A 115,343-nucleotide genomic window follows, 5' to 3' on the forward strand; every position below is an offset into this window, starting at 1 on the left:
TCTTCAGATGAGGGCCCGTAGGCTCGCGCCAAACGGCTGATATTCGTTTGACATCAGCCGGTTCGCGCCAGCGTCCGGGCCCCCTCATTCATGTTAACTTAGCGGTATTGGGCTTTAGCCGCCCACTGTCGCTGCGTCGCAGCGACAGAGAATCGCCTCAAGGCCAAATACCAACGATTGTTGAATCCCTTGTGACTAGAACCCGTCCCAGAAAAGGTCTCTCATGCGATCGCTTGTTGTTATTGTTTTCTGTTTCTGCCTCGCCACCCAGGTGCCGGCACAGAACGTCGTCGACCGTACCACGTTGACCGGCAAGGTGATGTGTGGCTATCAGGGCTGGTTCAACTGCGAGGGCGACGGTGCCAACCTCGGCTGGACGCACTGGGCGAAGCGACGCGACCAGCCATTCAAGCCGGGCAACGTGACGGTGGACCTGTGGCCGGACCTGACCGAGTACGCAGCCGAGGAGCGTTTCGCCACCGGTTTCAAACATGCCGACGGTCGCGTGGCGGAGGTCTTCAGCAGTGCCAACCGCGACACGGTGATGCGTCACTTTCAATGGATGCAAGAGTACGGTATCGATGGCGCGTTTGTGCAACGATTTGCCAACGGACTGTCCAACCCCACTTCACTGCGGCACAAAAACAGTGTGCTCTCGCACAGTCGAGAAGGGGCCAACCGCGCCGGCCGTGCCTTTGCGGTGATGTATGACTTGTCGGGTCTCCGCGCGGGCGAAGTCTCCCGCGTCCGCGCTGACTGGACGAGGTTGCGATCGGAAATGAAAATCGCCGACGACCCCGCCTACCTGCACCATGATCATCATCCGGTCGTCGCGGTTTGGGGAATCGGTTTCAGCGACGATCGCGACTATTCGTTGGCCGAATGCCTGGATCTGGTGAAATGGCTCAAGTCCGACGGTTGCACCGTCATGCTCGGGGTACCGTCGTTCTGGCGCGAAGGCAAACGGGATGCGGTCAGCGATGCCCTGTTGCACACGATTCTGGAATCGGCGGACATCGTCAGCCCCTGGAGCATCGGACGGTATCGAACGCCGTCGGAAGCGAGACGTCATGCCGCAACGGTTTGGAGCGGCGACCGCCAATGGTGCGATGCACGACAGATTGATTTCCTGCCGGTCGTGTTTCCGGGTTTCAGTTGGCACAACCTGACCGGTGAAAAACTCGATGCGATACCGCGATTGAAGGGGCAGTTTTTGTGGTCCCAACTGACCGCAGCCAAACGCGCCGGTTGCGAAATGATTTACGTTGCGATGTTCGACGAAGTCGATGAGGGCACTGCGATCTTCAAATGCACCAACGATCCGCCCGTGGGGAACGGTGCCCGGTTTCTGACCTATGAAGGACTGCCGAGCGACCATTATCTAAAATTGGTCGGCCGAGGCGGCAAGCTGCTGCGAGACGAAATACCGGTCACCGAAACGTTCGAAAGCTTGCCGAATCCATGAACCCTGATCCACTCGAACGACAAAGGAAAGCTCTGAGAGCTTGTCTGTTCGGCGCGGAGGTATGAAAGACCGATGCGAGTCAGCTTGATCAGCATCGGTGTGTTCACCGAAGCAAACTGACGTGTTTGCGAACTGAACTCGGTCGATGCAACCTGCGCGAGTTCAGAGAAGAGAGTCAATGACGACAAGGGCTCCTTGCAAACCCTTGTGATTCCAAAGCCCGCACCAACACCGGCGGTCGCGAACTGCAGCAAGACGCGTGTCGGTTCGCCGCATACCAAGTTGGCTGGTACGGAACGTGAGGTATTCACCGCGCGAGATAAAAAACTCGAGGCTGCACGCGAGAGGCGCCGATTGCGTCGCCAGAAACAAGCAGCTTGATTGCGATCGATTCAACGACTCGATACCATGAGATTGCTTGGTCGGAGGATAGAGCTCTGGTGAGGACCAACTCGAGCGCCGCGTCAAGTGAAACGTCGAAAAACGAAGGGGACACCGCCGTTGCTTATTCGCAAAGGAGATGAAGGTGATCGAAGTACAGGGCCTGCGGAAGCAGTACGGCGATTTCGTCGCAGTCGACGGCGTAAGCTTTTCGGCTCAACCGGGCCAGATCTTTGGGTTGCTCGGTCCCAATGGCGCGGGTAAGTCGACCGTCATTGGCTGCATATCAGGGTTGCTGTCTCCAACTGCAGGCAACGTGCGCCTCGTTGGGCGCGACTTGACGACCGATGGCCCCGAAGCGAAACGTCATCTCGGCATCGTCCCACAGGACTTGGCTATCTACGAAGAGTTGTCGGCGACTGAGAACTTGACTTATTGGGGTGGCGCCTACGGAATGCGAGGCAGTGAGCTAAGCGACCGAGTTGCCGAGGTTCTGGCCTACATTGGACTGCTTGATCGCGCGAAGGAGCCGACCAAGCGATACAGCGGTGGTATGAAACGCCGTCTAAATTTTGGTTGCGGAATTGTCCACCGGCCGAAGGTTCTGCTACTTGATGAACCAACCGTTGCAATCGACCCTCAATCCCGAGGGCGCTTATTGGATATGGTCCAAGAGCAAGCGGATGGTGGCGCAGCCGTCCTGTATACCAGCCACTACATGGAAGAGGCAGAACGACTCTGCAACCAACTCGTGATTATGGATCACGGCATCGTCATCGCAGAGGGAACGGTGGATGAACTTCGTGCCACACTTGGCGAACGGGATATTTTGCAGTTTTCAGGAACGTTTGCTCCCGAACGCGTTCGTCAGATTTTTGGAGAACGACTCACCGGAACCGAAATTCTCACGTTAGAAGAAGACATCTTGCAGGTCGCCATGGAGGGAGCCTCTCACAAACTTCCGGACGTGTTTCATGTTCTTAATGAAATCGATGCGGACGTGAGCGAGACCGTTCTACGACGGCCCAACCTAGAAAGCTTGTTCATCAAGTTGACTGGCAAAGACCTACGAAAGTAACCATGCATACGTTATGGAACGAGGTCGAGAAAGAGATTCGAAGGAGACTTGGGGATCGCTGGGTCTTCCTGTACTGGGTAGGGATCCCGTTGGTGATCGGAACAATTGTGACGGTGGGAACGGGAGGCTCAGCGGGGCCAAAACCAGTGGTTGAACTGGTAGTGGTGGATCGTGACGAATCCTTTGTCAGCTCGATGCTGCTGTCCTCCTTTGAGCAGGGGGAACTCAAGGAGAGAATTCGGGTCGATTCCGTTTCTGCAGACGTTGGCGAAGAGCTTATTAGTCGAGGCGAAGTTAGCGCGCTACTGATTATTCCCTCAGGATTTGGCGACGCAGTACTCCGCGATCAGCCAACAAGTCTCACGCTGAAAACGAATCCCGCACAAGCAATCCTACCGCGTATCGTGGAGGAGGTGCTGAACGTCGAGGTAGACGCAGTCTTTTATGCGCACCGCATTTTTGGCGAAGAGGTTCGTGGGGTCGTGGATTTGATTGACGCTTTTGAAAACGATGGTGCCCGTCCAGATGAAGAGGCGATCGCGGCCATCAGCGTTCAAATCAGCCGAGTCGTCGAGCAGGTCGTTCCCTTTCTTCTACCGCCCGCCATTGAGGTCGAGATGATCGAGGATCCAAGCCAGTCAGAGCAACATGCGAGCTTTGCGTTCCTGTTCTTTCCAGGCGTATTGATGATGTCGACTTTGTTGATCGCTCAGGGTCTGAGCGGTGACGTATGGAACGAACGAGAGTCGGGGACACTCAGCCGCATGGTCTCGATGCCTCAGGGGCTAACATGCTTTCTAACCGGCAAGCTCATCGTGGCAGCACTGATTTTTCTAGTGATCAGCAGTCTCTTGCTACCGGCTGGTTTTTACTATCACGCGGTGAGCTTCACGAAGCTGCCCCTGGCAAGCTTCTGGCTCACGCTGGCGGGATGTTCTCTCTACCTGCTGATGCTGGCCATCCAGTTGTCCTGCCCGACGCGCAAGTCTGCGGGACTATTTACCACGCTCGTTCTGTTTCCACTCATGATGATAGGCGGCAGCTTCTTTCCGTTCGAAACAATGCCTGACTGGATGGCGGCGATCGGTAAGTGGAGTCCCAATGGTGTGATGCTCGAACATCTCAAGCGCTATCTCCTCGATCAGCATTCACTGATTGAGATGCTCGGAGTCGCAGTCGCTGTCGTGACTGGTTCATGTGTGTTGCTCGTCGTGGCCACTGCTGTAATTCGGCACTCGTTTGCGAAAGGATAGTCAAGCAACCATGTGGCGTCACGTTTGGTTCATAGCGGCGAAAGACACTCGATTTCTATTCCGCGAGAAGTCGACGATCGTTTGGGTGTTCTTGATGCCACTACTGTTCTTCTACTTCATTGGAACGCTTACGTCCGGGTTCATAGGAGGCGCACCGACTGGGCAACAAACGCTGCACTATCAGCACGGGGCGGAGTCGGGGTTCCTCGCTGAGCATTTGGAACAGCGACTCGCCGAGAATGACTTTGCAGTCGTACGAACCGGCGATGCTAAGTCCGATTCGGCGAACGATATCGCGCGACTGACGCTCACAGACGATTTTGATGCGAAGCTGCGTGGTGGAGAAAGAGTTGTATTGAAATACGACGCCGCCGGAGAAGGTATGGCTCGAGACCTGGAGCTCTTGCGTGTGCAGCGCGCCGCCTACACCGTTCTTGCTGACATGCTCGCCGCGAAGCAGCAAAGCGGAGAAGCAAATCGCGAATCCGTGCAGGCGATCAAGACGATGACTCCATCGCTGACGCTGAATGTCGAGGCGGCCGGTCAGCGGCAGACGGTCCCCGGCGGATTCGAACATGCGATTCCAGGCGAGTTAGTAATGTTCACGATGTTAGTGATGGTGATCAGCGGATCCACGCTCGTGCTTACCGAACGCAAGCAGGGGTTGTTACGGCGTCTGGCTGCGACTCCCATCACCCGCGGGCAGATCGTCCTAGGCAAATGGCTAGGGAAGATGATCCTCGGCATGGTGCAAATCGGTGTTGGCATGGTGATCGCCACCGTCCTGTTTGGCATGAATTGGGGTCCTCAGTTTGTTGGTGTACTCCTTGTCTTGGCTACTTGGGCGGCATTTTGCGCATCGCTCGGTTTGCTGCTCGGCACCCTGGCTCAGACCGATGCCCAAGTCATGGGCCTGGGCATCCTCGTAAGCATGGTACTTGCGGCACTCGGCGGTTGCTGGTGGCCGATTGAGATAACACCGGAGTGGGCGCAAGACTTACAGAAGGCACTGCCTTCCGGCTGGACGATGGACGCCATGCACCGCTTGATCAGTTTTCGCCACAGTACTGTTACGGTCGTACCCCACATTCTTGCCTTGGCGATTGGTGCCGGACTCGTAGGCTGGATCGTTAAACTTCGATTTCGCTACGAGTGATCTTCGGAGGTGATGTTCCGGAGGCATAAAAGACGGTGTAACGCCTCGTAGTGAGTTCCACCGACATTTGCGTAGGGGCGAAGCAATCGCGATACGATCCCAAGAACCGTTCCGACGACAACGGTGGCGATTGGGATGAGCAGCACCTTTCGTGACAGGTAGCTTGGCTTCGCGAGAGTATCCGCCGCTTCGCTCGCGCCACCGCTGGCTGTCACGCGGGTTAGACGCAGTTTCGCCACGTTCTGGTCCGAGATTTCTAGATCTGTGCGTCGAACGAATTTCGCTACGACGCTGAGGGCGATGCATCCGTGTGCACGAAAGGCCGTCTAGCACGGGGGACTTCGAAGGCTGCTATCAAACCCATGTGGTCCCGCCAGTTAAGAGCGTCTGATCGCCGTGGCATCTATCTCTGCGTCCACCTCGTGCACCTCGTGCGGCAGCGAATTTTCCCCAACAGCCAAGATTCTCTTCCTCGGTTGGGTTTCGTGCGACCCGCTAGCGTAGTCCTTACGATTCTCGTGAGATCAGCGAAGCAACGAGCAAGTCTGCGACTTCGGACGCTCTCCAGTCGGTGTCGAATTCGGACTGCGCCGTATCAATCAGTTTGATCCGGGATTGCCGCTTGCCGAACTCTGCGTTGGAAGCACTGAAGCCTAGCTTCTTCGAGCTCTCAGGAATCTCAATAGTCGACAGCCCGTCCCGTACCGACACCCCGCACCGTATCTGACCCCACACCGGCGACAACCGGCAGATTACCGAGCATGCCATCCTGAGTCGCTTCGATGACGAAGAACCCAAGCGTTTCGCTTGCACGCGTCCCGTCTGAATCTTCGCCAACGTGCCGTCCGACATTCAATGCACCGGAATTGGCGGGGCTGGTGCGACTGCTGCCACTGGACCAGAACACGGACCAGTCCTCGTTGTAGCTGTAGTCGCGATAGTTGTTGTCGTCTTCACCGTTGCCGAAGGTTTTTAGCGTCGTCCAATTGGACCCATCGGACTGACACGCACGTACGCATTGTCGTTATTCTCGAAAGACCGCAGTTTGCTGGCAAATGAGAGGTTGAGATTGCTGACACCTGTCGTATCGAGTTGGCGAGTCAGCACACCGCGACGCTGGACGATTGCATGCAGGTTACCGTCATTGGGATTATTGGAACTGGTGAACGCACTGTTGCTGGTCAAGTTCCAGTCACTCGCCCAGGGCCCGGTTCCGCCATCGGGAACGCCACTGTCAAAGTCGTCCACGGCCGAGAAATCAACGTCGGCAATGTTGACCTTGACCCTTGACGAATAGAGACCCTCGCGGCGAAGCAAGGCTCCGATCTCACCAGGCTGAGTACAAGCCTCGGCCTCGATCGCGATTCGGCGTTTGTACTCCTCAGTAAAGCGGCGACGGGCCGCCTTCTCGACTACTTCAGGTTTTTTTGAAATCTTTTTGTCGGCATTCTCGGTCACGACTGTATTCGATGATTGACTGAACGAACTAAAAGCTCAATGGAAGGAGATGCCCGAAAACGGGCGTCAGAGCCAATTGCAGCATGCGCATTCCAAGCGGTTGCTCTTCCACGCCTGGGAGAGTCGGAAGGGTGTCGTCTAAGCCTTACTTGATCTCCACCTCACTACGTACAACTTCCGTCGGTTGGACCAACCGGCGCCTCTCAACGACTTCGGCGCGGCGGTGTTGGACACCGCCGCGCCGTGTGGATCTTTGCCGCCGAACGGGATTGCACCAGGAAATCACTTGCCCTTGTGCTCATTGAGCGTCTCGGCCAACTGCTCCGACACGTTTGGACGCTGCGATCGGATGTCGTGGTTTTCGCTGGGGTCGGTGGTGTGATCGTACAACATGCTGCCGACGAATTTATTCTTGTCGGTGTATTCACTGTAGCGCAGTTGATCCGTGCGAATCGTGTCTCCGGTCCCGAAGCGTCCGATGGCGAACGGTTTGCCGGATCGGCTGGGGTCTTTCATCAAGGGGGCAAAGCTGGTGCCTTGCACGTGATCGGGCGTGGGCAGACCGGTCAGATCGCAAAGCGACGGATAAATGTCGATGAATTCCGTCAGTGCGGCGGTCCGGGTGCCGGGCGGCACATCCGCATGCGATGGTGCCGCGACAATCAACGGCGCGTGCATCGAGGTTTCGAAACAGGAGTGTTTGTTCCACATGCCGTGTTCGCCCAGTTGCCAGCCGTGATCGCCCCAGAGCACGACGATGGTGTTGTCGGCCAGTTGAAGTCGATCGAGACTGCGGAGCAGTTTGCCGACATTGGCGTCGGCGAAACTGACGCAGGCATAATAGCCGTGGATCAGCTTTCGGGCCGTCTCGCGATCGACGGGTTTCGACGGATGGATTCCCGCGTAAGCGCGCAGCTCACCGGAGTTGTGGACCGCCCGGGGTGGCAAATCGGTCGGCAGCTCGTAGTTGTCGGGAACGTCGATGTTGTCGAAGTCGTACAGGTCGAAGTACTTCTGTGGTGCATTGAACGGTAGGTGTGGCTTGAGCAGTCCGACGGCCAGAAAGAACGGCTGGTCGGGCGACCGCGCGAATCCTTCCAGGTATTTGATGGCCTGATTGATACAGTCGCCATCGGGATGATCGGCATCGTTGGAATCGGACGCTTCGAATGCCGGGCCGCGATGTTTATTTTTGTTCGGCCAGCTGCGTTTGTTCTCCGCGATCGCTTCCCGCATCGCTTCCACGTTTTGGTAGCCTGATTGCTTCGATCGCCACGCGGGCTCGCTCCAGCCGTCGGCGTGATCGTTGATCTGGTGCAAGATCTTGCCCAGGCTGATCGTGGAGTAGCCGTTGTTCTTGAAATGGGTGTGCAGCGGCAGCGCGTCCGGTGCGTCTTTTTCGGCCCAAGCCAAGTGTGTCACGAATCGTTGCGGCGCCGGGCGAATACTGGTGAATAACGATGCGCGCGAAGCACCGCAGGTCGGCACCATGCAATACGCGCGCTCGAACAACACGCCCCGGCTCGCCAAGGCGTCGATGTGGGGCGTGTGCATGGACGTCTGACCGTAACAGGCCAGTTGCGGACGCAGGTCATCGATCGCGATGAACAACACATTGGGCCGTTCCGCTGCTGTGAGCGAAACGGCGGTGAACATCAAGGCGAAAACAATCCCGAAATGCTTGATCATCGAGGAGTTCCTGTTCGAACGAAATGCGTACAACGACGAATGGCACGGGCATACGTGTTGGTGTCTGGGCTTGAGCCGATCTCCCGGCATAACGGGTCGCCAAAGGGCGGCCTCCCGCGGCACGTCTACAGCTTGCACACCAACGATCTCGGCATCGTTTTCTGTTTGTGCCCGTGCCCTTCAATGCAGTGACGCCATCAATGTTTCGGTGGTGGTACGATGCGTAACACTTTACCATGAATCCGACGAGCAAATGATTCAGCGTGGGCAAGAGACAGAAAAGCTCATGTGGTCAAACCGACTAAAATGTAGCTTGTCGTGTCTCGCCGTGTCCTGATCAGGAGTGTTTTCGCAAACCATGTCTAAGCGTGGATTGGTCCAGCTTGAAGCCGAAGCCGAATCGTCGGACGTCCCATTGCCAACAGAAGTTGCCGAAGCCTACCGGTGTGGACAAGAAATCCAATTGCGGCAATTCGATGACGATCGATGCACAGGAGCTCGCGAAATTGATTAAAACTGGAGTCTGGGTGCTGCTGCCAAAACCCGACACGGGTTCCGAGACACGCCAATCGGAAACCAGTCGAAAAACACGTTGATCGGCCGTTGGTGTCTAGGTTTTGGGGCCGCCCAGCTTAAGGCAACCGCTTTTTCGGGTACGATGGACCTTCCGGGCCGTCGTTGGTAGGACTCTCCTCGACGACCTAAAACGGACGTCGTCCAACGATCCGAAGTAGATTTCCGCAAGATGCTCACTCGATTCATTCCCCTGACGGCGGCTGTCGGCATCTTGCTGGGCTTGGTGTTTTACAGCAAGTGGAATCCCGAGCCGCCGCGGGTGTCCGGCTTTATCGAGGCCGACGAGATTCGTCTCGGTTCACGCGTGGGCGGCCGCGTGTCCCTGGTGCATGTCCGAGAAGGTCAAAATGTCGCCGCCGGCGAGGTGTTGGTCGAGTTTGAACCCTACGATTTGTTGGAACGAGAGAAAGAACTTGAGCTGTCGCTCGCAGCCCGCGAGTCGCAGTACCAACAATACTTGTCGGGATTCCGCGAAGAAGAAATTGCCCAAGCCAAAGCCAAACTCGATCAGTTACAAGCCCAGCTCGATCGGCTGGTCGCTGGGCCGCGGAAGCAGGAGATCGAAGCCGCTCGGGGGCGACTTGCACTGGCCGAATCCGAAAAACGACTCGCGACTCAGGATTTCGAACGACTCTCAAAACTTGCCGGATCCAACGCGACCTCCCAGCAGGAGCTGGACGCCGCCCGCGAGGCGTTGGAAGCCGCGTCGGCAAACTCGCTCGTCCGCGAACAAGAACTCGAGCTGTTGCTGGCGGGAACGCGCGAGGAAGAATTGCGGGCGGCGGCGGCGAGTGTCGAGGAAGCGCGCCAAGCCTGGACACTCAAGCAGCGCGGGTACCGCAGTGAGGAAATCGAGCAGGCCAAGGCGTCACGCGATGCCGCCCAAGCCGCGTTGGCAGCCATCGGGCGGCAGAAAGAGGAGCTCCGCGTCAGAAGCCCGATCGACGGCACGATCGAGGCGCTCGATCTGCAGCCCGGCGACATGGTCGCTCCCGGTGCCCCGGTGCTTTCGATGCTGGACCATCACGAACTTTGGGTGCGAACCTATCTTCCGCAGAATCGCATCGCCGTGCAGGTCGGCCGCCGCCTGCGGTTGAGCGTTGACAGTTATCCCGACCAGACGTTTCAGGGCGTGGTCACGTTCATTGCTCGGCAAGCCGAATTCACGCCCAGTAATGTGCAAACCCCCGAAGAACGCTCGAAACAGGTCTTTCGCATGAAGGTGGGGATTGACGATCAGCGCGACTTGCTGCGGCCGGGAATGATCGTCGATGTCTGGTTGGACGAAATCGGTGCGAAACGATGACGGCACCGATCATTGATGTCCGAGCGTTGTCACGTTCGTTCGGGCCGCTGGTGGCGGTCCGCGATGTCAGTTTCCAGGTCCATCAAGGTTCGATCTTCGGATTGCTCGGTCCCAACGGCAGCGGCAAATCGACGATCATTCGGATGCTGTTGGGCATCTTGCCGCCGACCGCTGGCGAGGCGAGTGTGTTGGGGATGGATGTGCGAACCGACGCCGAACAGATCAAGCCGCGGGTCGGCTACATGTCGCAACAGTTCAGTCTGTACGGCGATTTGTCGGTGCAGGAGAACATCGACTTCTACGGTCGGATCTACGGACTCGATCGCCAGCGTTTGACCGAACGTCGCCAAGCCGTGCTCGGCCTGACGGGGTTGTCCGACCGATTACCGCAGTTGGCCGCGACGCTCTCGGGCGGCTGGAAACAGCGTTTGGCGCTGGCGTGCTCGCTGATCCACGAACCCGACGTGTTGTTCCTGGACGAACCGACCGCAGGCATCGATCCCGTCGCCAGGCGTCACCTATGGGACTTGCTATTCGAGCTGTCCGGCCGAGGCGTCACGCTGTTTGTCACGACGCACTACATGGATGAAGCCGAACGCTGCAGCGAAGTGGGTTACATCTATCAATCGGAGCTGTTGGTGCTCGGCAAACCCGAACAACTCAAACAGCTTCCGGAAGTGAATCCGGTTGATTCGCGTCGCTACGAGATTCGGGTGCCCGCTCCTGCCCAGCACCTCGCGGCGTTGCGTCAATTGCCGGAGGTCCGCGACGCGACCTTGTTCGGCGAAACGATCCACCTGCTGTTAGATCAATCACGCCTCCCCGAAGACGTCTTGCGGCAATTAGGCATGGACACATCGGCGGAGACTCGCGAGGTCCCGCCCAGTCTGGAAGACGTCTTTGTGACGCTGACCCGCAATGCGGAAAAGCTTGGCCGGATCGAGTCAGGCGGCGAACGTTCGGATCAAGACAATGCGGCACCCATCGAGTCGGCACCGCCCGTGGAAGCACATTCCGATCAAGCTCCTCGTCACCGACCCCGGTCGGCCCAGCGCGGGACGTTGGCCGGTTTGTGGGCGGTGTTGATCAAGGAGTTCGTCCACATTCGCCGGCAGCCGACCACACTTTTTTTCATGTTGGTTGTCCCGGTGATGCAGACCATCATCTTCGGATATGCGATCGACACGCAGATCGAAAACATTCCCACGGTGGTCTTCAACATGGACGGCCGTCAGCAGTCGCGCGAGTTGATCGATGCGTTGGTCAACACCCGTCGCTTTCGTTTGATCGGACACGTGCAGAACGAAGGTGCGTTCCAGCGGGCGATGTCGTCGGGGCGGGCGAAAGTGGGCGTCCGAATCCCGCCGGGCTATGTGGATCAGCTGCTGCGGGGCGAACAGGCGAGTCTACAAGTTCTGATCGACGGCAGTGATTCACAGGTCGCGACGACCGCCCAAAGTACGGCGCAGCTGTTGGGGTTGAATCTGTCGATTCAGATGGCCAAAGCCAAAGGCGACGCCTTGCAAATCGCTCCGGCTCGGGACGCATCGGGGCATGGAGTGCTGCCGATCGATGTGCGGACACGCATGTTGTACAACCCCGATCTGGACAGTTCGCACTTCTTCGTCCCCGGTTTGGTGGGCATCATCCTGCAGTTGGTGACGCTGTTTCTGACGTCGTTCGCCGTGGTACGCGAGCGGGAGCTGGGGACGTTGGAGCAGTTGTTTGTGACGCCGGTCGGTCGAACGGGGCTATTGCTGGGCAAGCTACTGCCCTACGCCCTGGTCGGTTTTGTGGCGCTGCTGACGGTGTTGGCCGTGATGATCTATGTCTTCGGTGTCGACATTCGCGGCAGTGTCTCCTTGCTGTTGGCGTTGTCGATGTTATTCATGGTCTGTTCGCTGGGGCTGGGCTTGCTGGTGTCCACGCTTGCCAAGACACAATTGGAAGCGGTCCAGTTTGCGTTTGTGATCATGCTGCCTTCGGTGTTGCTTTCGGGCTTCGTTTTTCCACGCAGCGAAATGCCGTTGCCGATCTACCTGATTACGTTTGGAATTCCGGCGACTTACTTTATCGAGATTCTTCGGGGCGTCGTGTTACGCGGTGCCGATCTCGTCGATCTGGTCCCCTGGGTCGTCGGATTGACGATTTGCGGCGCGGTCGTTCTGATCCTCAGCGTGTTGCGATTCCAAAAACGTCTGGGCGCCTGACACCATTGATTGCTGATTCCGACCATGGCGCACCGTCCCACCTCCGTTCCGAAGCGATCCAAAAGGCGGTTTCGACGTCAGACGCGACCCGGGACGCCGCCCGGGGCGGTGGTGTCGCATCCCGATGCACCCCCACCGATCATTCGGCTGGTTACCTATGAACCAACGGATGTGACAGATCATCAGATCGATGATCTGAAACGCATTCCCCGGCTGGTCAACGATTCCGTCGTGACTTGGGTTGACGTCGATGGTCTGGGAGACGCGGACGTGGTGATGCGCGTTGGTGACCTGTTCGGATTGCATCACCTTGCGCTGGAAGATGTGGTCAACGTTCACCAGCGGCCAAAGGTTGAACTGTACGGCGACCATCTGTTCATGATCGCCCGCGCGCTTCCGCATGACGATTCACGCGGGTCCGCGCAAATTGCGATGTTTCTCGGACCCCATTTTGTCGTTTCGTTTCGGGAACGCGAGGCCGTTTGTCTCGACGCGGTCCGTCAGCGGATCCTCTCGGACAAAGGAAGGATCCGAACACACGGTGCCGACTACCTGCTCTACGCGCTGCTCGATTCGGTGATCGACGACTATTTTCCCGCCCTGGAAAAGCACGGCGAAAACCTTGACGCGTTGGACAGTCAGATCTCGGCGGGCGCCGATCGAAACCTGATCAGCGAGGTACACCAATTGCGCAGCGAGTTGCTCTCACTGCGGCGAGCAATCTGGCCGCTGCGTGACGCGATCAACGCACTGATTCGTGATTCCGGGGATCTGATTACCGATGAAACCGACCTGTATTTGCGTGATTGCTACGACCACATCATCCAGATCATGGATGTGATCGAGACCGATCGCGAGCTCTGTTCCGATTTGCGGGATTTCTATTTGACGGTGGTCGGCAATCGGATGAATCAGGTGATGAAGTTTTTGACGATCATTGCCACGTTGTTCATGCCGCTGAGTTTCATCGCCGGCCTGTACGGGATGAACTTCAATCCGTCGGCATCGACTTGGAACATGCCCGAACTGAATTGGACGTTCGGTTATTTCTTTGCCCTGGCCTTGATGGCTGGGACCGCAACCACCTTGACCGCGGTCTTTTGGCGAAAGGGTTGGTTGAGGTGAGCGGTTTTGACCTTGCGCCGGACCGTCACCGGCACTCGCTGTTCGTGTCTAGTTTCGCTTTCGCCCAATGCCATCCACGTGTGCACGGAAAGAGTTACCGGAGCGGTCCGGTTTCAGCACGAAAACACGTCGAAATGAACTGAGCGGTGTCGGGCCAAAACTGCTCCCCGTTCCGCGATCGGAGGGACCTAGTCCCGGACGCGAAAACTGTTTTGTATGTCCGACCGATAATTGGCGGACTTGGTATGCCAGTTGCTGCTTGTGCCTTGTCCCGAACCTTCACATCGCTCCATAGGATTTCCGGTGGCATCCAAGACCGAAGCCAAGCAGGCGACACCGACCTGGAAGTCGCTGGAAACGCTGATCGCGGCGTTTGCGGTCGCGATGATCACGCTGCATTTGGTCCTGCGTTTTGGCACCGGCAGCTCACCAACCCTCGTCGCACTCCCGCTGTTGGGTGTGCTGGTGTTTGGCGGCATCCCGCTGGTTTGGGATTTGTTGTGGAAGATGTTTCGGCGGGAGTTCGGATCGGACCTGTTGGCGGGGATCTCGATCGTGACCTCGGTGCTGCTGGAAGAGTACCTGGCGGGATCGCTTGTCGTGTTGATGCTCTCCGGCGGAGAAGCGTTGGAAGCTTATGCGGTGCGGAGCGCCTCGTCGGTGTTGCGCGCCCTCAGTCAACGGATGCCTTCGGTGGCGCACCGAAAACGGGGCACGGTCGTCGAAGACATCGCGTTGGACGAGTTGGCGATCGATGACATCGTCGCCGTCTTTCCGCACGAAATCTGCCCGATCGATGGGACGGTGATCGAAGGGCACGGGGTGATGGACGAGTCGTACCTGACCGGCGAACCCTACATGATGTCCAAAACGCCGGGTTCGGCGGTGCTGTCTGGTGCGATCAACGGCGAATCGGCGCTGATCATCCGGGCCGAAAAGTTGGCGGTCGATTCGCGCTACGCCAAGATCATGGAAGTGATGGAGGCGTCCGAAACGCAAAAACCCAAAATGCGTCGATTGGCCGACAAGTTGGGGGCCTGGTACACCCCGTTGGCCGTTGCCATCGGATTGGCGGCCTGGATCGGAACCGGCAACCCGGTGCGGTTCTTGGCGGTGATGGTGGTCGCCACACCCTGCCCGCTGTTGATCGGAATTCCGGTCGCGATCATCGGCTCGATCTCGCTGGCCGCGCGGCGCGCGATCATCGTGCGCGACCCATCGTCACTGGAGATGGCCGACACCTGCCGGACGCTGATCTTTGACAAGACCGGGACGCTGACCTACGGCGAGCCGAAGTTGGTCCAGCGGATTTGCGCCGATGAAAGTCGCGATCAAGAAATCTTGAGCATCGTCGGCAGCTTGGAACGATTTTCAAAGCATCCCTTGGCCCGGGCCATTGTCGCCGCCGCCGGCGAGGCCAACCTCGCCCCGCAAAGCGTTTCGGAAATCAGCGAGCCGCCCGGCAAGGGGCTGCGCGGCATCGTGGCAGGGCGAACCATCGAAGTCACCAGCCGAAAGAAGTTACTGGCCCAGCAGCCCGAGTTGCGGACCCAGCTGCCACCGCAGGCGGGCGGACTGGAATGCGTGATTCTGGTCGATGATGAGTATGCCGCGACCTATCAATTTCGTGACACCCCGCGACGCGACGGCGCGTCCTTCATCCAACACCTGGGACCCCGGCATTCCATCCGGCGGACCATGATGGTGTCCGGGGACCGCGAATCGGAGGTCCGGTATTTGGCCGAGCAAGTCGGCATCGAAGACGTCTATTTCAGCCAAAGTCCCGAACAGAAACTGGAGATCGTCAATGCCGAGACGGCCAAGGCGAATTCCATTTTTGTCGGCGACGGGATCAACGATGCGCCCGCCTTGATGGCGGCAACGGTGGGCATCGCCTTCGGCCAAAACAGCGACGTCACGACCGAAGCGGCCGACGTCGTCGTCCTGGACAGCTCGCTGCAAAAGATCGACGAGTTTCTACACATCAGCCGGCGGATGCGGCGAATCGCACTGCAGAGCGCGATCGGGGGCATGGCGCTGAGCATCGTGGGGATGATGTTGGCCGCCGCCGGATACCTGTCACCGGTCGCCGGCGCGATTTGCCAGGAAGTCATCGATGTCGCCGCCGTGCTCAATGCGCTCCGCGTCGCGCTGCCGCCCAAATCGATGATCGATTTTGAACCATCCGAGGGCGAAGGCTGAGGCCCAATCCCGCCGGCTGGCGGGTGGACGGGAGCCCTGCGATTGGATGCCGCTGCGCAAATTGACAGGGGTTGTCAACCTCCATAAACTAAATCGTTTTTTCACCAATCAGCTCTGTTCCGAGGAGAGGCACTGCGATTCGTGTCGGCGATGTCGTGTTGGCGTCCGACCGATCGGAAATGCTATCAGCGAATCAATGCCCGTCGGTGAATCAATGCCCGTCGGTTTCGATTGCAATCCCGACGACCGGTCGCCACCTCAATCAAGCCTCCCGATGGATTCCAGCGAAGCGTCTCAAGATTTGGAACTCCAAAGCAATCTCACCCGATCCGCGGTCCCGATCGTCGGGCTGGGGGCATCGGCGGGAGGGTTGACGGCACTGGAAACCTTTTTCGAGCAATTGCCGGTCGACACCGGTGCCGCTTTCGTGGTCGTCCAGCATTTGTCGCCGGACTATCAGAGCCACATGAGCGAATTGTTGGGCCGCCGCACCAAGATGGCCACGGTGCAACTGTCCGATGCGGTCGAACCCGAACCGAACACCGTGTACCTGCTGCCCCCGGCCAAACACGTCGTCTTGCAAGACGGACAGCTTCAACTTCGCGACCGAGAAGGCGACGGCGAGTTGAATCTGCCGATCGACAAGTTCTTTCGCTCGTTGGCCGAACAGAACGACCGCCAAATTGCGGTGATGGTACTTTCGGGTACCGGCAGCGACGGCAGCGAGGGAATTGTGGGCGTCAATCGCGCCGGCGGGTTGGTGCTGTCACAAGACGAGGACAGCGCTCAATTCAACAGCATGCCGCTCAACGCGATCAAGACCGAAGCGGTGCACGTGGTCGCCCCGGTCGTGGAACTTGCCGAAGCCCTCGTGTCTTTCCTGGCCGGCGTTTCGATCGAAGATGTCATTTCGCACTGTTCGCCCTTGATCGAACGCAATGACCTGGAATCCGTCTACCAGCGGTTGGAACAAGCCTGCGGCGTCGATTTCGAACAATACAAGATCGGCACCTTCACACGGCGTCTGTCGCGGCGGATGCTGCTGTCCAAAATCGATCAACTGGACCGTTACATCCAGCGGCTCGACAGCGACCCGGCCGAGCTGTCGCGATTGGCCGATGACCTGATGATCGGGGTCACCCGGTTCTTTCGCGATCCCGACGGCTATCAGCGGTTGGCCCATCGCTGCATCCGACCGGCCGTCGCGGCGAAATCTAGCGGCGACGAATTCCGCGCCTGGGTCGCCGGCTGTGCGACCGGTCAGGAAGCCTATAGCGTCGCGATGTTGATTCATCACGAATGCGAAAAGTCAGGCATCTCGCTGGGGATCAAGATCTTTGCCACCGACCTGCACCCCGATGCGATCCGGTTCGCCCAGCGAGGCCATTTCCCCACCGAATCGTTGTCGGAGATCCCGCCGGAGTTCCGCGACAAGTACCTGGTGCGATCGGCCGATGGTTTTGAGATTTGCAAAAACGTACGCAACTCCATCGTGTTCGCCCGGCACGATGTGCTGCAAGATGCGCCCTTCACCGGCATGGATCTGGTCAGCTGTCGCAACCTGTTGATCTACCTGGTCGATGAGGCCCAGCGACGCGTGCTGAACATGTTCGCCCACGCGCTCAAGGCGCGCGGGGTGATGTGGCTGGGACCGAGCGAAACCCCCGGCGACCTGGTCGAAGACTTTTCGATCCTCGACAAACATTGGCGGATCTTTCAGAAGGACCGTGACTCGCGTTTGCCGCTCGACTTGAAATTGCGGAAACGACCGTTGCACGGCGCCAACCTGTTACGTCGTCCGCATTCGTCCCGCGCGCCCTCGTCCGCGTTAGTGGCGTCCTACGATCGCATTCTGGAACAATACGCACCGCCGGGTATCCTGGTCGACGACGATCTGCGACCGCTACAGATTTTCGGTGACTTGTCGCGCTGGACCACCCCGCGACCGGGACGCCTGACCGGCACCGTCGACGACATCCTGGTCGAACCGCTGCGTCTTCCCATCGCCCTGGCAATCGAACGCATGAAAGTCGATCAATTGTCAGTGATCTCCGAGCGAGCGGTGGTCGACAGCGATCCCATCGACATCCGGATCAGTGCGTTTCACCATCCCACCCAATCCGAAACCCACTATCTGATCAACTTCGGCAGCGTCGTCACACTCAGCGGACCGCCTTCCACCGGGCTTACCTCGACTGGCGAACCGACTCACCGACCGCTTGCCGCCCCCGTCCCCTCGCAACAAGCCACTTCATCGCCTCCGGCGGATTCAACGTCATCGGATGCAGCGGCCTTGGCGCTCAACGCCGAGCGGATTCGCATGCTGGAGATGGAACTGGAGTTTACCCGCGAGAACCTGCAAGCGACGATCGAAGAGGTCGAAACGACGAATGAGGAACTGCAGTCCAGCAATGAGGAGTTGACTAGCAGCAACGAGGAATTGCAGAGCACCAACGAGGAACTCCACAGCGTCAACGAAGAACTGCATACCACCAACGCCGAAAGCAGTCGACGCTTGCAACTGCTGACCGAAACCACGCGCGACCTGGAAACGGTCATGTTGGAAAGCGACGTGGGCATTGTTTTGGTCGACAATGACTTGAACATTCGCCGCGTCACACCGGCGGCCGCCGATATCTTGTTGATCCGCCGCAAGGATGCCGAGGGCGAGCGACTGGCCGATTACGCCCACGCCTTGGAGGATGTCGATCTGATTGAATTGGTTCAGCAGGTCAGTCGAGAACACAAAACAATCGAGCGCGAAACGATCGACCGACGCGACGATCCGATTCTCTTGCGGGTCTCACCCTACCGCGAACGCAGCGGCGTGGTGTTGACGATGACGAACCTGCGAACCGTCAAGGAAACCGCCGACAAGCTTCGCAAACTCACCTCGATCATCCAGGACAGCACCGATGCGATTATCGGTGTGGAACTCAATTCGCGGGTCACCAGCTGGAATCGCGGCGCGACACGGTTGTTCGGTTACGAATGGGATGATTCACGAAACGTCGAACTCTGCGACGCCTTGCCGACGGAGATCTGCGAGGTTTGCGAGACGCTGATCCGCGAGCTGGTCCGCCACGGCGATGTCGCCGCCAAAGAGATTTCGACCAAAATTTTGGACAAACAAGTTTTCCTGCAGATTCGCGTCACGCCCGTTCTGGATGAATATGAACGTGTCTCTTCGGCGGCGATCACGCTGTACGATGTGACGGCGATGCAAAAAGCCAAAGAACAGTTGCGTCTGCGGACGCGGGCCATCGATGCGGCCAGCAACGGCATTCTGATCGTTGACGCGCAGAAGGACGATATGCCGATCGCCTACGCCAATCAAGGGTTCGGGCAACTGACCGGATTTGACCCCCAGGAAGTCGTCGGTCGCAATTGCCGGTTCCTGCAAGGCCCCAAGACCGACCCGGCCGATATCCAAAAGATTCGCGATGCGATCGCAAATCAGGAAAGCTGCCGCGTCACGCTATTGAATTATCGTCGCGACAACACGCAGTTTTTTAACGAGTTGGTGATCACGCCGATCTTTGATGCCGACGGTCAATTGACACACTACGTCGGCGTGCAAAGTGATGTGACCGACATAGTCGAAGCGAGTCAGTCACTGAAACAGAGCGAGCTTGAGTATCGCAGCACCTTCGAAAACGCCGCGATCGGAATCGCCCACGTCGGAATGGAGGGGCAATGGCTGAGGGCCAACGAAAAACTTTCCCAGATTTTCGGTTACAGTCGGGATGAACTGAAAACAATGACGTTTCAGGACCTGACGCATCCCGAGGATTTGGACAAAGACCTGTTGCTGTTCATGCAAATGAAACGCGGTGAAATTCCCGGATACTCGATCGAGAAACGCTACGTTCACAAAGACGGTCACACGATCTGGGCACAACTGACCACTTCGATTCGTCGCGACGTCGACGACGCCGTCGAATGTTGTATCTCGCTGATCGAGGATATCACCGATCGAAAACTGACCGAACAAAAGTTGGCTGCGTCGCGGGCGATCATCACCGAAGTGATCGAGAAGAGCCAGGACCCGTTCATCAGTTTCGACGAAAATGGCGTGATCCAGGTCGCCAATCAGGCTGCACTGAACTTCGCCGGACAGCCATCGGGCTTGCACGATTGCAGTTTCACCACCCTGTTTGGCGACCAGGCCGATCCGCCGCTGTTGGCTGCCATCGAACGCGTCCGACAATCGCATCGCGCCGAAACGACCGAATATTATTCGCGGCGGTTGAATCGTTGGTATGACGCCCGCGTATTCCCGGTCGAAAGCGGCGCGGCGGTTTACATGACCGATGTGACCGGCCGAAAAGAAACCGAATCCTATCTCGAGGCCGCCCGCATCGCGGCCGAAGAAGCGAGCCAGGCCAAAAGCCAGTTCTTGACCAACATGAGTCACGAAATCCGCTCGCCCATGTCCGCGATCCTTGGCTTTGCCGATCTGACGCTGCGCGACATACGCGAGGGCAACGACGTCGATCCGGATAACCTGGAAACCGTGATCCGCAACGGCCGCTTCCTGCTGCGGATTATCAACGACATCCTGGATCTTTCCAAGGTCGAAGCCGGCAAGCTGGAAGTCCGCCGGTCGCGATTCAAATTGATCCCCATGCTGTCCGACATCAACGAATTGATGCGGCACCGCAGCGCGTCCTCGGGCGTTCCGCTGACGATCGAGTTTGACGGTGCCATTCCCAGTCGGCTGCGCAGTGATCGCTCACGCGTGGAACAGATCCTGGTCAATCTGATCGGCAACGCACTGAAATTCACGCCCGAAGGCAGCGTGCGGGTTGTCGTTTCCATGGACACTCAGGACTCGACCGTCATCGAATTCCGCGTGATCGACACCGGCATCGGTATTTCCGAAAGCAATCTCGAACGGTTGTTTCAAACCTTTAGCCAAGTCCATGATCGCAAGATTGTCGGCGTCGAAGGCACCGGGCTGGGATTGGTGATCAGCAAACGCCTGGCAAACTTGCTCGGTGGCGACATCACGGCCACCAGTGTCGAAGGCGAGGGCAGCGAGTTCGTGTTGCGGTTACCGGTCGAGGACTTGACCGAGATGGTCGAACCGACTGCGGAGGATTTGAAGCCCCGTCGGACCAACATCGACCACCTGCCGCGGATCAAGGCTCGGGTCCTGGTCGCCGATGATGCCCGCGACGTCCGACTGGTGACGACCCGTTTGCTGTCTCGCGCCGGTGCCGATGTCGTCGAAGTCGTCAACGGCGCCGAAGCTGTCAAGGCCGTCCGCCAAGCCGAAGCGGAAAATAAGCCGTTCGCCTGCGTGCTGATGGACATGCAAATGCCCGAACTCGATGGACGCGAAGCGACGCAACAGATTCGTGACCAAGGTTACACCGTGCCCGTGATCGCGCTGACCGCCGGAGCAACCAGCGATGAAATCAATGATGCCCTCGCGGCCGGATGCAGCGAATTCATGGCCAAACCCGTCGACGCCGCCGGCCTGATCAGCCGCGTCGCAGCCCTCACCAACGCAATGTCGTGAGGGGAAACCCGCCGCATTGATCCAGGCAACCGGTGCAATTCCTTCCTGCCTAAATTCGTCGTTGCCTGCCCGTTTCACGTTCTAGACTTTCCCGTCGCTGTGCCACCGATCCAGGTGCAAAGATTGTCGCGCAGCGGGAAATCATCTCACAACACCTGTCTCGGACTTGGCCACATGACCAACACAACACAACGCTACCGCCTGCTGACTCGAAGTGACTTTGACGGACTCGTCTGCGCGCTGCTGCTGAAAGAACTCGACATCCTCGGCGAAATCAAATTCGTGCATCCGAAGGACATGCAAGACGGCGAGGTCGAGGTGACCGAAAATGATATCCTGACCAACCTGCCTTACGTGCCGGGTTGTCACCTCTGTTTCGATCACCACAGCAGTGAAGAGATCCGTAACGAAGGCGAACAAGCCGACAACTACGTGCTGTCCACCAGCGCCGACTCCGCCGCGCGCGTCGTCTATGACTACTTCGGCGGCCGCGAGCGATTCCCGAAAATCAGCGAAGCGATGATGGAGGCGGTCGACAAAGCCGACGCGGCAAAGTTCTCGGCCGACGAAATTCTTGACCCTCAAGGCTGGGCATTGCTTTCGTTCCTGATGGATGCACGCACCGGTCTGGGACGATTCCGCAGCTTCCGCGTGTCCAACTACCAACTGATGATGGATCTGATCGACTGTTGCCGCGATCTGGATATCGAAGACATCCTGCTGTTGCCCGACGTCCGCGAGCGTGTCGAACTGTACCAGGAACATCGTGAGCTCGCCCAAGATCAACTCAAACGCTGCGCCACCGTTCATGACAATTTGGTCGTGTTGGATTTGCGCGACGAAGAAACGATCTATGCGACCAACCGATTCGTGATCTATTCGGTCTTTCCGAAGTGCAACATTTCGATCCACGTGCTGTGGGGCAAACAACAACAGAACACGGTGTTCACGATCGGCAAATCGATCCTGGACCGATCGTGCCGCACCGATGTCGGTGAACTCTGTTACCAATACGGCGGCGGCGGTCACGAAGCCGCGGGCACGTGCCAGGTCGAACACGAAGCGGCCGAGCGTGTGTTGCAAGAGTTGATCACCCGCATCAACGCCGATCAGCACGCCGCCGCACCGCTGGAAGTCTAACGACGTCCGGCGCAGTCCAGATAGGCGGCTCACGCCGGCGGCAGACACTGTGTCTGCCCTTCGGGCATCACCAAAGCCCCACGTTCGCTACGAGCGTCGCTCCGTTCTAACCGTCCGCTTCGGAAGTCTCCGGCAGGCAGTTATTGTTCTGCACCTTCTTCAGGTTGAGGTGTTCGAAGCCAGCGCTCCGTGTTGCCGCAGGACCCTTGTGACGGCATCGTTTTCGTTGTCGATCGCTTCATCCAGCGGGGTTCGGTGCCCATTGGTCCGTCGGTTGATGTCCGCACCATTGCGGATCAATATTTCAGCCGTTCTTTCATACGCGTCCGGATCACCTTTGCCTTGGGTTGACCCACCCATCGCGACCGCGTGAAGTGCTGTTGTTCCGACAATGGCATCTTGATTGACGTCTGCACCGTGTTTGAGCAGAAGTTCAACGGCTTCGGCACTCCCCGCGTCAGCGCCCCATGAGAGAGGAGTCAGCCACCAATCACTCGCCGAATCGTTCACCTTTGCACCTAGTTCGATGAGACGTTGGCAGACTTCGGTGGCATTCCGATGCGCGGCCCAATGAAGGGGTGAAGCGCCGTGAAGTTGCCCCGATCGACCAGAGTGTTCCGTGGCCAATCCCGGAGACGCATCGAGCATTTCCAACGCTTCCGTATTCCGGTGGGCGCGGATCAGTTCGATCAATGTGTCGACATCAGGCATGGTCATGTCGGATGCTTCCAAAGTGCGACGTTCATGTGGATGCAGTGTCGCTTGGTAGCCGGTCTTAGCCAATTCATCTCACAAGTAATCTGAACACGCCCTCCCCTCGCCCCGCTCGGCCCTCCCGCACAGTGGGAGCCTGCTTAATGTAGTGCGTCTGCCCCTCGCTTCGCTCGACCTCCCCTGCCAGGAGGGTGGCTTTTAGGCTGCATGACCTGCACATGGGAGGGTGACTGTTTATCTTGGTGTGTGGCCGAAATGTTTCCGAACTGGGGTAACCTGCCCCGTTCTGCTGCCATACACCCATGAAATGGCAATTGATCCCCCCTTCGACGATTTGCAGACCGAATCTGCGTTACGGCGTGTTTGTCGCGGTGAAACGGCAGCATTTGAGGCCGTGGTGCGCCGTTTCGAAAGGCCGCTACGGGCTTGGCTGGCCGCCCACGCACCGCCGGGTGTGGACGTCGACGAGCTGGCGCAACGCAGTTTTGTGGCGGCGTTCACGCGGTTGAAGGAGTATCAGCCGGGTACGGATTTTGCCGCCTGGTTGTTCACGATCGCGCGGTTCCAGCTCCGCACCGAGACGACTCGGCTGCGGCGGATCGCCGACTATCACGCCCGTTACGGTCCCGATCTGTTGCAACGCGAACTGGATCGGCGCTGTGACGAGACGCCGGAGATGTGGACGACGCGATTGGAGAGTTTGCAAATGTGTTTGGATTCGCTGGGTGAGTCGCTGCGCCAGTTTGTCTCGTGGCGCTATGACGAGGAGATTCCGTTGGAAGAAATGGCCGCCCGTTGTGATCGTTCGGTCCCCGCCGTCAAAAAACAACTTTGGAAAGTCCGGCAGAAGCTGCAGCAGTGCATTGAAAAACGAATGGCGACCGTGAACGGAGGTGCCACGCAATGACAGACGAACGATTCACCGAGCTGTGGACCGACTACCTGGAAGGTGAGTTGGACGAACACGGACTGGCCGAGCTTCGAGATCTGTTGGAAGCCGAGGAAAGCCGCGTGGCGGAGGCCGCTGATCTGTTTCAGACCCATCGGCTGTTGGGATTGATTGTGGAGGAAGAGCCGACCCAACAGGACGAATTCGTCCGTGAAACGATGGCCAAGTTGCCGAGGAGTCACGACGAGTTTGTCGGCCGTGTGATGTCCAATGTCACGCAGACGAAAACGGCTCGGCAGGAAACCGCTCAGCAGGAACGATCGCAACAGCAAACGGCACCGGACGGAGACACGTTTCGCGATCGGCGGCGGATGTCGGCCGGGATGTGGGGCGCCGCGGCGGTCTTGTTGCTTGCGGCGTTGTCGTGGGTGATGTTGCCGCAACGGCAGCGCGAAGGCGGCGAATCGGCGTCGACTCGGATCGACGTGCGGCTGGCCAGCAGCGCGCATGCGACGTTTTTCGGCGAGCTGTCGCCGCCCGTCGGGACGGTGCTCGCGCCGCAGCGAGAGTATGTGTTGATGAGTGGCATGGTGGAGGTCGCGTTTCCCGCCGGGGCGTCCGCGATTTTGGAAGGCCCCGCGGTGTTCCGCGTCACCAGCCACGAGAGCTTGGCCTTGGATGTCGGTCGTTGCAGCGTTCATGCCCCCGACGGCGCCGAAGGTTTTCGGATCGACACGCCGGCGACTCGGGTGGTGGATCGCGGGACACGATTCGCGGTCACGGTGTCGGAAACCAGCGAGACGGAAGTGCATGTCGCCGAAGGGGCAGCGGATGTGTATGAACGCTCCGGCCCGGTCGCGGCCGAACAAGCAACTGAACAAGTCGCCGAGCAACCCGTGCAAACGCGATTGGTTCGCGGGCAAGCGAAAGCCTTTGCAGCGGCGGGCCGTCTTGGAGCCCAGCCGGTGCCCTTCGATTCCAACGTCTATCGGCACGGTTTGCCCGACCGTGTGGTGTCTTACGAGGCGACGCAGGCGGTCGGCGGTGGTGCGGAAATGCTGACCAGCGTGACGGTGCAGCGTGGCGGGCGGGTGATGAAAATTGACGTGGGTGATTTGATCGCGACGCGTTTGACGTGGTTCAAATCCACCGAGCCACGGGCGTTCCTGTGCGGCGGTCAAACGCTGCCCGTTCCGGCGACGGATGTCGTCTTTGATCACAGTCTGGTCACCGGCGTGATCAATCCCGACGGCAGCGAGCAGCCGCTGACGAGCGACCCGATCCTGACGGGTGATGCCGGGACACCGGGTTTCGCCGTCCGTTTCGATTCACCGGTTTTCAACGGGCCGGGAGCCGACGTGGTATTCTTTGATTTGCAATCGTTCGGCAACCCGATCGACGGAGACGCGTTTCATGTCAGTCCGCTGGTGTTTCGCGACGGGCTGAAGTCCCACACGATCCGTCGATACGACTTGACGATGGAATCGCCCGAGGCCCAAGTGTTGGCTAACTTTTACGTCCACCTGTTCGCCCAACCGGCTGACTCGGTCGCGCAGTTGCAGACGCTTCAAGCGGTCCAGCAGCGGCAGGCGATGCGGTTTCGCGGCCTGGCCGTGGGAATCGATTTGTCCGATCTGGGATTCGCACCGAACGAACGCGTCGAGGGACTTTTTTTTCAAGATGCGCTTGATGACAAACACATGGTTGACCCGGTCTTCATCGCCGGCTTACCGGAGCTGAATTGAACATGGGAAATGACTCCAACTGGCGTAAGCTTCCAGCTTGCGATCCCCGCCGGCTTGCCCGGCGAACCTGTGCTTTCGCCGCGCTGTTGCCCTGGCTGCTGACCGCGTCACTTTCCGCGGCCGAAAGTACTCCACCGGGACGTGATCTGTTTGAGATTCATGTTCGACCGATGCTGGTGCAACACTGCATCAAGTGTCACGGCGAGACCAAACAGGAAGGCGGCTTGCGGCTCGATACCTTCGAAAGCCTGCTCGAGGGCGGCGATTCCGGCCCCGCGATCGTCGCGGGCAAGCCGGACGAGAGTTTGTTGATCGAAGCACTGCGTTATGAATCGTTTGAGATGCCGCCGAGTGGCCAGCTGGAAGCGTCCGTCACCGCCGGAATCGAGCAATGGGTCCGAGCCGATTCGCCTTGGCCGCAAGGCTTGGTGTTGAAGCCGACGCCGAAGATCACCGACCAGGATCGCGACTGGTGGTGCTATCAACCGATCGCCGATCCGGACGTGCCGGAAGTGGAGGACAACGGTTGGTGTCGCAATGAAATGGACCACTTTGTGTTCCAGCGACTCCGTCGCGAAGGCATCGAACCGGCGGCGGAATCCGAATCCGCACAACTCGCCCGACGGGTTCACTTTGCCGTGACGGGATTGCCGCCCAATGGTCAATCTGCCGGCACGCTCGCGACCGGCGAGGGCTGGTACGAAGCACTCGTCGATCAGTTGCTTGACGATCCGGCCTACGGCGAGAACCAGGCGCGGTATTGGTTGGACCTGGTTCGCTACGCCGACTCGGACGGTTACAACGCCGATCACGGGCGTCCCGAAGCGTACCACTATCGCGATTATGTGATTCGCTCGTTCAACGAAGACAAACCGTATGATCGCTTTGTGCTCGAACAACTCGCCGGCGATGAAGTCGATCCCGGCAACCGAGATGCGTTGATCGGCACGATGTATCTGCGTCATTGGATCTACGAATGGAATCAACGCGACGTGGAAGGCCAATGGCAGCAGATTCTCAGCGACGTCACCGAGACGACCGCCGATGTCTTCCTCGCCCAGGGATTGAAGTGTGCCCGTTGTCACGACCACAAGTTCGATCCGCTGCTGCAGAAAGATTACTACGCGATGAAGGCGTTCTTCGCGCCGCTGCAGCCGCGTGAAGATTTGCCGATCGCGGACGTGGAAACTCGCACCCGGCATTTGCAACAACAGCAGACTTGGGAAGCGGCGACGGAGGAGATCCGCAAGCGGTTGCACGAAATCGAAACGCCGGTGTTGCTGGCCCATGCCACGCGCGAAGGATTCAAAAAATTCACCGAAGAGATCCGGTCGATGATCTCCAGCCGTCGTTGTGACCGCAGTCCGTACGAGCATCAGATCGCGTCGCTGGCGTCGAATCAATTTGACCTGCATCCGGACAAGCTGGCGGAGTGGTTGGACGAAGAAACCGAAGCCGAACGCCAGCGGTTGCGAAAGGCTCTGGCCGAGTTCGATCACTTGAAACCGGAACCGTTGCCCACGCTGAAATTTGTCGCCAGCGATGTGGGGCCGGTTGCGCCGCCCACCACGATCCCCGACTCCACCGATTCATCGCCGATTCCTCCCGGCTATCCGCTGATTCTGGACGACAAGCCGGCCGAGATTCAGCCGCCGCCGCCGGCATTGCAGTCGACCGGGCGGCGGACGGCGCTGGCCCGCTGGATCACCGACCCCGACAATCCGTTGACCGCGCGGGTGATCGTCAACCGCGTTTGGCAACAACATTTCGGACGTGGCTTGGTGGAAACGACCAGCGACTTCGGGCGTCTGGGAATGCCGCCGTCGCACCCCGAGCTGCTCGACTGGTTGGCCCGCCGGTTCATGCAGGACGGCTGGAGCCTCAAAAAACTGCATCGTTTGATTTTGACGTCGGCCACCTATCGTCAATCGTCCGAGCGGCCGATGGACGAGCAACTGGCGAAGCTCGATCCGCAGAACGTCCTCCTGTGGCGGATGAATCCACGACGGCTATCCGGTGAAGAGATTCATGATGCCGTGCTGGTGGCCAGCGGGAAATTGGCGAAAGAAAAGCGTGCGATCTACAAAACGGTCAAACGCAACAAGCTGGATCCGCTGTTGGCGGTGTTCGATTTTCCCGATCGTGTGGAGAGTCAATGCAAACGGCATCGAACGACCACGTCGCCCCAAGCCTTGTTGATGATGAATGATCCGTGGCTGCACGACCGGGCGAAAGACATGGCCAGTGAGATGGCGTCGGCAAGTCTTGATTCGCTGGTCCATAGCGTCTACCAAAGGATTTATTTCCGCGAACCCGGCGAAGGCGAACTTCAACAAGCCGAGCGGTTCGTCGACTCCTACGAATCGATTTCGCCAGAATCCGCCGCGCCGAAGCAGCTGGCGACGTTCCCCGACGGGCGGTCGGCGATCGCATTGAAATCGGAGCCGCCGACGGAGATCCAAATCCCAGCGGTCGAGACGCTTCAGACCGCGTCCGACAACGCTGATTTTACGATCGAAGCGACGGTGATGTTGCATTCGCTGTACCCGGATGCGTCGGTTCGAACGATCGTCGCCAACTGGTCGGGAAATCAGTCACAGCAGGGCTGGTCGCTCGGTGTGACATCCACCAAGAGTGCATTCAAGCCCCGCAATCTGATCCTGCAACTGGTGGGTTCACGCGCCGATCCGCAAGGTAAACCGGAATACGAAGTCGTCGCTTCCGATCTGCGGCTGGAACTGAACCGTCCGTACTCCATCGCCGTGTCGATCGATCTGGACGACGCGTCGGAGAACGGCATCACGTTCTACTTGCAAGATTTGTCAATGCCTGATGCGAAGCCACAGGTTGCCAGCGTGGAACACCGTGCCCGCTGGAATGTGCAAGCCGATCGGCCGATCGAAATCGGCGGTCGCTCGAATCGCCATCGCTGGGATGGATTGATCCAGAATGTCCGTCTGCATCAAGCCGCACTCAGCGGTGACGACTTGGTGCGGCAGTTGACCCATGATCGTTCCAACGCCCATCTGGTGTTTGATGTTCAGTTCGCCAAAGCGGATCATGTGGGCCAGGATCTGTCCGGCAACGATCTGCATGCGGTGATCAAATCGGGTGAAGCCACGACGGCATCGCCCCGCCAGCACGCCCGCGTGGCGCTGCTCCACGCGCTCTTATGTTCCAATGAGATGATCTATGTCGATTGATAAAACGAATCACCAAAGCCTGTCGCGCCGACAGATGTTGCTGCGAAGCGGCAGTGGATTTGGGGCGATGGCATTGGCGGGGATGCTGAAGCAAGACGGCGTGATGGCCGCCACTTCGTCGGCTCCGTCGCCCTTGGCCGCGAAGATGACGCACCATCCGGCGAAAGCCAAGAGTGTGATCTTTCTGTTCATGGACGGCGGTCCGAGTCATCTGGACACGTTTGATCCCAAGCCGGCACTGGAAAAGCTGGCCGGCAAGCCGATCCCCGAAAGCTTTGGCCGGGTGATCACGGCGATGGGCGAATACGACTCGCCGATCCTGCCGTCGGCGCGGAAATGGAAACAGCATGGCGAAGGCGGATTGTGGATTTCCGACTGGCTGCCGCACACCGCTGAAATGGCCGACGAGTTGGCCGTGATCCGTTCCTGTTGGACCAACGGAATCAATCACTCCGGCGGCATTTGTCAAATGAACACGGGTAGCCAGTTCGCCGGCCGGCCGTCCTTGGGCAGCTGGGTGACGTACGGGCTGGGATCGGAAAACGAAAACCTTCCCGCTTTCGTCGTCATGCAGGAAGGCAAGGGCCGCGTGATCAACGGGGCGCGCAACTGGGGTGCGGGATTCATGCCGGCGGTCTATCAAGGCACGACGATGCAGAAGGAAGGGCCGCCGTTTGCAAACATCCATCCGCCCAAACATGTCGCGTCGGATCAGCAACGCCAGGAACTCGATTTTCTGTCGCAGCTGAACCAAAGCCACGCCGCCACGCGACAGGACAACACGGATTTGGAAGCTCGGATTCGCAGCTTCGAACTCGCATTCCAAATGCAATCGCACGCGCCCGAAGCCGTCGATCTGTCACAGGAATCCGCCGACACGCATCGCTTGTATGGACTCGACGACGAAGCGACCGCGCCATACGGTCGCAATCTGTTGATGGCCCGTCGGCTGGTCGAACGCGGCGTCCGATTCGTGCAGTGTTACCACGGGGCGGGCAGTAAGTGGGACGCACACGACAACATCGAAGCCAACCACAGCAAAATGTGTCGTGGCATGGACCTGCCGGTCGCCGGTTTGTTGAAGGATTTAAAACGACGAGGTTTGTTGGAGCAGACACTGGTGGTCTGGGGCGGCGAATTCGGCAGAACACCGATGAGTGAAAAAGGCGACGGTCGCGATCACAATCCGACCGGATTCACGATGTGGATGGCCGGTGGTGGTGTGCGTTCGGGACAGGCCTACGGAACGACCGACGAAGTCGGCTTGCACGCCGTCGAAGATCGATTGCACGTTCACGATGTGCATTCGACGATCCTGCACCTGATGGGCGTCGATCATCGCAAACTGGTTTACGTTCACAAGGGACGCCCCGAACGGATCGACCAGAACGAAGGGCGTGCGTATACGGAGATCGCGGCGTCATGAGATTCGGTCAACTTTGCTTCTTCTGTCTGTCGTTGTTCGTCGTCGGCGGTGCGTCGATTGCCCAGGACACCGCAACGTCCGGCGCGGCTGTCGCAGAGGATTCTGTGCGCTGGGACTTTGGCGACGACGATGCCATTCCGCCTGCGGTTCAAGGCAACGTTCAGCTCAATCTGCCCGGGCCACGTCCGCCGGAATTCCCCGACTTTGCCGGCAACAACACCGCCGTGCGATTCGGCGGCGGGCACTTGGCCATCGCCGACACCGGGCCGGACAGCCAATTCGATTTCACCAACGGCGATGCCGTCACGCTGGAGGGTTGGGTGAACCCGATCGGCATCCGTCCCGGAGACCTGTGGTATGTGATCGGCAAGGGGCGAACCGGTTCGGCGGGCTTTGCCCGTGACAACCAGAACTGGGCGCTGCGTGTGACCGGTGACAAGGGCGAGGCACGCGTCAATTTTTTGTTCGCGACCAAGCCGACCGGCGGGGACAAGCATTGGCATCGCTGGACATCGAAGCTGGGGTTCCCGCTGAACACCGGATGGCATCACATCGCAATCCGCTACCGTTTCGGTGACCCCACGTCGATTCGCGGGTTCATCAACGGCCAGCCGACCGACGGTGCGTGGGACATGGGCGGCGCGACGAGCGAGCCGCCGGTCGTCGATGACGACGAGGTACGCATCGGTAGCCGTTTCAAGGGCATGATCGACGCCGTGGCCATCCATCGTGAAGAGCTGGACGACCAAACGATCGCCGCAAACTTTCGCCGTGTCGGAGGACCACGCGTCGTCAAGTTGCAGCCCGAAGTCATGCCCGAATTGGAAGGAGTTCCCGACGGACGTGTGTTGATGCAGCTTTGCAGCGGCTACCCGACCCATGATCGCTGGCTGTATGACGGCGAAGCGGCACCGGCCGAATCGGCGCGTTGGGCGGGCGACGAATTTTTGCTTCCGCGAATCCCACTGCAGTTCGATGATTGGGGCATTCGCACGGGCTGGAACGCGCCGGTGTTGTTGCGGATGGCGGCCGATGTCGAGTTGCCGGTCGGTGCCCATCAGTTCCTGTTGCGCGGCCGCGGGCTGGGACGGTTGTGGGTCGACGGCCAGTTGGTGTCGCGAACCAAGGCCCACTCCAAGGCGCCGCCCAACGGCGAAGAACCGATGACGCCGCTTGCCGAGCCGCCGCTTCCCGGCGTGCGGGTGCATGGGTACCGGCAACAGGAAGTCATCGACGAAACGACGATCAAGCCCGAGGAGGGCCGCACGACGCGTCGTGTCCGTGTGGTGTTGGAATTGTTGGTCGGCGGCAGCAGTCGTCGTACCGAGACCGGCGAGGTTTGTGTGGCGGTGTTGACCGACGACGGCAAGTCCTACGACGTGTTGGGGGCGGGGACGCGACGTCTGCCGTTGACCGATACCGCTGTCGAGCCGGCACTCGTTCGCATTGAAGATTCCCTCGCACAACTGGACGACCAGCGGCGTCGTGCCGCAGCGGAGTCACAGGATTCGTTTTGGCACCGTCGTCATCAGCTGGCCCGGCAATGGGCGGCAGAACATCCGGTACCGTCGATTCCCGCGTCCGGCGGTCATCCGGTCGACGCGTTTGTCCAGCAGAAGATTGACGACGCACTCGGCCGGTCGGCCGACGACGACGATCGCCAAGCCGAACATTTCCACGGCGAGGTTCTGCCGTTGTTGCGCGAGCAATGTTTCCGCTGTCACGGTGAAAAGACGAAAGGCGGTTTGAAGCTGGACTCGCGCGCCGCGGCGCTTCAAGGCGGTGAATCAGAAACCCCCGCGGTGGTTCCCGGCGATTTGGAAGCCAGCGAGTTGATTGCGCAGATCCGCAGCGGGGCGATGCCGCCGACCGATGAAGGATTGTCGACGGATCAGATTGAATTGTTGGAGCAATGGGTCCGCGAGGGAGCGGTCTGGCCGGCGCCGCCACTGACAGCCGACCAGGTTGCCTTGGCTCCGGTTGTCGGCGACGAAGCGTTTTTGCGACGGATCTATCTGGACACGGTGGGCGTGCCGCCGAGTGCCGTCGAAGCCAGGGCGTTTCTTGACGATCAACGCGACGACAAACGGCAACGTCTGGTCGACGAACTGCTGGCGGACGATCGCTTCGCCGATCACTGGATGAGTTTCTGGCAGGACTTGTTGGCGGAGAATCCATCGCTGCTCAATGCGTCGCTCAACAGCACGGGGCCGTTTCGCTGGTACCTGTATGATTCCTTGCGGGACAACAAGCCGCTCGATCGGATGCTGACGGAATTGATGTTGTTGCGCGGTGGTGCATCCGAAGGCGGTAGCGCCGGGTTCGGCGTGGCGGCGGAGAACGATGCGCCGATGGCGGCCAAGGGGCACATCATCGCGTCGGCTTTCTTGGCCATCGAACTGCAGTGCGCCCGCTGTCACGATTCGCCCTATCACAGCACGACGCAGCACGACCTCTATTCGCTGGCCGCGATGATGGCTCGCAAGTCCGTCAAGGTTCCCGCAACCAGTCGTGTGCCATCCGGGTTCTTTGAAAACCAACAGAATCGCGAATCGCTGATTCAGGTGACACTTGCGGCGGACGAATCGGTCTCGCCGCGATGGCCGTTTGCCGAGCAAACCGGTGCGGTCGACGGCGCACAGATCGACGCGTTGATGATGAAGCCGACCGACACCCGCGAGCGGCTCGCCACGCTGGTCACTGCGCCCCAAAACACGCGTTTCTCCCGCGTCATCGTCAACCGAGTATGGAAGCAGTTGATCGGAGCCGGGATCGTGGAACCGGTTCACGATTGGGAAGGCCGCGGCGCCAGTCATCCGCAACTGCTCGACTGGCTTGCCCACGAATTGGTCGCCAACGATTATGACCTGCGTCACATCGTCGGCCAGATCGTGACGTCGAAACTGTATCAGCGTGCGGCGATCGGGACGAATCTTCAGGCGTCGTCGGAGTTGCGTTTTTTCAACGCACCGCAGCGGCGTCGGTTGACCGCCGAGCAAGTCGTCGATTCGCTGCACTCTGCCACGGGCAATGCGATCGATGTCGAAGAGCTGACGTTTGTGCATGACGGGCGGCGTCCGCTGAGTAATCGTCAAACGCTGGGACGCCCCAGCCGCGCGTGGATGTTTGGTGATATCAAGAACGAACGTGACCGGCCGAGTTTGTCGTTACCCAAGGCGAGGGCGGTCCTTGATGTGCTCGAAGCGTTCGGCTGGACGGGCGCGCGGCAGATGCCGATCGTCGAGCGGGAGACCGACCCGAACGTGTTGCAGCCCGGCATCCTGGCCAACGGCACGTTGTCCACGACGCTCACGCGGGCCTCGCAACGGAGCGAATTGGCAGAGCTTGCGATCGATGCCGCCAACGCCGAATCGCTGGTCGAAACGTTGTTCCTGCGTCTGCTGTGTCGTTTGCCGACTTCAGAGGAACGCGAAACGTTCACCGCTGCACTGGCCGACGGCTTCGACAAACGTCTGGTCCCCGACTCACAGATCACAGCGCCCGAATCGCCCGAGCCGTTGCCGCTGGTGACGTGGTTCAATCATTTGCGTCCGCGGGCGAACGAGATTCAAGTGGAGCTGGAACGCCGCGTCGCGGCCGGACCACCGCCGGACCCGAGGTTGGAAACGTCCTGGCGCGAAGTCTACGAGGACGTGGTTTGGAGTTTGGTCAACCATCGCGAATTTGTTTGGATACCGTAACCGAGACATGAACATGACACCTTTCACACGACGCGACGTTCTGGCCGCCGGTGCCGCAACGGCGAGCGGATTAGGCCTTTCGGCGCTGGGGTTCGCCAATCCATCCAGCCAGGAGTCGGCCGCGAAGCTGCTCCGCGGCAAGACCGAGCACGTGATTTCGATCTGGCTTGGTGGCGGTATGGGCCAGATCGATACGTTTGATCCCAAACGCAAGGGCGACGCGTCCAAGAAACAAGCCGGTTCGTATTACGAATCGATCGATACCGCCGTCGACGGTGTGCGCGTCTGCGAACACCTGTCGAAGCTGGCTCCGTTGATGGACCGTGTCACGGCCGTCCGCAGTGTGCATCATGAGATGATCGACGAGCACGCCGCGGCCACCAACCGAATGCACACCGGTCGGCCGATCAGCGGAACGGTGACCTATCCGTCGCTGGGATCGATCATCGCACACGAACGCGGGGCCGCCGGAGATGGTGCACCGCCGTACGTCTTGATCGGCTACCCGAACGTGACGCGTGGTCCGGGGTTTCTGGGGGCGCGTGACAGTTATCTGTATCTGACCGACACCAGCCGAGGTCCGGCCGGTTTGAGTCGTCCCGACGGGATCACGCCGCAGCGGCAATCGCGACGCGAACGGTTTCTGGCGACGCTGCAGCGAAATGGCGATCCGACTGCCGAGCAACGGCTGCTCGATTACGACGCGGCCATTCGCCAGAGTCTGGAATTGAGCGGTCCGAGTTTCAACCGCGTGTTCCAACTCGATCGCGAACCGGCCGATCTGCGGACACGCTACGGCGGCGAGTTTGGTCAGCGCTGTTTGCTCAGCCGTCGGCTGGTCGAGCGTGGGGTGCGTTTCATCGAAGTGTCACACAACTTGAACTTTCTCAACGGTGCGGGCTGGGATGTGCACAACGCAGGGATCTTGCAACAGCACAAGTTGATTCAGGAAATGGACACCGCGGTATCGACGTTGATCCTGGACCTGGAAGAAAAGAAGCTGCTGGATAAAACGCTGATCGTGATCACGAGCGAGTTTGGTCGTCCGCCGGAATTCGATAGCGGCGGTGGTCGCGGCCATCAAGGCACCGCATTCAGTTGTATCCTTGCCGGTGGTGGTCTGGCGCACCGCGGCGCCTGGGGCGAAACCGATGAGCTGTCAAAAAAGATCGTGTCGGATCCCGTCGGTGTGCCTGATTTCTTCGCCACAATCTGCGCCGCGGCCCAGGTCGACTATCGCAAGAACCTGTACGCCGGCGACCGCCCGGTCCCGATCACCGACCGCGGCGAACCGATCGCGGCGTTGCTACCGGCGTAGTGCTCGATGCAGTGGCGGCGAGACGCGGCAGGAAACGAATGGTGGAGGGCCGCAGCGTTTTTGAAGCAGTTTTTAGTAGATTGGCGGTCGAGCACCTGCCAGAATAGTCGGGTCATGATCACAGCATCGGTGCCAATCGGAGAAAAACAGTGAGCCTGCGGACGTTATCATTCCTCGCCAGTATTGCCTTTTGTCTTCAGCCGAATGTCGCATCACGCGCCGATGACAGCCTTCCGCAGGTTCAGTCCTCGGAGCATCTGATTGCCACCGAGCTTGACCAACACGCAACCGATATCCGAGCGGTTGATCGACGATTTCTAGACGCCCAGGATCGCTTGGAGAAATCGTACATTCAAGAACGGAAATCGCTCCGCGAAACGCTGATGCGACGTTTAAATAAGCGAAAGAAGGCCCATACGGAGGACGGGGACTTAGACATCGCCGTTGCCATCCGCGATCACATCGAACGAATTGAAGCAACCAAGATTGTTCCACCGAATCAGAAGTCGACGCACGCGATCGGCTCGCAACCGGCCGGAGCTCCTGCCATCTTGGGGACTTGGCGTTGGAACAACGGTGTGGATATCGAGAATCTGGTCAATGGACAAACCAATGGCGCCGGGACTTGGCGATTGATCGATCCAAAGAAACAGACCTACGAATTTCGTTGGAAACGGATTCCCCCGGATCGGGTCACGCTTTCGCCAAACGGTCGCGTTCTGGAAGGAACGAAGGCTCACGATCCAAGCTTTCGGGTGTGGGCGGTCCGCATCGATTGAGCGATTCGTTGAATCGTAACCCCTATCGATCACCGTCCACCGAATCGGTTGCCGAGCCGTCTGTTTCTCCGCCGCGTCATTCCGTGATTCGGTTCTGGTTGTACTTCCACGTTGCAGCGGTCGTCCTATCCGGCGTCTTCTCTCTCGTTGACACCCGCGTCCTTCTGGTTCCGCAGGCTGCAGGCGAGATACTTCAATGGTTTGTCTTTCCTCTCTTCGCCGCTTTCTTGATTTGCCCCGTCGCCATTGTGATTTGCACGCTTCGATCGTCCCTCAGCTCCGAAATACGTTTCGCAGTATTCGCCCTCGAAACCATCGTCTTTTTTGCCCACCTCTATTGCTTAGTTCCAGCGATCCAGTAACGCGACAATCTAGCCAGAAGGGATGTCAATATTATTACTGAAGGATATCTAAAAAATACACTGGCTCCTCTCTCCCCGAAAAACGTCGAATTCGCGAAGCGTCGTTCGTTTTTTGAAGGGAGGGGCTGGGGGTGGTCGGCAACACATATGGGCCGCAATGGTATCGAATGGAACTGCCCGCCCGTATGCTCAACGATGAGTGATTTGAGCTGCAAATTCGATCATCAGCCCCCTCATCCCCAGCCCTTCTCCCCCACAAATCGACAAGCAAGCTTGTTACGATTTGCGGGGGAGAAGGGTGCCATTATGTTGTAGGACGCTAAAGCCTGTTGCGTTGATCAGCGGTGGCTGACCGGCATGATGTTGCTGCCGACGCGCGTTCAATCTTCTTTGCCCTCCCGTTGCTTCCCACCATGAATCTCTATCCCATCCGCCTGGCGTCCGCGATTGCGTTTTGCTTCTTGCTCGGTTGGTCCGTTCGCGGTGAGTCCCGCGCAGCGAACGCCCTCGGCGAAACGATTTCTCAGTACTCCATCGCAGGCGTCGTACGGTCGTCGATCGGAGTCACCCGCACGGACACGCCCATCCCGTGTTTGCTTTCTCCCGAAAGCCTGGATGCCGACTCGAAGAAGTTTCACATCCTGCTGGTCGGTGGTCTCGACGGGGACCTCGCCTCGGTTCGACTGGCGCTCGAGTCGATGGTCGCGTTTCAAAAGGATGAAAAACTCTCGAAACGCTATACTGTTTCTTGTGTCCCTTGCGCGCGCCCCGACGCGTTGGATCACGAACCGATCCATGCGCAGTCGTTTCCACCGAGTGGGAATGCATACAACCAACCGGACAATGACGTCGCCCATTATCTTTGGCGGTGGATCGGCATGCACGCCCCGGATCTGGTGATCGATCTCCGCGGTGACGGCAGCGAAGCATGGGTTTATCCGAACCAGCCGGTGAAACTGTTGGAAGCGATCCGGTCGAATGGATTGGACATCAGCGACCGGCTGGCCAAACCGGACTCGTTGGTCGCCGCGCTCGCCCAGAGCAAGCCGTCGGGGACGGGATCGATTCCAGCATTGCAAACCGGCAGCCGCCAAGCGATTGCCTGGATCACCACCGCACTCGATCGCGTGTCGCTGCCGCCTTCGCAAGCCCGCAACGAGATCAAGCGTCGACTGGCGCGATCGCCGCTTGAAATTGCTCAGGAACTGTCGTTGGTCTATGGGCATCAACTCGATAGCGTCCAGTACATCCCCGCCCTGGCCGTGATCGGTCGCATGCGAGTGGGCGAATTGACGGACGACCCTCAACCGTTGCGCGACGCCATCAAGCTGGGTGCGCCGTATCTCCGCGGGGAAAAGGAATCCATGCCGCCCAAACTGAACGGCAGCACGTTGTCGGGACACCTCGTATTCTCAGAACTTGCCCGACGCACCGGTGACAACCGCTGGACGAGCCTGGCGAAGAAGGCGGCCGATGACGGGTTCGACGCCGACGGTCGGCCGAAGGAGTCGATGCCGTTTCACAATGAAATGAGCGATGCGGTTTTTATGGGCTGTGCGATTCTGGCCGAGGTCGGTGCGCTGACCGCGGACGCCAAGTATGTGGAGCAATGTGTGCGGCACTTGCAGTTCATGCAGACGCTCTGCCTCCGCGATGATGGCCTGTACCGTCACTCGCCGCTCGATGAAGCCGCCTGGGGACGCGGCAACGGTTTTCCGGCGCTCGGGATGGCGTTGTCATTGAGTGCCATTGCAGAAGACACGCAAGCCCATCGCGTGTTCTTGGATTCGTATCGAGACCATTTGCAGGCTTTGAAACAACACCAGGACCCGACGGGCGCTTGGCATCAGGTGATTGATCGCGAAGAGAGTTACCGAGAGTTCACCAGCACCTGTATGATCACGTTCGCAATCGTTCGCGGTCTGCGACGGGGATGGCTTGCCCCACAGGAATGGACGCCCGTGGTGGAAAAGTCTTGGTCCGCGATCAAGTCACGGATCGGATCGGGCGGACAACTTGTCGATGTTTGCACCGGAACCGGAAAACAGAAGACGGTTCGAGATTATTATGACCGCACGGCGATTCTCGGCCGCGATGACCGTGGCGGTGCCATGGCATTGCTCGTTGCAACCGAGATCGCGTATTGGGAGAAGGAATGATGCGTTTGATTTGTCGTGCCGTTTTGTTGTTGTTGATGGGGCCGCTCGCAGCGACCGTGATGGCTGACCAGACGGGCATCCACTTCTACGTTTCCCCCGACGGGCTGGATACGCAATCGGGTGCTTCGCAGCAGCCGTTTGCCTCGATCGCACGGGCGCAGCAAGCGGTGCGAGAGGTTCGTGCCGCCGGTGGTGATCAAGCCGTGACGGTTCACCTGCGCGGCGGTCACTATCGATTGAACCAGACGATCCAATTTACTGCAGCCGATTCGGGAGCTTCACCGCAGCGTCCGGTGCGTTATCGCGGCGAGCCCGGTGGCGAAGTGATCTTGTCCGGCGGACGTGCGATCGATGGATGGCAGTTGGATCCAGAGCACCCCGGGTTGTGGAAGACACGCGTCGCGGCGCCGCGATCCGGGGACGACGAAGATTGGCGATTTGAACAGTTGTGGATCAATGGACGTCGGGCGACGCGAGCGAGGACGCCGAACGATGGGGAGTTTTTCACATTGTTGGGCGTCGGTGAAATGCCCCTGCAAGCGTCGCCTCCGAGGCTGAAGCATACCTTCGCCACCCGCGCAAGCGACTTGGATTCGCTGCAAGACACGGATTCGGATGCGCTCCACGATGTCCAAGTCGTCGTCTATCACAAATGGGACACGACGCGTGAATGGTTGCAATCGTGCTCGCCCGGCGACGGCTCGTTCACGACGCACGGCTCACCGATGAAGTCTCACAATCCGATGAACCGCGATTGTTTGTACTTCCTCGAAAACTATATCGGTGCACTCGATACCGCCGGCGAATGGTTTTTGGATCGGCAGGGATGGTTGTTTTACCGTCCGCGCGAAGGCGAGACGATCGAGACGGTCAACGCGGTGGCCGCCGAACTGCCGCGTTTGTTCGAATTCCAAGGTGACGTCGACGATCCCGAACGGCACGTCAAACACATCCATTTCGAAGGACTGACACTGCGGCACGCCGAGTATCGCATTCCCGGTGAAGGCATTCGTCCGAATCAAGCGGCGATGAACGTCGATGCCACCGCGATCCAGCTCGATGGTGCCCGCCAGATTCACTTCACCGATTGCGCGATCGAACACATCGGCGGCAGCGGATTTTGGTTTCGCCAGGCGTGTCGCGATTGTCGCGTCGAACGAACGCGAGTCTTTGACGTCGGTGTGAGTGCGGTGCGGATCGGCGAGACAGAGTTGGTCCCCGAGCCGGTGCGGACGTCGGGAATCACGGTCGACAACTGCATCCTCCACCGCGGCGGGCGAATCTTGCCGTGTGCCGTGGGGGTCTGGATCGGGCACAGCAGCGACAACGCGATCACGCACTGTGACATCGCCGATTTTTACTACACCGCGGTGTCGGTCGGTTGGCGTTGGGGTTATGCCGACAGCGGTGCGAAACGCAACCGCATCGAGTTCAACCATCTGCATCACATCGGTTACCGCATTCTCAGCGACATGGGAGGCGTTTACACGTTGGGGCCGTCGGAGGGGACCCGTGTCAGCGGCAACGTGATCCACGACGTCTATGCGACCCGCTACGGCGGTTGGGGGCTGTATCCCGACGAGGGCAGTTCGCACATCGTGTTCGAGAACAACTTGGTGTACGACGTCCGCGACGGCGGGTTTCATCAGCACTATGGTCGCGAAAACATCGTCCGCAACAACATCCTGGCGTTCAGTGAAGAAGGCCAAGTCGCGGTGACGCGGGCCGAGCCGCATCTCTCGTTCACGTTCGAGCGGAATTTGGTTTACTTTGACGAAGGTCGGTTGCTCGGTTATTCCGGCTGGAACAACGGTTCCAAAGTCGCGATGGATCACAATCTTTATTGGCGTGCCGGCGGCCAGCCCTTCGACTTCGCCGGCAAGACGTGGCGGCAATGGCGTGACGCGGGCCACGATCAAGAGTCGATCATCGCCGATCCGATGTTTGTCGACGCCGGTCAACGAGATTTCCGACTGCGGCCTGGATCGCCAGCGTCCAAGATCGGTTTCGTCCCGTTCGACATCACGTTGGCTGGGGTTCAAGGCGATCGGGCTTGGAAAGATCTCGCCGCGGCGACAACTTTCCCCGAGCCCTATCAGGTTCCGCCGCCGCAACCGATCGACGTTCGCGATCATTTTGAAACCGATCACCCACTGTCACTGATGAGTCTGGCGACATTGTCAGACGAAGGCCGTAAGTCACTGTTTTCCGTCGTACCGACACCTGGTGGCAAAGGCCGCAGCTTGAAGGTGCAAGATGCGGTGGACATGCGGGCTGCGTTCAATCCCCATTTTTATTGGGATCCCCATTACACGCAGGGGAAATCGAGATTGAGTTTCCGCATCCGTCTGGAACCGAGCGTCACGGTGTCGTGTGAATGGCGCAGCAGCACCAGTCCGTATCAAACCGGTCCAAGTCTGCAGTTGAGCGAAACCGCGGTGTACAGCCGTGGCCAAAAACTAATCGACATCGAAGCGGGGACTTGGTTGCAGGTCACGATGGAATCGATGCAAGGCATTCGCAATGCTCGTTGGCAGGCGACGTTTGTGTTGCCCGACGGCCGGCGGCAGCAGGTGACGGATCTGACATGTGATCCCGACTGGACCGAGACCCGTTGGGTCGGTTTCATCGCGTCGGCGCGCAGCAATGGTGCGTTCTATCTGGACGACGTCGAGATGCAGAACGAGTGAGTTTGTGCGTGTCAGATCTGTTCTGAGTGGATGGTTTCGGCCAACGGCCGTTTACATCCATAGCCTTGGGCATCGCCCTGCGGATTACCCAATTTCTGCATCAAGTCGTAGGTGATGCCCGGAGGGCAGGCACAGTGTTTGCCGGCGGTGTGAACCGCCGGTTGAATGTCGCCTCCACCACTCCAGCCCTGGAAGGGCGACACAGTCCAGGCGGCGGTCTCGACCGCGTGCTTACTGTGTCGGCCTTCCAGGCCTGCGGCGAAATTGCATTGGAATCCGGGCCCTGACGGGCCCGGCAAACACTCTATCAGCCCGCTGGGCTTTGCATACTGAAGGGGTTGGTCACCTTGCTGACTTTTGCGATCGGCCGCGTTTAATTGACCCACCATGCGATTGACAAAGAATGTTGTGCATGGCCGTTGGCCAAATCAAACCTCATTGCGATGAGGTTCCTGGGGCGGCACAACCCTCGCAAATGCTCGGTTTGCTTGCCCCAGGCTATGGATATGCATGCCCTTTGGGCAAAAGGCGACTTGTGTAGATACCAATGCCTGGCAGGAGGGTCGAGCGAAGCGAGGGGAGGTCGATTGTACAAGTGACCGATTTGATCGTAGCGGAAGGCGCCAAGACTTTTGCAGCGTGAGCCCTCTCTGGCGTTTGCTTGCTGCGCAAACGCCGTCTCTCCCAAAGGGAGAGAATCAAAATGGGTGGCCAAAAGCTGCCGCTATACAATCGATGTCCCCTGCGGTGTGGCTTCTTCACGATTGTCTTACTTCGTCGATTCTTTTCTCAGAAAGTCATATTCCGGCGAAACACATCTGCCTTTGGACGACTGATACACCAACCGCAGCGACGCTCGGCTTTCTGGATAACGTCCCTTGTCGTCGGTCGCCTGTTCCCACTGCCGCAGTTTGCGGCGATGTTCGTTCAGCACGGAATCGTAGTCGGGGTTTTCCGCCAGATTGACGGTCTGGTGGGGATCCGTTGTCAGCTCGTAGAGCTCTTCTTCGGGGCGATGTTCCGCATCGTAGTACGACGCCTGCAACGGGCTGAGTTTTCCGGCGGCGAGCAGCTCGCGCAGTGTGACGAATGTCGGATAGTTTTCGCGGTACTGCGGCTGGTAAAGGGCGCGATCGGTTTTGTAGTTTCGGATGTATCGGAACTTGTCCGAACGCACGGTGCGAATGCGGTCGATCGCATTGCCCATCCGGTCGCGGGCTGAAATCACGTATCGACGTGGTTGAAAGTCGTCGGCGAACAGATCGCGTCCCTCCATGAACGGCGGGATGTCAATTCCCGCCAGTCCGAGTGACGTGGTGGTGATGTCGATTCCGCTGACCAGGTCCGACCGTGTTTGGCCATGATTGGTGATTCGATCGGTGCCACCGGGCCACTGAACCACCAAAGGAATCTTGGTGCCGTCCTCGTACAAGAACTGTTTCGCTCGGGGTAGCGGGCTGCCGTGGTCGGTGAAGAAGAACACGGCGGTGTTTTCCCACAGTCCGTACTCTTTCAGTGCCGACAGGATGGCGCCGACTTGCGCGTCGGTTTCGGCAATTTGTTCGTAGTGCCGTGCGATCGCGTTGCGGAACACGGGGTGATCGGGATACTGCGGCGGCACGGTCACTTGATCTTCCGAGACGCGACTGATCGCGGGATACTTGGATCCCGTCTCGCCTTCGATCTTTCCGCCTTTGAGTTGGATTTGGCCGAAGAACGGTTTGCCTTGCAATTGTTTTAACCAGGAAACGTCACGGCCAACCATGTGGCTGTTGACTTGTTTGCGGGTGGGGCGATTGAATCCGGGCGAGTACAGGATATCTCGATCACGGGCGAAATTGTAATCGTCTTTTGCTTCGTTGAACGTCAGGTATCCGGCATCACGAAAGAGTTCCGGGACGGTCACCACACCGTCGGGCAATGGTTTTTTGATCATGGTGCGATGTTGATGCAGACCGTGGGTCGTTTGCATCGTGCCGGTGATCAAGGCCGATCGGGTGGTGGAGCAAACCGGGGCCGGCATGTAGGCGCGGGTGAACTTCACGCCGCCGCTGGCCAGGCTGTCGATGTGGGGCGTCTCAGCAATCCGATCGCCGTAGCATCCCACCCAGTCACTCATGTCATCGACATAGATCCATAAGATGTTGGGTCGTTCCGCCCGGGCATTGCCAATCAGGAACGAACACAGCGCCGCAGCCACAACGGCTGCGAGGTGAGGAAGACGCAAACGTGGTCGAAACGGAAAATTCATCATGCAAAGGGGCGAGAGGGGGAGAGACGGTCAAACATCGCCAGTGCCGCACCGCCAATCGGTCCGCGCGACGTTCAGGAGGGATGCCGTTTCTATGATAGCTGCCTTTCGCCGGTTCGTTCGAGGCCCAAGCCACGGACTGCGAGGACCGAATCGCCGTCCCCGTCGGGATGAGTGGTCGGGCAATCGTTCCAGGTCTCAGATCCAACCGACTCACGCGCCCGTGGCTTCGCCTCGTGGTTCTTCAATCTTTGTCCAGACAAAGGATTGAAGTGGCGGCAAGTTCATCGGGATGATTTCCGTCTCGGGAGGGCCGAACAGAGGGCGGGCGTAGTCTTTCACATCGGACGCCAATTGATAGGCGATGAACACGCCGCCTGGACGGAGCACCTCGTGGACCGATTGGGTGATCCGCTTGGCATCCATCGGCGACAGATAGCTGAACGGGATGCCCGAAATGGCCACGTCGACCGTTCCGAAATCATGGCGAGCGACGATGTCGATCAAGTCGCAGGCGTCGGCGATTTCAACCGTCAGCCGAGGGTCGGTGATGGTACCCAGCGATTCGGCAAAGGCATCTGTTTTCTCGATCGCCAGAAGCTGTGCATCCGAACGCATCGAAGCCAACAAAGCTTGCGTCGTGCCACCGTCTCCCGGTCCAAGCTCGATGAGACGGCTCGCCTGACGGACGCAATCGCGATCGGCCAAGTGCTCCCTCAAGAACGGTGAACTGGGGCATAGCGTGGCGACTTCCATCGGGTTTCGCAGCCATGCTTTCAGCACGCACCATACACGCTCGGCGAACGACGGCTGTGCCGAGGGAGTGGGGGCGGAGACAGGCGGGGGCGTTCCAGGAGGCGTGGAACAGGGAATGGCGGTGGGCACGGGGGGACCGTTGGAGGGAGGGTTCGTTGGGGGGGAGATTAATTGGAATGGTTGTCGACGTAGTTCTTGACGAACTGACGCAGATCTTCTTGTTCGCACTCAAACCCCATCTGCTCGGCCTGTTGGAGTGTTTGTTCGCCGCTCATCCCCTGCTCGGCGGCAAGGTGCATCATCACCATCGCCCCGGCGCGTTTCCCGCTTTTGCAATGGGCGAACACGGGTTTGGGCAACGTAACATAGTGTTGGCGAAACCGATCGACGCGTTCGTTTTCCATCGAGCCCATGGCGACGGGAACGTGCAGGTAGTCCAAGCCCTGTGCTTCCACTTGCTTTCCTTCGGCGTCTGGTGAAAGCGGCTGATCGTCTTCACCCTCGGTGCGGAAGTTGATCACCGATTTGTAGCCCTGCTCGTGGAGCCGTCGGAGTTCGTCTTCAGTCGGTTGGCCGCCAACGGTCACTTCGTCATTGATCTTCATCGTGTCTTGCATGGAGTTCTCCTTTAAATGGATCGAGTGCCACGGCGTCGATTCACCCTTTGGCGGTTCGACCCGTGCAACTTCGACGAGGGCAATTTCGATGAAGACAGAGAGCAACTGACGTACCGACTGGCGGTGGAAATGGCTGCGACGCGAAAACGTCGGCACATCTGGTCTCTCGGCAATCAGGTTGGTTGCCGGGGATGCAGGGGGCTAGCCGGCCCAGAAAAACAGCGCCATCAAGTAGGCGAACAGGCCGACCGGGTAGACGAATCCCACATTGGCCATGTTGGAACCGGTCAGGTTGTCGAGGGCTTCTTGGGTGTCGTTCAGCTCACCGAGTTGTCCATCCCGTTTGGAGGCCGCGTAGACGGCAAAGAAGCTGACCATTTCCGGGATGCTGGTGACGACTCCGAGAATCCAGCCGGCGATCGCGGGGCGCACCTTCAACTCTTCGACAACCGTTTTGGTGGCATCGCCCAGGAACATTCCGGCAACCGCGATGGCGATCAACGTGGTCACCCCCAACGTGATCCCGATGTGAAGACTGCCGACAGCCTCCAACGACTCCTCTTTTTGTTTGGCGGGGCGATTGACTCGCCTGTCCACCAATTGATAGACGACAAAGAAACCCAGCAGGACGGGAACCAGGTACCACTGGCTGTCCATGCCCAATTGCATCAGCACGATGGGGACGGCGACGGCCAAGCCGGCAAACAGAATTTCGTCGAGAAATCGGATGTTGAAGAGCTTGCCGAATTGCCGGTAAAAGGTCACCGCCAACAGCATCAGGACGACGTTGATGATGTTGGAACTGGCGATGTTCCACAGCCCCGCTTCCCAGACGCCGGCCAGCCCCGCGGCGACCAGACAGACCAATTCGGGCACGGAGGTCGCGTATCCGGTCAATTGGCCCCGCGCCTTGGCGCTCCAATTCATCGCTCCGGCGATGTGGTCGATGCCGCGCAGCAACCCGTACTTGACGAGCAAGATGATCGCCGCGGCGGAGACGATCATGGTCAGCGCAGGCATTACGTCAATCACTAGGGACTGGGGGAAGGCGATGGGAAACGTGAATCCTCCAATATAGGCTGAATCGCAAATGGTGCCAGATGCGAGGGCGGGACTCCGCAATGGTTGGTGTCCAGCCCTGAGGGACCGTCCAGCTCAAGGCGATCGCTTTTTCGAGTACGATGGCCGTTCCGGGCTGTCGTCCGAAGGGCTCGCCCCGACGAGCTCGAAAGGACGTCGTACAACGCTCCGCTGACCGCATCACACTCAATCGACGAGAACGACCATGAATTCCTCCGCTTCGGCGTCCGACAAGCCGCGGTCGCCGGGTCGCTTGATTCGCTTTGCCATCATTTCGATCGCGATCGTCGCCTTATGTGTTTGGATGATCTTTCCGCCCCTGGAGACACTCCGGTTTCAAAAGTACACGGTGGCGTCGACTCAACCCTTGTCGCTGCCATTGGTCTCGCTTCCCGATGTCGGTTCACGACCCATCCTGGCGTTTTCGGCCGACGGGCAATTGGCCGCCTACTTGTCGAAACGGGCTGATGGAGTCGACGGAGAACTCGAAACACAGATCACCGTCATCGACTTACAAACGGGAACGCCCACCGCGGGGCCGCTGGCGGTTGCGAATTCCCGCACGCCGCCGCACCTGAATTTCAGCCGCGACGGAAACGTTCTCGCCGCGGCCGGTGCGACGGAGGTCCGCGTCTGGGACCTTCGTGATTCGCGCGAGATCACGACGATTGCGGTGCCCGATGTTCGTCTGCAATCACGCCGGTTCGTGGCAGTCAACTCCGATGGCACCCTCATCGCAACGTCTGTTCAAGAGCCGGACGGTGATCCCGGGCTGTGGGTGTTTGGGTGCGAAACGGGGCAGCCACTGATCAAGATGGAGCGTACGTCGGGGACCGCCAACGACGATCGATTCGTGTTCCACCCTACCCAAAACCAGTTGATCGGTGCCGCCGATTCCGACACCGCGGACACCCATCTGTGCGTCTGGGACGTGCAGTCTGGGAAGGTGATACAAGAGATCGTTTCCCGTGAAGACTGCCAAACGCTCGCGTTCGCGTTCGATCCCGGCGGTGACCATCTTGCCGTCGCGATGTATCACGCATCCCGCGAATACTATCCGTATGCGACGACGATCTTTGACTTGGAAACCTGGGCGCCGGTCACGAAAATTGACAACGGAAACTACGTGTTCTGGTTGGCGATCAGCCCCGATGGCAACCACGTCTCGCTCGTCGATGGCAGCGGCGAGGCCTCACTGTGGTCCACCACAAGTGGCATTCGATTGCAAAACTTTCAACTGGGGCTGCCCAGTGCGACCGCGTTCAGCGGAGATGGTGGCGCGTTGCGATTGCTGACCAACTCCGACGATCAATCCGATTCGGCGGAAATCGTGACGCTGCGAGTGGCCGAGTAAGAAGACGCAACGGATGGAAACAAGTGGCGGGTCTGGCTTCGTTACCGCTTGTTGCGAAGACGACGTCCTCGGCGCCCCAGGCCGACCGTCGCGCCAACGGCCAGCAGGAAACCGACGGCCGTCGGTTCCGGGACTGCGGTGATCGAGAGGGTCCGAAGCGAATACCCTTGCGCGGCGACGAGACTGGATAATTGGTCTTCATAGGCCCCGACCAGCGTCGAAAAATTGTCGTAGCGATCACCCGCACCGGCATCGGCTCCCTCGGGCACGTCGATTCCCATGTGCGTGCCGATCAGCCCGATCTGTCCGTCGATTTCGATCAGCGCAGCGTTGCCCGAGTCGCCGCCGAGCATGCCGATCTCGTCACGCCCCAGACCTCCCGTCCCACCATTGGTATCCGTGTCATAGGAAAACCGAATGGTGATGGTGTCGCTGCCGCCGGAATCAAATTGGACGATTTCCAGTCCATCGATGACATTGCGGCCGGCGCGACGTTGAGCATCAAAGGCAAAGAATGTTTGCCCCAGCAGCGCCGCGAGTTCTCCCACCACAATCGGAACCGGCACGATGCTCGGGTCGACATCGGACGAGAGGGTGTGAAGCTGGACGTCGCTGCCGACCGCGGGTTGACCGGGAATAGCAGTCAATAGCTTTTGCGAGCTGATCGATTGGTAGGTTCGTTCCATCCCGTCGGTGCCCCGGAACGTTACTTCGGCGGTGCCGACATGTGCGGCCGTCACATAGTGCCGTGGTGTGATCAAAACGGCTGGCTGAAGTGCCACGCCAGAAAGCTGAGATTCATCAACCAGAAACGACGGGTTCGGCGTTCCGTCACTCAAAAACCTGTCGTGAAATTCCGGATCCAGTCCGTTGATAATCGCGGCGGAACTGTGCGGATGGAGCCACAACAGGGCTATCCCAAGCAGGAGATGCCGACAGATTGAATTCACGACGATCTTCTCGCACAAACAAGGGACCCGGGGAAAGTCAAAACCGCTCCCTACCGTACTCCATCGGCCCAGACGCATCAAATTGCTGGTGAAACGTCGGGACCGGCGGAGGGGGGAGGAGAGAAAAGACAGGTAGGAAGATTTTTGGGGTAGGAAGATTTTGTCGTCTCATGCTCGCCGTACCCTATCCCAGCCCCTCCAAAAACCGTTCCGCGTTCTCGATGTGCCGGTTGCGTTTGTCGGCGTCCATCTTTTTCGCCATGCTGCACATCATCGCCCAGCGTGGGTTCTTGCCCAGTTCTCGGTGATGGTTCCAAATCCATCGCCAGTACAGTCCGTCCCAGATGTCGCACCAGGGAGCGGATTTGTAGTGGCTCATCTTTCGAATGTACGATGAACCCGAAAAGTAGGGCTTGGTGGTGATCAGACCGCCGTCTGCGTTTTGGCTCATCGCATACGCGTTGGGAACCATCACCCAGTCATAGCTGTCGACGAACAGTTCCATGAACCAGCGATAGATGTCGTCGGGGTCGATTTCACACAGAAACATGAATCCGCCCAGCACCATCAATCGTTCGATATGGTGGCAGTACCCCGTTTGCAAGACACGCTGAATCGTTTCATCGATCGGGTCGATTCCCGTTGTCGCGTCATAGAAACATTTCGGCATCGGTCGGTGGTGTTGCCAATGATTGGTCGTCCGCATCTTGACGCCCAAGTCTTGATATGTCGCGCGGATGAACTCGCGCCAGCCGATGATTTGCCGCACGAATCCTTCCAGTGAGTTCAGCGGCACATCGTGGTCCTCGGCGTAGTTCAACGCCTTGTTGAGGACCTCGTCCGGCGTCAGCAAGCCGATGTTGAGTGACGGCGTTAGCACACTGTGCCAGAGCCACGACTGGCCCTCCACGATCGCGTCTTCATAGTCGCCAAAGTTTGTCAGCCGCTTGTCCAAGAATTGTTTCAGCCAGTAGCGTGCCGAGGCGCGAGAGGTGGGATAAAACAGCGTGTCGAGAGAGCCGGGATGATCGCCGAATCGATCTTCGACGTAACTCACTGCTTCCTCATCAAACTCATCGCGTTTGGGCTCTGGAACGGGCGGAATTGAGGAGAGTTCTTGCTTGGGGACCTTCTTGCGATTGTCCTCGTCAAAACTCCATTGATCACCGACCGGGTCATCGCCGTCCATCAACACGTCCAGCCGCTTTCGTTGCCACTTGTAAAAGTCGGCCATGAACCAGCGGTTTTTATCGGACCGATACTCGCTGTTCTGTTCCGGCGTGTTCAAAAAGCCGGGGTTGGGGAGTATTTCCAGATCCAGATTCAGTTCGTCACAAACCGCCTGCACGCGTTTTTCAAAAATAAAATCGGTCGGATGGGCGATTGCAAGGGTTTGGCCGTCGCGCTCTTTCGCCGGAATCGCTTGCTTGAGTTGATCCGCCAGTTTGGGGTTCTCGCGGTCGTAGTCGACGTACCGAGTGCTGAAACCCTTGTCGATCAGTTCCGCTTCATAGCGTTTCATCGTTGCCCGGTGCAGCCACAGCTTTTGCTTGTGGAAAGTTGCCGGGTATCGCCAGTCGCCAAAAAACAGTGAGTCTTCCAGCAACACCACCCGCGACGGTTTCAGACGCAGTCCCGGGTGATCGGAAAACAGTTGATTGGGAAGGATGGCCAGGATCAACGCTGTCACCTCGGGAGGAGTGGGATGTGATTCACAATCGTTTGATTTCGCGGTTGCACTGTAGCGAAGTGGTAATTCTCAGTCGGTCGACAGGGGTGAATCCGCGCGTCGCTTGTCACGCCCCTAGAGTTTCGCCGGGCAACCACAACATTTCTACACACGGAGACTGACATGGCTGAAACGCAAGAGACGAAGAACTGGCCCGAATTGGCGATCGGACTGTACGACAAGCTGACCGGCCGCAATGCCGAGATCAGCTACTCGTTTGACAATTTTGAATTGAATGTCCCCAGTTCAACCGCACCGGATGCACCGAGCGCCCATTGGAAGATGAACGGAACGATCCGCATTTCGACCCGCGATGGTGCCGCCGGCCAAGCGAGCTGATGGTGGACAATCGTGATGCGTTAACGCTGGAAGGCTTGTTGGAATTTGAAGTCCAGGGCCGCTGTTTTTCAGTTTCAGCGGAACCGGAGTTGATCGTCGTCGATTTCCCGGACGTGCAATCACTTCTCGCTGTGACTCGGAACGCAGGTCCCGGCATCTCTCTTCGCTCCCAGCTCAATCGGGTCGGCGAATGGTTGGTGCGGACGGAAAACAAGCTGGACTTGCGGATCGATGGTGAGACTGTCGGGTCGCTCGGATTTGGTGTGCCGTCGGGCCTCTGTTTACTATTGGGCGTCGGGCATTTCCGAGTCGCCTTTCTGACCTTATTGCGGTCGATGTTCTAGAAAGTGGGATGGGCTTCCAGCCTGCCATCTCGATTTCAACAAGCCGGAAGCCTATCCCATCGCAGGGGCAAGTCGTCGGAAGCCTCTCCGGCGATCACTCGACCGCGGCACGGTATAGCGTCTCGTTGTGTTTGGCCGACGCAAATAGGTCAACGATCGGGTTGGGATAGTCAACACCGATCATGCAGTTGAATTGCTGCTGTTGGTCGCGTGACATTTCCCAAGGACGATGGACGTGTGAGTTTGGGACCTTGGCTAGCACCGGCAACCAGTGACGGACGTAATCCCCATTCGGGTCATAGTCGGCGGATTGTTTGAGGGTGTTAAACCAACGAAAGCCGCGAGCATCATTGCCCACGCCGGCGGCATAGTTCCAGTTCCCGTAGTTGCTGCACGGGTCATAGTCGATCAGCATCGATTCAAACCACTCCGCGCCCATTCGCCAGTCGATGCCCAAGTTTTTGGTCAGGAAGCTCGCGACGTTTTGGCGGCCGCGGTTGGACATGAATCCGGTCGCGGAGAGTTCTTGGAGATTGGCGTCGATCAACGGATAGCCGGTCTGCCCCAATCTCCAGCGGTCGAATTCCGCCCAGTGTTCGCGCCAGGGCAACGTTTGCTGTCGCAGTCCGCCGGTTTGAAAAACGTGGGCGCCATGCTTGGCGGTGATGCAGGCGAAATAATCACGCCAGAGCAGTTCAAAAACCAACCAATACGTCGACTCATTCTTCACTCGCTGCTGTTCATAGCGGCAGACTTCTTGATGAATCCGCCGTGCCGAAATGCAGCCGGTCGCCAGCCACGGCGAGAATTTTGATGAATCATCGGCGCGCAACATGCCGTTTCGCGTCTGCTTGTAATGTCGCAACTGGTCGAGTTGCCAGATGTAGGTTTCGATCCGTTGCAGCCCCGCCGTTTCGCCTCCGACGTATCGCATCACCGCACGCTCATCGTGCCGCGGTTCCGGAATCTGGAGTTGCGGGATCTGATCAATCTCAACGGAACCGATTCGTGAGGAGAGTTCATCGTTGGCCGCGGGAATGGCGTTCGGTTCGTCGAGCGGCCTTGGAGGAACGATGCGGTTCTCAACCTTCCGGCGGAATTTTGAAAACACCTCGGGGATGTCGTCGATCGGGAACGGCAGGTCGTCGATTGCGTAAAGCGTGCAGGGTGAAGCGATATGCAATGGAACATCGGCAGCGGAGATGGCCTCACCCACACGTTCTTGGATCGAATTCTCTTCCGGCGCGATCTCTCGGTGGAAATAAACAGCCGCGACGTCCAGCGATTCGATCAACTTTGGCAGCAGTCGTTCTGGGTGCCCGACAAACAGGTGCAACCGTGACCCCGCCGCGTCGAGATTCTCGGACAGGTCGTGCAGGGCCTGGCGGAGGAATCGGATCCGATGGGGGCCGACTCGGTCGAAACCGAATGAGGTTTTGGCGAACGATCGGGGGTCGAGCACATAGATCGGCAGGACGGAGCCGCCCTCCCGCTGGGCGTCCCTGCAGGCCTGGACCAGCGGTGGGTGGTCGTGCAGTCGAAGATCGTTGCGAAACCAAACGAGGTGGTGGGGCATGGGTGTCGAGGGCTGCGGGGAAGATCGGGCTCAGGAACCGGTTGATTGTTGGTTTGGGGCGAGTCCCGGGGCCAGACGAAGGCCGGGGGTGGATGGCCTGGTATCATCCCCTACCTCCTTGTTTCGCCCGTTTGTTTCTCCGATCGATCTTCAGTTGCACGTGAGTCGTCCCGCATTCAACCACGATCGGTCTTTCGAAGCCGGGCGCGTCGACGTCAGCTTCGCCCCCCTGCTTCGGCCGACGTCCAGCGGACTGTATTGCGATGCCGGTGACTTTTATGTCGATCCGACTCGACCGGTCGATCGCGCCGTCGTCACGCATGCCCACAGCGATCACGCCCGCTGGGGATGCAGACGCTATCTAGCTGCCGCGGCCAGCGAGCATCTGTTGCGAATGCGCATCAATGATGACGCGGAATTTCAATTCCTGCACTACGGCGAATCGATTTCAATCGGCGGCGTTCGCGTCAGCCTTCATCCGGCCGGCCACATGCTCGGATCGGCCCAGGTCCGCTTGGAGCACCGTGGCAAGATCGCCGTGGTGACCGGCGATTACAAGCTGCAGCGCGATCCAACCTGCCAGGCCTGGGAACCGGTGCGCTGTCATCTGTTGGTGACCGAAACGACGTTCGGGTTGCCGATTTATCGCTGGCCGTCACCGGAATCGGTTCGCGACGAGATCAATGCCTGGTGGCGGCGCTGTCGCGAAGAGGGAAAGTGTTGCGTGTTGTACGGCTACGCCGTCGGAAAAAGTCAGTCGTTGTTGGCGGGGTTGGACACGAGCTTGGGAGAGATCTACACACACGGTGCGGTCGAAAAGGGGACGCAGGCTTATCGCGACACCGGGGTGGATCTGCCTGAAACACGCTACGTCGGTTCTATGCAGGGGAAACGTGATTGGAGTGGGGCCATGGTCATCGCCGTCCCGAGTGCCCACGGATCGACTTGGATGCGGCGGTTTGGTCGCGTCAGTACCGCGATGGCTAGCGGGTGGATGGCGGTGCGGGGATCGCGGCGACGGCGGGCGATGGATCGGGGATTTGTGGTCAGCGACCACGTCGATTGGCAGTCGCTGCTGGTCGCAGTCGATCAATCTGATCCCGAGACCGTTTGGGCGACGCACGGTTACACCGCCGCGGTGGCGCGGTACTTGAACGAGAACGGACGAAAGGCCGACGCGCTCGATTCGGGGGGACGCCGCGAGGGAGACGAAGACGCAGCCGCGGACGCGGCGGAGCCCGCGTCATGATTCGATTCGCTGAACTTTATAACGATCTGGACTCGACCACCAAGACGAACGAAAAGATCGCGGCGATGGTTCGCTATTTCGCCGCCGCGGATCTTTCCGATGCCGCTTGGGCGACCTCTTTTCTGTCCGGCAACAAACTGCGACGCCTGGTGCCGACATCCCTGCTGCGGGGCTGGGCCGCCGAGCAGGCGAGGATCCCCCCGTGGCTGTTCGAGGAGTCGTATCAGGCTGTCGGCGATCTGGCGGAAACGTTTTCACTGGTCGTGCCGCCCGGGAAAACGACAACGGATGAATCATTGACCCATTGGGTCGAGCATCGATTGAAGCCGCTGCGTTGGATGAGTGACGAAGAACAACACACCGCGGTGCTGCGAATCTGGAACGAAACCCCGGCCCGGTTGCGATTGGTGGTGATGAAGTTGATCACCGGAGCGTTTCGTGTCGGTGTCAGTAAGCGATTGGTGACGCGGGCGATCGCCATGCATGCTGGTATTCCAGCCGACGTCATCTCCCATCGCTTGATGGGAGATTTTGTTCCATCGGCCGAATCGTTCGCGTCGTTGATCGATCCAGAGATCCAAGATACCGTTCCCAGCAAACCCTATCCGTTTTGCTTGGCTCATCCGATCGACAACGAAAAAGGCCCGGAGGTTTTGGGCGATGCATCGGAGTACTTGGCGGAGTGGAAATGGGACGGGATCCGTGGACAAGTCATCCGCCGATCCGGCCAGACATTCCTTTGGTCGCGCGGCGAGGAACTGATGGAGAATCGTTGGCCGGAGATCGAGTCGGCCGCCGAGTCGCTGCCCGATGGGACGGTGATCGACGGTGAGATTCTGGCGGCGATTCCCGGCGGTGCGGTGTTGCCGTTTGCTCAACTGCAGCGAAGGATCGGCCGCAAGAAGGTCGGCAAGAAACTGCTCGCCGAAGTCCCCGTCGTTTTTCATGCGTTTGATGTGATGGAGCACCGCGGTGAGGATGTTCGATCGCTTCGCTTTGTCGATCGTCGTGCCCGCTTGGACGAATTGTTGCGTTCGATCGACCACCCCCATCTCAGCGCGACGCAATTGATCGACGGTGAAAGCTGGAACGCGTGGGCTGACATTCGAACGACCAGTCGCCAGCGGTACGCCGAAGGATTGATGTTAAAGAGAAAGGATGCACCGTACGATGTCGGACGTGTTCGTGGCACGTGGTGGAAATGGAAAGTCGCCCCCTACACGATCGACGCCGTGTTGATTTACGCTCAGAAAGGACACGGCCGACGATCAGGGCTGTTCACCGATTACACGTTCGCGCTCTGGGATGACGGCCAGTTGGTGCCCTTTGCCAAAGCCTACAGCGGGTTGGACGACCAAGAAATTCGAAAGGTCGATCAGTTCGTCCGGCAAAACACCAATGATTCGTTCGGGCCCGTCCGCAGCGTCACGCCGACATTGGTGATGGAATTGGCCTTCGAGGGGCTGCAGCGGAGCGGTCGTCACAAGAGTGGCGTCGCGACACGGTTCCCGCGGATCGTTCGGTGGCGTCACGACAAACGGCCCCAGGATGCCAACACCTTGGCGGATCTACTCGAGTTGTTACCGGAAGACTGACGCGATGCTGAAGAGCGAAAACGAAACGCCCTCGCGCGCCGTCGACCGCTACTTTGCCTCGCTGGGCTGGAAGCCGTTCCGATTTCAGCGAAGTGTTTGGCGAGCGTACCAGCAAGGTGCCAGTGGTCTGGTCCATTCCGCGACCGGGACGGGAAAGACGCTAGCGGTTTGGCTGGGGCCGATCCTGAAATGGTTGCGAGAGAATCCTGATCGGTCCAAATGGAATCCGAAACGGCCTCCGCCGCTGAAAGTGATTTGGATCACTCCGCTGCGCGCCCTCGCCGGTGACACCGAGAGTTCGCTTCGCTCGCCGCTGGAGGCGATGGAGATTCCGTGGCGATTGGAATCGCGGACCGGCGACAGCAAGGCCAGTGTGAAAGCGCGACAGTTGAAGCGATTGCCGACGGCGCTGATCACGACACCGGAAAGCCTGTCGTTGATGCTGACGCACGAAAAGTTGTTGCAGCAGTTGGCCGGTGCCGAAGCCGTCATCGTCGACGAGTGGCATGAGTTGCTCGGTACCAAACGTGGCATTCAAACCGAATTGGCCCTCGCGCGGCTCCGTCGGCTCAACCCCGCGATTCGCATCTGGGGCGTCTCGGCGACGCTGGGGAATCTCGATCAGGCGCGGCATGCACTCGTCGGCGTCGAGAGCGAGCAGCCTGTCGATTTAAGCCCGCACGCGTTAGCAAGGGGTCACGCGGCGCCCCTCGCTGACGCGTCGGGCTACCATGGTCACGTTGATTTCGGAACATCGGCTAAATCGACAGGCCGCGGGCGCGACGTGCGTCTGGTTCAGGGTTACAAACGCAAGCGGCTGAAGTTGCAGTCGCTGATCCCCGATCGCATCGATCGATTTCCCTGGTCGGGTCACATCGGGACAAAGATGGTTCCCCAGGTCGCCGAATTGGTCGACGGTGTCAACAGCGTGTTGATCTTTGCGAACACACGATCGCAGACGGAAATCTGGTACCAGCAGTTGCTCGCACAGCGACCGGATTGGGCCGGACGGATCGCATTGCACCATGGCTCGTTGGACCGTTCGGTTCGCCGCTGGGTGGAAGACGGTTTGCGGGAGGGGTCGCTGCGGGCCGTGGTTTGCACCAGCAGTCTGGACCTGGGCGTCGACTTTACCGCGGTGGATTTGGTCATTCAAATCGGCAGCCCCAAGGGCGCCGCGCGGCTGTTGCAACGCGCCGGTCGTAGCGGACATCAGCCGGACGCGGAGAGCCGATTGGCGTTTGTGCCGACCAACGCGATCGAATTGATTGAATTGGCCGCCGCGCAAGATGCGATCAAGAAAGGTCACTTGGAAGCCCGGCCGCTGATCAACAAACCGCTCGACGTGCTCGCCCAACATGTTGTCACGATCGCGATCGGCGGAGGGTTTCGATCCGATGCGTTGCTGGATGAGATCAGATCGAGTTACGCCTATCAATCGTTGAGCGACGAGGAATGGCGGTGGGTGTTGGACTTCGTCGTGCATGGCGGATCGTCGCTGACGGCGTATCCGGAGTTTCATCGTGTCAAGTTGGTCGATGGCCGTTATCAAGTCAGCGAGCGGCGAACCATCACGGCACACCGGATGAACATCGGAACGATCGTTTCGGATGCCTCGATGACGGTGAAGTATCTCAAAGGGACCACGCTGGGGACGGCCGAAGAGAGCTTCTTGTCCAAGCTTGAGCCCGGCGATCGGTTCCTGTTTGCCGGGCGACTGCTCTCGCTGGTCCGCATCAAAGACAACGCGGCGTACGTCAAACGCGCAACCGGCTCTCCCGATACGGTGCCCAGGTGGATGGGCGGACGGATTCCGCTGTCGAGCGAATTGAGTGCCGCGCTGCGCGGGAAGATCGCCGAAGCAGCTGCCGGTGAGTTGATCGGCAGCGAAATGAAGTCGCTGAGGAACCTGCTCAAACTTCAGCAACGCTGGAGCGTGTTGCCGAAACAGGATGAACTGCTGGTCGAGCGGATTCGATCTCGCGGACGCTATCAACTGTTCCTGTTTCCCTTCGAAGGTCGATTGGTTCACGAAGGGCTGGCCGCCTTGTTCGCCTATCGGATCTCGCGATACCAAAAGACAACGCTGACGATGGCGTGCAACGACTATGGATTGGTGCTGGAATCACCGCATGAAGTCGATGTGAAGGAAGCCATCGAGCGCGGATTGTTTTCGACCGAGGAGTTGGTGGGGGATCTTTACAGCAGCATGAACGCGACGGAGATGGCGAAGCGTCAATTTCGCCAGATCGCTCGGGTTGCCGGTCTGATTCATCCGGGGTACCCCGGGCAACCCAAGAAAGCCAGCCATCTGCAGGCGAGCAGCAACCTGTTTTTCGATGTCTTTCACGAGTACGATCCGAACAATCTGCTGTTGCAGCAAAGCCGACGAGAGGTGTTGGAGTTTCAGCTTGAAGCCAATCGAATGCTCGCGGCGCTGGACCGCATCGGCGAAAGCCGGGTGCTGATCCAGACGCCGCGCAAAGTGACGCCGCTGGCGTTTCCGCTGTTGGTCGACAAACTGAGGGAACGCGTCAGCAGCGAATCGTTGCGGGATCGCGTCGCGCGGATGCAAGCGGAATTGGAAAAAGCGGCGGATCGAACGTTGCCGGGCGACCAGGAATAAACAGAGGCGGAAAAGAATTCAGCAAACGTTGGTGTCTAGCCTTCAGGCGATTCTCAGTCGCTGCGACGCAGCGACAGTGGGCGGCGAAAGCCTGCACACCAGCGTTTTTCTGCGGCACCCTAAGTTTTAACGTTCCCAGAGCACCAGGTCTTTCTATCGTGCCGCACACCATCGACATCCAGCTAGCCGGACAGGTGCTTCGATTGTTTGCCCGGCGCTGCGTTTATTGGCCGGCCGAAGACATGCTGTTGGTCGCCGACACGCATTTGGGGAAAGAGGCCACGTTTCGTCGTCACGGGATTCCGGTTCCGGTCGGCAGCACGCAAGGCACACTGTCAACGATCGCAAGTGTGTTGCGGCAGACGGACGCGACGCGATTGTGCATCCTGGGAGATCTGTTTCATGCGCGGTCATCGTTGTCCGTCGAGATTCGTCATCAGGTTGATGCTTTTTTTGACGAATTCGCACACCTGGAATTTTCGTTGATCTTGGGAAATCATGACGCGCAGGTCGGTCGACTTCCGGCGGCTTGGCCGATCACGGTTCGTGAGCCCGGGTGGTGTATCGGTACGGTCGCGTTGGGGCATCATCCCGGGGAACCTCCCGAGGGAGCCGACTTGTACGTGTGCGGCCATTTGCATCCGGCGATTCGCTTTCGCGTTGGTCGCGAGTCGGCGGGCAAACTGCCATGTTTTTGGCATTCCGCCGGATGCCTGGTCCTGCCTGCGATCGGAGAATTCACTGGGACGCATCAGATTCGCCCGCGACAAAATGACTCGACTTGGTTCATCGCGGGCAACGACATTCACTCGTTGTAGTTTGGCGATCGAGTGCTGTTCCGATCGGGGCTGACAATCGGAGCGAAAAATGGCAATTTCGTGAGGGTGAAGAATTGCTGTGCGTCCGATACCGCTATCATGCGTCTCGCGGTTCCCGCTTTTCACTGACGACCACCACGAACGGGCCATGCTTGCGACAACAGTGCTTTCGACAACAGTTGTGTCGGTTTTCGGCAACATCTTGGCGCTTGACGAGACAGCCGCTCGCGGGCTTTCCATTGCCGTGGCAGGCATGCTGATCGTGATGTTTGCGCTCACGTTCATCAGTCTATTCATCGCCGCATCGCCTCGTATTCTCGCCGCGGTCGCCAAAGTCTATCCGGAGCCTGTCGAGCGTCATCGCAAGCGGCCGGATCCGAAGGGTCAATCTGGTGATGACGAAGTCGTTCTGGCGGCAATCGGATTTGTGTTGCACACCGAGTTTCAGCGTCAGTGCGCGGCCGAAAACGCGACGATGAAGAAAGGATGACGGCGAGAGGAACGTGGGGCAGTTGTTGGCACTGTGGATTGTGAAGGTAATCGATGGATATCCTCCAAGAGTTTATAAAAACGACCGGCTTCTGGTCGCTCGGACCCGGCAACGTGGTCATGATCGTGATCGGGATTGTGTTCATCGCGTTGGCGATCACAAAAGATTACGAGCCGTTGCTACTGGTCCCGATCGGAATGGGTGCGATCGTCGGCAACATCCCGTTGATCGAAGGCATGTCGTTGAGTGTCTACGACATGCATCGGTGGGTGATTGAAGACGGGCAAGTCAATTATCAGCCAGGCAGTGTGCTGAGCTATTTGTATTTTGGTGTGAGCTGGGGCATTTACCCGCCGTTGGTCTTTTTGGGCATCGGCGCGATGACAGATTTTTCCACGATGCTTTCCAATCCGAAGCTTGTTCTGCTGGGAGCGGCGGCGCAAGTCGGCGTCTTTCTGACGTTCCTCGGTGCCATATGGCTCGGATTTGATTTGAAGCAGGCCGGTGCGATCGGGATCATCGGCGGTGCCGACGGGCCGACCGCGATCTTTCTCTCGTCCAAGCTCGCTCCCGAATTGCTCGGCGCGATCGCGATCGCCGCCTATTCCTACATGGCGTTGGTTCCGGTGATCCAGCCGCCGATCATGCGGTTGCTGACCACGCGTGACGAGCGACTGATCCGGATGAAGCCGCCGCGCAAGGTCTCACGCCGCGAAAAGATGATCTTTCCCGTTGCGGCCTTTCTGATTTGCACCCTGGTCGCACCCGGGGCGATGGTGCTGTTGGGGATGCTGTTCTTTGGCAACCTGTTGAAGGAGAGCATGGTGACCGAGCGGTTGGCCAACACGGCGCGGACGGCGATGATCGATATCGTCACGGTCTTGTTGGGTTTTTCCGTCGGCGCCAGCACCGAAGCGAGCACGTTTTTGACGCGGCAGTCCCTGTTGATTTTTGGACTCGGCGCGTTGGCGTTCGCGATTGCCACCGCCGGTGGCGTGTTGTTCGCCAAGTTGATGAACCTGTTTTTGAAAGAAAAGATCAACCCGTTGGTAGGAGCCGCCGGTGTCTCCGCGGTCCCCGATTCGGCCCGCGTGGTGCAGATGGTGGGTCAGCAAGAAGACCCGCACAATTTTTTGTTGATGCATGCGATGGCACCCAACGTGGCCGGTGTGATCGGTTCGGCGATTGCCGCGGGTGTGTTGTGGGCTGTGCTCACCTAGCAGAGCCGGTGCTCACCTAGCTGTTTGTAAGAGCGTGTTTTGATAACGAGGAAAACGACGTGTCGAAAAAGAAAGTCAACTTCATGTGCACCGCATTCCGTGACGGATTTCAATCCGTGTTCGGCGCCCGCGTGTTCACCAAAGATTTTCTGCCGGCAGTGGAAGCGGCACGCGATGCGGGGATCAGTTGGTTCGAAGCCGGGGGCGGGGCCCGGTTTCAGTCGCTGTATTTTTACTGCAACGAGAACGCGTTTGACATGATGGACGCGTTTCGTGAAACCGCCGGGCCGGATGCGAACTTGCAGACGTTGGCCCGGGGCGTCAACGTCGTCGGGCTGGATTCGCAGTCCAGCGACATCGTCAAACTTCATGCCGAGATGTTCAAGAAACACGGCATGACCACGATTCGCAACTTCGACGCGCTCAACGATGTCAACAACCTGATCTACAGCGGCCAGTGCATCGTCGATGCGGGGCTGAAACACCAGGTGTGTGTGACGCTGATGGAGCTGCCGCCGGGGTGCGTCGGTGCCCATGACGCGGCCTTTTACGCCCGCACCTTGCAACAAATCCTCGACGCCGACATCCCCTTCGATGCCGTCTGTTTCAAAGACGCTTCGGGGACGGCGGTGCCTTCGAAAGTCTACGAGACGATTAAGGCGGCGCGACGGATGTTGCCCGCGGGAACCTTTATCCATTTTCACACGCACGAAACCGCCGGCGTTAGCGTGTTGGCCAACAAGGCCGCACTCGACGCGGGGGCCGATGCAATCGATTTGTCCATGGCACCGTGTTCGGGAGGAACCTGCCAGCCGGACATTCTGGTGATGTGGCATGCGCTCCGCGGCAGCGACTACGAACTGGATGTCGACGTCGAAAAAGTCCGTGAGGCCGAAGAGGTTTTCAAGGACTGCATGAGCGATTACTTTCTGCCGCCCGAGGCGACCGCCGTCGAACCGCTGATTCCCTGGAGCCCGATGCCCGGTGGCGCGTTGACCGCCAACACCCAGATGCTGCGTGACAACGGCATCATGGAAAAGTATCCCGAGATCATCGTGGCGATGAGCGACGTCGTCCGCAAAGGGGGCTACGGCACCTCGGTGACGCCCGTGTCGCAGTTCTATTTTCAGCAGGCGTTCAACAACGTGATGTTCGGCCCCTGGAAGAAGATTGCCGAACCGTACGGAAAGATGGTGCTCGGTTATTTCGGCAAAACGCCTGTCGAGCCCGATCCCGAGGTGGTTCGATTGGCCGCCGAACAGCTCAAATTGGAACCGACGACGCGACCGGTCTTGGAGATCAATGACGCCGACCCCACCAAGGGCATCGCCGCGGCGACGGCGGTCCTGGAAAATGAGGGGTTGCCGGTGACCGAGGAGAACATTTTCATCGCTTCGACGTGCAAAGAGAAAGGCATCAAGTTTCTCAAGGGCGAAGCCGAAGTAGGCGTGCGGAAAATCGACAAAGCGGCTGAGGCTGCCAAGTCCGTCGAAGCCGCTCAGCTGACCGGCAAGCCACAGACAGGACCCGCCGAGTACACGGTCACGGTCAACGGCGAAGACATCATGATGGCGTTCGAGGGCGATGTGGTTACCGTCGGTGGCCGAGTCTATCGCGTGGCGATTCGCCCCGAAGATTCCGCGGCGCCGACACCGCAAGTCGGCAACAGCACCGGTGCGTCCACCGAGATTAAATCGCAAATGCCCGGGGCCGTGTTCAAGCAATTGGTCCAGCCGGGCGACCACGTTCACTCCGGTGATCCGATTCTGATCTTGGAAGCGATGAAGATGGAAATGGAAATCAATTCCACCATCGATGGAACGGTTGATGAAGTCCGTGTCGCGGTCGGCGACCACGTCACCACCGGTCAAGTCCTGGCGACGATCAAAGCGTAGGTGGTTCGGACGGCATTTCGACGCCGCGTTCCGGGATTCGCAATCGCCGGGCTTCGCAATGGTCAGGCTTCGCAATGGATCGACTTGTCGGGTGGGCCATGACGAAGCATTGTACATTTCATTGTGATCTGATGAACAAGAAATCTGGATGGGCGATGATTGCGATCGTCGCTGTGGGGGTCATTGCGTGGAGCCTTTCCGCCCCGCAACGTGATACGGAGCCGGGTGAGAATGCGACGCCTCTTCCGGTTGCCGACTCACCGTCAGCTTCGTCGCTCGAACCCACAACGTTAGTTGCCGCACGCCCCGTGGTCGACCGCAGCGGGGGATACATCGGATCGGAGTCCTGTGGGAAATGTCACCCGGACTACCACCAATCGTGGCACGAATCCTACCACCGCACGATGACCCAACCGATCACCTCGGAAACGGCGCCGGCGGCGATCATCAATCAAAGCGTGGTGGTCCAAGGACGAACGTACCGGTTCCATCGTCGCAATGACGAGTTCTTCGTCGAACTGGACGACCCGGTCGCAAACGGCAAACGCATGACGCGTCGTCTGGTGTTGATGACGGGGTCACACCACATGCACATTTTTTGGTACGAATCCGGCTTCGACAAAACACCCGCCCAGTTGCCGATCTTGTTCCTGATCGATCAGCAGCGATGGATCCCAAGGCAGAGTGCGTTTCTACGACCACCCAACATGGAAAAAGGGCATGAGTTGGGACGCTGGAACGAAACGTGTTGCCAATGTCATTCGACCTATCCCCGCACCCGTCCGGATCCCAACGAGCCGACCTGGGACACGCGGGTGAGTGATTTTGGGATCACGTGTGAAGCCTGCCATGGGCCGGGTGAACCGCACGTTGTGTTTCATCAAACCGATTCCGGCGATTCGAGGCCAGCGGCCGATCCGATCGTCAATCCGTTGGACTTGCCCTCCGACACTCGATCCGACATGTGCGGCCAATGTCATGGCATCATGATGGTCAACATCGATGATGCGGCCGACCAAGAGGAGTTCTTCCGCTTGGGCCGTCGCTTCCGCCCCGGAGACAATTTGGGCGAGGCCTATTTTCTCAAACTCGTCCGTGGAAGCAAGGAGCATTGGGACAGCGAAACATTTGGCAAGTTCAATGCACTGCCGGGGAAATTTCACGGACACTTTTGGCCCGACGGAGAGGTTCGGGTGTCCGGACGCGATTACACCGGAATGATCGAGTCGAAGTGTTTTCAACAGGGGGAGCTGTCGTGCATGTCGTGTCACACGATGCACCAGCAGGATCTCGCGCTGCAGTCGGAATGGAAGAACGACCAGTTGAAACCGGAAATGCGGGGCGACGCCGCGTGCCTGCAGTGTCATCCGAGTTATCAAGAGTTGGGGACGCGGCACACGCATCACCCGATCGATTCCGAAGGCAGCCGTTGCATGAATTGCCACATGCCGCACACCGTCTACGGGATTCTCAAAACCATTCGCTCGCACACGATTTCCAGCCCCTCTGTCGCGACCACCATCGACACCGGTCGCCCCAACGCCTGTAACCTTTGCCACCTGGATCATACGTTGGAGCAGACGGCGACTCATTTGGCCGCGTGGTATGGACATGACAAACCGGAATTGGCGCCGATCGAACAGAACACCGCTGCTTCGCTGTTGTATTTCCTCGGCGGCGATGCCGCTCAACGGGTGTTGCAAGTCAACGCGTTCCAATGGAAACCCGCCCAGGAAGCATCGGGTACCGATTGGATGCGATTCTATCTGCTGATGGGCATGGAAGATCCCTACGATGCCATTCGACTGATTTCCGAACGTGCGTACCGGTCGCTTCCCGGCGAACGAGATTCCGATGGATCAACGCTGGACTATGACTTTCTCGACCCACCGCAAGGACGTGGAGAGAAGCTCCGCGGCGAGTATCAGAAGGTCTTCCAGACCCGGCTGAAACCCAATGACGCCTTGCTGATCGCCCCGGACGGCTTTCTGAACCGGGCACGATTTGGTTTTTTGACACAGCAACGCAACGGCCGACCGGTGTACCTGCAGGAATGATGCTGTTCTTGTGGCCGCCAATCACCTTCGGCTCGTCACGTTCACGGGTGACCTGCAACTGGCAAGGCAAGCGATCGCACCGACCAGGACCAGCAGCGGTCCAAGGCTGAGTGCCAGCGGTGGCATGGAAGTGACCGTTTGCAGCAGCAGCATTGCCAGTGTGAGCACACAGCCCACGATGAATGCGGACGACGCGATCTTGGGGTGCCATTTCACTTCACTCTTTCCGGCACCCTCACGCGAGAGGAGAATCGACATCATACCGAGCACGATGCAATAGCTGTGCGCTAAACGTGTCAGGCGTCGCGGCAGCGCGTTGTAGTCACCCATGAATTCAGGTGTCGGAAACGGACCCTCGAAGGCATACAGCCCGATCAACATGCCGGCCGACGTCGACGCGGCGATCAGGAACCAACCCCAGCGTTCCATACTTTCGCCATGCTTCATCGCAAGGACCAGGCCCGAGTACACGCCGATCACGACGGCGGTCGCCGGTAATGCCAGCAGGTATTTCAGGTGCATCGTGGTGAAGCAGGCGAGGGCGAGAATCAATGGCATGCCGACCGCCCCGATCGCCAAGCTGGCTCCGCCCCGATTCGCTTTGGCCTGGTACGGGCCGGCTCGCCGGGCGACCCCGTAGTACAGCAGGGTCAACACCGACAACGCAATCGCGGCCACTCGAGCCAGACGCAACATCCGCAACCGGACGCCGTCTTCGCTGCCGAGCTGCTCCAGGATCCAAGCTTCGGGCAGGATCGGACGCAGACCGGCCATGAAATCTAAAAGCATCCCGAAGCACGCCACCGGCAGAATCACCCTGATCTGCCTTGCGTAGACGCCCGACGGGCCGACCCACAACAGGAACGCGAACCCGCTGAAATTGACCAGGCTGCCGAACAGCACCAACCAGTGACACGCCGGCCACCACAATCCGAGTGCGTAGCCCGCGATGTAGCTGCCGGCGCCGATCGCGGTCAGTAGCGCGGCGGTTGTCCGTGCCCGACGATCGAACGCGGCAGTCGCCAGCAAATGCGCCATTGCCAGCTGCAGAAACGCCATCGCGATCACCACGCCGTGGGCGTGCCGGACGGCGAGGCGAACACCGCCGTCAGAATCGGCGGCTGAGCTCGCATCCAACAGCCATGGATCCAAGGCCGCGGACAACGCCAATCCGATCAACAGCGTCGTCCAGCCCAGCAGTCGGTTCAGGTTGCCCGCCGAGACAAAGCCGTCGTCGTTCGGTTGCGTCATCGGTTCAATGCCTCGCTACGGTGTTAGCGGCAGGGCGCGAGCCCTCCGGTCGGAGCAACCTGTACCCTTCAAGGTTGATGAACCGCTAGGAAACAGGCAGTTGGTCGTCCCGCTTGTGACGGCGTGAATACAGGTAATACTTGGCGAACTGCTTTCGACGCCATTGGGTGAAGTCTTCGGAGTAGAGTCGTTCGGCAAGATCATGAAAGCCCTGTTGGAGTTCGTCTGCCGACATCGGCGTGGGGCGGTAGTTCAAATCGAACAGCGTGCATCGTTCCCAGGCGCCGGGATACAGCAACCGATTGTCTTTCTCCAAACGCTCGTAGAGCGGTGTGCCGGGAAACGGCGTCTGGTAGGTGATCTGGACGTCATACAGTTTGGCTTGCTCGGCAAAGTCGTACACGGCGTCAAAAATGTCGGTTCCCTGACCGTCCAGCCCCAAGATAAAGCAACCGTTGACGCGGATGCCGTTGCTTTGGATCCGTTCCACCGCTTCGATGTAGTGCGGCCATTGTCGACGCTTCCAATCGTTCTTCATTTCAATGCCTTTCAATCCCGGCAAGATCGGGCTTTCCAAACCGATCAGCACTTCGGCGCACCCGCTGTCGCGCATCATTTGCAACAGTTCTTCGTCTTCGTGCACCGACAGATCCGTTTCGGCGAACCACTTTACCCGCCGCTGTTTCAACTGTGGCAGCAGCTGTTTCCAGTACGCGCGATGAATGAACGAATTGTCGTCGGCAAACTCGATGAAGGGGCGCGGCCAAAGTTCGCAAATGCGGTCGATTTCGGCGAGCACTTTTGCGATGGGTTTTTGTTTGTAGCGTCGTGTCAGCAGGATGCTGGACGCACAGAACTCGCAACGCCGCGGACAGCCGCGACTGGTTTGAACCGTCAGCCGGTTGTACTTGGAGATGTCCAGCAATTCATATGCCGGCATCGGCGCGTCGGCGAGATCGAATTCGGCGACGTCGAACGAACTGTAGCGGCGCCTCAACCGACCCGAGCGCGCGTCCTCAAGCACGTCCCGCCACACCACTTCGCCTTCGCCGATCACCACCGCGTCGCAATGCCCGAGCGCTTCGTCGGGCAGTGACGTCACGTGCAACCCACCGAGCACGACGGGGATGCCGAGTTCACGGAATTGATCGGCCAGCGTGTAGGCCTCGGGCATCTGGGCGGTAAAGCTGGAGATGGCGACCAGGTCGAGCGATTGGGGAAGCGGGTTGAGTTGCTTCAGGTCTTGCACTTCGAAGTATTCGACCGAATCCTGCTCGGGAATCATCCCGGCCAGGGTCAACAGACCCAGACTGGGCAACGACGCGATGGTTTCACTGCGTTCGACGAAGCCGGGCAGCGTCAACCCTTTGCGCAACAATTCCTGGTCGCAGCAGCGAATGCCGCTCATCGCAATCAAGCCGATTCTCATTTTGTCACTCTCAAGTGCTGTGTTCAAATCGGGAATGGGGTTTCACGCTGTCGCGGAAGTTGCCCCGACTTTCGGCACGTCACCGGGCGCGGGCGGCACACTGACGAAGCCCAGGAATTCATTGCGTCACAGCGTTCACGACGACGATTCCAACAACGACTTCAATTTCTGCATCGATTGTTGTCCTTTCTCCTGAGCGCCGGCCAGCAATTGGTCCAGACCCTCGATCCCCGCGAGTTCCGCCGGGATCTCGGCCTCGACTTCCACGGTCAGCTTCGTTCCGCTGCCTTCGGGCTCGGCGTTGTAGGTGAATTGGCTTTTGATGCCGCCCTCGGTGGCGAACGAATAGCGGCGGCCGGGGGCATAGTGGATTGTTTTGGCGGTTCCGGTGAACTCGTGGCCGAGCAAGTCCCATTTCCAATCCCAGCTCTTGGTGACCTGCCCCGGGTCCCCTTGAATGTTGGAAACGCCCTTGAGCGATTGCAGGTACTTCATGCGGTTGCGAAGGTCGGCAATGAATCGGATCACATCCTCGGGGTCGCGATCGATTGAGACAGAGACCTGTAGATTCTGTTTGGACATTTCCGGTGCTCCTTGGAAAAGGGGATTTCGTCCGAACGAGTTTTGCGTCGCTGGGGAAGGCGACGGGCGAATCCGATTCTAACGCGCCCCGAGGACAGAGAGCCCGCGAGCGGGGCAGCGATGCGCCGCGATCAGGGAAGTTTGCCGAGCGGGCCGATCGTCGTGCTCGTGTCGACTGCGTTCAAAGGGCTGATGCCACACCGAGGCGGGGTCGTTGGATCAATCCCGCTCAGTGGCAAAACGATGGTGGCAAAACGATGGTGGCAAAACGATGGTGGCAAAACGATGGTGGCAAAACGATGGTGGCAAAACGATGGTGGCAAAACGATCGCTGACTGGATTTGTATTGCCATGGAGTGATTGGAGCGTCTCTTGTACCCCGGTTTCCGCTCGCTGCTGACTTGGTCGTGGTGAATGGCTTGCCCTTTGTTTGGAAACGAGTCGAGGGCATGTTGCAAGGTCTTTCGTGCCGATTGCTGCTCGGCATCCGCGTTGTCGATCGGCAGCGGTTGTGTCTCCACCACGCCTTTGATTGCCTTCGGTGGCAGCCCCGCGGCCTGGACGATGGTCGGGAAGAAATCGGAAAAGGCGATCAGGTCGTCGTTGACCTGTCCCGCTGGAACGACGCCGGGCAGATTGACCACCAGCGGTACGTGCGTGCCATCGTCTACCGCTCTTGCGCCTCGGAGATGTAGCGGCGTTGGTGGTCGATCAATTCGCCGAGTTCGTCCATGGTTTCGCAGGTGCATTGAAAGGTGCACAGCAGCATCTCGTCGGTCGAGTTGTCGCCCCAACGGACGGTGACCGGGGGCGAGTGGGGGTTGAGCGGATTGTTCGACGAATTGTCAAACCAGGCGTCGACGATGATTTGTGTTCCCTGGGGCAGGATCACGGGTTTGGCAAACGAATACTGTCCCTGCCAATTAAAATCCCAGTCTTTGATCCACAACAACGGCTTGGTGCGACCGTCCGGTGATTTGGCCCAGACCTTGACTTCGCTGCCGAGCATGTGCATGTGCGGGACCAGATCCAACAGCATGGTCTTGACCGGCAACGTGTAGGCCGCTCGTTCGTGGTGGTGTGACTGGTCGGGGGGAATCTCGATGTCCTTGTTGCCGACTTGGACTTCGACGACGAGTTGCCGGGCCGAACGGTGCGCGAAATAGAGTCCGATCTTCGAACGGTCTCGTTCGGTTTTGCCGGTGGTGACGTAATGAATTTCGGCGACGATGTCACTGCCCTTTGCCACCAACCGGCCCATCCCCCGGGGCAGCTTGCGCGGCGTCATGCCGGGGAACCAACTGGTCAGGGTGCCTTGAGATTCAAACTGGGGGCCGCCGAAGCCGCTGTACCCCGGTGCCGGATCGGCTTCATCCAAACGTCGTCCGGCGCGCCGGGTGTCAAGGTAAAAACTGGCGTGATGAATCGCTTGAGGCGTGCCGGGATGAAAATCGATGGCGGTGATCAGCCGGTCGTCGGTCAGTCGTGACGGGATCACAAAGTACTGTCGGATGTCGGGACCGCTGGCGGGAACGGTGAACGCTTCTTGCATCTCGAGAATCAAATCCGGCTCGCCGAGCTTCCATCCTTTGACATGTTGGACGGGTGCCGGCAAATCGGCCGGGTCGCCTTCGGGTTTTCCAGATTCGACCCAGACGTCGATCAGGTCGATTTGATGATCAGAGAGCCGCATCTCGTCGCGAAGCCGCGTGAATCCCGGGGCGGGTTTCCACGGCGGCATGTAACGGTCGCGGGTGACTTCGGCGATTTGGTTGGCATGGCTGCTGACATCGTCGTAGGTCAACAACGGAAACGGCGCCGACTGATTTTCACGGTGACAGGAGGAACAATGCGCCTGGATGATCGGCGCAATGTCTCGCGTGTACGTCACGCTGCCCTCGCGAGTCTTGTTGGGCGGTTCTTCCATCTGGCAGCCGATCGGTTTGGTCGACGCAACAGCGATCGGTGTGCCGTGCACGACGGATTGGACCGCGTCTTCCAGCCACGACGTCTCGGCGGCTTCTTTTTTGCGTCCCAGTTGCACATAACGGTCATCGATCGCACCGCTGTAAAGGACCCGGCCGCGGTGGTCGAGTACAAAGACCTGTGGCGTGTGCGTTGGCCCGAGCGCCAGACGCAATTCGCCGGAACCGTCAAACAGAACGGGAAAGCGAACCTTGTACGTCGCGCGATGGCTGATCGCATCGGCGCGGGTCACCGACGGATCGGAAACCACGCCGTAGAATTCCACGCCGCTACGACGATACTTCGACGACAGCTCATTCAACTGTGGCACGTAGCTGTTGCTGATCGGGCATTGCGTCGACATGAACGTGACCACGACGGCTTTCGTGTTGCCGCGTTCGCCGAGTCGACAGAGCCGGCCGTCCAAGTCGATGCCTTTGAGCCGGCCCGTCGAACGCGCGTCTCCGGCGGCAATGAATCCGCAATGGGGGCTGCCGAGCAGACAGCCGATCGCGAGCGTCGCGACGACTGCCGCTGGATAACGAGCAAAACCGACGGACCCTTTCGTTGTGTGGACGATGACTGGCATTCCGTTTGAAAAGTGTCCCGGCGAGTCATTTCGACGCGTCCGGTAAGAAGAGGGGTACCCGCACTATACGCTTTCCCCGGTGGCACTGGCAACAATTTTGTGCTCCGGGGGGTAGGGCACATCGGGATTTCTCCGGAGCGGAACTGGCGCGGGGTTTCCGTGTGATGGGGAAAGATCGTATGGCATGGCCTGTGGAAGTCGATCTGAATCAGCCCACCGATGGCAGCGCGAACCCACGGATCCCTGGCTGCTTTCACATCCGTGGGTTCGCGCTGCCATCGGTGGGTTTTATTCGTCGAATTGTTCCTTGCATCGACAGGCTGGAAGCCTATCCCACCTGGCGCCCTACGCCGCAGCGGACTTGCGGTGCACCAGCGAGTAGACGCAGGGCACCAGGACGAGTGTCAGCAGGGTGCTGACAATCATGCCGCCCATCAGGGCTCGGGCCAGTGGAATCATGGCCTCGTTGCCCGGGGCGAGTTGGAACGACAGCGGCAACATCGATGCGACCAACGTCAGCGAGGTCATCAGGATCGGTCGCAAGCGGACGCCGGCCGCCGAAAGCGCCGCGTCGTGGGGGGAGAGTCCATCAGCACGACGACGATTGGCAAACTCGACCAACAGAATCGAATTGTTGACCACGACTCCGATCATCATCAAGGTTCCCATCAACGATTGAATATTGATCGTCGTGTCGGTCAAGAACAACACCAATAGCACGCCGCCGATCCCCAGTGGCACGGCCAGCATGATGATCAACGGATCGACAAAGGAGCGGAACTGCGCCATCAGCACCAGATAGACCAACAGCGTTGCGACCGCCAGCCCGACACCCAGCAGATTCATGCCGGAGCGCATTTTTTCGACCGGGCCGCGAAGCGTGACGCCGACGCCGTTTTCGAATTCCATGTCGGCCAGCGTCGCTTCGATGTCGGCGGCGACCGAACCGATGTCTCGGCCGGAGACGTTGACGTGGACGTCGTTGACGCGAGAGATGTTGTAGTGGGCGATCTCGCCGGGAATGTTGACCCGTTTGACCGTCGCCACGTTGGACAGCGGAATCGTGATCGGGCCATCGGGCGTACCCAGCGAGAGCGGGATGTTGCGAATTTCGTCAAGGGATTCGAAGGTGTTGTCCTCGTACTGCACGCCCATGAAGAAGTCGACGCCGGATTTGGGATCGATCCAAATGGTCGGTGCGTAGCCGACGCTGGATCCCAGCGCGGTCAACACCGTCTGTGCGACCTCTTCTTGGTCCAGCCCCAAGTACTTGGCACGCGTGCGGTCGACTTGCACATCGAATTGCGGATAGTCGAGCGACTGTGCGATTTGAACGTCTTCGGTTCCCGCGATCGGACGGATGGCTTGAACGATTCGTTCGGCAGCGTCGCGGCATTGTCCCAGCGTGCCCGCGGAGACTTGAACACTGATCGGTGTCGGCACGCCTTCGTTGAGCGCCATGTTGACGATGCCGCCGGAGACGAACAGGAACTCTTCCAGCGGATAGTCGGCCGCCAGCTTTTCACGCAGCTGTTTGATATACGTGTTGGTGCTGGTTGATCGGCCGTCCTGTTTCAAATTGACGATCAGGTAGGCCGTGTCGGGTCCGGAATTGGAACTGAGCACGGTCGAGAATCCGGCGCCTTTGCCGACCGGCAACCCGATGTTCGCGATCAGCGTTTCGATTTCGTTTTCGGGAATGACCTGTTTGATCGTGTCTTCGATTCGGGCGACCAACTTTTCGGTTTCGATCAGCTCGGTTCCGGGCAGCGTTTTCAATCGCAATTCGAACGATCCTGAATCGACGCTGGGGAACAGTTCGGTTCCGATGCGTGGCCACAGCAGGAAGGTGGCACCGACGGCAACGACGATGACCAGGGCGCTCACGGCGGGGGCTTTCATCGCGCCACCGAGCAGGCGGCCGTAGAGCCCCTTGGGCATCGCATCATCGCGGTCGGCCTCGTTGTTTCGGGCGCTGACCTTTTCACGGATGAAGGTCGCGCAGAACGCGGGCACGACGGTCAGTGCCAGGATGTAGGACGCGCCGATGGTGAGCGTGGCGGCCAGTGACAGCGGGGTGAACAGGTACTTGATCATTCCGGTCAAAAACACCGCGGGCAGAAAGACGGCAAGCGTGGTGACGGTTCCCGCCAGGATGGCGCCGGAGACTTCCGCGGTCCCGTCGCGGGCGGCATCGAGTGCGGACTTGCCCATCCGTTGGTGGCGGATCACGTTCTCGACGACGACGATTCCCGCATCGACGACCGTCCCGATCGCCAGCGCGAGTCCGCCCAGGGTCATCACGTTGATGGTTTGGCCGCTGAACGCAAACCCGAGCGCACCGATCAGCACGGCAAACACGATGACCGCCACGATGATCACCGTCGGCAGCAAACGGCGGAGGAAAACGAGCACGACGATCGCGACCAACAGCGCGCCCAGGCCGATTTGCGTCTGCAAGTTGGCCATCGCTTTGCGGATGTAGCTGGACTGATCGGACACCAACGTGACTTCGGTGCTCTCGGGGATGTCGCCCCGTTCCTTCATCTTGGGGATTTCGCTGCCGATGCCTTCGTAGATTCGGTCGACCACGGCGATCGTGTTTTCGCCGGGTTCACGAAGCAAGGGGCAGTAGACGCTGCGTTTTCCATTGACGCGGACGATGTTGTATTGCAACGCCGCATCATCGACGACGCGGCCGACATCGCGAATGAAGATCGGGCGGTCGTCGCGGACGACGATCGGAATCGCTTCGATCTCTGCGATCGTCGGCAAGGTGTTGCGGGGATGGATCTGGTAGTCGGTCCCGCCCATCCGCGCCGTTCCGGCGGCGAGCACGAGGTTCGATTTTCGCATCGCGTCGACCACATCGGTGGCGCTGACGTGGTAGGCCTGAAGTTTTGCCGGGTCGACGTAAACCATCATCTGGCGGAACTTGCCGCCGAAGGGGTGAGGAATTTGAACACCCTTGAGTCCACCCATCTTGTTCCGCACGGCGTAGTAACCGATTTGGTAGAGCTGGGATTCGCTGAGCCCTTCGCCGGAGATCGCCGCCAGCACGACCGGCAGGTTGGCCGGTTCACTGCGCAGGGTGAACGGCCACTCGATGCCCGGCGGCAGGTGAAACATGTCACTGGCTTCCAGGTTGACGATGTCGTTCATCGCCGAACTGGCGTCGGCACCGGGTTGAAAGAAAACCTTGATGACCGCGGCGCCGGGTACGGTGCGCGATTCCTGGTGTTCGATTTTTCCGGCCAGCGTGAGGGCGCGTTCGACGCGTGACGTGACGGACTTCTCCATGTCCATCGTCGGCAGTCCGGGATACGAAAAGAAACTGACGACGACCGGTTTCTTAAAGTCCGGCAGGATGTCGATCGTGATGCCGGGGATGACGGCGGCCCCGAGCACGCACAGGGCGATCGATCCGGCCAGCACGGCAAAGCGGTTTCGTAGCGAAAAATCAATCAATCCCATCGGCTAGGTTCTCAGAGGTCATTCTTGTGTGCGACGTGAGTGGGATAGGCTTCCAGCCTGTCGTTTTCCACTCGTTCCCAGGCTCCGCCTGGGAATGCATGTTCGGTGTGGCTCCCGCCACACGCCGTTGGCAGCCAGGAGGCGGGAGCCTCCATGACAGTGTGTCCCCAGGCGGAGCCCGGGAACAAGATTGTTAGCGGCAGGGCGCGAGCCCTCCGGCCTTTCACGGTGAAACCGGACGGCTCGCGCCGTTCCGCTCACACCTTTCAAGCGTCAATTGGTCAGGACCGTGACCTTTTGGCCGTCGGTGAAACGTTTCAGGTGCGCATCGATGACCCGTTGGCCGGGCAACAGCCCCGATCGGACTTGAATCGATTGGCCGTCATCAAGGCCGGTTTCGATTGCCGCGACGGTGACGGTTTCGTCTTGGCCGACGACATAGACGTACGCCTTGTCGTCTTCGCCGAAGCGGATCGCGCGGGCGGGCAACAGGTTGGCCGCCACTTTGCCGGACAAGCTGATCGATGCTTGGCCGAACATTCCGGGCAGCAACTTTCCGTCGGTGTTCTCCAATTCGACTTCGACGATCATGGTCCGCGTGCTCGGATCCAGGCTTCCCGATCGCCGTGTGACGGCGGCTTTGATCGGGGGTTCGCCGGCGAACGAGGGAAACGTCAACGTGACTTCGTCACCCGGATTGACGCGGGCCGCGTCGGTTTCGGGCACGGGAATGCGGACGCGGAGCTTGTCGACTTGGTTGATCACCAAGAGCGGCCGGGTGGAGGCCTGGTCGCTGGCCTTGCCGACCAGATCGCCGGGTTCGACGTTGCGTTCCGAGACGATGCCCGCAATCGGTGCTCGAACGGTTGTGTAGTCGATCATCACGTCCAATTCTTCCAGCTCACGCTCGGCGATCATTGTTTCGGCGCGTGCGGCTTCCAAGTCGGCTTCGGCGGCAACCTTTTGCGCCTCGGTCACCGCCACGTTGGCTTTGGCCGAGTCGATCGCCGATGCCACGGACTGTTTGGCGGCGCGCTCGCTATCGCGTTTCTTTCGCACTTCGTCCAGCATTCGGTCTTGCAGTGATCCACGCTCGACCAGATCGCTGGTGCGCTGAAATTCTGACTCGGCGGCTGCGAGTGAAGCGTCCGCGCGACGCATCTCGCTTTCCGCCTCGACCAGGCTGGCCTGCGACGATCGGACTTGCGCGTCGGCGAGGTTGACTCCGGCGGCGGCGCGTTTTTCATCGGCCTGTAATCGCTTGATCCGCGCCTGGATGACTTCTCGCTGTTTCGACATTTCCGGGACGTCGATTTGAAGCAGCACCTGACCGGCTTGGACGACGTCACCGATGTCGACGCGGAGTTGGCTGACAAATCCCGATGCTTTGGGGCGAACTTCCGAGTGGTAAAACGGATGAACGGTCGCGGGTTGCAGCGTCGTCGGTTGGATTTCCGCTGCGGTGACAGCGACGGTGCGGACCGCCACGACGCGATCGGACGTTTGGGCGACGGGCGGTGGCGGTAGACATCCGGCCAGCAACAGGGGGGCTGCCGCCAACGAGAGCCGAATGGGATTGCCACGGCGAAGGATCATCAATTGTCTGTCCATCATTCAGTAGGTGGGGAAATGCCTGGATGACCGGTGTAACCGTCAGAGTTGCCGTCAGCGGATCACTTTCGGCGATACGACTGTGCATCATAGTTATCACAACAAGAGATTTCGCATGGTGATCAAGCGGTTTCCGATAAACCAGTTGTTGCAGTCGTTATTGCCGGAGCCGTCGTTTGCCGAAGCACCATCGGTAGGACCGCTGCGTTTGACGCGACGGCGACAATGGGATCGATGGACAATACCGATAGGCGGCAGGATGCCAAAGCGACTACTGACTTTAGGATTGATCGGCTGCGTGGGTTGTGCAACCGGCCCTGCGTTGGTGGGCCACATCCCCGAGATGCCGAATGTCCCCCCCGCGGTCGAATTGCCGGTGCAGCCGACGACCGCCAACATCGATGTTGCCGACGCACCGGCGGACAGCTTGACGCTGGTCGACTACATCGCCAACGAACCGTTCGTGGGCGAGTCGGAAGCGGTTGCCGAGCCCACAGGGTTTGCGCCGCCCGTCGATCCGATCGCCGCAGTACAACCGTCCGGTGCGGGCGGTGCGATCGAATCGGCCGAACCATCGGTCGACTTGAACTTGCCGTCGGCGCTGGCGATGGTGGCAGGCCAACACCCGGCGGTCGCAATGGCGCGGTGGCGGGTTCAGGAAGCGTACGCCCGACTGGCCCAAGCCGAGGCGATGTGGCTGCCGTCGATTCAAGCCGGGTTTGGTTTTCATCGTCACGACGGCAATTACCAAGCCAGCGACGGTTCGGTCGTCGACGTCAATCGCAACTCCTTTCAATACGGCCTGGGAACCGGTGGCACCGGAGCGGGAACGACTCCCAACCCGGGGCTGGTGGCGCAGTTTCACCTGGCCGACGCGATCTTTCAGCCGAAAGTGGCCGAGGCGACGGCTTGGGCCAGCGGACACGCCGCCAACGCGACCGAGAACCTGCAACTGCTGACGGTCGCGCTGGCCTACATCGATCTGGTGAGCGCACATCAGGACGTCAGCATCTTGGAAGCATCCAAGACGCGGACGGCAGAACTGGCCAAGCTGACCGGTGATTTCGCCGAAACCGGCCAGGGACTCAAGGCCGACGCCGATCGAATGCAAACCGAGTTGGCGTTGATGGAGAACCGTTTGATCGCCGCACAGGAACAAACCGCAGTCGCCTCCGCTCGGTTGGCTCAAGCGGTCAGCCTGGACGGGCACGGGCGGATCACGCCGATGGATGTCACGGTGGTGCCGCTGGAGTTGGTTTCGCACGAAGTGGACAAGGCTTCGTTGATCGGGACGGGGCTTGCGATGCGACCCGAGTTGAAGGAGTCGCAGGCGCTCGTCGCGGCAGCCTGCCAGGCGTACAGCCGCGAAAAGTACGCGCCGTTCGTGCCCAGCGTGCTGTTGGGATTCAGCACCGGCGGTTTCGGTGGGGGCCTGGGCAATGAACTCGACGACGTCAGCGGGCGGTACGACATCGACGCCGTGATGTCGTGGCAGGTCCGCAATTTGGGCCTGGGCGAGAAAGCGGCGCGACGTGAGCAATCGGCGCGCGTGCAGCAAGCCAAGTACGAGCGGATCCGTGTGATGGACCAGGTCGCCCGAGAGATCAGCGAAGGCTACGCCCGGGTGCAGTCGCGCCATCGCCAAATCGATGCGACCGAGCGGGCGATCGAGTTCGCACTCGATTCCTACGATCGCAATCTGAAACGGATTCGCGACGGCGAAGGATTGCCGCTCGAAGTGCTGCAGTCGCTGCAGGCGTTGGAAACCGCCAGCCGTGCGTACCTGCGTGCGGTCGTCGACCACAACCGGGCGCAATTCGAGTTGCAGTGGGCGCAGGGCTGGCCGGTGCAGGCGGTTAGCGGTTAGCAGTTAGCAGTTAGCAGTTAGTAACCTGAAACCTGAAACCTGAAACCTGAAACCTTCAAGCCCCCGGCGACCAGCCGGGGCGGGGGCTGGAGTGAATCAGCGGCGGTTGATCGCCGGCAAGTTTTCGGATCCGCTCGGCCATTTCGGCGACCGATTCGGGATCGGACAAGGGATCGATGGTGACTCGGAAGCAGACGGTTTGTTCGGGTTGAATTTCGACGACCCGATCATGCGAGGCTTCGAAGGACCGTTGATTGGGGAAGTTGGTGGCCGGTTCCAGTCCGGTGACGTAACCGTCGGCGGGATCGGCCGTGTTTTTCCACAGGACAAACCGCGGCAAGGTCTTGGTGCCGTAGGTGACCGCGAGGGCTTGGGAGGCATCGGCGTTTTGCAGCATCACCGAGGTCAAGTTGGATGCATCGCTGCGGAGCTTGGCAAAATAGACGCGTTCGGCGTAACCGACTTGCGGCGCGCCGAACGCGTCGAAGGATTCGATTTCGCCGGCCGACAATTTGTCTTTGGGGGCCAGTTCCTCGATCGGCAGGATCAATTTCGAGCCGTTTTCCAGAACCGGTTGGCCGACGTTGATGTGATACAACATTTGCACGGTTGTCGGCGTCGAACGCTCGTTGGTCACGTCGTCAAAGATCTGGACCGCTGGACTTCCGGCGTGAACGCGGATGCGGCTGTTGAGTCGGAGATTGGTGAAGAAGAGACGGCTTTCACGGAGATCGCCGATCAATTCCAGCCGTCCGGAGACTTCGTCGAATTCGATCTGTAATCCGTCGGCGGGCAGATTGGCGATGCGTCCGTGCAGCGGATAGGTCAGTTTTCCGCTCTCGTCGTGCTCGGGGGCTCCATTGCTTTCCAGCCCGCAGCGGACCACCAGTTCGTCGAACCCTTCCAGCCAGCCGAGTCCGCTCGGGTCGTGGATCGGGACCAAGGACGGGTGGACGGGGCCATCGACGGGGGAGTGCCAGCCGAAGCGGCCCGAATCGGATTCGATGCTCCAAATCGCCATCCCGCGCGTGGGGAGCACGTTGACGACGACGGCGCCGGTGTCGATCCGCACGATTTCGACCCCGTCGGCACGTCCGCCGACGAATCGCCCGTGCCGCGTTTGGATTTTTCCTCGGGGCGATTCAATGGCGACCGAAAGCGGCGATTGATCGTCCCAAACCACACTCTTGAGCCGATCGTCGATCGATCGAGCTGTCTTCGTTTTTACCATCAGAATTCCTTAGTCTGTCTCCGCGGACGAATTGCCGCAGCCTGATCGCCCCCCGGACGATCCCGCCGCCATTCGTTTGAGCCGATAGAATGACATGATTGGGCCGTCTCTGCATTCTTGTCGCACAGTGCTCCAGTCAATACAACATGCGGGCAGACAATCCGCCACAATAGCTGCAAAAATCTCCAGCCCTTTTAGCCCTTCCAGCCATACAGTCATCCATGACGAATGTGAAGCTCGATGTCGGACTGCGTTACTTCGGCCCCGACTTGCATCGCGACCTGCCCAATGGCGGCTCTTGATTCGACATTTTGCTCTTGAGAGCCCGCGCGGCAACGCGTGGGCCACGATTGCCATTGCGATCGAATAAAATCGTCGCCTGCGTTACTGTGGCGAATCCCAGACCAGACCTCCAGAATCGAACTCCTGAACGACCCTCATCCCCCGAATTCGAAAAACACGATGAAACTTCACAACGCGATGTGGCCCGGCCTGGTTGGCAAAGGCGATGGCCCCGACCAAGAACCGCCGATCAGTTTGGAACACATGCTTGACCTGACGGCCGCGGCCGAAGTGAACGGGCGGAAGTTTGACGGTATCGATTACTTCCTCTTCCTGCCGCACACCGATCCGGAAGCCAGCGACGATGACCTGCGGAAGATCGCCGACCTGATCCAGTCCAAGGGGTTTAGCGTCGGATCGCTAGTCGCACCGGTCTGGCCGGGCACGATCGGTGATTCGGCCATGGGCGACAAGGAACAGACCGACAAGTTCCTTTCGGCGGTCAAAATGGCCTGCCGCGTCGCCGGAATCTTTAACGAGCACGGGGTCCGCCAGTACGGCGTGATCCGGATCGACAGCGCCGAATTCGGCGTCGAAAAGTGGAGAGAAGACCCGCAAGCCAACACCGGAAAGATCGCCAACACGTTCCGCGAGGCCGCCAAGATCGCCGCCGACCACGGCGAACGTCTCGCTGCCGAAGGCGAAATCTGTTGGGCCGGCATGCACAGCTGGAAAGACATGCTGGACCTGCTGGAAGCCGTCGGGATGCCCGAAACGCTCGGTTTCCAAGCCGATTTGGCCCACACGTATTTGTATCTGATGGGCTACAACGCGCCCGAGCACGCGCTGCTGCACGAAGGGTACAGCGAGGAAGCGTTTTATGCCGCGTACGAGAAGATGACCGACAAGCTGCGGCCCTGGACCATCGATTTCCACGTCGCCCAAAACGACGGGGAAGTTCACGGCGCCGGCGACCACGACAAGACCGGCAAACACTGCCCCGCCGATGACCCCAACGGCAAGTTGGACATCGTCAAGTGCGCCGGATACTGGCTCAAAGACGCCGAGCAGCGCGGCATCAAACACATCTGCTGGGACGGTTGCATGTTCCCCAATGAAACGCTGGAACAGCCAGGAACGTGGAACACGATCCTGGAAACCATGATCAAAGTCGACGAGTCGCTGAAGTAACGCGGCGGCTCTCGTCGACAGGCCGGAAGCCTCTCCCACAACTGACAACACCGCTTTCCATTCCTTCACAACCCAACAACCTACTATGAAACCTCTCAATATCGGCATGGTCGGCTACGGATTCATGGGCCGCACCCACAGCAACGGGTACTGCCAAGCCAACCACTTCTTTGATCTCGAGTACAAGCCTGTCTTGAAAGCGGTCTGTGCGCGAAACAAGGACAAGGCCCAAGCGTTTGCCGATCAGTGGGGGTATGAGTCGATCGAGACGGATTGGCGCGAGATGCTCAAACGCGACGATATCGATGCGATCGATGTCTGCACGCCGAATAACCTGCACAAGGAAATCTCGATCGCCGCCGCCGAAGCCGGCAAGATGGTGTTGTGCGAAAAGCCGATCGCGATGAACGTCGCCGAAGGCGAAGCGATGTGCGATGCGGTCGAGAAGGCCGGTGTCGCCAACATGGTTTGGTACAACTATCGACGCGTCCCCGCGGTGTCACTGGCCAAACAGCTGATCGATGAAGGTCGATTGGGGCGGATCTTTCACTACCGCGCGAACTTCCTGCAAGACTGGACGATCAATGCGGACGTTCCCCAAGGCGGTGCGGCCACGTGGCGACTCGATGCCGAAGCCGCCGGCAGCGGCGTGACCGGTGACTTGCTGGCCCACTGCATCGATACCGCCATCTGGCTCAACGGCGGCATCACCGACGTTTCCGCTGTCGCCGAAACGTTCATCAAAGAACGAACGCACGCCGAGACCGGCGCCAAGCAAGCCGTCAAGATCGACGACGCCTGCACGTTCCATTGCCACTTCAACAACGGATCGTTGGGGCTGTTCGAGTCGACCCGCTACGCACGCGGCCACAAAGCGCTCTACACCTTGGAAATCAACGGCGAACACGCTTCGATCCGTTGGGATCTGCACGACCTGCATCGCTTGGAGTATTTCGATCACAGCGATGATTCGATCGTCCGCGGTTGGAGAAGCGTTCACGTCAGCGATGGCGATCAACCCTACATGGGCAACTGGTGGGTGCCGGGATTGAACATCGGCTACGAGCACACCTTCATCCACCAAGTCGCCGACTTCCTGAAATCGTTGGAAACCGGTGAACCGATTGAACCGAGTTTCCGCACGGCGCTGGAAACTCAAAAGGTTTGCGATGCCGTCCTTGCCAGCGCCCACGAGCGGGCCTGGAAAACGATTTAGTCGTTGAGTAGGGCATGCTGTGCATGCCGATCGTCACGCACAGCGTGACCTACGGACTGGTCGTCACGCACAGCGTGACCTACGGACTGATCGTCACGCACAGCGTGACCTACGTCAGTCCCGCCAGTTCGGTGGCGCGGCGGACGCGGGTGATTCCGATCATGTAGGCCGCCGTGCGAAGTGAAATGTCCCGTTCGTGCGCGTTCTGCCAGACGTGTTCAAAGGCTTCCGAGAGCGTTCGATCCAGTTCTTGGCGGACGCGGTCCAAGGTCCAGCGATAGTGTTGTCGGTTCTGGACCCATTCGAAATAGCTGACCGTCACACCGCCGGCATTGGCCAGAATGTCGGGCAAGATGGTGACGCCGTGGTCATGCAGGATCTTATCGGCATCGGGATCGACCGGGCCGTTGGCGGCTTCGATGATCGCTCTGGCCGAAATCTTTTTGGCGTTCTTCTCGGTGATCACTCCGCCGAGCGCCGCGGGAATCAGGATGTCGACGTTTGGCAGGGTCAGCAGCGCATCGGTCGGTAAGACGTCGCATTCTTTGAACCCCTCCAGCAGCCCGTAAGGATGCTGGAGTTTGTGATGAAGTGCGGCGGCGATGTTCAAACCTTCTTTGCGGTAGTAGGTTCCGGTGATGTCACTGATCGCGATGACGGGGAATTGTGCTTCGGACAAGAACTTGGCCGCATGGGATCCGACGTTCCCAAAGCCCTGGATGGCGATGCTGGTTGCTTCCGGTTTCATGCCGAGCCGTTTGGTCAGCTTGACCGTCAACGTCCCCACGCCACGGCCGGTCGCTTCTTCGCGGCCCTTGGCGCCGTATTCTTCGACCGGTTTGCCGGTGATCACGGCGGGATTGAATCCATGGTATTTTTCCCACTGGTTGCGAAACCAGGCCATCACGCGATGATCGGTGCCCATGTCGGGTGCGGGAATGTCGGTGTCGGGGCCAACGATGTCGTGGATTTGGTCGACAAACACACGGGTCAGCCGTTCCAGTTCGCGCGTCGACAGCGATCGCGGGTCCACGCCGATCCCGCCCTTGGCGCCTCCGTAGGGAAGATTGACGACGGCGGTCTTCCACGTCATCAGGCTCGCCAGCGACCGCGTCTCATCCAAATTGACTTCGGGGTGATACCGCAAGCCGCCTTTCATCGGTCCGCGGCTGTTGTCGTGTTGGACGCGAAATCCGACAAAGGTCGCCAGGGAACCGTCATCGCGCTCAATCGAAACCTGGACCCGGATTTCCCTTGACGCCATCAGCATCGCTTCGCGAGCTTGGGGGCTCAGATCAAGATGTTCGGCTGCGGTGTGAAAATATCGGCGAGTCGCCTCGAAAGCTCTCATCGTGATCGCCCGGATGGTGTGGTGAAGGGGATGCGCTTCAAGTGTAGCTTGGGGTGTAGCGCGCTGACGAGTCAGGCTGCGGCGCGGCGGGCCTGCTTGCGGCGTTTTTCCTCGTGGCGGATCGCGATCACGCGCCGTTTGATGTCGACTTCGTGGGGAAGCCACTCGGACAGGCTTCCGGTCCGAAAATACTCCTCGGCCAGTGCCCGGATCGACCGCGATTGCACGTGCCGCCTGACTTGTTGTTTCCAAACCGCGATCGGGGCTCGCAGCGTCGCGCCGATCATCGCCCATCCGCAGCGGCATTCCGGGATCGGGTATCCGGTGTACGATTCGGTTTCTTCGGCCGCCCGATCCAGGACCAGGCTGACCGCGGTGATCGCCAAACAGAAGAGTTCTGCCAGAGACGTGACCGAGTGTTCGTCGATCCCCCGGTGGGGGTCTCGCACGCCTTCGTGAAAACGATAGTGCCGGATCAGCCGATCACAATGCCCGTGGGCGTATCGCGCCATGTGCATCATCAACGAACCCAGCCAACCGGGGCCGTCGGCAAGTTGAATGATGACGTTGATTTGATCGTCATGCCATTTTTGTCGGATGCGATCGTAGGCTTGATCGACACTCCACTCAAAGGGACGGTGGATCAAAGCCTCCCGTTCGGTGCTGATCGTGTGCAGGGGCTGGGCCATGTCGGTCAGGTAGTGCGACAGCACCCCGGCCGCATGAGCCGCATCGCGGAACCGTTCTGCCCGAAGGTATTTTTGCAAACGGTTGTACCACTGATGGGCAACCCGTGGGGCGCCGCCCCAATCGCCTTCGCGAACATGCAGAATGTGATTCTGGTAGTCGCGAAACCGCACGTCCGGATCGATCGCCCCGCGCAGAAACGACCGGTGGTAGTACAGCAGCCAGGCGGTGAACCGTTTACCGGCATCGGAGCGGATCATCGGCAACGCATCGATCGCGAAGCGATGGTGCGTGCCTTGGCAGTGCGTTCGGCGAATGATCGCGTGCAAGCGATTGGTCATGGCGTTGGCACCGCGAGCGGAAAAGGGGTCAGGTACCAAAAACCAAATGGCCCGCAGGGTGCTTCGCATTTTTGGTACCTGACCCCTTTTCCGCGGCACCCTAAGTTTAAAAGTTGACGAAGTACTAAGACGCGTAAGGCAGGCTGCTGTCACGACGTGCAGGTCGCATCCGTGGACGCGTGGGAACGTGTCGGTCGGTTCCTTGCACGTCGGCTGCGTCGATGCGGTTGAGATGAATGTCCATCTGTGGATAGGGAATCCCGATACCGACGGCGTCGAGTTGCCGTTTGATTTCCGCCGTTAAGGATTCGGTCAGTTTCCAATAGTCGGCCGACTTGACCCACATGCGGACTTTCCACTCGACGGCGCTGTCGCCAAGGTTGCCGAGAATGACAGCGGTGCCGCGGCCTTCGCCATGAATCGTCTCGTGCTCAAACACATCGGCGGCGGCTTGCAAGGCGTGTCGGGTTGCATCGATGTTTGCGTCATAGTCGACTCCGACGACCACCTCAACGCGGCGATGGGCATGGAAGCTGATGTTTTCGATCGTGGCGCCGCTGATCGAGCTGTTGGGAATGATCAGTCGTCGATTGTCGGGTGTGTCCAGCGTGGTCGTGAACAGGTCGATTTCGTTGACCTTGCCTGAAACGCCGGCGATGTTGACCACGTCTCCGACTTTAAAGGGGCGAAAAACGATCATCAAAACGCCGGCGGCAAAGTTGCTGAGTGTGCCTTGAAACGCCAAACCGATCGCAAAACCGGCGGCCGCCAAAATGGCCGCCATTCCGCCCAGCGGCGCACCCAGTTTGCTGGCCACCGCGGCGATCAGACTGAGCATCACGCTGTAGAAAATCGCGGTCCCCACGAACCGACCAAAGGTCTCGTCGATCCGTTCGCGGATCGGCCGGCTGATGATTCGCGACAAGTACTTGGCGGCGAAGTAGCCGCAGAAAATGACGGCCAAGCCGAAGCAGGCCGGAACCAGGTTGGGAAGCACGGTGTTTTCGAGGTACTCGGTCAAGCCCTGGAAGTCACCGTTGAGCATTTGGCTGAGCACGCCGTCCAGCGACGATTCGTTCGTCGTATCGCCCGATGGTGTTTCTGTCGTCGGAATGCTTGCTTCTGCCAGCAACATCGCGATTCGTCCTTGAATGGCGGGAAGGGGTCCTGTTCGAACCGGCTATACAAAATTTGGCCCGCCAGCGTAAAGTGACGTTTTTCAACGCTCGTCGTTCAAGTGCCGATCGGCGAAGTCCAGGTATTGCTGCCAGTCGTAGTCGGTCACGGCGTGCTTGCCGGTTCGCAGGTGATAACCGATCACACCGCGGTTGATCGGTTGTTCGGCCGCCGGCATCTTGGCCGGCGGTGCGTCACCGCCCATGCCATTGGTGCCCAGCAACCGGTAGACCGGATCGGCGGCGGCGGCGGCCAGAAACTCGCCCTTGGGATCGGCCCATTGATCCTCGGTCGCACTGGCCACGTAAATCGGACGTGGCGCGGCCAAGGCGATCAGTTCGTGTTGGTCGACCGGACAGGCACCTTCGTTTTCGTTGTATTCGGTGAATTGGTCGCAGAACCAATGGGGAAAGACCTCGTTGATTCGCCCCACCGTTTCACCGATCGCACGCCGTGACAGCGCGGCACCGCCGCACCCGGAATTGTTGCTGATGACCATCGCGAAACGCGGGTCCGTCGCGCCGGCCCACAACGCGGTCTTGCCCAGACGCGAGTGACCGAGCACGGCGACCTTGCCGGCATCGATGCCCAGATCGGTCTCGGCTTCCAAGCAATCGAGTCCTCGGCTGAGTCCATAGGCCCAGGCGGCGATGCTGCCCCAGCGTGATTGCGGCGCGACATGGGCGACTTGATCGCCGAGCGTGCCGTGGATGCCGTTCTTGAACCCGTCGTCGAAGTCGGGATCGATGTCACCGTAATAGATGGTTGCCACGGCGTAGCCGCGTTTCAAAATCAGCTGCAGCGGCCACCGTGAAGCCGTGGCGCCGCGTGATTTTTCATTCGCCTTGTTGCCATCGGTGGTTCCGTTTTTACCGACGCGAAACCAGCCCGGGTTCAACTCGATCTGGGGATCCTCATCGACGCCGTGATTGCCTTGGAAATTCAGTCCCAAAAATGCAGGCACCGCGCCGGTTCGTTGCTTCGGCACGTAGATCATCATGCGCATCGACGTCGCGTCATCGGCCAAGCCGAAAAACACATCGATTTCGGAGCGGGTCGCCAAGCCGTCGAAGACCGTTTTGCGGCTGACCTGTTGGCGGCGAATCGGACACGGCGGCGGCGAAACCCCGTACACCTGTTTTTCAAACAGTGCCAACAGCTCGGGCCGGCGCAGCGTGTTCCACTGCTCGGCCGTTGTCACCGGTGAACCGCTTTGGGTGACCAGCGGATCCGGCAGGGTGTAGTCCGGAATCTTTGACTCGTCATAATTGGGCTCGAAACCCATCACGCTGCGATTCGACGGATCGAACGACAGCACGAACATTGCACAGCAGGCGATGGTGAATCGTGTGAAACGAGACGTTTGCATGTCGGTGGCCTTTTTAAAAAATGCGTGACGGGGCTGCCCATGGTGAACGACGGCTTGAGATTGTAGAACGATCACCTGGCAGCGTGGCCGGATTCCTTTCCCCGTAAAAAAATACCCCAAGATCCTCAATGAACCATTTAAACCACGTGATCGGCAACGTGATTGCCGCGTCGGCGCGACTCGGACTCGGTTATGCCGAACGTATGCTGACCGACGTCCCCGCCGACCAATTTGCGAGATTTGCGACCGCGGACGGTCAGGTGATTGAGTCCAATCATCCCTGCTTCATCCTCGGGCATCTCAGTTTGTACCCCTCGCGGGTCGTCACCGAACTGGGCAAGGACGCGTCGGAGATTCAGCCCAGTGAGGCCTTCAGCAAGATGTTTAGTAAGGATGCCAAGTGCGTGGACGATGTCGACGGAACGCTGTACCCGAGCATGGACGAAGTCGTCGCGGCGTTTCAGAGCGGGTATGAAAAAGCGATCGAAACCGTTGAACAAGCCGTCGACGATCAGTTCCTGGCCGAGAATCCCAACGAAGCGATGCGGGGCAAGTTTCCGAGCATGGGTGCGGCACACGCGTTTTACCTGGGCGGTCACATCATGTTGCACATGGGCCAGTTCAGCGCCTGGCGACGGATGACGGGCTTGGGACCGGCGTAGGGTCACGCGTCCGCACGACTGGTGAGCGGAACGGCGCGAGCGGCCTGTCGGTTTTGTGAGCCGTGACGCGTAAGCGGCCGGGCAGTGCGACGCCCGCCCGAGGCCTTACGGCCAGCGGCTCACCATTCACTCAGCAGAACCCGACTAAATCGACAGCCCGCGAGCCGTCCCGTGTGGTGAGGAACCGGAGGGCTCGCGCCCTGCCGCTAAAACCTCGTCAAACACTTGAAAGAAACGCTTCACCGCGTTACCCACCGCTCACGCTGTCTAGCGTGAGATCTGCTTACTTGCCGATACAGAATCGGCTGAAGACGCGGTCCAGGATATCATCGGTGTAAACGGCTCCGGTCACTTCACCCAGGGCGGACGCCGCCAGACGGAGTTCGGAGGAAACGTACTCGTGGCCGTCTCCGCCGCCGACGTAATCAATCGCCGATTCGATCGCCGTCTCGGCCGCGCGCAGGCTGCCGGCGCAGCGGGCCGCAGTCCCCAGGACCGAAACTCCCTCGGAGGCATCGAGGGATTCGATCGCATCGGTGATTTGTTGCCGCAGGGATTCGATCCCAACCCCGGTCAACGCACTGGTACGGATCCATGGATCGGGTGTTGGTTGGTCGCCCAATGTTGGGACGCCCGGTGAATCGCATTTCGTGGCCACCCACAGATCGATCGCCGGACGCCGTTTCTCGTCGGCGAGCTGGTGCATCGCCCGGCACGTCGCTTCCCAGCCGGGGGATGCATGATCGACACACCACAACCGGATGTCTGCTTCGCGGCCGGCGCGGTCCGCTTGCAGTTGAGCCTGATGCGAAATTTGTTCCAGGGACGAAACGCCGTCGGCGGTTTCGATCCCGGCGGTGTCGACCAGCACCACGTTGTGGTCGTCCCACTGCATGGGCACGGAAACCACATCGCGCGTGGTTCCGGCTTGGTCGGCGACGATGGCGGCATCATGACCGGCCAGGACGTTCAGCAGTCGACTCTTGCCCGCATTGGGTCGTCCACGCAACGCAATGATCCATTGCGACTTGTCTCGCGTTCGCTGTGTCAATTGTTCGCGAGTCGTTGCCAGCGTGGATCGGATCGAATCCAGACGTGCGACCAGGTCCTCATCGCTAATGAACTGGATGTCTTCGTCGACGAAATCCAGCCCGGCTTCGACGTCGGCCAACAAGTCCAGCAATTGACTCCGCATAAATTCCATCGGTCGCGAGAGGTTGCCGGCCAGTTGACGCAGCGCGTGATCGAGCGATCCCCGTCCTTCGGCTTCGATCACCCCCAAGACCGCTTCGGCTTGAGTCAAATCGAGTCGCCCGGCCAGGAAGGCTCGCAAGGTAAATTCGCCGGGTCGTGCCGCGCGAGCGCCCAGTTCGATGGCACGTCCGACGATCGCGTTGAGAATCGGCATCGAACCGAAGGTGTGGATTTCCAGCGACGGTTGTCCGGTGTAGCTGCCGGGCGTCGGCCAGACGAGTGCACGGACGGGGATCTCGCCGAGCGGGCTGCCCAAGGTGACCGTGCCGTCGACGCAATGTGCGGATCGATCGCTCGTCGGGTTGATGCCCAGTTGTCGCGTGATCTCAATCACATCGGTCCCCGAGAATCGAACCGCGCCGCGTGGTGCCGGTGTGGTGGGCGACCCGATCGCGACGATCGTGTCTTCGATCTCGATAGCGCTGGTGAATCCCATTGCCGCGCGATCAGTGGCTGGAAGTGATCGCGGGATCCGGCTTGGATGTCAACCGCGCGGCCTTGGTCGACGAACGCGACGCCATCGACGCATCCATGCTGGGGCCGGCCTGTTTCAACGCGTCAAGAACCATCGATTGCGTCACGATATCACGCAGCACGATCGGCTTTTCCGGCGAGGTTCCCGGATAGATGGCCAACAGCGGAATCGACTTGCTGCCGAATTCCTTCTCCAGTTTTTCGACGATGTCTTCGGGCAGGTCGGTCATGTCTGCCAGCATCGGGACCGCATCCAACTCGGCGAGCAACTCGCTGGTCGGCTTGGTGTCCAGTGCGATCTCGGTATTCAAAATGCAGTTGGGGCACCATGCCGCTGTGAAGTCGAGCATCACGGTGCGGCCGGCTGCCTGATGTTCTTGAAGGCGTCCTTCGTCAAATTTCTCCCAGCGGACATGGTCGTCGGCGACATACTGAACTTCGCCGGGTCCGGCCGTCGGAGCCGGGTTGCGTTCCAGATACGCGAACGCGAGCCAGCCGATGGCGACGGCGCTAGCGACACCCAGGCTCCAGCCACGCAACCGTTTTTCAAGCGATTGCCACGGCGGCACTTTTCCGATCACCCAGCAGCCGAACCAGACGCCGATCAATGTCACAAAGACCGGTAGCTTTTGCTCGTCGCTGAATTGATTGAAGAAGTATGCGACGGTTCCTAAAAACAGGAACGCCAAGAATTCTTTCAGCGTCACCATCCAGTTGCCCGGCTTGGGCAGGAAACCGACCAGCGACGGAAACAATCCCAGCAGGATATAGGGCAATGACATGCCCAATCCGACCGTCATGATGACGAGCGCCGATTCGACGGAATTGAGATAGATCGTGTACCCGAGGGCGACGCCAAGGAACGGGCCGCTGCACGGCGTCGCCAGGATCGTCGCGAAAGTTCCGGTAAAGAACGCGCCGCTGACGCCTTCTTTGCTCTGCAGGTTTTCCGACGATTTGCCCGTCGCTAGTCCCGGTGTCGGCAGTTCCCAAACACCCAGGTAGGACAGTGCCAGGGCAAAAATCAGCACGGTCAATCCGATCCGCACGGGGAAATAAGCGAATTGTTGGCCCCAGCCGAACGAAAACACGATGGCCAACACGGCCAGACCGGCGAACACGGTCAGGATTCCGGCGACATAGGCAAAGTTCAACAGCGCGACGCGGCGGCGGTCTTCGCCGGCCTGTTGAACAAAGCTCAAAACCTTGATCCCGATGACCGGCAACACGCAGGGCATGAAATTCAGGATGAACCCGCCGCAGAACGCGAGCAACAGGATAAAGGGCAGCGACGCCTTCGGGGTGTCGCCGGCCAGGGCAACCGTATTCGAATCGGCGTTCTCTGTCGGTTGGGTTTCGACGACCGCATCGGCGGGCTGCGTCGCGGGTGCGTCGGGGATCGTCTCGGCGGGATCGGCGACGTTGACGCCGGGTTGCCCCGCCGTCGGTACCTCCGCGTCTTTGTCCAAGTCATCGACCCACTTCGTTTCCGCAGCTCGATCGATCGCGGTGACGAACTTGGCGGACTTGATCTCCATCGGGCCGAGCGTCGCGTCGGCTTCATTGGCAACCGTCACCACCGCGCTGAACTCGAAGGCCATCGGTTGCAGACAACTCTTGTCGGTGCAAGCTTGATAGCAGACAAAACCTCGGATCGGGTAGTTTCCCGCCGCCGTCCCCGCAGGGATCTTGATCGGCAGGGACCAAGTCACTTCGCCCTTGTAGTACTTCACCGGTGGCGTGTCGGGTACACCTGGAATGGAGGGGAACAACGACTTGGAAATGATCGGCTGATCGGCTTTGGGGGAACCGACCGACAAGCCGCTCTTTTCGGTGACGACGAAGTTGGTCGACGATTCGGAATCATCGACGACACCCTTGTAGACGTGAAAGTCGGCTTCGGGGGTGGCGCGGAAGACCAACTGGCCTCGCCCACCGGGGGCGACCGACGATGAGACGCCGGCGGTCCAAGTGACGTCGTAGTCTTCGTCCCGAAATGTCGTCGGTTTGGCGGCGGGGTCGGCCAGCAACTTGGCGGCCGTTTCCGCCGCGACGGGGTTCGCCACGAGCGATGTTGCTGGATCGCCGTCTTGTTCGGCGGACGTCTTGTCTGGCCCGGCGAACGTGGCGGTCAACGTTTCATCGGCCGGTAGACAAGACCCGCTGGTCTGGCACACCAACGCTTTGACTTTGACGTTGATCGCGTCTTTGAAGCCGGCGGGGATGTCGATCGGGGCCGACCAGCGCACGACGCCTTCGTGTTCTTCGATCGTCACGCCCGGATAAACATCCGAGACGCTTTTCGTCGGCGGTTCGTCGGGTCGGAACTCGCCGGCGATCGAAACCGATTTCGGCGACGCGATCGAAAACTTCGTCGCCAGCGGTCCGCCGGGCGGTTGGGTGGTTGAATAGATGTGCCACGATCGACCCACCGTCGCTTCGATGTCCAGTCGTCCGCGTTGCCCGTCGCTGACGTAGCTGGCCGTCCAACTGACCGGATCTTGTTGGGCGTCGGTCAGCCCGCCAAAATTGATGCCGCCGAAGACATCACCGGACTGGTCGAGCGCGGAGGCATCGAAGGTGCCTTGGGCCAATGCGCTCGACGAACCCACCGGGACGATCCCGGGCAGGGTCATGGCCAAAACGGCGACACCGAGCACCGCCACACGACGTACCGTCATGCGAAGCATCGCGGTCGTGAGCGTTGTCGCCCGGGAGGCCCTGTCCAAAGACGTTGTGGTCATAAAGGGATGATTTCTTTTCATTGTGATCGTATCGTCACGGTGATCGCCCCCACGAGTTTAGTTGTGGCGGCTAAAAAACGTCAACGTTCCGTTTGCCCATCAACTGATTCGATTAATCGGACCAGCCGCCGGGACACAAGCCGCAAATCGGCAAATTGTCTCGACTCGCCGACGAGCCAAACGACCCAATTTGCCAAGCTGATCCAAAGTGAGGTCTCAGCGATCGTCAGTACCAGTGTACGAAACTCTGGCGCATCAAGCTCCGGTAGGACTGACTCTCCGATGCTGATCTCTGGGATGCCGAACGTCCGGTCGGCGGCAAAGGGCGCGTCGAACTGGCGGAAGGCCGACTGGCTTGATAATGACGCTTCGCACCGGTAATCCGCCAAGATTCGATCGATGGTTTGCACCGGGGCGTCGCGGAATTGTAAAAAACTGGTCGCCCAGCGGGCCAAGTCGACGGCAACCGTGTCGACCCGCAGGGCGTCAAAATCAATCATTCCGACCACTTTTTCCGCTGAATACAGCATGTGTTCGCGGTGAATGTCCCGGATGACGTATTGCACCGGCAACCGCTGGTTGGCTAGCGGGGTCAGGGCCGCGACCAATCGCGGGGCTGTGGTCGGCCACCGCTGTTGCAACAACCGACAGGCGCGGAACACGGGGCCCGCGACACTTGGGGGAACGCGGCCTTCCAGATCGGTCGCCAGGCAACCGGGCAGAGATTGATTCAACCACGCGACACGTTGCAGCCGTTGGGCGATCGCGGGGGCCGGTTGCTGCCAGCGGCCCAATCGCCCCATCGCGTGATGCACTTGGGCGATCGCCGCGGCACCCGCGCCGATCGAACGCAGCGGCGCGTCCTCGTCAAGCGGTTGCCCCGGCATCCATGTCGCCAGCTCCCAAATGCGTCCCGCGGCGTCGATCACCAGCGACGCACCCTGGGGATCGATCGGTTGGTATTTTGGTAGCAAATCAAACGTGGATGCGACCGCCGAGACGACCGCGTGGATCTCGTTGACCCGCTGTGCGGTGGTGCCGTCGGGCCAACAACGCAGCACGAGCGTTTTCTCGCCGCTGCAACGAAACACGCGCGCGCCGCTCAAGCCGGGCGGCATCGGCGTGATCGATGCCACACCGTGTCGTTGCAAGCCGTTTCGGATCTCTGCAGGGATCATCGTCGAATGAGTGGGATAGGCGTTCGCGACGTTGGGGCGCACTAGCGCTCTGGCCACATTTACATTTTGTGGTAGCGGAACTCAACAAGCGTTTCCGGCTTCCGCTACGGCTTCAACCCTAAGATCCGATCTTGACGAAGCACTCCAGCAATTTCACGGCGCTACCGATCGAAAAGAACACCCACGGATGACAGGGTGAAAAAATCCGTGGGTTCGCGCTGCCATCCGTGGGCCCAGTAATCGTTCCACCGTTCCTCAAGTGACAGCCTGACCTTTTTTGCGGTAAAAGTAGCCCGAGCGCTAATCGCGTGACAGGGCATCGGCGAGCGCGTCGAGTGGGCGTGAGAGTTCCGTGTTCTGGGTGGTCAACGTGATCACTCGCTGCGGCGTGTCGGCGCCCGATGGAGCGACATCGATGTGGATCCAAAGTGTTTCCGGCGGCAGCACGGCTTCCACGCGATCGGCCCACTCGATCAGGACCCAGGTGTGTTGGGAATCGAACAGTTCTTCGACGCCCAATTCCAAAAACTCGTCTTCGTCACTGAGCCGATAGGCGTCGAGATGATGCAAACGAATCGGTCCGGTGGCAAGCGTCGCGTCGTAGCTGGATAACAGCGTGAACGTGGGACTGGTGACGTCTTCGGGATCGACGCCCATCGCCCCTGCAAGGGCTTGGGTCAATGTCGTCTTTCCCGCGCCGAGTGTTCCGACCAACCCGACGACCAACTGGGCGGGAAAGTGTCGCGTCAGTTGGCCGGCCAATTGGTGGAGCCGTTGGAGGTCGATGTCGTGGAGCGTCAGGGTTGGCATTTTTAAAATTGACAGGCTGGAAGCCAATCCCACGTCGACAGGCTGGAAGCCTATCCCACTTTATCTGAAACGATCGGGATCAGGGAATCAACCAGAACGCGCCGGTCATCGTGGCACCCTGGACCAGCGCACCGCGTGCACTGATCGGTACCGGCGGCACAATCCATGGAGCGCAGTTGCCTGGTCGGTAATAACCCAACGCGTATTGGCATTCGTTCGGGGGATGGATTCCCATCTTATACGGCAGCACGGCAATGTTGGCGAAGAAGTGGGCCGAGGAAACGACCGGTTGCAACAACGGTCCGGCGGTGTGTCCGTATCGTTCCAAGTTGACTTGTTCAAAGTAACGTGGCTTGCTGCACAGGTTCGATGCTTTCCAGGTCATCGTCAGCGGTGCCCACGAACGCGGTGTGTACGCGACTTGTTCGATCAAGCATTCTTTGGGCAGCCCCCAGTTTTCCGACAGGTAACCGAGGTCACCTTCGCTCAGTCGCTCGATCGGCAATTCTTGTTTACCGCCGTCATCGGTTTCGATGATCACTTTTTCGTAAGCCAATTCGAGAAAGCGTCCCGTGGCGATCACACGTCCCTCGATGCTGCTCCAGGGGCGCGAGGTTTGTCGGCTTTCGAATTTTTCGCGTTGCCGCTGGTAGTCTTCCGGATCAAACAGATCGGGGCGAAACGGCGGGCTGGGATCCAGTGAGATCTTGTCAATCGTTTCCCGCGCGATCCGCGCCCGAAAGTCTTCGCAGGATAGCTGATTGGCTTTCAGCATCGAAGTGTCGCCGGGCTGTCGGCCCTGGGGGGCCAGAGCCTGGGGATCGGTTTGTTCGCGTTCGGCGCGGTTCTGGTCGAACGGATTTTGGAAAAAACCGGGGTCGGCGTCGCCCTTGTCCGACGGGGAATCGGTTTGCCGGTCCCCTTGTGGCTTATTGGGATCATTCCACTGGGGAACCGATGGGGCCTCGGTCGCATCGGGGGTGTTGGACGGTGCGGGGATGGCCGCTTCATCGGCGTCTTGGATTTGTTCGTTGGGATCGCTCAAGAGATCTCGCATCGACGAATCGTCGTCAGCGGAACCTTGGTCCGCCGGTCGCTGGCCAGGAGTCGGCAGACTGGGCGCGGGCAAGGTCTGTGCGTCGGCCTCCGATCCACGCAACGCGTTGGGCGGCAGCTGCTCGATCGCCGGCGGAGCGACATCAGCTGCGGGCGGTTCGGCGGTGGGCAGATCGGGAAGACTGAATCCGGGTGCGGGGCTGTCGCCGGTTGTTTGGGGTGCCGGTGCGAGCGCCAGCCGGGCTGCGGGTGCGGAGCGGCGCTGCGGGGCGTCGGCTCGCCGGGCCATCGATGCGGATTGGGCCGGCGCGTTGAGTCCTTCGGCGAAGGGGTTGTTGAAGAAATCGTTGGGCTGGGCGAGCCGCTCGGGCGGGGCCGAAGATCGGGTCGGAGTGCGTCGATAGTTTCCGACCGGGGCCGAACCGTTGACCGGGGCAGCGGTGTTGGGCGCAGTAAGGTTCGGTGCAGTGTATTGGGCTTGTCGAATCGACCGCGAAACGGCGGCGTGCTCAAACGCGTTGGATTGCTCCACCCGCATCGGATTGGCGATCGGCTGGTGGTGGCCGACCTGGGCCACTCGGCGGGCAGCGGTCACTTGTCCCGGGGCGACGTTGATGGCGGGGGCGACATGGCCGCGGGCGGCGACCGGCTGGTGCGGTCGTGGCGGAATCGCGAACACGTCCTGCTGGGGTTGGTGCTGCGGAGCGGCTGCGCTGGGCGCGCCGGCCGGGGCGGTGACTGTTGAACTCTTGCGCCACCGCAGGTTCCAACCCGGGTGGGTCGTCGAGACCGGTTGCTGGGCCTGAACGTCGGCGGAAGCCCAGGGTGCCACGGACAGGCACGCCACGGCGACGGCCATGGAATGCCGCGTCAGGCTTTGCCTAACTTTGGTCCGTCGAGTGGACGTCGGGGCTGTAGTTGGGCGCTTCTTGAGTGATCGCAATGTCATGCGGGTGGTTCTCCCTAACCGTCGCTGCGGAAACGCGAATGAATCGGCCATCGCGTTTCAATTCGTCGATCGTCCTGGTTCCTAAATATCCCATGCCCGCTCGCAAGCCGCCGACCAGTTGGTAGACGTAATCGCTAAGCGGACCTTTGTAGGGCACACGGCCTTCGACACCTTCGGGAACCAGTTTTCCTGCCTGGACCCCGGTTTGGCGATATCGATCGCTGCTGCCCTTGACCATCGCTCCCATCGATCCCATCCCGCGGTACGTTTTAAAGGTACGGCCTTGGTACAGGATGACTTTCCCAGGGCTTTCACTCAGTCCGGCAAACAGGCTGCCGATCATCACGGTGTTGGCCCCGGCAACGATTGCCTTGGTAATGTCACCGCTGAAGCGAACGCCGCCGTCGGCGATGACAGGTATGTTTTTCTGCTTGGCGACCGCGGTCGCCCGTAAGATCGCCGAGATTTGGGGCACGCCGACGCCGCTGATCACTCGCGTGGTGCAGATCGACCCGGGGCCGATTCCGACCTTGATCGCGTCCGCACCGGCATCAATCAGTGCCTGGGCTCCTTCTGCGGTCGCGACGTTCCCCGCGATCACATCGATGTCCCAGCCGGTCTGTGCCTTGATCTCTTTGACCGTCTCGACCACGTTTTTACTGTGGCCGTGAGCCGAATCGACGACCAACAAGTCTACGCCTTGTCGAATCAATTCCTCGGCACGCTCCAAATCACCCACCCCGATCGCCGCTCCGACCCGCAATCTGCCTTGCGGATCCTTACAGGCTCGGGGAAAACGCTTCATCATGTCGATGTCGCGGATGGTGATCAGGCCCGTTAGTTTTCTATCTTCGTCAATCAGCAAAAGTTTCTCGACTCTTTTTGCCGTTAAAATTCGCTCAGCTTCCTCAAGCGTTACATTCCCCGTCCCCGTCACCAGATTCTCACACGTCATGACTTCGGAAATTGGGAGGTCTGGGTTTTCTAGGAAGCGCAGGTCGCGACGGGTCAGGATTCCGGCCAGTCTGCGGTCCTTGTCCACGATGGGGATGCCCGAGACGTTGGCCTGGTCCATCAGCTCCGCGGCCCGGCTGACCTTTTCCCCCGGCTCGAGGGTGACGGGGTCGACGATGATGCCGTTGGCCGATCGCTTGACCTTCAAGACTTCTTTGGTCTGCAATTCGGTGGGCAGATTTTTGTGAATGATGCCCAACCCACCTTCTTTGGCCAGTCCGATCGCCATTTCGGCTTCGGTGACCGTGTCCATCGGAGACGACAGCAATGGGATTTGCAGGCGAATGCGCTGTGTCAGTTGGCTGCTGACATCGACTTCGCTGGGCACGACTTCGCTGTAGCGGGGTTCCAGCAGGACGTCATCGAAGGTGACTCCGGAGTAGCTGATTTTGTCTTCAAACATGCCAAACGTCCTGACCGAGCGAAGCTGCGAAACGGGAAAAGCTTGGCAGTATGACGAAGTCGGATCGCGAGCGGAAGTCGCCCAATTAGAGCGGGAATTCGTCTTCGGCGGCGGCTTCGGCGTACAGCGGCATGTGCCGGTAGTAGACTTCCAGGATCATTGTGGCGAAGGAGGTCAGGCACAATCGGCCGGCTTCGCTCATGTGGGGGGCCCCGTTGAAATACCAGCTTCCCTTGGCGCCTTTGGATTGATCTTGGGTTTCGACCAGCCAATCACGCAGCTCGGCGTTGAACTTGTCCCACTCCATTCCGCCGTGGTGGCGGAGCACCTGTGCGGCGTAGTAGTTGTAGTACAAGTCGGGTTTCTTGACGCCGATCTTGGTCAGGTGGGCGACGCCCTTTTTGATCCCGGGATGGTTCTTGTCCCAGCCGGTGTACATTCGGCACAGCAGTCCGACGGCGGTCGTCGCCGGACGCGGCGTGGCCGAGGGTTTGTTGTAGCCATAGATCGAACCGCCGTCACTGGAGACGCGATCGAGGAACAGCGTCGAGCCTTGGATCACGTTGGGCGGGATCATCAGGTGTCCCATGTGGCCGCTTTTGAGCGCCATCACTTGCCAGCCGACGACGGAGGTGTCACCGCCGCTGGAGTCTCGTTTTCCGTAGCGCCAGCCGCCGTCGCGGCACTGTGCCAGGGCGATAAAGTTGAGCGCCGCTTGGGCCGGGCCGGCCAAGTCAGGATCGCCGGTCATCGCATAGGCTTCGCACAGCGTGATCGCGGCCAGCCCGTGGTCGTACATGTTGCCGCCACCGGTGTAATCGATGTAGGGCAGGCCATTCTCTTTGCCGGGTTTGCCGTTTTGAATCAGAAACTTCAAACCGCCCATCACGACGTTTTTGAATTCGCCTTGCAGGTGCGTCTGGCCGGCTCCCATGAAGGGCAGCAGTGCGAGCGAGGTGGCGGCGTTGAGTTGTTTGGCGCGGCTGGCCTTGGTGCAGCCATTGCCGCAGGCGCCGCGACAGACCAATTCGTGTTGGAAGGTCCAAGCCCCCGCGGTCGGTCCGCTTTTGATCTGGTGCCGGGAGAACCATTTGAGCGCTTCGGTCACGGCCGCTTCACTGCTGTCGGTGCCGCCATACTTTCGCAGCAGTTTCTCCTTCATCTCGGAGCTTCGGCTGCCCATCGGCTTCATGCTCATCGCGTTCATCGACTGCAGCGTCGCCGCGGCCGGTGCCATTTCGGCGGCAAAGTCACTCATGTCCAACGGGACCGCGGCGATGTCCAGCACGGGCACTTCCATCGCGACCGGTTCGACCATTTCTACCGGGTCGGTGATTTCGACTTCTTCGGTTTCTTCTTCGGCTTCTTCAATCTCGCCGGGATCGAATTCCTCGATCGACAGTTCTTCGATCTCCGGCCCGTCGTCCCCTCCGCTGGACGCCGTCAACACGTTGACGATCTGGATCGGATCGGCGATCGAGACCAAGCCCAGGATCAACAGAATCAGCGCGTGGACCAACGTGCTCACGGCCCAGGCGGGCATCGCTTGGAAAAATAGAAAACGGTGATTGGTTCCGATCGCTTCCTCCTCGTCCTCGGATTCCTCCGCATCAACCAGATCCGCGTTCAGCACCTCATCCGTGATCGAACCCTCGTCGGTTTTCGGGCCCTTTGCGTCGGCGTCGCCTAATGCCTCATCGGGATTGGCTGCAGTGCTCACGAAAGCAATTCCTGAAGTCGTACGGGGGGGATAAATCGGAGAAGAACGGGGTTCACGGCGGCCAGAAATCGCCGGCTGTCTGCCCTTAAGTATAAGCGAAAGAGGGATAATCCGGCGCAACGGATCTCCACATTCTGCGAACGCAATCGCCGCGAGATTGTACCCACGGTCGGTTCGTACCCCATGAATGGGCTGAAATGGTTGGGTCGGCTAGTTCGGGGGGCTACGGGGCCTCAGCGGTTTTGTTTTCTCGCATCTCCACCCGCAACGGCTCGAAGTCGGCGATCCGTTTCAGGAAGGCCGGCAGCGCATTGCGAAACCGTTCGGCGAGTCGAACTTGCCGATTTCCGTCTTGTTTTCCGATCCAGCCCTGGTCCAAATCGATGATGACCTTGGCATCGGGAAACCGTTTCGCCTCGGGGTCGGAGAACCACAGCGTCATGCACGACGACTCGGCCAGACGCGACCGGACCGGTTCCTGCCGCACGGAATCCCAAACGTAGCTGCGGTCATCGAGCAGCAGGTGTCGGAGATGTCCGAGCCCGGGCATGCCGGTCAAACGCAGCGGTTCAACCTCCGACGCCGGCTGATCGGGCTGCGAAATCAGATGGATTTCGGCGGCCAGTTGAAACGCCTCGATCACCTCGGGCCCCCAGAACTGTGTGCTCTGCTCCAGCCGTGTCCGCCGTGCCCAAATGCTCAGTGCGGCCCCCCCGATCCCGAACAGCAAGACACCGATGCCGAGCAGGATCCCCCGCCGCGTGAACTCGACACGGGGGTCGTTGAACTTGTCGGCGTGTCGGTCGCTATGGTCGTCGGTTGGAGAGGTCATCGGTTAAACTGCCGGAAAATGATGGGGAGATCGAAATCGAATCGCTCGCCGAGTCCACTTGGATGACAACACAATGAATTCAGACCTTGCCACCGATCAGGGTGAAAGCACCGTTTTAGTCGACTTGGGTGATCGTAGTTATCCAATTCACATTTCCACAGGGGCAACCGGGCGGATTGCCGCGGCGTTTGAAAAAACACTCGGTGACACCAGCCACGCGCTGCTGATCCACGATGCCGCCGTCGAGCCCTGGGCGGTGGCTTTGGCCTCCCAAATCCGCAGTGATACCCTCCGTGTGGACGTGGCGTCGGTGGCCTCCGGCGAGCCCAGTAAATCGATCGCCCAGTACGAGCAACTGCTGGATTGGATGCTCGAGCGGGGCGCGGACCGACGCAGTGTGGTGATCGCCGTCGGCGGCGGAGTGATCGGAGATCTGGCCGGATTCGTCGCCGCCTCGTTCGCCCGTGGCATCCGTTTCGTGCAAGTCCCCACGACCTTGTTGGCGATGGTCGACAGCAGCGTCGGCGGCAAGACGGGGATCAACCTGTCGGGGGCAAAGAACATGGTCGGCGCGTTCTGGCAACCCGAGCTGGTTTGGATCGACACGCTGGCGATGAAGACCCTGCCCGACCGCAGCTACCTGAGCGGATTGGCCGAGGTCATCAAGTACGGCGTGATCGATGACGCCGCGTTTTTTGATTATCTGGAATCCAACGCGGCGGCGCTGGTCGATCGTGACCCCGATGTCTTGCGGTATGCGATTCAGCAGAGTTGTCTGTCCAAGGCACGTGTGGTCGGCGAAGACGAACGCGAAACCAGCGGCCGACGGGCGATCTTGAATTACGGACACACGTTCGCCCACGCCATCGAGGCCACCGCCGGCTACGGGACCTTACTGCACGGAGAAGCCGTCTCGATCGGAATGCAAATGGCCGCGTCGCTGGCGATCCAGTTGAACCTCTGCGAGCCCGGCGTGCTGGAACGCCAAACGCAGCTCTTGCAGGCCTGCCAGTTGCCGATCACCTTTCCCGCAGCCGACGTCGCAGCCATGCTGCCGGTGATGATGCGCGACAAGAAAGTTGCCCACGGCAAGTTGCGGTTCATTCTGCCGACCAAGATCGGACACGTCGAATTGGTCGGTGACGTCGATCCCGCCGAAGTCGAAACGGCGATCCGAACGCATCGTTGAGTGGATGATGGGGAATGGGGGTAGGAAGATTTTGGGGGTAGGAAGATGAGTGCATTTTGCCTCCAAGGATCAGAAACAATTTTCCTACCTCCAAAATTTTCTTACCTTAGAACCTCTGCTGCCGTTCGGCGGCAGGCACTCGCGTAAGACGACCCGAACAAATTCAAATGGTTCAGCTGGTGGTACAGCATGTAGATCGCCACACGCCGTCGCCAACCGTCCGCCATCGGCCACTCGTCTTGGTACGCCTGTTCGAATTCGCCAGGGCAGTTGCCAAACCACTTGATCATGCCCCACTCGGCCTCGCGGCATCCGCGGTACACGGCCGGGTCGATCAACACCGGTTGTCCCGCGTCGTCGAATAGGTAGTTCCCGCTCCACAGGTCACCGTGTAGCAGCGAGGTTTCGTCGCCGCGACCGGCCAACAGGTCGTCCATCTGGGCGATGATCCGTTCGCAGTCGGATTTCAAACGCGAATCGGCGAGGCCCTGGTCGGTGGCCCATTTGATCTGGAAACCGATTCGTCGGGTGGCGAAAAACTCCGCCCACGAGTCACAGGCCCCGTTGGGCTGCTTCGCCGACCCGAGGTAGTTGTCTTCGGTCCAACCGAAATGCTCGCCCGCGGTGGCTCGATGCAGTTTGGCCAATTGTCGCCCGAAATCGGAAAACCGTTGCGGCGACGATCCCGATGGATCGATGGGGATGTATTCGATTGCCAAAAACGCTTGATCGCCGACGACATCGACGGCCAGCACCTGGGGGACGCGGATCACGTCGGCTTCGGCTAATGCCTGCAATCCACGGAATTCACAGCGAAAATTCGAAACCATGTCCGCCGAATTCTGTTTGATCACAAGCCGAGTCGGTGGTTCGATCGGGCCGTGATCGGGGGATTTGTTCCAAGATTTCAGATTGTCACCGCGAATCGTCACGACCGACACCTCGCTGATGCATCCGCCACCGAGCGACCGCTGATCGACCACTTCCAACGACACGTCCAATAATTGGGAGAGCGACTCTGCGAGCATGATGCGAGTTGGAGGTTTCGGACAAAAAGAATGAAACCTAATGGTGTCCTGACCGGTATTCTAACCAGAGAGCTGTCAGCCGTTTGCCGCGAGGCTCACGCCCAATGCAACTTACTTAGACACCAATCGGGGTGTTTTTTGTTAGCGGCAGGGCGCGAGCCCTCCGGTCTTTCACGGTGTTTTCAGGCTGAAACCGGACGGCTTGCGGCCTGTCGATTTAAGCCCGCACGCGTTAGCAAGGGGCCACGCGGCGCCCCTCGCTCATGCGTCGGGCTGGCATGATCACGTTGATTTCGGAACATCGACTCAATCGACAGGCCGCTTGCGCCGTTCCGCTATCTCCTTTAGTGCCAAAGTCGGTGGCATTGGGCTCACGCCACCACGACCGACTTCCCCTATCCCCCCCTTGAACCGCCATTTCAGAATGAAGATGCAGCAACGTCAACCGAATGTAAACCTGATCGTGTCGGCCGCCTCGTGTTTCGGCCTGTTGGTCGGATCGTGGATCGCACCGGCGGCGGCTGACGAGCCCGTTGCCGCTTCGGCGTTCGGCACGCAACTGACTCGCATCGATCTGGACGACTATCGCGGCCGGCGGTGGCAGCTGGATGATTTTCAGTCCGATTCCATCCTGGTCGTCGCGTTTCTCGGCACCGAATGTCCGTTGGCCAAGCTCTACGCCGTGCGTTTGCAATCGATGCACGATGAGCTGTCTGGTGCCGGCGTTCGGATCATCGGCGTGATGAGCAACCGGCACGATTCCCTGCTGGATATCGGTTCGTTCGCCCAGCGACAAAACCTGACCTTTCCGATCGTTAAAGACGCCGGCGGGCGTTTGGCCGACCAACTCGCCGCCAAACGGACGCCGGAGGTGTTTGTGTTTGATGCCAAGCGACGGCTTCTCTATCGCGGCCGTGTCGATGACCAATATGGCATCGGCTATGTCCGTGACGAGCCGCGTCGCCACGATCTGCGTGCGGCGCTCGATGAGTTGATTGCCGGGGAACCGGTTTCGGTTCCCCGAACCGAGGCGGTGGGTTGCATCATCGGCCGAAAGAAGACGGTGCCCAGCGATGCGTCGGTGACCTATGGCGGTCAGGTCGCGGCGATCCTGAATCGCCACTGTGTCGAGTGTCATCGCGAGGGCGAGATCGCTCCGTTCGCGTTGACCGACTACGAAGAGGTCGCCGGCTGGGCGGACATGATTGCCGAAGTCGTACGTGATCAACGGATGCCGCCCTGGCACGCGGACCCCGACTACGGTCACTTTGCCAACGCCAGGCTGATGAGCGACGAAGAAAAACAGCTGCTCTATGATTGGGCCGAGGCCGGTGCGCCGGCCGGGGACTTGAGTGATCTGCCGGTGCCGCCGGCAAAGGTGGCCGGTTGGCAGTTGCCACGCGAGCCTGACTTGGTTTTTCACGTCAGCCCTGAACCGTTCGAGGTGCCCGCCGAAGGCGCCGTGCGTTACCAGTACTTTCGCGCCGATCCGAAACTGGATCGTGACGTTTGGATCGAAGCGGCTGAATTGAAGCCGGGCAACCGCAGCGTTGTTCATCATATCCTTGCGTTTGCTGTCCCCAAAGGACAACGCGGCGGCCTGGATGGCGCGCGAGGATTTTTGGTCGGTTATGTTCCCGGCGCCCGCGTCGAACCCTGGCCGGCCGGTCACGCCAAACGCCTTCCCGCCGGCAGCGAATTGATCTTTCAGGTGCATTACACGCCGATCGGAACGGTGGCGATCGATCAAAGTGAATTGGGAATTTGTATCGTCGATGACGCCTCGGTCACGCACGAGATCGTGACGACCAGTGCGGTCCAGACCAGGTTTGCGATTCCGCCGGGAAAGGCCGATCATCCGGTCGCCGCCTCAAGTCTCAAGTTTCCCGCCGGCGCGAAATTGTTGAGCATGAGTCCGCACATGCATGTCCGCGGCAAATCGTTTGAGTACACGATTGAATCCAGCGGCGAGCGTGTGCTGTCGATCCCGCAATACGATTTCAACTGGCAAACCACCTATGTGCTCGAGCAGCCCTTGCCGCTGAAGGAAGGCGACCGGATGCTCTGCCACGCGGTGTTTGATAACAGTGAAGACAACCTGAACAATCCCGATCCGACGAAGACGGTGACGTGGGGGGATCAGACGTGGGACGAGATGATGATCGGCTATTATCATCTGTCCGTCCCGCGCGACGGCGAGGCTTCTGGCCCCACGCAGGCCGAACTTCGTCGTGCCGCGGTCGAGCGCGCCGTTCGTTTGGCGACGTTTGATCGGATCGACCGCGACAAGGATGGCAAGCTGACCAAGGCACAGACGCCGCGAAATCTTCACAAGGTCTTTGAGGAGTTGGACGCCGATGGCGATGGAGTCCTGACCCGTCAAGAAGCCGAAACGAAGTGATCCCAGTGGCTCGTTCTTGACGATTCACCGATTTTGGTGAAATGACAATCTTCGCTGGTCGATCGGTCAGCTTGCCGCGTGATTGGCGGCGGGGCCTGCGGAAAAGCAATTCCCGTCGGGGGGGCGGATCACAGGCACGGTCCGGGCGTTTACAATTCGGCAGGGTCGTTTGTCGTCAGCGACCCCACGATCCTGGGTTTAGCAGCAACGAAAAGTGGAATCGGCCGATTGGGCGTTCAGCGAGAATTTGAAGAGTCCGAACTGATCGATCGGGCACTCGCAGGTGACCGTTCGGCGTTTGCCGAATTGGTGCGTCAGAACCAAGACCGTTTGTTCGCCTCGATGTTGCAAGTGACCGGTTCGCCCGAAGAGGCCGAAGAAGCGTCGCAAGAAGCTTTCATTCGCGCGTTCGTCAAGCTGGACACGTTCCAACGCAATAGTCAGTTCTTCACATGGGTCTATCGGATCGCGTTCAACAGCGCGCTGACGCTGCGGCGAAAAAAGAAAGCCCGCGTCTCGCTCGATCAGCTTCGTGAAGACAACGGGATGGAAATGGGCGGCGATGACGAAGGCGTCGACGAGCCGATGTTGCGTGACGAACGCGTGTCCCTGGTCCGCCGCGCGATCGATACCTTGACCGAAGAGCATCGAAAGATCTTGGTGCTCCGCGAGATGGATGAGTTTGCCTACGAAGAGATCGCCGAAATCCTGGAGATCTCGATCGGGACCGTCCGCAGTCGCCTCAGCCGGGCGCGACGCCAATTGAAACTTGCGATCGAGTCGATCGAAAAAAACGAGTGACGACTGCCAGCGGGACGCGTGAGCGGGGCGCGTAGGTGTTTCGGTCACGCGCCACTGGCTGACGGCCAATGCCATCGACTGGGACGCCAAGCGGGGTGTTTTTTGTTAGCGGTAGGGCGCGAGCCCTCCGGTCTTTCACGGTGTTTTTGAAACGCCACCGGACGGCTCGCGCCGTTCCGCTAACAACCTTAGAGCCAAAGTAGCTGGCATTGGGCTGACGCCACGTGCTGGGATCGCAATGCTACTTCACCAAGTAGCTGGCGGTGTAATACGCCTGGGGATGCAGGAGCGGTTGTCCCGCGGCGTTCTTGATCTTGTCGCACAGGAACTCGTGGACGTGTCCCCGTTGCAGGCCAGCGACGACCAGCCGCACTTTCATGCGGTCTTCGGAAGCGGTCGCCGATCGAATCGTCGGTTGCGTGTGGTCGACTTCGGGACTGCCGTACTGCGAGCGATACTCGTACGTGTAGGTTTGCAGTTGATAGGTCGCCGGGTCGGTCACCGAATCGGGGTCCACCGGCTCGGTGAATTCGAGTTCAAAGCCGTCGGGTTGTAAGCGGATGGCGAGGATTTCAAAGGGCGTCTTGCCCGTCCAGTCCAACCGCTCGATGGCAAACGGCCGCGTGCCGACCGATCCCCAACCGCGGTTCGTGCCGCCCACAAACAGCGAACCATTGGGCGTCATTTCGACTCCCACGTTCCCCGACGCGAACCCGGAACGAAACGGAAAGCAAACGCCTTGCACGTGTCCGTCGACTTCTTCCAAGAACACCCGCATGATGGTGCTGGCCGATTGGTCGGCGACGAACAGCTGGTTTTGAAACGGGCCGAACTTGCCGCCGGTGGTGTCGCAGGCGATGCCCGAGGCGCTTTTTCCCATCTTGTTGTACGGAAACAGAACCGTCGGCATGTCCAATTCGGGGATCCGATCGGCTTCGATGTGCAGTCGCGAACCGCTCTCCGGTTCGACCGGCTTCGGCCCCATCGTCGATTCGGCATCGGCGTACCATTTGAATCCACCGGGGTGTCCGACGAATTTTCCTTGCCGCAGCGGTTTCAGCGCACAGGTTCCATTCCACGGACCCTGGTTGTCGGTGTAGTACCAGCGTCCTTGGGCATCGGCGGCGATACCGGCCGGTGAACGCACGCCGCTGGTCATCGGCACTGTTTCCCCGTCGGGCGTGATCTTCATCGCCCAGCCGCGAAAGGGAACGTCACTGTTGAACGATCCGGTCAGACACAGCGTGACGGCCATGTTGCCGTCTTTGTCAAATTTGGATCCGAAGGCGTACTCGTGATAATCGGTGGACACGCCCCAGCCGTCGGCGACGGTTTCAAAAACGTCCGCCGCGCCGTCGCCGTTTTCATCGCGCATCCGAGTGACTTCACAGCGCTGGGTCGCGTACAACCAGCCCTCGCGCCAGGCCAGGCTGAGCGGTTCGTGCAACCCGCGCGCGAAAAACGAAAACTGATCGGGGCCGACCGTTTCCGCGAGCGGATCGGCGATCCGAAAGATGTCGCCGCGTCGGCTGCAAACCGCCATCGAACCGTCCGGCATCAACTGAAAACCGCAAGCCTCGATGACTTCACCGATCGGGGTCTCGAAGGTCGTGATGGTGTAGTAGTCGGATTCTTTGGCCGATTGTGCCGACGCAATCGTCGTCACCGAAAGCAACGCGGCAATGGCCAGTGGAAGAAGAAACTTCATGGAGAGAACGGGTCGGTTGGTGAGGGGTGGGTTGAAGGCGGGGCGTTTTACCACTGGATGATCTGCGTGACGGTGACGGTGTTTTTCGCCGGCAACGGGGCGCGTAATTCGCTACGGCCGTCGACCGTAACGATCTGGCACTCGGCACCGTCGATGGACAGTTTGAGCGGCCCAACCCGGTACAGGTCGTCGCCGGTGGTCTCAATCGTGGCCGCCTGGGCGATCCGCCAGATCCATCCCCGTGACCGATCGTCGGCGGAACGCGTGATGGTCAGTTGTCGCTCGAATCCGCCGGGGCCGAGTGGTCGAATCGAATCGGTCACTTGGGCGTCGTCGATGGAATACAGGAACGTCGGGTTGCCGCCTTCATCGAGTCGGTAGCCGCCGAACCGATAGCCGAGTTCGCGACCCGATTCATCGGGCCAGGTCATGTCGATCGAATCACCGCGTGCCAACGGTGTCCAGGGTTCGAGTGGATTGATCGAGTCGCCGGCCGGGGTGGTGCGGCCCTGTCCGCGTCCGGTCCAGTGCCGAGCCGCATCGATGAACTCGTGCTTCCAAACCGAATTCAATCCCATGCGTTCGGCGTCCCAGATCAAGTTGACTTCGCCGGGAAAACCGACGGCGATGCCGCGACCGGACACGCCTTCGAAAAAATTGCGATAAATCCGCGGGCGTTCACTGGCCGCCAACAGGATCGCGCCGACCCTCAGTCCGGTCGGTTCTTTGGCGGATGTCCCGGCGGCCAAATAGGACCACATTGCGGCGACTTGTTTGTCCGGATCACCGTCGTACAGACTGGTGAACGAACTCTTGCCTTCGGGAAAACTGTTGGGCATCCGCGTGCCCGGCCGGTACTTCGTCGGGTCTTGCAGGTAGCGGTTGAACCAATCGGCTCGCAGGCGTTTGGGCATCGCCAACAGATCGATCACACCGATCCCGCCGCCTTTGACGTCGTTGTAAGCGTGGCACTTGATGCAGGAAAGTCCGGTGGCTCCGACGAGTTTCCGTCCGTTGTTGATCTTGGCATGGCCCGCCGACTCAGACGGCGCGAGGTCGGTGTCGCCGGAGTCCTGTCGATCCAATCGCACCAGACTCTGGTGCAGCAGATCCAAGTTGCCTGCGCCGAAGCCTGGCATGCGGGTCAGCATGTAGGAGCGTTCGTTGGCTCCGGCGGCAAACAGATCGGTCAGGTAGTCCGACGTCAACTTGTCGCCGACTCCATCGAGCGGCGGCGGCAAGCGACTCTCCCAGCCCATTTCGGCCGTCGTGGTTTGGAACGACGCATCGCGTGCGACTTCGGGACCACCGAACTCACCGCGTTGATGACAGGCGTAACAGTTCAGCCCGGCCATCGTCAAATGCACGAGGTCGGCGTCGGTGATCGAATAGGCCGCTGATTGAACCTTCTTTCGCAGCCCGATCGCGTGCTGGATCGCCAGCCGTTGCCGCGGTGACAGGTGGAAATCGACCGCGGGTCTGGAGACCGAGTTGGCGAGGCATCCACGGTCCGTTCGAACGTCGGCCAGTTTTGGGGCTCGGCTGGCAGCGGGACGTGTCGATTGAAATTCATGGCACGAGGCGCATCCGACCGACTGGAACAGTTGTCGGCCCGTTTCGACGGAGTTCGGATCCGGGCGGAACGCGCTGGCCAACAACGGACCGGAGTCTTCTTTGCCGTCGGTGATGACTTCGCGAAGTGGTACGCGGCCGAGCAAGGGGTCCTCGACAAACGCTTCCAATCCGACGCCTCCGCTATTGTTGAACCATTCGATTCGCAGGGGATAGGTTCCCGCGGCCAGTTCAAAGGTGGCGCGTTTGGTCACGACCGGATGGATCCCATCGTTATCGAGTTGGTGGGGGCCGATGATCAGTCGCGAGCCGTCGTCGCTGGCGATCGAGAACTGGTACGGACCGGCCGCGGCGATCCGAATCTGTGACTCGAACACCATCGCGGTGTGCAACGGATCGCCGTCGTGTTTGAGTTCCAGGTCCGAAACCAAATCTTCCGAGACGGGAGTCAAGGCGTCAAAATCGGGCAGCCGTTCCCACTGGCCTTTGTAAATTCGGCGACGGAACTTGGCATCGTTTGCCCGCTCGGTGACCTTGCGGGTGAGATAGCTGGCGATCGCGAAGGCGTCGCCCATCGAGCCGACCAACGAAGGCATGCGGGCGCCTTTGCGGATGGCATGGGGCTGGGCGATCAGTTTGGCAAGTGAGTCGACGGTGTACTTCACATCGAGCTGACCGAGCGGAACGGTCGTGGCCATCGGCGTCTTGGTGCCGTCAAAGGCGGCGTGGCAGGCGACGCAGCCGACGCTGTGATAAAGCGTTTTGCCGCGTTTGACGGCGCTCGGTTTGGCGGGGCGATCGGTGAGATCCGAGGACGTGTCGGCCAACAACAGGTAACTTGCAATCGAGGATGCGGCGGAGTGACGTTGCTGGGCGTTGAGTCCCAACCAGGGATCGGGCATCGTCGTCCCGGTCTTCGTCTTGTGGGGATCGGCGGTCATGTCGACCAGGGCATCGGGACGCAGTCGCTGGCGCACGTCCGACAATACGGGGCCTTTCTTGATCGGCAACACCCCTTCGGCACCTTCGTGGCACGAGATGCAACCGAGCGTGCTGATCAACAGTTCGCCGCCGAGACCTTGGGGATCCTCGCGGCCGGCGAAGAACCGTTCGAAGCCGGGAACGATCGGCCGAGTCGCTTCACGAGCCGCGTCGCGTGGGACCAACCAGATGTTGCGAAACCGGACCGGGTTGCCGTGGTCCTGCAACACGATCGGTCCGTCGTCGGGGCCTTCGCGGAACTTTGCCGCGGTGGTGCTGTTGGGAACGGCGACATCGTTTTGCACGGTGATGCCGTTGAGCCGAACCGTCATTCGCGCGTCGGAGATTTTGGTTTTCCCCTGGTACCGCGCGGCGGTGAAATCGACGTCGTAGGTTTGCCATTGCATGGGCGGCAAACAGGCGTTGAAGTCGGGGGCCTTCACACCGTAAATGCCACCCGTTTCGTTCGCCGCGCCGGAGAGGCCAAACGAATCGAGAATCTGGGTCTCGTAGCGTCCCTGGTGGTACACGCCGCTGTTGCCGCGTGCCTGGCCGCTGGCCTCGGGCATCCAAGGCGTGCGGAATTCAAGGTGCAGTGTGTAGTCGCGAAACGTCTGTTTGGTTTCGGTGCCTTGTTGCAGCAGCCCCTCCTCGGACAGGACTCCGCCGTTCCATTGGGCCAGCGATTCCTGGGATCCATCGAACAAGACGATGGCGTCCGGCGGTGGCGTGGCGCCGAGCGAAGGCGGTGTCCGCTCCACGCGTTTTAGTTCCAAGGATTCGGCCAAGTCCGCGACCGTGTCTTCGTCGCCGTCCAAACGGCGTGGCGGGTTGCCCGCGCCGGTGATCCGATCGAGTGCGACGTCGTAGACGATGATTTCGAACTCACCCTCGCCCACCGCAAGGACCTGCATGCTGCGGTTTTCGCCGGAATATTCACCCTGGACGGTGAAGTCGGGGTCGGTCCGGTGGTCCTGGGACGACGTGGGGTTCTGGGATCGGGCCGGCAAGATGCTGACGGCAAAAAGACAAACGAGTGTCACGCAGGAAGACGCAGGACGCGAAGACGCAAAACGCATGGACGGTCGACGGTGGGAAGATGATCGAAGGCGGGACTGGATTGCGTCACAGCATACACGAACCGATCAATGATGGTACGGGATGATCTCGCGGCCGTTGACCGACGCTTGAGCGCGATGAATCTCTAAATCCAAGTTGTAGTCCATCAGCGTGACGCGTCCGTCGGCGAATGCCACATTCCAACCGCTATGGTGCGTGGCACCGAAATCATGGCATTCCAAACAATTGGCCCGCGAGTCCATTTTGGGCGATCGTGCCGCATAGCGGACATACGAATGGGAGGAGATGGGGACATTGTGGTAGCCCGCGATCGGAGAGCGGTCACCGAACCCGTCTCCGGTCTCCAACTTGTTCAGGTCCATCGCCTTCTCGCCGACCAGGTAGGTGTTGCTCAGCCCGTCGAAGATGGTGTTGAACCGCGTCCGCTGGCCGAGCACCCAGATGCCGTCGTGGGTCAACTTGATCGCGGGTGCTTCACGGCTGTTGGGGGTGGCGCTGTGATCGATGACGGCCGAGCCGCCGTTCATCGCGTAATCGTTGCGCGCCCCGGCGTCGCCGTAACGAAGGCTGTACGGTTCGAGCAGCGGGTACGGCTCGGCATCGCGGCGCGAGGGGCAATGCAACGTTTCGACGGGAACCCGGACCAGCGACTGAATCCGATCCGACGGCGTCACGGCCATTGATCGAGCCAGCGGTTGGATCTTTGTCGCCAGCTGTGGTTCTTCCAGATAAAGCAACACCTGTGTGATCCACGTCCCCCCGCCCAGATTCGTTCGAAAACGATTCTCCCGCTGGGTGATCAGAAAGCCGGGACGCTCACCCCCGTAGCCCGGTAACGATTTGAACGCCGATTCGTAATTGTGGCACGCCAAGGCCACTTGTTTCAGCCGATTCTGGCACTGCACCACGCGGGCGGCTTCGCGAGCCGCCTGGACGGCGGGCAACAGCAAGCCGACCAAGATCCCGATGATCGCGATCACCACCAGCAGCTCGACCAGGGTAAAGGCGTGGCGGGACGCGGTGCTGCGTCTCGGGCAGGGCAGAAAATGTATGGGATCAGAAGCCGGCATCGCAACAAACCTCACCGAGTACGGCTGACGAGCGTCTCACGAAGAGGCCTTCGTTATAGGCGATCGGTCCGCCGCTTGGCAAAACCTTTTTGAGGTTTGGCATGTTTCCGGCGTTCAGGTTCGGATCCAAAACGACAGGGTGTCGGCCAGTTGTTCACCGTCGAGGTACTCGTGCGCGAGCAATTCGTCGGAGACCGCGGCGATCGCCGCCCAGCACAGATCGTCGCTCAGGTGGTGGTGCAACCACACCAGGATCGTTTCCAAAAGTTTCGTGCGCCGACTCGGGTCCCGGATCAATGATTCGCTACGTTGCCAAGCCCATGCCCAATCGTGTTGCCAAGGACCGAAGGTGGCGGGGTGACGTTTTTCACCGCGATAGATCATCTCGGCGACCGGACCGGCGAGAATGGTCAGCACTTCACGTTGAACTTGCCAGTCGCTGTCCGCGTCGACACGTCCCCAATTGACGTGGCAGTCACCGAACCGTTCCGGCAGCCAATCGTCGGCTTCACCGTCTAGCCCGACCGATTCGATTTCCCCGCCCAGGACATAGCCCACGACCGCATGGCCCGCTTCGTGGTAGGCGGTCAACGTCTCGTCGTCGTGCATGGGAGGGATGGGCGATGGCGGGGAAATGGGGCAGGAAAATGCCGTTACCTCAAATCTCAAATCTCAAATCAGCAACTTGGAACTTGGAACTTGGAACTTGGAACTTGGAACTTGGAACTTGGAACTTGGAACTTGGAACTTGGAACTTGGAACTTGGAACTTGGAACTTGGAACTTGGAACTCAAACCGATACCTTACTCGCATGGCTGATTTGATTGCACAGGGACCGCAGAATTATCATCGCTGGCGTCGGGAGATCCCCGATGCGGCGACGTGTAACGATTTGGTGATCGGTCGCAGCGATGCGGATTGGAATGTGCCTTGGGATCCGATGATTTCGCGTGCCCATGTCCGACTGATTCCGCAGGCCGATGAGCGAATCGAGATCATGGCTGTCCCATCGGCCCGCAATCCGGTCTATCACCAGGGGCGTCACGCGGTTCGTTTTGTGTTGGTTCCCGGGGACCACTTTGTGATCGGCAAGACGACGTTCACTTTGGCGGCGGCGACGAGCAGCCGTTCGCCGGAGCGACTTCGGGATCCGGCCGGTGACGATGGAATGGACGTCACCGAAAACGTGTTCGACCACGTGGCGCTGCGTCGCAAGCACTTTCGCGATGTCAACGCACGGATCGATGTGCTGACGCGGCTACCGGACTTGATTGCCAGCAGCGACAGCGATCAAGAGTTGCTCGTCCGCGTGACGAGTGTCTTGCTGCAATCGACGCCGTCGGCCGAAGCCGTTTCGATTTTGTCCGCTGCGGAATTGAAGACCGATCCGGACGCCTCGATCGAAGTGTTGCACTATGACAACCGCAGCGCGACGCTGGGCGGTTCACCGATCAGCCGACGACTGGTCAAGCGTTCGATCGAAAAGCGGGAAAGCATCTTGAACGTTTGGGCCGGGGGAGATTCCCAGTACACCACCAGTGCCTTCACGGCGCGGGAAGACGTGGATTGGGCGTACTGCGTCCCGCTGAGAACCGAGGCCTGTCGCGGTTGGGTGATCTACATCACGGGGAAACTTCCCGACGCCGGCGTGACCGGCTCGGGGAAGCCGGTGGACGTTTCCGAGCAACTTCACGATGACGTCAAGTTTGCCGAACTGGTCGGAACCACGATGGCCAGTCTGCAACAGAGTCGACAGTTGCAGCGTCGGCAGGCGGCGATGCGTAACTTTTTTGCGCCGGTCGTGATGCGTGCGCTCGCCAGCGGCGACACCGCCAGGGTGCTGAAACCTCGCGAGGCCGACTTGACGGTCATGTTTTGTGATCTCCGCGGGTTTTCACGACGCAGCGAACAAGACTCGCAAAACCTATTGCAGTTGTTGTCCGACGTCAGCGACGCGCTGGGAGTGATGACCAAGCACATCCTCGGTTATGACGGCGTGATCGGAGACTTTCATGGGGATGCGGCGATGGGGTTTTGGGGATGGCCGCTGGCACAAGAGCAATCTGTTCTCCAAGCGGCCAGCGCCGCGTTGGCGATCCAAGCCGAATACCATCATTCGGACCTGGGATTCCGTTGTGGGATCGGGTTGGCACACGGTCGCGCCGTCGCCGGCCAGATCGGTACCAAGGACCAGGTCAAGGTGACCGCGTTCGGGCCCGTCGTGAATCTTTCCAGTCGACTGGAATCGATGTCCAAGCGATTCGGGGCCGAGATCATCCTGGACGAAGCGACGCGGGCAGGGTTGTTGGCATCGGGGCAACACCAATTCAAACTGCGCCGATTGGCCAAGGTCCGTCCCGCCGGGTTCGCGTCACCGGTGGAAATCTCGGAATTGATCGGAGAGGCGGCGATCGCGACACACCAGGTCACCGATGCGTTGATCGCCGATTACGAAGCCGCGCTGGATCTGTTTTGCGCCAGTGATCTGGACGCGGCGTTGAAGCAATTTCGTTCCCTGCCGACCTGGGACGGACCGACACAGATGATGGTCAAACAGATTCTCTCGGGGGACAGCGACGGCGAGGTGATCGAGCTGCCGAAATGATCGCGTGATCATCCGCCAGATCGCGAATCCATTCAGTCGGGTGGTCGTCAGCGCATTCTGTTGTCAAGTTACGCGGCGAGGCGTGCCGACAATCACGCCGGATTTTTATCACTTTGCCACCGCCGCGAAATGACTGCCTACGAATTGATTGACGATCTGTTTGCCTACAACCGCTGGGCCAACGCGAAAATCGCCACGCTCTGCGAGGGGCTGCGTGATGCACAACTCGACGCAAAACGCGAAATCGGTTTTGGCACGCTACGCGGCACCCTGTTTCACCTGTTGACGGCCGAGCGAGTCTGGATGGAGCGCTGGACGGGAGCCCCGTGGCGGCCGTTTCCGACCGACCCCGACGGCATGTCGTTGGACGAGTTTTCCGCCGGATTGGCGGAGGTTGCCGCACAGCGGCGGTCGCTGATCGAAATTCATCGCGCCACGCGCTGGCGTGAACCGATCACGTATCAGGACAGTAAGAAGACCGAGTTCACGCACTCGCTTTTTGATCTGCTGCTTCACGTCGCCAACCATGGCGTTCACCATCGCGCCCAAGCCCTGTACTTCTTGAAACAATTCGATCGCACGGTTCCCGCCGGTCTGGATTACATCTTTTATCGTTTGGCGGCCACGACGGTTGAGCAGTCGCCCGAATCCGTCCAGCAGTTGCAAGCGTTCGGGTTGGAGGTGGCGACGATTCAGACGCCGGATCCCCGTTACGATGCCGCCTTGATCGAACGGCTGTTCCAGTACCAGGACTGGGCGAACACCGAAATCCTGTCCTTCTGTGACACCGTCGAAGTCGCCGCGCTTGATCGCGATTTTCAGATGGGATGCGGGTCGATTCGGAAGTCGTTGCTGCACCTGATGAATGCCGATCGTTGGTGGCTGGAGAACTGGAACGGCCGCCGGCAAGCGTTTCCCCAATCCGCACCTGACACACCATTGGTGGCGATCCGAAAGGCCTGGGCAAAAGTCGCCAAGCAGCGCAACGAGTTCCTGGCCGGCGTCGATTCGACCGTCGCGATGGACGTCGTCACGATCGAACCCGACGGACCTCCGACGGGATTTCGCGTTGGCGAATCGGCACTGCACCTGGCGCTGCACGGAACACACCACCGAGCCCAAGTGATCAACATGTTACGACGCTCCGGGGGACGCATCCGAAATCTTGACATGCTGTATTGGCCTGGGCTCTCGTCACGCTGACGCGTCAACGACTGGACTGCTGCCACAGCCAATCGATCGCCCGGCCGATTTCGTTTTCGTGTTCGTCCGTTGCAATCCCGTCGTGGTCTAAGCCCTCCATGACCACCAACCGTTTCGGTCCCGGCAACGCGTCAAACACTTCCATTTGCAAGGACGGTGGAACCAATTGATCCCGCTCGGATTGCAGCATCACCGTCGGGACATGGGCCAGCGGCGCCGTCAGCGAAAGATTCATCTCCGCCGGAACGCTCTCGGCGATCGCGTCGGTCAGATGCCCCAACGGATAACGTCGCGCGACGCGTTTGACGGTTTGGATCAGCGGTGGCGGATTGCGCAGAATCAACCCCTCGATCTGCACGTTTGTTTGTGAGGCCACATAGGTTGCCGTCGCACAACCGAGCGAATTGCCGATCAACCAAATCCGTGGACGTCGGGCCGGCAAACCGCAAGTGACCAGGGACCAAAATCGCGACGCGCGGCGGGCGATATTGGCCAGCGT

78 protein-coding genes (1 of these 78 running past the window's edge) are annotated in these 115,343 nt (G+C 59.5%); 40 read left to right on the forward strand and 38 right to left on the reverse strand.

The features are described from left to right. Positions 1-223: 223 nt before the first annotated feature. From NZK35_RS05715 to NZK35_RS05730, 4 genes are all read left to right on the forward strand, one after another. Complete coding sequence (locus NZK35_RS05715; protein ID WP_259631632.1) at positions 224-1,465, forward strand: glycoside hydrolase family 71/99-like protein; 1,242 nt, start codon at positions 224-226, stop codon at positions 1,463-1,465. A 526-nt stretch (positions 1,466-1,991) separates the two neighbouring features. Beyond that, a complete protein-coding gene (locus NZK35_RS05720) occupies positions 1,992-2,924 on the forward strand; it encodes an ABC transporter ATP-binding protein (protein WP_259631633.1) in 933 nt (310 codons plus the stop codon). Between the two features lie 2 nt (positions 2,925-2,926). Continuing rightward, entirely contained in the window at positions 2,927-4,177 is a 1,251-nt protein-coding gene (locus tag NZK35_RS05725; RefSeq protein WP_259631634.1) for an ABC transporter permease, read from the forward strand. Between the two features lie 10 nt (positions 4,178-4,187). Beyond that, complete coding sequence (locus NZK35_RS05730; RefSeq protein ID WP_259631635.1) at positions 4,188-5,333, forward strand: ABC transporter permease; 1,146 nt, start codon at positions 4,188-4,190, stop codon at positions 5,331-5,333. 679 nt (positions 5,334-6,012) lie between these two features. On the opposite strand, the gene NZK35_RS05735 is transcribed toward NZK35_RS05730, so the two are convergent. From NZK35_RS05735 to NZK35_RS05745, 3 genes are all read right to left on the reverse strand, one after another. Further along, positions 6,013-6,240: a hypothetical protein gene (locus tag NZK35_RS05735; protein WP_259631636.1), complete on the reverse strand. Its 228-nt coding sequence runs from the start codon at positions 6,238-6,240 to the stop codon at positions 6,013-6,015. A 65-nt stretch (positions 6,241-6,305) separates the two neighbouring features. Continuing rightward, positions 6,306-6,791, reverse strand: coding sequence for a hypothetical protein (locus NZK35_RS34615; RefSeq protein WP_259631715.1), 486 nt, complete (start codon positions 6,789-6,791; stop codon positions 6,306-6,308). Between the two features lie 282 nt (positions 6,792-7,073). After that, positions 7,074-8,480 (reverse strand): sulfatase, encoded by a 1,407-nt coding sequence (locus NZK35_RS05745; protein WP_259631637.1) that lies wholly within the window; start codon positions 8,478-8,480, stop codon positions 7,074-7,076. A 745-nt stretch (positions 8,481-9,225) separates the two neighbouring features. On the opposite strand from NZK35_RS05745, the gene NZK35_RS05750 reads away from it, so the two are divergent. From NZK35_RS05750 to NZK35_RS05775, 6 genes are all read left to right on the forward strand, one after another. Then, complete coding sequence (locus NZK35_RS05750) at positions 9,226-10,362, forward strand: HlyD family secretion protein (RefSeq protein WP_259631638.1); 1,137 nt, start codon at positions 9,226-9,228, stop codon at positions 10,360-10,362. After that, positions 10,359-12,572, forward strand: coding sequence for an ABC transporter permease (locus NZK35_RS05755; RefSeq protein WP_259631639.1), 2,214 nt, complete (start codon positions 10,359-10,361; stop codon positions 12,570-12,572). Before NZK35_RS05750 ends, NZK35_RS05755 begins: the two co-directional genes overlap by 4 nt. Positions 12,573-12,596: 24 nt before the next feature. Beyond that, entirely contained in the window at positions 12,597-13,697 is a 1,101-nt protein-coding gene (corA, locus tag NZK35_RS05760; protein WP_259631640.1) for a magnesium/cobalt transporter CorA, read from the forward strand. A 384-nt stretch (positions 13,698-14,081) separates the two neighbouring features. Next, entirely contained in the window at positions 14,082-15,899 is a 1,818-nt protein-coding gene (locus NZK35_RS05765; RefSeq protein ID WP_259631714.1) for a heavy metal translocating P-type ATPase, read from the forward strand. 274 nt (positions 15,900-16,173) lie between these two features. Continuing rightward, positions 16,174-21,426, forward strand: a complete 5,253-nt coding sequence (locus tag NZK35_RS05770) for a PAS domain S-box protein (RefSeq protein ID WP_259631641.1) — start codon at positions 16,174-16,176, stop codon at positions 21,424-21,426. A 174-nt stretch (positions 21,427-21,600) separates the two neighbouring features. Then, entirely contained in the window at positions 21,601-22,566 is a 966-nt protein-coding gene (locus tag NZK35_RS05775) for an exopolyphosphatase (RefSeq protein WP_259631642.1), read from the forward strand. A 159-nt stretch (positions 22,567-22,725) separates the two neighbouring features. On the opposite strand, the gene NZK35_RS05780 is transcribed toward NZK35_RS05775, so the two are convergent. Continuing rightward, positions 22,726-23,283 (reverse strand): ankyrin repeat domain-containing protein, encoded by a 558-nt coding sequence (locus tag NZK35_RS05780; protein WP_259631643.1) that lies wholly within the window; start codon positions 23,281-23,283, stop codon positions 22,726-22,728. A gap of 304 nt (positions 23,284-23,587) precedes the next feature. Here NZK35_RS05780 and NZK35_RS05785 point away from each other — a divergent pair, with 304 nt between their 5' ends. From NZK35_RS05785 to NZK35_RS05825, 9 genes are all read left to right on the forward strand, one after another. After that, positions 23,588-24,187 carry a sigma-70 family RNA polymerase sigma factor gene (locus tag NZK35_RS05785; RefSeq protein WP_259631644.1) on the forward strand — a complete coding sequence of 200 codons (600 nt, stop codon included), beginning with the start codon at positions 23,588-23,590 and terminating at the stop codon, positions 24,185-24,187. Beyond that, positions 24,184-25,914 (forward strand): FecR family protein, encoded by a 1,731-nt coding sequence (locus NZK35_RS05790; protein WP_259631645.1) that lies wholly within the window; start codon positions 24,184-24,186, stop codon positions 25,912-25,914. Before NZK35_RS05785 ends, NZK35_RS05790 begins: the two co-directional genes overlap by 4 nt. A gap of 2 nt (positions 25,915-25,916) precedes the next feature. Further along, positions 25,917-29,117: a DUF1553 domain-containing protein gene (locus NZK35_RS05795; RefSeq protein WP_259631646.1), complete on the forward strand. Its 3,201-nt coding sequence runs from the start codon at positions 25,917-25,919 to the stop codon at positions 29,115-29,117. Then, a complete protein-coding gene (locus NZK35_RS05800) occupies positions 29,107-30,543 on the forward strand; it encodes a DUF1501 domain-containing protein (RefSeq protein WP_259631647.1) in 1,437 nt (478 codons plus the stop codon). The genes NZK35_RS05795 and NZK35_RS05800 overlap by 11 nt, the downstream gene beginning before the upstream one ends. Beyond that, positions 30,540-34,244 carry a DUF1553 domain-containing protein gene (locus NZK35_RS05805; protein ID WP_259631648.1) on the forward strand — a complete coding sequence of 1,235 codons (3,705 nt, stop codon included), beginning with the start codon at positions 30,540-30,542 and terminating at the stop codon, positions 34,242-34,244. Before NZK35_RS05800 ends, NZK35_RS05805 begins: the two co-directional genes overlap by 4 nt. Before the next feature lie 13 nt (positions 34,245-34,257). After that, on the forward strand, positions 34,258-35,562 hold the full coding sequence (locus NZK35_RS05810) for a DUF1501 domain-containing protein (protein ID WP_259631649.1): 1,305 nt from the start codon (positions 34,258-34,260) through the stop codon (positions 35,560-35,562). Positions 35,563-35,711: 149 nt separating this feature from the next. After that, positions 35,712-36,341 carry a hypothetical protein gene (locus NZK35_RS05815; protein WP_259631650.1) on the forward strand — a complete coding sequence of 210 codons (630 nt, stop codon included), beginning with the start codon at positions 35,712-35,714 and terminating at the stop codon, positions 36,339-36,341. A gap of 775 nt (positions 36,342-37,116) precedes the next feature. After that, on the forward strand, positions 37,117-38,862 hold the full coding sequence (locus tag NZK35_RS05820) for a glycoside hydrolase family 88 protein (protein WP_259631651.1): 1,746 nt from the start codon (positions 37,117-37,119) through the stop codon (positions 38,860-38,862). Then, on the forward strand, positions 38,859-41,552 hold the full coding sequence (locus NZK35_RS05825; RefSeq protein ID WP_259631652.1) for a right-handed parallel beta-helix repeat-containing protein: 2,694 nt from the start codon (positions 38,859-38,861) through the stop codon (positions 41,550-41,552). The genes NZK35_RS05820 and NZK35_RS05825 overlap by 4 nt, the downstream gene beginning before the upstream one ends. A gap of 11 nt (positions 41,553-41,563) precedes the next feature. On the opposite strand, the gene NZK35_RS05830 is transcribed toward NZK35_RS05825, so the two are convergent. From NZK35_RS05830 to NZK35_RS05850, 5 genes are all read right to left on the reverse strand, one after another. Then, positions 41,564-41,941 carry a hypothetical protein gene (locus tag NZK35_RS05830; protein ID WP_259631653.1) on the reverse strand — a complete coding sequence of 126 codons (378 nt, stop codon included), beginning with the start codon at positions 41,939-41,941 and terminating at the stop codon, positions 41,564-41,566. A gap of 380 nt (positions 41,942-42,321) precedes the next feature. Then, positions 42,322-43,806, reverse strand: a complete 1,485-nt coding sequence (locus tag NZK35_RS05835) for a sulfatase family protein (protein WP_259631654.1) — start codon at positions 43,804-43,806, stop codon at positions 42,322-42,324. A 210-nt stretch (positions 43,807-44,016) separates the two neighbouring features. Then, positions 44,017-44,688, reverse strand: a complete 672-nt coding sequence (locus tag NZK35_RS05840) for a class I SAM-dependent methyltransferase (protein WP_259631655.1) — start codon at positions 44,686-44,688, stop codon at positions 44,017-44,019. 38 nt (positions 44,689-44,726) lie between these two features. Continuing rightward, positions 44,727-45,332 carry a protein tyrosine phosphatase family protein gene (locus tag NZK35_RS05845; RefSeq protein ID WP_259631656.1) on the reverse strand — a complete coding sequence of 202 codons (606 nt, stop codon included), beginning with the start codon at positions 45,330-45,332 and terminating at the stop codon, positions 44,727-44,729. A 45-nt stretch (positions 45,333-45,377) separates the two neighbouring features. Then, positions 45,378-46,196, reverse strand: a complete 819-nt coding sequence (locus tag NZK35_RS05850) for a hypothetical protein (RefSeq protein WP_259631657.1) — start codon at positions 46,194-46,196, stop codon at positions 45,378-45,380. Between the two features lie 265 nt (positions 46,197-46,461). On the opposite strand from NZK35_RS05850, the gene NZK35_RS05855 reads away from it, so the two are divergent. Beyond that, on the forward strand, positions 46,462-47,610 hold the full coding sequence (locus NZK35_RS05855; protein ID WP_259631658.1) for a WD40 repeat domain-containing protein: 1,149 nt from the start codon (positions 46,462-46,464) through the stop codon (positions 47,608-47,610). Positions 47,611-47,651: 41 nt separating this feature from the next. On the opposite strand, the gene NZK35_RS05860 is transcribed toward NZK35_RS05855, so the two are convergent. Both NZK35_RS05860 and NZK35_RS05865 read right to left on the reverse strand, forming a co-directional pair. Further along, positions 47,652-48,560, reverse strand: coding sequence for a hypothetical protein (locus tag NZK35_RS05860; RefSeq protein ID WP_259631659.1), 909 nt, complete (start codon positions 48,558-48,560; stop codon positions 47,652-47,654). Positions 48,561-48,744: 184 nt separating this feature from the next. After that, positions 48,745-50,250, reverse strand: coding sequence for a cryptochrome/photolyase family protein (locus tag NZK35_RS05865; protein ID WP_259631660.1), 1,506 nt, complete (start codon positions 50,248-50,250; stop codon positions 48,745-48,747). Between the two features lie 162 nt (positions 50,251-50,412). Here NZK35_RS05865 and NZK35_RS05870 point away from each other — a divergent pair, with 162 nt between their 5' ends. Both NZK35_RS05870 and NZK35_RS05875 read left to right on the forward strand, forming a co-directional pair. Beyond that, positions 50,413-50,628 carry a hypothetical protein gene (locus tag NZK35_RS05870; RefSeq protein WP_259631661.1) on the forward strand — a complete coding sequence of 72 codons (216 nt, stop codon included), beginning with the start codon at positions 50,413-50,415 and terminating at the stop codon, positions 50,626-50,628. Beyond that, positions 50,628-50,972, forward strand: coding sequence for a hypothetical protein (locus tag NZK35_RS05875; RefSeq protein ID WP_259631662.1), 345 nt, complete (start codon positions 50,628-50,630; stop codon positions 50,970-50,972). The genes NZK35_RS05870 and NZK35_RS05875 overlap by 1 nt, the downstream gene beginning before the upstream one ends. Before the next feature lie 94 nt (positions 50,973-51,066). Here the strand turns inward: NZK35_RS05875 and NZK35_RS05880 are convergent, their stop codons facing one another. Further along, positions 51,067-52,548: a DASH family cryptochrome gene (locus NZK35_RS05880; RefSeq protein WP_259631663.1), complete on the reverse strand. Its 1,482-nt coding sequence runs from the start codon at positions 52,546-52,548 to the stop codon at positions 51,067-51,069. A 229-nt stretch (positions 52,549-52,777) separates the two neighbouring features. Between NZK35_RS05880 and NZK35_RS05885 the strand changes: the two genes are divergently transcribed. The 8 genes from NZK35_RS05885 to NZK35_RS05920 all read left to right on the forward strand — a co-directional run bounded on the left by NZK35_RS05885 (position 52,778) and on the right by NZK35_RS05920 (position 64,498). Beyond that, positions 52,778-53,797 (forward strand): ligase-associated DNA damage response exonuclease, encoded by a 1,020-nt coding sequence (locus NZK35_RS05885; protein ID WP_261364591.1) that lies wholly within the window; start codon positions 52,778-52,780, stop codon positions 53,795-53,797. Further along, entirely contained in the window at positions 53,794-55,392 is a 1,599-nt protein-coding gene (locus NZK35_RS05890; protein ID WP_259631665.1) for an ATP-dependent DNA ligase, read from the forward strand. The genes NZK35_RS05885 and NZK35_RS05890 overlap by 4 nt, the downstream gene beginning before the upstream one ends. Before the next feature lie 4 nt (positions 55,393-55,396). Next, entirely contained in the window at positions 55,397-58,018 is a 2,622-nt protein-coding gene (locus NZK35_RS05895; protein ID WP_259631666.1) for a ligase-associated DNA damage response DEXH box helicase, read from the forward strand. 158 nt (positions 58,019-58,176) lie between these two features. Next, positions 58,177-58,836 (forward strand): ligase-associated DNA damage response endonuclease PdeM, encoded by a 660-nt coding sequence (gene pdeM, locus NZK35_RS05900; protein ID WP_259631667.1) that lies wholly within the window; start codon positions 58,177-58,179, stop codon positions 58,834-58,836. 148 nt (positions 58,837-58,984) lie between these two features. Beyond that, positions 58,985-59,326, forward strand: coding sequence for an OadG family protein (locus tag NZK35_RS05905; RefSeq protein ID WP_259631668.1), 342 nt, complete (start codon positions 58,985-58,987; stop codon positions 59,324-59,326). A gap of 53 nt (positions 59,327-59,379) precedes the next feature. Beyond that, a complete protein-coding gene (locus NZK35_RS05910; RefSeq protein WP_095737885.1) occupies positions 59,380-60,546 on the forward strand; it encodes a sodium ion-translocating decarboxylase subunit beta in 1,167 nt (388 codons plus the stop codon). A 59-nt stretch (positions 60,547-60,605) separates the two neighbouring features. Next, the gene (locus NZK35_RS05915; protein WP_259631669.1) at positions 60,606-62,441 is read left to right on the forward strand and encodes a biotin/lipoyl-containing protein; all 1,836 of its coding nucleotides are present in this window, start codon (positions 60,606-60,608) and stop codon (positions 62,439-62,441) included. A 131-nt stretch (positions 62,442-62,572) separates the two neighbouring features. Then, positions 62,573-64,498 (forward strand): cytochrome c3 family protein, encoded by a 1,926-nt coding sequence (locus tag NZK35_RS05920; RefSeq protein ID WP_259631670.1) that lies wholly within the window; start codon positions 62,573-62,575, stop codon positions 64,496-64,498. 21 nt (positions 64,499-64,519) lie between these two features. On the opposite strand, the gene NZK35_RS05925 is transcribed toward NZK35_RS05920, so the two are convergent. From NZK35_RS05925 to NZK35_RS05955, 7 genes are all read right to left on the reverse strand, one after another. Then, positions 64,520-65,749: a hypothetical protein gene (locus tag NZK35_RS05925; protein ID WP_259631671.1), complete on the reverse strand. Its 1,230-nt coding sequence runs from the start codon at positions 65,747-65,749 to the stop codon at positions 64,520-64,522. Positions 65,750-65,834: 85 nt separating this feature from the next. After that, a complete protein-coding gene (locus NZK35_RS05930; RefSeq protein ID WP_259631672.1) occupies positions 65,835-67,178 on the reverse strand; it encodes a B12-binding domain-containing radical SAM protein in 1,344 nt (447 codons plus the stop codon). A gap of 135 nt (positions 67,179-67,313) precedes the next feature. Then, complete coding sequence (locus tag NZK35_RS05935) at positions 67,314-67,760, reverse strand: SRPBCC family protein (protein WP_259631673.1); 447 nt, start codon at positions 67,758-67,760, stop codon at positions 67,314-67,316. 131 nt (positions 67,761-67,891) lie between these two features. Continuing rightward, a complete protein-coding gene (locus NZK35_RS05940) occupies positions 67,892-68,404 on the reverse strand; it encodes a hypothetical protein (RefSeq protein ID WP_259631674.1) in 513 nt (170 codons plus the stop codon). Between the two features lie 23 nt (positions 68,405-68,427). Further along, a complete protein-coding gene (locus NZK35_RS05945) occupies positions 68,428-70,314 on the reverse strand; it encodes a redoxin family protein (RefSeq protein WP_259631675.1) in 1,887 nt (628 codons plus the stop codon). 345 nt (positions 70,315-70,659) lie between these two features. Further along, positions 70,660-73,788 (reverse strand): efflux RND transporter permease subunit, encoded by a 3,129-nt coding sequence (locus NZK35_RS05950; RefSeq protein ID WP_259631676.1) that lies wholly within the window; start codon positions 73,786-73,788, stop codon positions 70,660-70,662. A 273-nt stretch (positions 73,789-74,061) separates the two neighbouring features. Then, positions 74,062-75,402, reverse strand: coding sequence for an efflux RND transporter periplasmic adaptor subunit (locus tag NZK35_RS05955; protein ID WP_259631677.1), 1,341 nt, complete (start codon positions 75,400-75,402; stop codon positions 74,062-74,064). Positions 75,403-75,742: 340 nt separating this feature from the next. Between NZK35_RS05955 and NZK35_RS05960 the strand changes: the two genes are divergently transcribed. Beyond that, positions 75,743-77,266: a TolC family protein gene (locus NZK35_RS05960; RefSeq protein ID WP_259631678.1), complete on the forward strand. Its 1,524-nt coding sequence runs from the start codon at positions 75,743-75,745 to the stop codon at positions 77,264-77,266. Between the two features lie 55 nt (positions 77,267-77,321). Here the strand turns inward: NZK35_RS05960 and NZK35_RS05965 are convergent, their stop codons facing one another. Beyond that, positions 77,322-78,497, reverse strand: a complete 1,176-nt coding sequence (locus NZK35_RS05965) for an aldose 1-epimerase family protein (protein WP_259631679.1) — start codon at positions 78,495-78,497, stop codon at positions 77,322-77,324. A 462-nt stretch (positions 78,498-78,959) separates the two neighbouring features. Here NZK35_RS05965 and NZK35_RS05970 point away from each other — a divergent pair, with 462 nt between their 5' ends. The 3 genes from NZK35_RS05970 to NZK35_RS05980 all read left to right on the forward strand — a co-directional run bounded on the left by NZK35_RS05970 (position 78,960) and on the right by NZK35_RS05980 (position 81,353). Continuing rightward, on the forward strand, positions 78,960-79,970 hold the full coding sequence (locus tag NZK35_RS05970) for a sugar phosphate isomerase/epimerase family protein (RefSeq protein WP_259631680.1): 1,011 nt from the start codon (positions 78,960-78,962) through the stop codon (positions 79,968-79,970). 85 nt (positions 79,971-80,055) lie between these two features. After that, complete coding sequence (locus NZK35_RS05975) at positions 80,056-81,186, forward strand: Gfo/Idh/MocA family protein (protein ID WP_259631681.1); 1,131 nt, start codon at positions 80,056-80,058, stop codon at positions 81,184-81,186. A 23-nt stretch (positions 81,187-81,209) separates the two neighbouring features. Next, positions 81,210-81,353, forward strand: a complete 144-nt coding sequence (locus tag NZK35_RS05980; protein ID WP_259631682.1) for a hypothetical protein — start codon at positions 81,210-81,212, stop codon at positions 81,351-81,353. Here the strand turns inward: NZK35_RS05980 and NZK35_RS05985 are convergent. The 4 genes from NZK35_RS05985 to NZK35_RS06000 all read right to left on the reverse strand — a co-directional run bounded on the left by NZK35_RS05985 (position 81,296) and on the right by NZK35_RS06000 (position 86,110). Further along, the gene (locus NZK35_RS05985) at positions 81,296-82,537 is read right to left on the reverse strand and encodes a Glu/Leu/Phe/Val family dehydrogenase (protein WP_259631683.1); all 1,242 of its coding nucleotides are present in this window, start codon (positions 82,535-82,537) and stop codon (positions 81,296-81,298) included. The genes NZK35_RS05980 and NZK35_RS05985 overlap by 58 nt on opposite strands. Positions 82,538-82,608: 71 nt before the next feature. Next, a complete protein-coding gene (locus tag NZK35_RS05990; protein ID WP_259631684.1) occupies positions 82,609-83,565 on the reverse strand; it encodes a zinc dependent phospholipase C family protein in 957 nt (318 codons plus the stop codon). 124 nt (positions 83,566-83,689) lie between these two features. Beyond that, complete coding sequence (locus NZK35_RS05995) at positions 83,690-84,700, reverse strand: mechanosensitive ion channel family protein (protein WP_259631685.1); 1,011 nt, start codon at positions 84,698-84,700, stop codon at positions 83,690-83,692. Between the two features lie 84 nt (positions 84,701-84,784). Further along, positions 84,785-86,110, reverse strand: a complete 1,326-nt coding sequence (locus tag NZK35_RS06000) for a glucuronyl esterase domain-containing protein (RefSeq protein ID WP_259631686.1) — start codon at positions 86,108-86,110, stop codon at positions 84,785-84,787. A gap of 128 nt (positions 86,111-86,238) precedes the next feature. On the opposite strand from NZK35_RS06000, the gene NZK35_RS06005 reads away from it, so the two are divergent. Continuing rightward, positions 86,239-86,772, forward strand: coding sequence for a DinB family protein (locus NZK35_RS06005; RefSeq protein ID WP_259631687.1), 534 nt, complete (start codon positions 86,239-86,241; stop codon positions 86,770-86,772). Between the two features lie 283 nt (positions 86,773-87,055). Here NZK35_RS06005 and NZK35_RS06010 read toward each other — a convergent pair whose 3' ends face one another. The 8 genes from NZK35_RS06010 to NZK35_RS06045 all read right to left on the reverse strand — a co-directional run bounded on the left by NZK35_RS06010 (position 87,056) and on the right by NZK35_RS06045 (position 99,206). Continuing rightward, positions 87,056-88,462, reverse strand: a complete 1,407-nt coding sequence (locus tag NZK35_RS06010; RefSeq protein WP_259631688.1) for a tRNA modification GTPase — start codon at positions 88,460-88,462, stop codon at positions 87,056-87,058. A gap of 10 nt (positions 88,463-88,472) precedes the next feature. Beyond that, positions 88,473-91,181, reverse strand: a complete 2,709-nt coding sequence (locus NZK35_RS06015) for a protein-disulfide reductase DsbD family protein (protein ID WP_259631689.1) — start codon at positions 91,179-91,181, stop codon at positions 88,473-88,475. Between the two features lie 143 nt (positions 91,182-91,324). After that, positions 91,325-92,422: an aminoglycoside phosphotransferase family protein gene (locus NZK35_RS06020; RefSeq protein WP_259631690.1), complete on the reverse strand. Its 1,098-nt coding sequence runs from the start codon at positions 92,420-92,422 to the stop codon at positions 91,325-91,327. Positions 92,423-92,722: 300 nt separating this feature from the next. After that, a complete protein-coding gene (gene tsaE, locus NZK35_RS06025; RefSeq protein WP_259631691.1) occupies positions 92,723-93,232 on the reverse strand; it encodes a tRNA (adenosine(37)-N6)-threonylcarbamoyltransferase complex ATPase subunit type 1 TsaE in 510 nt (169 codons plus the stop codon). Between the two features lie 79 nt (positions 93,233-93,311). Then, entirely contained in the window at positions 93,312-95,135 is a 1,824-nt protein-coding gene (locus NZK35_RS06030; RefSeq protein WP_259631692.1) for a hypothetical protein, read from the reverse strand. A gap of 34 nt (positions 95,136-95,169) precedes the next feature. Further along, on the reverse strand, positions 95,170-96,654 hold the full coding sequence (gene guaB / locus NZK35_RS06035) for an IMP dehydrogenase (RefSeq protein WP_259631693.1): 1,485 nt from the start codon (positions 96,652-96,654) through the stop codon (positions 95,170-95,172). Between the two features lie 85 nt (positions 96,655-96,739). Then, the gene (locus NZK35_RS06040) at positions 96,740-98,374 is read right to left on the reverse strand and encodes a prenyltransferase/squalene oxidase repeat-containing protein (RefSeq protein WP_259631694.1); all 1,635 of its coding nucleotides are present in this window, start codon (positions 98,372-98,374) and stop codon (positions 96,740-96,742) included. Between the two features lie 223 nt (positions 98,375-98,597). After that, complete coding sequence (locus NZK35_RS06045) at positions 98,598-99,206, reverse strand: hypothetical protein (RefSeq protein ID WP_259631695.1); 609 nt, start codon at positions 99,204-99,206, stop codon at positions 98,598-98,600. 73 nt (positions 99,207-99,279) lie between these two features. Here NZK35_RS06045 and aroB point away from each other — a divergent pair, with 73 nt between their 5' ends. Beyond that, positions 99,280-100,395, forward strand: a complete 1,116-nt coding sequence (aroB, locus tag NZK35_RS06050) for a 3-dehydroquinate synthase (RefSeq protein WP_259631696.1) — start codon at positions 99,280-99,282, stop codon at positions 100,393-100,395. 101 nt (positions 100,396-100,496) lie between these two features. Here the strand turns inward: aroB and NZK35_RS06055 are convergent, their stop codons facing one another. Further along, positions 100,497-101,423 carry a fructosamine kinase family protein gene (locus NZK35_RS06055; RefSeq protein ID WP_259631697.1) on the reverse strand — a complete coding sequence of 309 codons (927 nt, stop codon included), beginning with the start codon at positions 101,421-101,423 and terminating at the stop codon, positions 100,497-100,499. A 430-nt stretch (positions 101,424-101,853) separates the two neighbouring features. Here NZK35_RS06055 and NZK35_RS06060 point away from each other — a divergent pair, with 430 nt between their 5' ends. Next, positions 101,854-103,824: a redoxin domain-containing protein gene (locus tag NZK35_RS06060; protein ID WP_259631698.1), complete on the forward strand. Its 1,971-nt coding sequence runs from the start codon at positions 101,854-101,856 to the stop codon at positions 103,822-103,824. Between the two features lie 228 nt (positions 103,825-104,052). Then, positions 104,053-104,625 carry an RNA polymerase sigma factor gene (locus tag NZK35_RS06065; protein ID WP_259631699.1) on the forward strand — a complete coding sequence of 191 codons (573 nt, stop codon included), beginning with the start codon at positions 104,053-104,055 and terminating at the stop codon, positions 104,623-104,625. A gap of 241 nt (positions 104,626-104,866) precedes the next feature. Here NZK35_RS06065 and NZK35_RS06070 read toward each other — a convergent pair whose 3' ends face one another. The 4 genes from NZK35_RS06070 to NZK35_RS06085 all read right to left on the reverse strand — a co-directional run bounded on the left by NZK35_RS06070 (position 104,867) and on the right by NZK35_RS06085 (position 111,645). Continuing rightward, positions 104,867-106,333 (reverse strand): DUF7133 domain-containing protein, encoded by a 1,467-nt coding sequence (locus NZK35_RS06070; RefSeq protein ID WP_259631700.1) that lies wholly within the window; start codon positions 106,331-106,333, stop codon positions 104,867-104,869. 47 nt (positions 106,334-106,380) lie between these two features. After that, the gene (locus NZK35_RS06075; RefSeq protein WP_259631701.1) at positions 106,381-109,965 is read right to left on the reverse strand and encodes a family 16 glycoside hydrolase; all 3,585 of its coding nucleotides are present in this window, start codon (positions 109,963-109,965) and stop codon (positions 106,381-106,383) included. 66 nt (positions 109,966-110,031) lie between these two features. Next, on the reverse strand, positions 110,032-111,036 hold the full coding sequence (locus tag NZK35_RS06080; protein ID WP_259631702.1) for a DUF1559 family PulG-like putative transporter: 1,005 nt from the start codon (positions 111,034-111,036) through the stop codon (positions 110,032-110,034). A 114-nt stretch (positions 111,037-111,150) separates the two neighbouring features. Continuing rightward, positions 111,151-111,645, reverse strand: coding sequence for a cell division protein FtsH (locus NZK35_RS06085; RefSeq protein ID WP_259631703.1), 495 nt, complete (start codon positions 111,643-111,645; stop codon positions 111,151-111,153). A gap of 202 nt (positions 111,646-111,847) precedes the next feature. On the opposite strand from NZK35_RS06085, the gene NZK35_RS06090 reads away from it, so the two are divergent. Together NZK35_RS06090 and NZK35_RS06095 are read left to right on the forward strand one after the other, a co-directional pair. Then, the gene (locus tag NZK35_RS06090) at positions 111,848-113,641 is read left to right on the forward strand and encodes an adenylate/guanylate cyclase domain-containing protein (RefSeq protein WP_259631704.1); all 1,794 of its coding nucleotides are present in this window, start codon (positions 111,848-111,850) and stop codon (positions 113,639-113,641) included. A 129-nt stretch (positions 113,642-113,770) separates the two neighbouring features. After that, the gene (locus NZK35_RS06095; protein WP_259631705.1) at positions 113,771-114,844 is read left to right on the forward strand and encodes a DinB family protein; all 1,074 of its coding nucleotides are present in this window, start codon (positions 113,771-113,773) and stop codon (positions 114,842-114,844) included. A gap of 4 nt (positions 114,845-114,848) precedes the next feature. On the opposite strand, the gene NZK35_RS06100 is transcribed toward NZK35_RS06095, so the two are convergent. Continuing rightward, positions 114,849-115,343: the 3' portion of an alpha/beta hydrolase gene (locus NZK35_RS06100; RefSeq protein WP_259631706.1), read on the reverse strand. 333 nt of this gene lie beyond the right edge of the window; only the last 495 of its 828 coding nucleotides appear in the window; its start codon lies beyond the right edge, outside the window; the stop codon is at positions 114,849-114,851.

The organism is Stieleria sedimenti (genome assembly GCF_025060895.1).
In the GTDB taxonomy this organism is placed as follows: domain Bacteria; phylum Planctomycetota; class Planctomycetia; order Pirellulales; family Pirellulaceae; genus Stieleria; species Stieleria sedimenti.

What these genes read in the sequence shown, in the direction of transcription:
- NZK35_RS05715 (WP_259631632.1), top strand. Translation starts at nt 224, where the DNA reads ATGCGATCGCTTGTTGTTATTGTTTTCTGTTTCTGCCTCGCCACCCAG.
- NZK35_RS05725 (WP_259631634.1), top strand. Translation starts at nt 2,927, where the DNA reads ATGCATACGTTATGGAACGAGGTCGAGAAAGAGATTCGAAGGAGACTT.
- NZK35_RS05730 (WP_259631635.1), top strand. Translation starts at nt 4,188, where the DNA reads ATGTGGCGTCACGTTTGGTTCATAGCGGCGAAAGACACTCGATTTCTA.
- NZK35_RS05745 (WP_259631637.1), bottom strand. Translation starts at nt 8,480, where the DNA reads ATGATCAAGCATTTCGGGATTGTTTTCGCCTTGATGTTCACCGCCGTT.
- NZK35_RS05750 (WP_259631638.1), top strand. Translation starts at nt 9,226, where the DNA reads ATGCTCACTCGATTCATTCCCCTGACGGCGGCTGTCGGCATCTTGCTG.
- NZK35_RS05755 (WP_259631639.1), top strand. Translation starts at nt 10,359, where the DNA reads ATGACGGCACCGATCATTGATGTCCGAGCGTTGTCACGTTCGTTCGGG.
- corA (WP_259631640.1), top strand. Translation starts at nt 12,597, where the DNA reads ATGGCGCACCGTCCCACCTCCGTTCCGAAGCGATCCAAAAGGCGGTTT.
- NZK35_RS05765 (WP_259631714.1), top strand. Translation starts at nt 14,082, where the DNA reads ATGATCACGCTGCATTTGGTCCTGCGTTTTGGCACCGGCAGCTCACCA.
- NZK35_RS05770 (WP_259631641.1), top strand. Translation starts at nt 16,174, where the DNA reads ATGGATTCCAGCGAAGCGTCTCAAGATTTGGAACTCCAAAGCAATCTC.
- NZK35_RS05775 (WP_259631642.1), top strand. Translation starts at nt 21,601, where the DNA reads ATGACCAACACAACACAACGCTACCGCCTGCTGACTCGAAGTGACTTT.
- NZK35_RS05780 (WP_259631643.1), bottom strand. Translation starts at nt 23,283, where the DNA reads ATGACCATGCCTGATGTCGACACATTGATCGAACTGATCCGCGCCCAC.
- NZK35_RS05785 (WP_259631644.1), top strand. Translation starts at nt 23,588, where the DNA reads ATGGCAATTGATCCCCCCTTCGACGATTTGCAGACCGAATCTGCGTTA.
- NZK35_RS05790 (WP_259631645.1), top strand. Translation starts at nt 24,184, where the DNA reads ATGACAGACGAACGATTCACCGAGCTGTGGACCGACTACCTGGAAGGT.
- NZK35_RS05795 (WP_259631646.1), top strand. Translation starts at nt 25,917, where the DNA reads ATGGGAAATGACTCCAACTGGCGTAAGCTTCCAGCTTGCGATCCCCGC.
- NZK35_RS05800 (WP_259631647.1), top strand. Translation starts at nt 29,107, where the DNA reads ATGTCGATTGATAAAACGAATCACCAAAGCCTGTCGCGCCGACAGATG.
- NZK35_RS05805 (WP_259631648.1), top strand. Translation starts at nt 30,540, where the DNA reads ATGAGATTCGGTCAACTTTGCTTCTTCTGTCTGTCGTTGTTCGTCGTC.
- NZK35_RS05810 (WP_259631649.1), top strand. Translation starts at nt 34,258, where the DNA reads ATGACACCTTTCACACGACGCGACGTTCTGGCCGCCGGTGCCGCAACG.
- NZK35_RS05820 (WP_259631651.1), top strand. Translation starts at nt 37,117, where the DNA reads ATGAATCTCTATCCCATCCGCCTGGCGTCCGCGATTGCGTTTTGCTTC.
- NZK35_RS05825 (WP_259631652.1), top strand. Translation starts at nt 38,859, where the DNA reads ATGATGCGTTTGATTTGTCGTGCCGTTTTGTTGTTGTTGATGGGGCCG.
- NZK35_RS05830 (WP_259631653.1), bottom strand. Translation starts at nt 41,941, where the DNA reads ATGGTGGGTCAATTAAACGCGGCCGATCGCAAAAGTCAGCAAGGTGAC.
- NZK35_RS05835 (WP_259631654.1), bottom strand. Translation starts at nt 43,806, where the DNA reads ATGATGAATTTTCCGTTTCGACCACGTTTGCGTCTTCCTCACCTCGCA.
- NZK35_RS05850 (WP_259631657.1), bottom strand. Translation starts at nt 46,196, where the DNA reads ATGCCTGCGCTGACCATGATCGTCTCCGCCGCGGCGATCATCTTGCTC.
- NZK35_RS05855 (WP_259631658.1), top strand. Translation starts at nt 46,462, where the DNA reads ATGAATTCCTCCGCTTCGGCGTCCGACAAGCCGCGGTCGCCGGGTCGC.
- NZK35_RS05870 (WP_259631661.1), top strand. Translation starts at nt 50,413, where the DNA reads ATGGCTGAAACGCAAGAGACGAAGAACTGGCCCGAATTGGCGATCGGA.
- NZK35_RS05875 (WP_259631662.1), top strand. Translation starts at nt 50,628, where the DNA reads ATGGTGGACAATCGTGATGCGTTAACGCTGGAAGGCTTGTTGGAATTT.
- NZK35_RS05880 (WP_259631663.1), bottom strand. Translation starts at nt 52,548, where the DNA reads ATGCCCCACCACCTCGTTTGGTTTCGCAACGATCTTCGACTGCACGAC.
- NZK35_RS05890 (WP_259631665.1), top strand. Translation starts at nt 53,794, where the DNA reads ATGATTCGATTCGCTGAACTTTATAACGATCTGGACTCGACCACCAAG.
- NZK35_RS05895 (WP_259631666.1), top strand. Translation starts at nt 55,397, where the DNA reads ATGCTGAAGAGCGAAAACGAAACGCCCTCGCGCGCCGTCGACCGCTAC.
- NZK35_RS05905 (WP_259631668.1), top strand. Translation starts at nt 58,985, where the DNA reads ATGCTTGCGACAACAGTGCTTTCGACAACAGTTGTGTCGGTTTTCGGC.
- NZK35_RS05910 (WP_095737885.1), top strand. Translation starts at nt 59,380, where the DNA reads ATGGATATCCTCCAAGAGTTTATAAAAACGACCGGCTTCTGGTCGCTC.
- NZK35_RS05920 (WP_259631670.1), top strand. Translation starts at nt 62,573, where the DNA reads ATGAACAAGAAATCTGGATGGGCGATGATTGCGATCGTCGCTGTGGGG.
- NZK35_RS05925 (WP_259631671.1), bottom strand. Translation starts at nt 65,749, where the DNA reads ATGACGCAACCGAACGACGACGGCTTTGTCTCGGCGGGCAACCTGAAC.
- NZK35_RS05930 (WP_259631672.1), bottom strand. Translation starts at nt 67,178, where the DNA reads ATGAGAATCGGCTTGATTGCGATGAGCGGCATTCGCTGCTGCGACCAG.
- NZK35_RS05935 (WP_259631673.1), bottom strand. Translation starts at nt 67,760, where the DNA reads ATGTCCAAACAGAATCTACAGGTCTCTGTCTCAATCGATCGCGACCCC.
- NZK35_RS05945 (WP_259631675.1), bottom strand. Translation starts at nt 70,314, where the DNA reads ATGCCAGTCATCGTCCACACAACGAAAGGGTCCGTCGGTTTTGCTCGT.
- NZK35_RS05950 (WP_259631676.1), bottom strand. Translation starts at nt 73,788, where the DNA reads ATGGGATTGATTGATTTTTCGCTACGAAACCGCTTTGCCGTGCTGGCC.
- NZK35_RS05955 (WP_259631677.1), bottom strand. Translation starts at nt 75,402, where the DNA reads ATGATGGACAGACAATTGATGATCCTTCGCCGTGGCAATCCCATTCGG.
- NZK35_RS05960 (WP_259631678.1), top strand. Translation starts at nt 75,743, where the DNA reads ATGCCGAATGTCCCCCCCGCGGTCGAATTGCCGGTGCAGCCGACGACC.
- NZK35_RS05965 (WP_259631679.1), bottom strand. Translation starts at nt 78,497, where the DNA reads ATGGTAAAAACGAAGACAGCTCGATCGATCGACGATCGGCTCAAGAGT.
- NZK35_RS05970 (WP_259631680.1), top strand. Translation starts at nt 78,960, where the DNA reads ATGAAACTTCACAACGCGATGTGGCCCGGCCTGGTTGGCAAAGGCGAT.
- NZK35_RS05975 (WP_259631681.1), top strand. Translation starts at nt 80,056, where the DNA reads ATGAAACCTCTCAATATCGGCATGGTCGGCTACGGATTCATGGGCCGC.
- NZK35_RS05980 (WP_259631682.1), top strand. Translation starts at nt 81,210, where the DNA reads ATGCCGATCGTCACGCACAGCGTGACCTACGGACTGGTCGTCACGCAC.
- NZK35_RS05985 (WP_259631683.1), bottom strand. Translation starts at nt 82,537, where the DNA reads ATGAGAGCTTTCGAGGCGACTCGCCGATATTTTCACACCGCAGCCGAA.
- NZK35_RS05990 (WP_259631684.1), bottom strand. Translation starts at nt 83,565, where the DNA reads ATGACCAATCGCTTGCACGCGATCATTCGCCGAACGCACTGCCAAGGC.
- NZK35_RS05995 (WP_259631685.1), bottom strand. Translation starts at nt 84,700, where the DNA reads ATGTTGCTGGCAGAAGCAAGCATTCCGACGACAGAAACACCATCGGGC.
- NZK35_RS06000 (WP_259631686.1), bottom strand. Translation starts at nt 86,110, where the DNA reads ATGCAAACGTCTCGTTTCACACGATTCACCATCGCCTGCTGTGCAATG.
- NZK35_RS06005 (WP_259631687.1), top strand. Translation starts at nt 86,239, where the DNA reads ATGAACCATTTAAACCACGTGATCGGCAACGTGATTGCCGCGTCGGCG.
- NZK35_RS06010 (WP_259631688.1), bottom strand. Translation starts at nt 88,462, where the DNA reads ATGGGATTCACCAGCGCTATCGAGATCGAAGACACGATCGTCGCGATC.
- NZK35_RS06015 (WP_259631689.1), bottom strand. Translation starts at nt 91,181, where the DNA reads ATGACGGTACGTCGTGTGGCGGTGCTCGGTGTCGCCGTTTTGGCCATG.
- NZK35_RS06020 (WP_259631690.1), bottom strand. Translation starts at nt 92,422, where the DNA reads ATGATCCCTGCAGAGATCCGAAACGGCTTGCAACGACACGGTGTGGCA.
- tsaE (WP_259631691.1), bottom strand. Translation starts at nt 93,232, where the DNA reads ATGCCAACCCTGACGCTCCACGACATCGACCTCCAACGGCTCCACCAA.
- guaB (WP_259631693.1), bottom strand. Translation starts at nt 96,654, where the DNA reads ATGTTTGAAGACAAAATCAGCTACTCCGGAGTCACCTTCGATGACGTC.
- NZK35_RS06045 (WP_259631695.1), bottom strand. Translation starts at nt 99,206, where the DNA reads ATGACCTCTCCAACCGACGACCATAGCGACCGACACGCCGACAAGTTC.
- aroB (WP_259631696.1), top strand. Translation starts at nt 99,280, where the DNA reads ATGAATTCAGACCTTGCCACCGATCAGGGTGAAAGCACCGTTTTAGTC.
- NZK35_RS06055 (WP_259631697.1), bottom strand. Translation starts at nt 101,423, where the DNA reads ATGCTCGCAGAGTCGCTCTCCCAATTATTGGACGTGTCGTTGGAAGTG.
- NZK35_RS06060 (WP_259631698.1), top strand. Translation starts at nt 101,854, where the DNA reads ATGCAGCAACGTCAACCGAATGTAAACCTGATCGTGTCGGCCGCCTCG.
- NZK35_RS06070 (WP_259631700.1), bottom strand. Translation starts at nt 106,333, where the DNA reads ATGAAGTTTCTTCTTCCACTGGCCATTGCCGCGTTGCTTTCGGTGACG.
- NZK35_RS06075 (WP_259631701.1), bottom strand. Translation starts at nt 109,965, where the DNA reads ATGCGTTTTGCGTCTTCGCGTCCTGCGTCTTCCTGCGTGACACTCGTT.
- NZK35_RS06080 (WP_259631702.1), bottom strand. Translation starts at nt 111,036, where the DNA reads ATGCCGGCTTCTGATCCCATACATTTTCTGCCCTGCCCGAGACGCAGC.
- NZK35_RS06085 (WP_259631703.1), bottom strand. Translation starts at nt 111,645, where the DNA reads ATGCACGACGACGAGACGTTGACCGCCTACCACGAAGCGGGCCATGCG.
- NZK35_RS06090 (WP_259631704.1), top strand. Translation starts at nt 111,848, where the DNA reads ATGGCTGATTTGATTGCACAGGGACCGCAGAATTATCATCGCTGGCGT.
- NZK35_RS06095 (WP_259631705.1), top strand. Translation starts at nt 113,771, where the DNA reads ATGACTGCCTACGAATTGATTGACGATCTGTTTGCCTACAACCGCTGG.